Origin of the sequence: Halobacteriovorax sp. GB3 (assembly GCF_028649655.1) — a bacterium.
Taxonomy (GTDB): domain Bacteria; phylum Bdellovibrionota; class Bacteriovoracia; order Bacteriovoracales; family Bacteriovoracaceae; genus BSW11-IV.
In genome coordinates this window covers 230,687-344,959 of record NZ_JAQSLN010000004.1, presented here as the reverse complement: position 1 = coordinate 344,959, position 114,273 = coordinate 230,687, and the positions used below count along the sequence as shown (strand labels likewise).

The 114,273-nt window shown below is 36.2% G+C and carries 121 protein-coding genes, 1 tRNA gene and 1 other RNA gene (2 of these 123 only partly in view); 86 read left to right on the top strand and 37 right to left on the bottom strand.

Translation table 11 applies throughout. The annotated features are described in order from the left end of the window. The 8 genes from nagZ to HBN50_RS15145 form a co-directional block, all read left to right on the top strand. Positions 1-464, top strand: the final stretch of a protein-coding gene (nagZ, locus tag HBN50_RS15180) for a beta-N-acetylhexosaminidase (protein WP_273871427.1). 601 nt of this gene lie to the left of the window's left edge; only the last 464 of its 1,065 coding nucleotides appear in the window; the start codon falls outside the window, past its left edge; it ends in the stop codon at positions 462-464. A 216-nt stretch (positions 465-680) separates the two neighbouring features. After that, positions 681-1,778, top strand: coding sequence for a type II secretion system F family protein (locus tag HBN50_RS15175; protein ID WP_273871425.1), 1,098 nt, complete (start codon positions 681-683; stop codon positions 1,776-1,778). Then, positions 1,778-2,110 carry a DUF192 domain-containing protein gene (locus HBN50_RS15170; RefSeq protein ID WP_273871424.1) on the top strand — a complete coding sequence of 111 codons (333 nt, stop codon included), beginning with the start codon at positions 1,778-1,780 and terminating at the stop codon, positions 2,108-2,110. The genes HBN50_RS15175 and HBN50_RS15170 overlap by 1 nt, the downstream gene beginning before the upstream one ends. Next, positions 2,103-3,671 carry an FHA domain-containing protein gene (locus HBN50_RS15165; protein ID WP_273871423.1) on the top strand — a complete coding sequence of 523 codons (1,569 nt, stop codon included), beginning with the start codon at positions 2,103-2,105 and terminating at the stop codon, positions 3,669-3,671. The genes HBN50_RS15170 and HBN50_RS15165 overlap by 8 nt, the downstream gene beginning before the upstream one ends. Further along, entirely contained in the window at positions 3,671-4,657 is a 987-nt protein-coding gene (locus HBN50_RS15160; RefSeq protein WP_273871420.1) for an FHA domain-containing protein, read from the top strand. Before HBN50_RS15165 ends, HBN50_RS15160 begins: the two co-directional genes overlap by 1 nt. Next, the gene (locus HBN50_RS15155; protein WP_273871418.1) at positions 4,629-6,857 is read left to right on the top strand and encodes an FHA domain-containing protein; all 2,229 of its coding nucleotides are present in this window, start codon (positions 4,629-4,631) and stop codon (positions 6,855-6,857) included. The genes HBN50_RS15160 and HBN50_RS15155 overlap by 29 nt, the downstream gene beginning before the upstream one ends. Positions 6,858-6,865: 8 nt before the next feature. Continuing rightward, positions 6,866-7,600: a PP2C family protein-serine/threonine phosphatase gene (locus tag HBN50_RS15150; RefSeq protein ID WP_273871415.1), complete on the top strand. Its 735-nt coding sequence runs from the start codon at positions 6,866-6,868 to the stop codon at positions 7,598-7,600. Positions 7,601-7,649: 49 nt separating this feature from the next. Next, on the top strand, positions 7,650-9,023 hold the full coding sequence (locus tag HBN50_RS15145; RefSeq protein ID WP_273871413.1) for a response regulator: 1,374 nt from the start codon (positions 7,650-7,652) through the stop codon (positions 9,021-9,023). Here HBN50_RS15145 and HBN50_RS15140 read toward each other — a convergent pair. Then, positions 9,016-9,717, bottom strand: coding sequence for a biotin--[acetyl-CoA-carboxylase] ligase (locus HBN50_RS15140; RefSeq protein ID WP_273871412.1), 702 nt, complete (start codon positions 9,715-9,717; stop codon positions 9,016-9,018). The genes HBN50_RS15145 and HBN50_RS15140 overlap by 8 nt on opposite strands. 83 nt (positions 9,718-9,800) lie before the next feature. Here HBN50_RS15140 and rph point away from each other — a divergent pair, with 83 nt between their 5' ends. From rph to HBN50_RS15110, 6 genes are all read left to right on the top strand, one after another. Continuing rightward, positions 9,801-10,508, top strand: coding sequence for a ribonuclease PH (gene rph / locus HBN50_RS15135; protein ID WP_273871410.1), 708 nt, complete (start codon positions 9,801-9,803; stop codon positions 10,506-10,508). 1 nt (position 10,509) lies between these two features. After that, positions 10,510-11,106: an RdgB/HAM1 family non-canonical purine NTP pyrophosphatase gene (rdgB, locus tag HBN50_RS15130; RefSeq protein ID WP_273871408.1), complete on the top strand. Its 597-nt coding sequence runs from the start codon at positions 10,510-10,512 to the stop codon at positions 11,104-11,106. Between the two features lie 36 nt (positions 11,107-11,142). Further along, positions 11,143-11,219, top strand: a tRNA-Pro gene (locus HBN50_RS15125). A gap of 820 nt (positions 11,220-12,039) precedes the next feature. Then, a complete protein-coding gene (locus HBN50_RS15120; protein WP_273871405.1) occupies positions 12,040-12,576 on the top strand; it encodes a metal-dependent transcriptional regulator in 537 nt (178 codons plus the stop codon). Beyond that, positions 12,569-14,449, top strand: coding sequence for an FTR1 family protein (locus tag HBN50_RS15115; protein ID WP_273871401.1), 1,881 nt, complete (start codon positions 12,569-12,571; stop codon positions 14,447-14,449). Before HBN50_RS15120 ends, HBN50_RS15115 begins: the two co-directional genes overlap by 8 nt. 54 nt (positions 14,450-14,503) lie before the next feature. Beyond that, positions 14,504-15,295 (top strand): cation transporter, encoded by a 792-nt coding sequence (locus HBN50_RS15110; protein ID WP_273871398.1) that lies wholly within the window; start codon positions 14,504-14,506, stop codon positions 15,293-15,295. 56 nt (positions 15,296-15,351) lie between these two features. Here the strand turns inward: HBN50_RS15110 and HBN50_RS15105 are convergent, their stop codons facing one another. Continuing rightward, positions 15,352-15,519 carry a hypothetical protein gene (locus HBN50_RS15105; protein ID WP_273871396.1) on the bottom strand — a complete coding sequence of 56 codons (168 nt, stop codon included), beginning with the start codon at positions 15,517-15,519 and terminating at the stop codon, positions 15,352-15,354. A gap of 2 nt (positions 15,520-15,521) precedes the next feature. After that, the gene (locus HBN50_RS15100) at positions 15,522-15,848 is read right to left on the bottom strand and encodes a recombinase family protein (RefSeq protein ID WP_273871394.1); all 327 of its coding nucleotides are present in this window, start codon (positions 15,846-15,848) and stop codon (positions 15,522-15,524) included. 613 nt (positions 15,849-16,461) lie between these two features. Here HBN50_RS15100 and smc point away from each other — a divergent pair. Further along, a complete protein-coding gene (gene smc, locus HBN50_RS15095) occupies positions 16,462-20,145 on the top strand; it encodes a chromosome segregation protein SMC (protein WP_273871393.1) in 3,684 nt (1,227 codons plus the stop codon). Between the two features lie 65 nt (positions 20,146-20,210). Beyond that, entirely contained in the window at positions 20,211-20,825 is a 615-nt protein-coding gene (locus tag HBN50_RS15090; protein WP_273871391.1) for a LolA family protein, read from the top strand. Positions 20,826-20,843: 18 nt separating this feature from the next. Here the strand turns inward: HBN50_RS15090 and HBN50_RS15085 are convergent, their stop codons facing one another. Then, complete coding sequence (locus HBN50_RS15085) at positions 20,844-22,883, bottom strand: transglycosylase SLT domain-containing protein (protein ID WP_273871389.1); 2,040 nt, start codon at positions 22,881-22,883, stop codon at positions 20,844-20,846. A 186-nt stretch (positions 22,884-23,069) separates the two neighbouring features. Here HBN50_RS15085 and rimO point away from each other — a divergent pair, with 186 nt between their 5' ends. Then, positions 23,070-24,461 carry a 30S ribosomal protein S12 methylthiotransferase RimO gene (rimO, locus tag HBN50_RS15080; RefSeq protein WP_273871386.1) on the top strand — a complete coding sequence of 464 codons (1,392 nt, stop codon included), beginning with the start codon at positions 23,070-23,072 and terminating at the stop codon, positions 24,459-24,461. Positions 24,462-24,480: 19 nt separating this feature from the next. Here rimO and HBN50_RS15075 read toward each other — a convergent pair whose 3' ends face one another. Then, the gene (locus HBN50_RS15075) at positions 24,481-28,542 is read right to left on the bottom strand and encodes an Ig domain-containing protein (protein WP_273871384.1); all 4,062 of its coding nucleotides are present in this window, start codon (positions 28,540-28,542) and stop codon (positions 24,481-24,483) included. Between the two features lie 184 nt (positions 28,543-28,726). Here HBN50_RS15075 and HBN50_RS15070 point away from each other — a divergent pair, with 184 nt between their 5' ends. After that, positions 28,727-30,073, top strand: coding sequence for a sigma-54-dependent transcriptional regulator (locus HBN50_RS15070; protein ID WP_273871382.1), 1,347 nt, complete (start codon positions 28,727-28,729; stop codon positions 30,071-30,073). Continuing rightward, positions 30,070-30,852 (top strand): hypothetical protein, encoded by a 783-nt coding sequence (locus HBN50_RS15065; protein ID WP_273871381.1) that lies wholly within the window; start codon positions 30,070-30,072, stop codon positions 30,850-30,852. The genes HBN50_RS15070 and HBN50_RS15065 overlap by 4 nt, the downstream gene beginning before the upstream one ends. Here HBN50_RS15065 and HBN50_RS15060 read toward each other — a convergent pair. Continuing rightward, the gene (locus HBN50_RS15060) at positions 30,849-31,814 is read right to left on the bottom strand and encodes an amino acid--tRNA ligase-related protein (RefSeq protein WP_273871380.1); all 966 of its coding nucleotides are present in this window, start codon (positions 31,812-31,814) and stop codon (positions 30,849-30,851) included. The two genes, HBN50_RS15065 and HBN50_RS15060, sit on opposite strands and share 4 nt — an antisense overlap. 95 nt (positions 31,815-31,909) lie before the next feature. Here HBN50_RS15060 and ftsY point away from each other — a divergent pair, with 95 nt between their 5' ends. The 6 genes from ftsY (at position 31,910) to HBN50_RS15030 (ending at position 37,400) form a co-directional block, all read left to right on the top strand. Next, positions 31,910-33,196, top strand: a complete 1,287-nt coding sequence (gene ftsY / locus HBN50_RS15055) for a signal recognition particle-docking protein FtsY (protein ID WP_273871378.1) — start codon at positions 31,910-31,912, stop codon at positions 33,194-33,196. Between the two features lie 52 nt (positions 33,197-33,248). Continuing rightward, positions 33,249-33,554 (top strand): cell division protein ZapA, encoded by a 306-nt coding sequence (gene zapA / locus HBN50_RS15050; protein WP_273871377.1) that lies wholly within the window; start codon positions 33,249-33,251, stop codon positions 33,552-33,554. Positions 33,555-33,594: 40 nt separating this feature from the next. Then, positions 33,595-34,152 carry a 5-formyltetrahydrofolate cyclo-ligase gene (locus tag HBN50_RS15045; protein ID WP_273871376.1) on the top strand — a complete coding sequence of 186 codons (558 nt, stop codon included), beginning with the start codon at positions 33,595-33,597 and terminating at the stop codon, positions 34,150-34,152. A 12-nt stretch (positions 34,153-34,164) separates the two neighbouring features. Continuing rightward, a complete protein-coding gene (gene rny, locus HBN50_RS15040) occupies positions 34,165-35,724 on the top strand; it encodes a ribonuclease Y (protein WP_273871375.1) in 1,560 nt (519 codons plus the stop codon). A gap of 173 nt (positions 35,725-35,897) precedes the next feature. Continuing rightward, the gene (locus HBN50_RS15035; protein WP_273871374.1) at positions 35,898-36,905 is read left to right on the top strand and encodes a hypothetical protein; all 1,008 of its coding nucleotides are present in this window, start codon (positions 35,898-35,900) and stop codon (positions 36,903-36,905) included. A 54-nt stretch (positions 36,906-36,959) separates the two neighbouring features. Further along, positions 36,960-37,400 (top strand): hypothetical protein, encoded by a 441-nt coding sequence (locus HBN50_RS15030; RefSeq protein ID WP_273871373.1) that lies wholly within the window; start codon positions 36,960-36,962, stop codon positions 37,398-37,400. On the opposite strand, the gene HBN50_RS15025 is transcribed toward HBN50_RS15030, so the two are convergent. Beyond that, on the bottom strand, positions 37,336-38,325 hold the full coding sequence (locus tag HBN50_RS15025) for a tRNA dihydrouridine synthase (RefSeq protein ID WP_273871372.1): 990 nt from the start codon (positions 38,323-38,325) through the stop codon (positions 37,336-37,338). The genes HBN50_RS15030 and HBN50_RS15025 overlap by 65 nt on opposite strands. 101 nt (positions 38,326-38,426) lie before the next feature. On the opposite strand from HBN50_RS15025, the gene HBN50_RS15020 reads away from it, so the two are divergent. The 6 genes from HBN50_RS15020 to HBN50_RS14995 all read left to right on the top strand — a co-directional run bounded on the left by HBN50_RS15020 (position 38,427) and on the right by HBN50_RS14995 (position 43,165). Next, positions 38,427-38,879, top strand: a complete 453-nt coding sequence (locus HBN50_RS15020) for an NUDIX domain-containing protein (RefSeq protein ID WP_273871370.1) — start codon at positions 38,427-38,429, stop codon at positions 38,877-38,879. After that, positions 38,864-39,631: a hypothetical protein gene (locus HBN50_RS15015; RefSeq protein WP_273871368.1), complete on the top strand. Its 768-nt coding sequence runs from the start codon at positions 38,864-38,866 to the stop codon at positions 39,629-39,631. Before HBN50_RS15020 ends, HBN50_RS15015 begins: the two co-directional genes overlap by 16 nt. After that, the gene (locus HBN50_RS15010) at positions 39,628-40,122 is read left to right on the top strand and encodes a hypothetical protein (protein WP_273871367.1); all 495 of its coding nucleotides are present in this window, start codon (positions 39,628-39,630) and stop codon (positions 40,120-40,122) included. Before HBN50_RS15015 ends, HBN50_RS15010 begins: the two co-directional genes overlap by 4 nt. A gap of 212 nt (positions 40,123-40,334) precedes the next feature. Beyond that, complete coding sequence (locus HBN50_RS15005; RefSeq protein WP_273871365.1) at positions 40,335-41,693, top strand: hemolysin family protein; 1,359 nt, start codon at positions 40,335-40,337, stop codon at positions 41,691-41,693. 72 nt (positions 41,694-41,765) lie between these two features. Continuing rightward, the gene (locus HBN50_RS15000) at positions 41,766-42,755 is read left to right on the top strand and encodes an NAD(P)/FAD-dependent oxidoreductase (protein ID WP_273871364.1); all 990 of its coding nucleotides are present in this window, start codon (positions 41,766-41,768) and stop codon (positions 42,753-42,755) included. Continuing rightward, positions 42,752-43,165: a PH domain-containing protein gene (locus HBN50_RS14995; protein WP_273871363.1), complete on the top strand. Its 414-nt coding sequence runs from the start codon at positions 42,752-42,754 to the stop codon at positions 43,163-43,165. The genes HBN50_RS15000 and HBN50_RS14995 overlap by 4 nt, the downstream gene beginning before the upstream one ends. Before the next feature lie 13 nt (positions 43,166-43,178). Here the strand turns inward: HBN50_RS14995 and HBN50_RS14990 are convergent, their stop codons facing one another. Next, on the bottom strand, positions 43,179-43,529 hold the full coding sequence (locus HBN50_RS14990; protein ID WP_273871361.1) for a 2Fe-2S iron-sulfur cluster-binding protein: 351 nt from the start codon (positions 43,527-43,529) through the stop codon (positions 43,179-43,181). A gap of 121 nt (positions 43,530-43,650) precedes the next feature. On the opposite strand from HBN50_RS14990, the gene HBN50_RS14985 reads away from it, so the two are divergent. Then, positions 43,651-44,760, top strand: coding sequence for a Glu/Leu/Phe/Val family dehydrogenase (locus HBN50_RS14985; protein WP_273871360.1), 1,110 nt, complete (start codon positions 43,651-43,653; stop codon positions 44,758-44,760). 169 nt (positions 44,761-44,929) lie between these two features. Next, complete coding sequence (locus tag HBN50_RS14980; protein ID WP_273871358.1) at positions 44,930-47,797, top strand: hypothetical protein; 2,868 nt, start codon at positions 44,930-44,932, stop codon at positions 47,795-47,797. On the opposite strand, the gene HBN50_RS14975 is transcribed toward HBN50_RS14980, so the two are convergent. Continuing rightward, positions 47,798-48,628 (bottom strand): DUF3592 domain-containing protein, encoded by an 831-nt coding sequence (locus HBN50_RS14975; RefSeq protein ID WP_273871357.1) that lies wholly within the window; start codon positions 48,626-48,628, stop codon positions 47,798-47,800. A gap of 103 nt (positions 48,629-48,731) precedes the next feature. Between HBN50_RS14975 and HBN50_RS14970 the strand changes: the two genes are divergently transcribed. The 3 genes from HBN50_RS14970 to HBN50_RS14960 all read left to right on the top strand — a co-directional run bounded on the left by HBN50_RS14970 (position 48,732) and on the right by HBN50_RS14960 (position 52,825). Beyond that, a complete protein-coding gene (locus HBN50_RS14970) occupies positions 48,732-49,319 on the top strand; it encodes a hypothetical protein (protein ID WP_273871356.1) in 588 nt (195 codons plus the stop codon). Positions 49,320-49,387: 68 nt separating this feature from the next. Then, positions 49,388-50,497, top strand: a complete 1,110-nt coding sequence (locus HBN50_RS14965; protein WP_273871354.1) for a hypothetical protein — start codon at positions 49,388-49,390, stop codon at positions 50,495-50,497. A 135-nt stretch (positions 50,498-50,632) separates the two neighbouring features. After that, a complete protein-coding gene (locus HBN50_RS14960; RefSeq protein ID WP_273871352.1) occupies positions 50,633-52,825 on the top strand; it encodes an alpha-ketoacid dehydrogenase subunit alpha/beta in 2,193 nt (730 codons plus the stop codon). Positions 52,826-52,834: 9 nt separating this feature from the next. On the opposite strand, the gene HBN50_RS14955 is transcribed toward HBN50_RS14960, so the two are convergent. Continuing rightward, the gene (locus HBN50_RS14955; protein ID WP_273871351.1) at positions 52,835-53,830 is read right to left on the bottom strand and encodes a ComEC/Rec2 family competence protein; all 996 of its coding nucleotides are present in this window, start codon (positions 53,828-53,830) and stop codon (positions 52,835-52,837) included. A 271-nt stretch (positions 53,831-54,101) separates the two neighbouring features. On the opposite strand from HBN50_RS14955, the gene nadC reads away from it, so the two are divergent. Together nadC and nadB are read left to right on the top strand one after the other, a co-directional pair. Continuing rightward, a complete protein-coding gene (nadC, locus tag HBN50_RS14950) occupies positions 54,102-54,953 on the top strand; it encodes a carboxylating nicotinate-nucleotide diphosphorylase (RefSeq protein ID WP_273871349.1) in 852 nt (283 codons plus the stop codon). Between the two features lie 26 nt (positions 54,954-54,979). Next, the gene (gene nadB, locus HBN50_RS14945) at positions 54,980-56,548 is read left to right on the top strand and encodes an L-aspartate oxidase (RefSeq protein WP_273871346.1); all 1,569 of its coding nucleotides are present in this window, start codon (positions 54,980-54,982) and stop codon (positions 56,546-56,548) included. On the opposite strand, the gene HBN50_RS14940 is transcribed toward nadB, so the two are convergent. Continuing rightward, positions 56,519-57,376, bottom strand: a complete 858-nt coding sequence (locus tag HBN50_RS14940) for a LysR family transcriptional regulator (protein WP_273871343.1) — start codon at positions 57,374-57,376, stop codon at positions 56,519-56,521. The genes nadB and HBN50_RS14940 overlap by 30 nt on opposite strands. An 88-nt stretch (positions 57,377-57,464) precedes the next feature. On the opposite strand from HBN50_RS14940, the gene HBN50_RS14935 reads away from it, so the two are divergent. Then, positions 57,465-57,950: a hypothetical protein gene (locus tag HBN50_RS14935; RefSeq protein WP_273871341.1), complete on the top strand. Its 486-nt coding sequence runs from the start codon at positions 57,465-57,467 to the stop codon at positions 57,948-57,950. 19 nt (positions 57,951-57,969) lie between these two features. Here the strand turns inward: HBN50_RS14935 and HBN50_RS14930 are convergent, their stop codons facing one another. The 4 genes from HBN50_RS14930 to HBN50_RS14915 form a co-directional block, all read right to left on the bottom strand. Continuing rightward, a complete protein-coding gene (locus HBN50_RS14930; protein ID WP_273871339.1) occupies positions 57,970-58,857 on the bottom strand; it encodes a lipoprotein N-acyltransferase Lnb domain-containing protein in 888 nt (295 codons plus the stop codon). A gap of 6 nt (positions 58,858-58,863) precedes the next feature. Beyond that, entirely contained in the window at positions 58,864-59,772 is a 909-nt protein-coding gene (locus tag HBN50_RS14925; protein ID WP_273871337.1) for an SAM-dependent methyltransferase, read from the bottom strand. Between the two features lie 61 nt (positions 59,773-59,833). Next, positions 59,834-60,088: a hypothetical protein gene (locus tag HBN50_RS14920; protein ID WP_273871335.1), complete on the bottom strand. Its 255-nt coding sequence runs from the start codon at positions 60,086-60,088 to the stop codon at positions 59,834-59,836. A gap of 193 nt (positions 60,089-60,281) precedes the next feature. Continuing rightward, the gene (locus tag HBN50_RS14915; protein WP_273871334.1) at positions 60,282-60,821 is read right to left on the bottom strand and encodes a pentapeptide repeat-containing protein; all 540 of its coding nucleotides are present in this window, start codon (positions 60,819-60,821) and stop codon (positions 60,282-60,284) included. 214 nt (positions 60,822-61,035) lie between these two features. Here HBN50_RS14915 and HBN50_RS14910 point away from each other — a divergent pair, with 214 nt between their 5' ends. The 4 genes from HBN50_RS14910 (at position 61,036) to HBN50_RS14895 (ending at position 64,372) form a co-directional block, all read left to right on the top strand. Next, a complete protein-coding gene (locus tag HBN50_RS14910; RefSeq protein ID WP_273871333.1) occupies positions 61,036-61,671 on the top strand; it encodes a hypothetical protein in 636 nt (211 codons plus the stop codon). Positions 61,672-61,694: 23 nt separating this feature from the next. Further along, a complete protein-coding gene (locus tag HBN50_RS14905) occupies positions 61,695-62,477 on the top strand; it encodes a hypothetical protein (RefSeq protein WP_273871331.1) in 783 nt (260 codons plus the stop codon). A 20-nt stretch (positions 62,478-62,497) separates the two neighbouring features. After that, positions 62,498-63,532, top strand: coding sequence for an A/G-specific adenine glycosylase (locus tag HBN50_RS14900; RefSeq protein WP_273871329.1), 1,035 nt, complete (start codon positions 62,498-62,500; stop codon positions 63,530-63,532). Between the two features lie 81 nt (positions 63,533-63,613). Then, the gene (locus tag HBN50_RS14895) at positions 63,614-64,372 is read left to right on the top strand and encodes a hypothetical protein (protein ID WP_273871327.1); all 759 of its coding nucleotides are present in this window, start codon (positions 63,614-63,616) and stop codon (positions 64,370-64,372) included. A gap of 1 nt (position 64,373) precedes the next feature. Here the strand turns inward: HBN50_RS14895 and rnpB are convergent. Then, positions 64,374-64,735: RNase P RNA component class A (gene rnpB, locus HBN50_RS14890), an RNA gene on the bottom strand. Between the two features lie 130 nt (positions 64,736-64,865). Between rnpB and HBN50_RS14885 the strand changes: the two genes are divergently transcribed. After that, positions 64,866-66,176, top strand: coding sequence for a hypothetical protein (locus HBN50_RS14885; protein ID WP_273871325.1), 1,311 nt, complete (start codon positions 64,866-64,868; stop codon positions 66,174-66,176). 73 nt (positions 66,177-66,249) lie between these two features. Then, the gene (locus HBN50_RS14880) at positions 66,250-67,668 is read left to right on the top strand and encodes a TolC family protein (protein WP_273871324.1); all 1,419 of its coding nucleotides are present in this window, start codon (positions 66,250-66,252) and stop codon (positions 67,666-67,668) included. Here the strand turns inward: HBN50_RS14880 and HBN50_RS14875 are convergent. Next, positions 67,665-68,075, bottom strand: a complete 411-nt coding sequence (locus HBN50_RS14875; RefSeq protein WP_273871323.1) for a FliG C-terminal domain-containing protein — start codon at positions 68,073-68,075, stop codon at positions 67,665-67,667. The two genes, HBN50_RS14880 and HBN50_RS14875, sit on opposite strands and share 4 nt — an antisense overlap. A 137-nt stretch (positions 68,076-68,212) precedes the next feature. Beyond that, the gene (locus HBN50_RS14870; RefSeq protein WP_273871321.1) at positions 68,213-68,932 is read right to left on the bottom strand and encodes a zinc ribbon domain-containing protein; all 720 of its coding nucleotides are present in this window, start codon (positions 68,930-68,932) and stop codon (positions 68,213-68,215) included. 83 nt (positions 68,933-69,015) lie between these two features. Between HBN50_RS14870 and aroC the strand changes: the two genes are divergently transcribed. From aroC to HBN50_RS14850, 4 genes are all read left to right on the top strand, one after another. Continuing rightward, positions 69,016-70,020 (top strand): chorismate synthase, encoded by a 1,005-nt coding sequence (aroC, locus tag HBN50_RS14865; protein ID WP_273871319.1) that lies wholly within the window; start codon positions 69,016-69,018, stop codon positions 70,018-70,020. Continuing rightward, positions 70,010-71,044: a 3-dehydroquinate synthase gene (locus HBN50_RS14860; protein ID WP_273871317.1), complete on the top strand. Its 1,035-nt coding sequence runs from the start codon at positions 70,010-70,012 to the stop codon at positions 71,042-71,044. The genes aroC and HBN50_RS14860 overlap by 11 nt, the downstream gene beginning before the upstream one ends. Continuing rightward, the gene (locus HBN50_RS14855) at positions 71,034-72,239 is read left to right on the top strand and encodes a 3-phosphoshikimate 1-carboxyvinyltransferase (protein ID WP_273871315.1); all 1,206 of its coding nucleotides are present in this window, start codon (positions 71,034-71,036) and stop codon (positions 72,237-72,239) included. Before HBN50_RS14860 ends, HBN50_RS14855 begins: the two co-directional genes overlap by 11 nt. A 68-nt stretch (positions 72,240-72,307) precedes the next feature. Beyond that, complete coding sequence (locus tag HBN50_RS14850; protein ID WP_273871314.1) at positions 72,308-73,030, top strand: murein L,D-transpeptidase catalytic domain-containing protein; 723 nt, start codon at positions 72,308-72,310, stop codon at positions 73,028-73,030. A 55-nt stretch (positions 73,031-73,085) separates the two neighbouring features. Here HBN50_RS14850 and HBN50_RS14845 read toward each other — a convergent pair whose 3' ends face one another. The 4 genes from HBN50_RS14845 to HBN50_RS14830 all read right to left on the bottom strand — a co-directional run bounded on the left by HBN50_RS14845 (position 73,086) and on the right by HBN50_RS14830 (position 75,097). Next, positions 73,086-73,700, bottom strand: a complete 615-nt coding sequence (locus HBN50_RS14845; RefSeq protein WP_273871313.1) for an outer membrane beta-barrel protein — start codon at positions 73,698-73,700, stop codon at positions 73,086-73,088. A gap of 130 nt (positions 73,701-73,830) precedes the next feature. Further along, positions 73,831-74,247: a hypothetical protein gene (locus tag HBN50_RS14840; RefSeq protein WP_273871311.1), complete on the bottom strand. Its 417-nt coding sequence runs from the start codon at positions 74,245-74,247 to the stop codon at positions 73,831-73,833. Between the two features lie 93 nt (positions 74,248-74,340). After that, complete coding sequence (locus tag HBN50_RS14835) at positions 74,341-74,670, bottom strand: DOPA 4,5-dioxygenase family protein (protein WP_273871309.1); 330 nt, start codon at positions 74,668-74,670, stop codon at positions 74,341-74,343. 70 nt (positions 74,671-74,740) lie between these two features. Next, on the bottom strand, positions 74,741-75,097 hold the full coding sequence (locus HBN50_RS14830; RefSeq protein WP_273871308.1) for a hypothetical protein: 357 nt from the start codon (positions 75,095-75,097) through the stop codon (positions 74,741-74,743). A 229-nt stretch (positions 75,098-75,326) separates the two neighbouring features. On the opposite strand from HBN50_RS14830, the gene HBN50_RS14825 reads away from it, so the two are divergent. The 3 genes from HBN50_RS14825 (at position 75,327) to HBN50_RS14815 (ending at position 78,173) form a co-directional block, all read left to right on the top strand. Next, complete coding sequence (locus HBN50_RS14825) at positions 75,327-75,512, top strand: hypothetical protein (RefSeq protein WP_273871305.1); 186 nt, start codon at positions 75,327-75,329, stop codon at positions 75,510-75,512. 237 nt (positions 75,513-75,749) lie between these two features. After that, positions 75,750-76,556: a substrate-binding periplasmic protein gene (locus HBN50_RS14820; RefSeq protein WP_273871304.1), complete on the top strand. Its 807-nt coding sequence runs from the start codon at positions 75,750-75,752 to the stop codon at positions 76,554-76,556. Positions 76,557-76,637: 81 nt separating this feature from the next. Then, the gene (locus HBN50_RS14815; RefSeq protein ID WP_273871301.1) at positions 76,638-78,173 is read left to right on the top strand and encodes a GNAT family N-acetyltransferase; all 1,536 of its coding nucleotides are present in this window, start codon (positions 76,638-76,640) and stop codon (positions 78,171-78,173) included. Here HBN50_RS14815 and HBN50_RS14810 read toward each other — a convergent pair whose 3' ends face one another. Continuing rightward, positions 78,174-78,590, bottom strand: coding sequence for a hypothetical protein (locus HBN50_RS14810; RefSeq protein ID WP_273871299.1), 417 nt, complete (start codon positions 78,588-78,590; stop codon positions 78,174-78,176). It abuts the gene before it with no gap. 101 nt (positions 78,591-78,691) lie between these two features. Here HBN50_RS14810 and HBN50_RS14805 point away from each other — a divergent pair, with 101 nt between their 5' ends. Next, a complete protein-coding gene (locus tag HBN50_RS14805) occupies positions 78,692-79,153 on the top strand; it encodes an HIT family protein (RefSeq protein ID WP_273871297.1) in 462 nt (153 codons plus the stop codon). A 120-nt stretch (positions 79,154-79,273) separates the two neighbouring features. On the opposite strand, the gene HBN50_RS14800 is transcribed toward HBN50_RS14805, so the two are convergent. Further along, positions 79,274-79,648, bottom strand: coding sequence for a hypothetical protein (locus HBN50_RS14800; RefSeq protein ID WP_273871295.1), 375 nt, complete (start codon positions 79,646-79,648; stop codon positions 79,274-79,276). 56 nt (positions 79,649-79,704) lie between these two features. On the opposite strand from HBN50_RS14800, the gene HBN50_RS14795 reads away from it, so the two are divergent. From HBN50_RS14795 to HBN50_RS14715, 17 genes are all read left to right on the top strand, one after another. Next, positions 79,705-80,226, top strand: coding sequence for a hypothetical protein (locus tag HBN50_RS14795; RefSeq protein ID WP_273871294.1), 522 nt, complete (start codon positions 79,705-79,707; stop codon positions 80,224-80,226). Positions 80,227-80,234: 8 nt separating this feature from the next. Beyond that, positions 80,235-81,239, top strand: coding sequence for a radical SAM protein (locus tag HBN50_RS14790; RefSeq protein ID WP_273871291.1), 1,005 nt, complete (start codon positions 80,235-80,237; stop codon positions 81,237-81,239). After that, the gene (locus HBN50_RS14785) at positions 81,229-81,447 is read left to right on the top strand and encodes a hypothetical protein (protein ID WP_273871288.1); all 219 of its coding nucleotides are present in this window, start codon (positions 81,229-81,231) and stop codon (positions 81,445-81,447) included. The genes HBN50_RS14790 and HBN50_RS14785 overlap by 11 nt, the downstream gene beginning before the upstream one ends. Next, positions 81,448-82,656 carry a radical SAM protein gene (locus HBN50_RS14780; protein ID WP_273871286.1) on the top strand — a complete coding sequence of 403 codons (1,209 nt, stop codon included), beginning with the start codon at positions 81,448-81,450 and terminating at the stop codon, positions 82,654-82,656. It begins immediately after the preceding gene. After that, positions 82,646-83,155, top strand: a complete 510-nt coding sequence (locus tag HBN50_RS14775) for a hypothetical protein (RefSeq protein ID WP_273871285.1) — start codon at positions 82,646-82,648, stop codon at positions 83,153-83,155. Before HBN50_RS14780 ends, HBN50_RS14775 begins: the two co-directional genes overlap by 11 nt. A 15-nt stretch (positions 83,156-83,170) precedes the next feature. Continuing rightward, complete coding sequence (locus HBN50_RS14770; protein WP_273871284.1) at positions 83,171-83,779, top strand: hypothetical protein; 609 nt, start codon at positions 83,171-83,173, stop codon at positions 83,777-83,779. 199 nt (positions 83,780-83,978) lie between these two features. Then, positions 83,979-84,566, top strand: coding sequence for a hypothetical protein (locus HBN50_RS14765; protein ID WP_273871282.1), 588 nt, complete (start codon positions 83,979-83,981; stop codon positions 84,564-84,566). Between the two features lies 1 nt (position 84,567). Next, positions 84,568-85,476, top strand: a complete 909-nt coding sequence (locus HBN50_RS14760; protein ID WP_273871279.1) for a hypothetical protein — start codon at positions 84,568-84,570, stop codon at positions 85,474-85,476. Continuing rightward, a complete protein-coding gene (locus HBN50_RS14755) occupies positions 85,466-86,518 on the top strand; it encodes a radical SAM protein (RefSeq protein WP_273871277.1) in 1,053 nt (350 codons plus the stop codon). The genes HBN50_RS14760 and HBN50_RS14755 overlap by 11 nt, the downstream gene beginning before the upstream one ends. Further along, on the top strand, positions 86,511-87,452 hold the full coding sequence (locus HBN50_RS14750) for a radical SAM protein (RefSeq protein ID WP_273871276.1): 942 nt from the start codon (positions 86,511-86,513) through the stop codon (positions 87,450-87,452). Before HBN50_RS14755 ends, HBN50_RS14750 begins: the two co-directional genes overlap by 8 nt. A 2-nt stretch (positions 87,453-87,454) precedes the next feature. Beyond that, complete coding sequence (locus tag HBN50_RS14745; protein WP_273871274.1) at positions 87,455-88,387, top strand: radical SAM protein; 933 nt, start codon at positions 87,455-87,457, stop codon at positions 88,385-88,387. After that, positions 88,377-89,294: a radical SAM protein gene (locus HBN50_RS14740; RefSeq protein WP_273871272.1), complete on the top strand. Its 918-nt coding sequence runs from the start codon at positions 88,377-88,379 to the stop codon at positions 89,292-89,294. Before HBN50_RS14745 ends, HBN50_RS14740 begins: the two co-directional genes overlap by 11 nt. Next, complete coding sequence (locus HBN50_RS14735) at positions 89,294-90,208, top strand: radical SAM protein (protein ID WP_273871271.1); 915 nt, start codon at positions 89,294-89,296, stop codon at positions 90,206-90,208. Before HBN50_RS14740 ends, HBN50_RS14735 begins: the two co-directional genes overlap by 1 nt. Next, complete coding sequence (locus tag HBN50_RS14730) at positions 90,201-91,295, top strand: hypothetical protein (protein WP_273871270.1); 1,095 nt, start codon at positions 90,201-90,203, stop codon at positions 91,293-91,295. Before HBN50_RS14735 ends, HBN50_RS14730 begins: the two co-directional genes overlap by 8 nt. A 5-nt stretch (positions 91,296-91,300) precedes the next feature. Continuing rightward, entirely contained in the window at positions 91,301-92,152 is an 852-nt protein-coding gene (locus HBN50_RS14725) for a hypothetical protein (protein WP_273871269.1), read from the top strand. Next, positions 92,143-92,814, top strand: coding sequence for a hypothetical protein (locus HBN50_RS14720; RefSeq protein WP_273871267.1), 672 nt, complete (start codon positions 92,143-92,145; stop codon positions 92,812-92,814). The genes HBN50_RS14725 and HBN50_RS14720 overlap by 10 nt, the downstream gene beginning before the upstream one ends. Beyond that, positions 92,814-93,905 carry a DegT/DnrJ/EryC1/StrS family aminotransferase gene (locus HBN50_RS14715; RefSeq protein WP_273871265.1) on the top strand — a complete coding sequence of 364 codons (1,092 nt, stop codon included), beginning with the start codon at positions 92,814-92,816 and terminating at the stop codon, positions 93,903-93,905. The genes HBN50_RS14720 and HBN50_RS14715 overlap by 1 nt, the downstream gene beginning before the upstream one ends. On the opposite strand, the gene HBN50_RS14710 is transcribed toward HBN50_RS14715, so the two are convergent. Genes HBN50_RS14710 through HBN50_RS14695 form a run of 4 tightly spaced genes read right to left on the bottom strand, consistent with a single transcriptional unit; the run spans position 93,883 to position 96,926 of the window. Then, complete coding sequence (locus HBN50_RS14710; RefSeq protein ID WP_273871264.1) at positions 93,883-94,557, bottom strand: PIG-L deacetylase family protein; 675 nt, start codon at positions 94,555-94,557, stop codon at positions 93,883-93,885. The two genes, HBN50_RS14715 and HBN50_RS14710, sit on opposite strands and share 23 nt — an antisense overlap. Continuing rightward, positions 94,550-95,467 (bottom strand): radical SAM protein, encoded by a 918-nt coding sequence (locus tag HBN50_RS14705; protein WP_273871262.1) that lies wholly within the window; start codon positions 95,465-95,467, stop codon positions 94,550-94,552. The genes HBN50_RS14710 and HBN50_RS14705 overlap by 8 nt, the downstream gene beginning before the upstream one ends. Then, positions 95,464-96,018, bottom strand: a complete 555-nt coding sequence (locus HBN50_RS14700) for a polysaccharide deacetylase family protein (RefSeq protein WP_273871259.1) — start codon at positions 96,016-96,018, stop codon at positions 95,464-95,466. The genes HBN50_RS14705 and HBN50_RS14700 overlap by 4 nt, the downstream gene beginning before the upstream one ends. Then, on the bottom strand, positions 96,015-96,926 hold the full coding sequence (locus HBN50_RS14695) for an NAD-dependent epimerase/dehydratase family protein (RefSeq protein ID WP_273871258.1): 912 nt from the start codon (positions 96,924-96,926) through the stop codon (positions 96,015-96,017). The genes HBN50_RS14700 and HBN50_RS14695 overlap by 4 nt, the downstream gene beginning before the upstream one ends. A 329-nt stretch (positions 96,927-97,255) precedes the next feature. On the opposite strand from HBN50_RS14695, the gene HBN50_RS14690 reads away from it, so the two are divergent. From HBN50_RS14690 to HBN50_RS14670, 5 genes are all read left to right on the top strand, one after another. Then, entirely contained in the window at positions 97,256-98,710 is a 1,455-nt protein-coding gene (locus tag HBN50_RS14690) for a tail fiber domain-containing protein (RefSeq protein ID WP_273871256.1), read from the top strand. Between the two features lie 71 nt (positions 98,711-98,781). Next, a complete protein-coding gene (locus tag HBN50_RS14685; RefSeq protein WP_273871254.1) occupies positions 98,782-99,153 on the top strand; it encodes a tRNA-binding protein in 372 nt (123 codons plus the stop codon). Positions 99,154-99,162: 9 nt separating this feature from the next. After that, the gene (locus HBN50_RS14680) at positions 99,163-99,525 is read left to right on the top strand and encodes a methionine-R-sulfoxide reductase (protein WP_273871252.1); all 363 of its coding nucleotides are present in this window, start codon (positions 99,163-99,165) and stop codon (positions 99,523-99,525) included. A 9-nt stretch (positions 99,526-99,534) separates the two neighbouring features. After that, on the top strand, positions 99,535-100,209 hold the full coding sequence (locus HBN50_RS14675) for a glutathione S-transferase (RefSeq protein WP_273871249.1): 675 nt from the start codon (positions 99,535-99,537) through the stop codon (positions 100,207-100,209). A gap of 74 nt (positions 100,210-100,283) precedes the next feature. Beyond that, positions 100,284-101,000, top strand: a complete 717-nt coding sequence (locus HBN50_RS14670; protein WP_273871248.1) for a YebC/PmpR family DNA-binding transcriptional regulator — start codon at positions 100,284-100,286, stop codon at positions 100,998-101,000. Between the two features lie 34 nt (positions 101,001-101,034). Here the strand turns inward: HBN50_RS14670 and HBN50_RS14665 are convergent, their stop codons facing one another. The 3 genes from HBN50_RS14665 to HBN50_RS14655 form a co-directional block, all read right to left on the bottom strand. Continuing rightward, positions 101,035-101,184, bottom strand: a complete 150-nt coding sequence (locus HBN50_RS14665; RefSeq protein WP_273871247.1) for a hypothetical protein — start codon at positions 101,182-101,184, stop codon at positions 101,035-101,037. A 50-nt stretch (positions 101,185-101,234) separates the two neighbouring features. Continuing rightward, the gene (locus HBN50_RS14660) at positions 101,235-101,549 is read right to left on the bottom strand and encodes a hypothetical protein (protein WP_273871246.1); all 315 of its coding nucleotides are present in this window, start codon (positions 101,547-101,549) and stop codon (positions 101,235-101,237) included. A gap of 71 nt (positions 101,550-101,620) precedes the next feature. Further along, complete coding sequence (locus tag HBN50_RS14655) at positions 101,621-102,193, bottom strand: hypothetical protein (protein ID WP_273871245.1); 573 nt, start codon at positions 102,191-102,193, stop codon at positions 101,621-101,623. 311 nt (positions 102,194-102,504) lie between these two features. Here HBN50_RS14655 and HBN50_RS14650 point away from each other — a divergent pair, with 311 nt between their 5' ends. Together HBN50_RS14650 and HBN50_RS14645 are read left to right on the top strand one after the other, a co-directional pair. Then, positions 102,505-103,071 (top strand): hypothetical protein, encoded by a 567-nt coding sequence (locus HBN50_RS14650; RefSeq protein WP_443135177.1) that lies wholly within the window; start codon positions 102,505-102,507, stop codon positions 103,069-103,071. A 132-nt stretch (positions 103,072-103,203) separates the two neighbouring features. Beyond that, positions 103,204-103,542 carry a hypothetical protein gene (locus tag HBN50_RS14645; protein ID WP_273871242.1) on the top strand — a complete coding sequence of 113 codons (339 nt, stop codon included), beginning with the start codon at positions 103,204-103,206 and terminating at the stop codon, positions 103,540-103,542. A gap of 40 nt (positions 103,543-103,582) precedes the next feature. Here the strand turns inward: HBN50_RS14645 and HBN50_RS14640 are convergent, their stop codons facing one another. After that, positions 103,583-103,984 carry a hypothetical protein gene (locus HBN50_RS14640; protein WP_273871240.1) on the bottom strand — a complete coding sequence of 134 codons (402 nt, stop codon included), beginning with the start codon at positions 103,982-103,984 and terminating at the stop codon, positions 103,583-103,585. A 150-nt stretch (positions 103,985-104,134) separates the two neighbouring features. After that, entirely contained in the window at positions 104,135-104,617 is a 483-nt protein-coding gene (locus tag HBN50_RS14635) for a hypothetical protein (protein ID WP_273871238.1), read from the bottom strand. A 247-nt stretch (positions 104,618-104,864) separates the two neighbouring features. Between HBN50_RS14635 and HBN50_RS14630 the strand changes: the two genes are divergently transcribed. Both HBN50_RS14630 and HBN50_RS14625 read left to right on the top strand, forming a co-directional pair. After that, complete coding sequence (locus HBN50_RS14630; protein ID WP_273871236.1) at positions 104,865-105,365, top strand: hypothetical protein; 501 nt, start codon at positions 104,865-104,867, stop codon at positions 105,363-105,365. 39 nt (positions 105,366-105,404) lie between these two features. Further along, complete coding sequence (locus HBN50_RS14625; protein WP_273871234.1) at positions 105,405-106,175, top strand: hypothetical protein; 771 nt, start codon at positions 105,405-105,407, stop codon at positions 106,173-106,175. A gap of 28 nt (positions 106,176-106,203) precedes the next feature. Here the strand turns inward: HBN50_RS14625 and HBN50_RS14620 are convergent, their stop codons facing one another. Together HBN50_RS14620 and HBN50_RS14615 are read right to left on the bottom strand one after the other, a co-directional pair. Continuing rightward, entirely contained in the window at positions 106,204-106,596 is a 393-nt protein-coding gene (locus HBN50_RS14620) for a DoxX family protein (RefSeq protein WP_273871232.1), read from the bottom strand. A 17-nt stretch (positions 106,597-106,613) separates the two neighbouring features. Further along, positions 106,614-107,027 (bottom strand): nuclear transport factor 2 family protein, encoded by a 414-nt coding sequence (locus HBN50_RS14615; protein ID WP_273871231.1) that lies wholly within the window; start codon positions 107,025-107,027, stop codon positions 106,614-106,616. An 81-nt stretch (positions 107,028-107,108) separates the two neighbouring features. On the opposite strand from HBN50_RS14615, the gene HBN50_RS14610 reads away from it, so the two are divergent. Beyond that, positions 107,109-107,999, top strand: coding sequence for a LysR family transcriptional regulator (locus HBN50_RS14610; RefSeq protein ID WP_273871229.1), 891 nt, complete (start codon positions 107,109-107,111; stop codon positions 107,997-107,999). 132 nt (positions 108,000-108,131) lie between these two features. After that, complete coding sequence (locus HBN50_RS14605) at positions 108,132-108,971, top strand: trypsin-like serine peptidase (protein ID WP_273871226.1); 840 nt, start codon at positions 108,132-108,134, stop codon at positions 108,969-108,971. On the opposite strand, the gene HBN50_RS14600 is transcribed toward HBN50_RS14605, so the two are convergent. Further along, positions 108,968-109,957, bottom strand: coding sequence for a hypothetical protein (locus tag HBN50_RS14600; protein ID WP_273871225.1), 990 nt, complete (start codon positions 109,955-109,957; stop codon positions 108,968-108,970). The genes HBN50_RS14605 and HBN50_RS14600 overlap by 4 nt on opposite strands. A gap of 139 nt (positions 109,958-110,096) precedes the next feature. Here HBN50_RS14600 and HBN50_RS14595 point away from each other — a divergent pair, with 139 nt between their 5' ends. From HBN50_RS14595 to HBN50_RS14585, 3 genes are all read left to right on the top strand, one after another. After that, positions 110,097-110,795 carry a cyclase family protein gene (locus tag HBN50_RS14595; RefSeq protein WP_273871224.1) on the top strand — a complete coding sequence of 233 codons (699 nt, stop codon included), beginning with the start codon at positions 110,097-110,099 and terminating at the stop codon, positions 110,793-110,795. A 94-nt stretch (positions 110,796-110,889) separates the two neighbouring features. Continuing rightward, positions 110,890-111,510: a hypothetical protein gene (locus HBN50_RS14590; protein ID WP_273871223.1), complete on the top strand. Its 621-nt coding sequence runs from the start codon at positions 110,890-110,892 to the stop codon at positions 111,508-111,510. Between the two features lie 66 nt (positions 111,511-111,576). Continuing rightward, a complete protein-coding gene (locus HBN50_RS14585; RefSeq protein WP_273871221.1) occupies positions 111,577-112,071 on the top strand; it encodes an RrF2 family transcriptional regulator in 495 nt (164 codons plus the stop codon). Here HBN50_RS14585 and HBN50_RS14580 read toward each other — a convergent pair. After that, a complete protein-coding gene (locus tag HBN50_RS14580) occupies positions 112,022-112,471 on the bottom strand; it encodes a hypothetical protein (protein ID WP_273871220.1) in 450 nt (149 codons plus the stop codon). The two genes, HBN50_RS14585 and HBN50_RS14580, sit on opposite strands and share 50 nt — an antisense overlap. Positions 112,472-112,544: 73 nt before the next feature. On the opposite strand from HBN50_RS14580, the gene HBN50_RS14575 reads away from it, so the two are divergent. Then, the gene (locus HBN50_RS14575) at positions 112,545-112,952 is read left to right on the top strand and encodes a hypothetical protein (RefSeq protein WP_273871218.1); all 408 of its coding nucleotides are present in this window, start codon (positions 112,545-112,547) and stop codon (positions 112,950-112,952) included. A 259-nt stretch (positions 112,953-113,211) separates the two neighbouring features. Beyond that, positions 113,212-114,273: the 5' portion of a hypothetical protein gene (locus HBN50_RS14570; protein ID WP_273871217.1), read on the top strand. Its footprint extends 270 nt past the window's final position; the window shows 1,062 of its 1,332 coding nt (coding positions 1-1,062); it begins with the start codon at positions 113,212-113,214; the stop codon falls past the right edge of the window.

Below are 114,273 nucleotides of genomic sequence, written 5' to 3'. Positions count from 1 at the left end.
TTAAGGCCGTTAAATCGCGAGTTGAATTTGTTATGATGGCCCATATAATCGTTGAGGGAATTGATCCGAAATTACCTTGCTCACTTAGTGAGAAGGCCCATCAAATTCTTCGTGATGAGATGAAGTATAGTAAGCTCATTATTTCTGATGATATGCAAATGCAGGCGATTACTAATCACTATGGAGTTGAAGAAGCGGCAGTTATGGCGATTAATGCTGGAAGTGATATTGTTGAGTATCGTGATATGGAATTTGCGAAGAAGGCGTTGGAAGGTTTAAAAGAAGCAGTTAAGACAAAGAAAATTAAAAATGCTGTTCTTACCGAAAGACTTCAAAACATTCAAAGAAGTAAAAAAGGTTACTTTAAAGAGTACAAACCAATTTATATCCCTGATGTTGCCAAAAAAGTAGGGACTAGTTCTTCAAAAACTTTTGTTGAAGAGCTGGCAAAGTTGATTAGCTAAATAGCTGATTAAAGAATTCAATTACTTTCTTCAAACGGCAAAATAGTGTCGTTTGTCTAAATGCAGCATATTCTCTGATATTCTATACTTATGGAGTAGAACATGAGAATTTTGCTGCTTTTTATAAGTCTAATATTTTCGATATCAATAACGTTAGCGCAGTCTAATGTGAATAGTACGTACAAGGGTTTCAGTGGTCGGGACATCAATCTTTTATTGAAAGATGGCTGTGAACGAGGCTCGGCACCGAATTGTTTGGATTTAGGACTTCGTTTTAAAAGAGTTGAGAATGAGAGATCTAAAGCGCTTGGAACAAAGTACATACGAGAAGCATGTAAACTTGGTTCTAAAGAGGGATGTCAGTATCTGAAAGGAGAGGAGGGAATCTTTGAAGAGACTTCTGATCTCTTGCTCTACGCTGGTGTCATTCTCATTGGTATTGCGACGTTAATTATTACGCGAACTATGTTTGCGGATGAAGATGAATATAAGGCACAAGAAAAATTAGAAGATGGTTCTGATAAGGGAAAAGGTCAGGCCCAGGAAGAACATGGAATCGTTCTAAAATATTCAAGGCCATTTTTTAAGCGTTACGTTTCACCCATTGTAGCGCAGATGAAAAATAAGAAAAAAATTAGAGAGAAGTATAAAAGAAAATTAGCCAGTGCTGGTTTAACTGATTATCTAACGACTGAAGACTTTTATGCCTTTAAACTCTTTTTGATTCTTGGTTTTCCAATTGTCTTTATTGTCATTAGAACATTTCTTGAAGAGACATGGCCACTTTCATATATTCCAGGAGTTGCTCTTCTTGGTTTTGTTTATCCCGATATTTGGATCAAAGGAAAAATTGAGAAGAGACAAAAAGATATAACATCATCGATGCCATTTTGTGTTGATATGCTAGCTCTTTCTGTTGAAGCTGGTTTAGATTTTGTCGCTGCAATGACTAAAGTAGTTGAAAAGGCACGAAAATCTCCACTCACAGAAGAATTTGAAATTCTTATTAAGGAAATTAAAATTGGAGCAAGTCGATCTGAGGCCTTACGTAATATGGCCTGGAGATCTGATATGATGGTTATTTCTTCATTCTGTGCAACACTGATTGCCGCAGACTCTGTTGGGGCATCTATTGGTCCAATCTTAAAAGCACTTGCTGTTGAAATTAGACAGAAGAAATCTGCCGATGTTGAAAAGGCTGGAGCGACAGCTGCAACTAAAATTCTCTTTCCCATGCTATTTTTGATCACACCGGCCGTTTTTCTAATTGTTGGTGGACCTCTTGTAATTGAAATGATGGCAGGAGGGCAATAGTGAAAGCTATTATCGGTGAAACTATTCTCGCTAGTCGCGTAAGAGTTGCTGAAACATTCTTTCAAAGGCTGATCGGATTAATGGGAACAAAAGAGATGATTGGCTATGATGCTCTTTTAATACCACATTGTAATTCGATTCATACATTTTTCATGAGAATGGATATAGATGTCATCTTCTTAAATTCTCAGTATGAAGTCGTAAAAGTAATAAAAAATATGAAACCATGGAGAATGTCATGGATCTATTTTACAGCAAAGCACGTACTAGAGTTAAAAGCGGGCACAGTTAATAATATTGAAAAAGGTCAAAAGCTGGTGATGAATGTATAAATTAGTCGCAGTCGCAGGGAAAATTCGTGGAGAAGAGTTTGTCTTAGAGTCAGGCGAAAACTCTATTGGTCGTGATGAATCTTGCGACCATACTCTAAATATTGACGGTGTTTCAAAAAAGCATCTCTCGATTACTGTAACAGATGATGTAGCTTATCTTAAAGATTTGGGAAGTTCTAATGGAACTTTCGTAAATGGGAAAATTGTCAAACGAGCGACCATAAAAAATGGTGATAAAATCGCTCTTCCAGATGTCATCCTTCAGGTCGTCTTTGTTAAAGAAAAGAAAATTGTCATTAAAAAGAAAATGGCAAAAGAAGAAGATCCTGAGGAATTATTTTTAAAAGGTGGGCCAGTCCCTCAAAAATTATTCCCGAAAATTATTTATTATTTCAAATATAAGTTCATGCCGATTGTTCATGGAATAAATGAAGAGTATGAATGGCGGGTTCTTTTTGGAATTCTTCTCTCTATCTTTGTTGTTACAACGATTACGCTTACTATTTTTCCTATACTTCAAGATAGTAAGAAGCTCCTTTTGCGAGAAATTGCAAAAAGGGGTGCTCACTATGCTGAAGAAATTGGAAGAATTAATGCTCAAGCACTCGAGTCTAAAAACTTAGATCGTGTGAACTCAGATTTTCTTGAAAAAGAAGACGGTGTAATGTCCTATGACCTTTTTGATCTTGAGGGACGTATTGTAAGACCACTAGCTAGATTAAATGAATACATCGACGATACATTTTCAATTGAAGTTAAAGATTGGGCGCAAAAGAATAGAATGAACTCTCAAGATAGTCGAACGCTAACTAAGCTACTCGATGATGGGAGTATTGGGATTGGAAAAAGAATTATTGCATATAACCCCAAAAGTGGAGACTTTGAGGCGGTTGGGTTAATCGCGATACGATTTGCTCCAACATCCCTTGCAAGAGAAGCAGCTAAATCACAAAAAGCATATATGGAAGCACTTGTTACTTCGATGATTGTTTCAATTATCTTTTTCGCGATTATTTATTATTTAACGATTAGGCCTGTTGAAGAAATTAAATATCAAATAGAGGAAGTCCTTCGTGGAAAGAAGAGAAACGTCGAGACTCGCTATCTCTTTGAGGAGATTAATCCTCTGAAATCATCTGTTAATTCGCTCTTACAAAAGATACGAGAGCTTCAAGATGATGGAGGGGATGGGGAATTTGCGGATATTGAAAGTGATGATGGTTACGTAGATACCTTGAAAGAATTTCTTAGAGGTGCCAATGGTGCCGTTGTCATTCTTGATTCAGAAAAGAATGTTCGCGCAATTAATACTGAGGCAGAAGATTTAACTGGGATTAGAGAAAGCTCAGCTGAGGGAATGTCACTATTAGATGTAAGTAGAGAAAAAGGTTTTGCTGCGACAGTGCTAGAGCTTTGCGAGGAGTCTGCTAATAACGGTGGATATAGTCAGCAAGGCGATTATGAGCTTCAAGGTCAACCCCATAATGTCTATGTAACGTCATTAATGGGAAAGGATAATTTTGCAAAAGCTTTTTATGTTACATTTGTTAAGGATGTGTGATGGCAAGTAGTGCTGTTAAAATCACAAGAAATTTAAAAGCTCCTGAGAAACCTGGTTTCTATCGCAGAATTATTTGTTTAACGGGAAAAAATAAAGGACTTTGTTATTATATACAAGGTAAACGTGTCGTCCTTGGCCGAGGTAAAGATTGTGATGTCCAAGTCTTAGATGTAAAGGCTTCTAGAGAACACTTGGAAATCGTGGCCGTAGGTCGGGGATTGGTCTTAACAGATCTTAAGTCTCAAAATGGTGTCGTTGTTAATGATCTTAAAGTATCACAACATGAGTTAAAAGATGGCGATAAGATTATTATCGGAACGACTGTTTTAAAATATGGTGAAATCGAAGTTAAAAATGAACTTGTAGAAGTTGATGAAGAAGACGATGAAGATGAGGAAGAGGAAGAGCTTGAAGAAGTAGAGAAATCTAAATCGAAGAAGAAGCCTAATCGAAGAGTATTAATTTATGGAATTGTTGCTCTGCTTGCAGCATTTTTCTTATTGCCTGAGGAAGATACGAAAGGGCCAAAAAAAGCTAAGAAAACAAATAATCAAGTAAGTGCTGATTTAACTAAGAATTTCATTAAGAAAAAAGAAACAGATGAAGATAAAGAGCTTCAAGATACTATAGAGACCTATATTCATAGAGGGCAAAGAGAGTATAGAGAAGGGAATTACTTTAGGGCAATGGAAGAATTTAGAAGGGCCCTCATATTGTCTCCTGAGCATGGAAGAGCTTCTTTCTATATGGAAAAAGCAAAACAGAGACTAGATGAAAAAATTAAAAAAACATTTATTAGTGCGAGACAGGAAACTGAAGCACTAAAATACGATGCCGCGGTCGTTTCATATTGTTCAGTCGTTAAGTTATTACAAGATTACCGAGAAGAAGATGAAAGATATAAGCAGGCCGAAGAACAAATTAGAGTTCTGGAAAGGAAAATGGGGTTATTAGAAGGTGAAATTAAGTGTTTCGAAACTAAATAAATTCATCGAAGAAATTGACCTTGCAAAAGAAATCGAAGGGATTGAGCAAGGAGAAATTACTTTTTTGCTTGGTCGTTCAAGCGATTGCCACGTATGTCTTAATGATCAAACAGTATCAAGAGAACATGCTCAAATTTCTTATATTCAAGGAAATTGGTCTATTCGAAAATTACCTGGCTTTGGTGTCCTCTACATTAATGGTGTCCCTAGTGAGGGAGCACCACTGTCTAGTGGTGATATCATCAAAGTGGGCGAGTTTAATATTTCAGTCTATATCGAGCCCGTTAAGGAGCAGACTCCGACTCTTTTTGAAGGGCCAAATGATGATGTAGAAGAAATAGAAGTAGAAAGTGATGAAGTAGATGATGTCGAAGATCTTACGACAGAATTAGATGCTCCAATTGAAAATAATGAGCAAGAAGTTGAAAGTGAAGACGAAGTCAAAGAATTCGATATCTCAGATGGAGCTGAAGAAAGTGAATTTCCAGAGGATAATGATGGTACTGAAGGATTTGACTTTGACAGTGAAAATAGTGAATTCGAAAATACTGATGAGCAATACTCTGACCAAGAGGAAGGCTATGATGAATATGGCGATGATGAATATGCTGTAGATTCCTATGATGATGATATGGGAGATAAAACGAACGTAGCAATCAGCTTTGCTAAAGTTTCTTTAGAGCTTTTTGGAGAGTATGCTCCTTATGATAATTACTCCGTACGTGATAATGAAATCTTCATAGGACGTGATCCAGAAAAATGTCAGATCGTATTGAATGATAGTGAAGTCTCAAGCATCCATGCCGTAATTAAGAGGAATAATATAACTTGTGAGTTAGAAGATCTCCAATCATCTAATGGAACTCTGTTAAATGGTAAAAGAGTAAATAAAGACATTCTAACTAATGGTGATGAATTCATTATTGGTTCTACTACATTCACTGTTCATATTGGTTCCGATTTTCTAGAGGCAGAAAAGCAAAGCTTAATGCCTGTAGAAGAGAATCAGGTGATTGAAGTAGAAGAAGTTGTCGAAGTTGATGAAGAAAACTTTGATGACGATGATATTGAAGGTGCTAGCTTCGGTGAAGCTCAGTCAGCGAACAATTCTCTTTTTTCTAAAGAGGCCTTGAAAGACCCGGCCAAGAGAAAGAAACTTATTTATATCGTTTTAGGTTTGGTTGCAGCTTGGGTTCTTTTAGATGAGGGCGGGGATAGTGCACCTGAAAAGAAAGCTCCGAAGAAAACAGAAAAAGTTGTAAAAAAGAAAGCTCCTACCAAGAGTGATATTAAATTAACTCCAGAGCAAGCGGAGACAGCTGAGGGCCTTTATCAATTAGCGCAGCAATTAATTAATGAAGGACGCTATAGAGAAGCGGTAGAAAATTTAGATCAATTATTTTTAATTGCGAAAGAGTATAAAAACGCCAAGCAAATCTATGAACTTGCTAAGCAAGGTCTTGCGAGATTGAAAGAGCTTCAAGAGAAAGAAGAACGAGAAAAAAGAGAAGCCGTTCGAAAGAAAAAAGTTAAAGATCTAGTCGAAAAGGCAAAGGCCGCAGTTGAAGAAAAGAATACTGTTTTGGCCGAGAATTTATTTACTGAGATCATTAAATTAGATCCAGAAAATTATGATGTTACTGAGCTTAAGCTTGAGATCGAAGCTTATAAGAGAAAAATTCAAGAAGAGGATTTAGCAAAAGCTCAAGCTGAAGCTGAGAGAAATCGTCAAGAGAGTGAGCTTCAGCCTGGAAAGAATTTTTATCTTAAAAAAGAATGGTACAACGCCGTATTGAAATTAGAAGACTTCTTACGACTTGAGGGTATGGATGACGATCTCATTACTGAAGCTAGTAAAATGCTAGAAGAGTCACGTGAAAATCTAAAGCGAGTTGTTAATCCGTTACTTGGAAAGGCACGATCGTTGAAGGAAGGACAAGACTTGAAAGGTGCTTATGAAACTTATAATGAAATTCTTCAATATGATCCTTCAAGTATTGAGGCACTTAATGAGATGGATAAAATTCGCTCGACTTTACATAAGAGATCGAGAAAAACATACAGAGAAGCGATCATCTCTGAATCTTTGAGTCAGTTCAATGAAGCGAAAGAGAAGTATCAAGAAGTTCAACAAATTTCGCCGACGGATAGTGAGTACTATAAAAAGGCTACAGAAAAATTGAAGAATTACTTAGACTAGGAGTCTTTGTGTTAAAGTCATACGCAGCAAAAACAGATCAAGGACCTTGTTTAGAAATAAACGAAGATGATATTTATACGGATATAACAAATAATCTATTTTTATTATTCGATGGTTTTGGTGGTGCAGGTGTTGGCGATGTTGCTGTATCGCAATTGAAAGACAAAATCAGTAGCTTCTATTCTAAAATTGGTGGTGATCCTGACTCAACAATGCCCTTTGTTTTTAATTCTAGATATCTGTTAGAAATGAACTCACTGATTAATTCATCGTTAATGGCCCATGAATCTTTGATGAAAGAAAATGAAACGAAAGAAATGCATCAAAGAGGTGGTAGTTCTATGGCCGGAGGCGTCTTATGTGGAAATATCTTTAATGTGATGTCGATTGGAAATACTATTTGTTGCTTAATTAGAGACAGCAAAGTGCAAATTGTTTCTAATCCAGATTGCATGACTCCACCTTGGATGGATACTTACCAACCACAGTTTCATACAGCGCCACTCAATGCTCTTGGGCTTTTTACTAAACTTGGTTATGAAGTAAAAGAAGTTCGAGTTAAAGAAGGTGACTGTATCATCATGATGAGCGATGGCGTTTACGCTCGAATTCTTCCTAAGGATTTGAGAGAAATAGTCGGGAATCAGAAAATGAAAGAGTCTGAAAAAGTTGAAAAACTCTTCTCCCTAGCAAACGAAAGAGGTAACAGAGATAATCAGTCAACTATTGTTCTTCGATTTTAATTTCCATTACTTGTTGCTTCAAATGAGAAATTAAGAGAAAATAAATGTCATGACAACAAAAGTATTAGTAGCAGATGACAGTCAGACAATTCAAAAAGTCGTTAAGATTACTTTAGCAGACACGAATTATGAAATCACGCCAGTATTAGATGGTGAGTCGTTTCGTAATGCTGTTAAGAGTGATGCATTCGATCTCATTCTATTAGATTTTTCCCTAGAAGGAAGTCAAAGCGGTTATGAGTTAGCAACTTTTGCTCACACACATATTCCGAATGTTGCAGTTATGGCCATGTTAGGGACTTTTGATTCAATTAATGATCAAAAGATGAATGATTGTGGAATTGCTGAAAAAATTACGAAACCATTTGAAAGTGAAAAATTCATTAGAAAGTGCCAAGAACTTATCGAATCAGATAGACCTCTCGCAGAGGTTAATTTAGATCGAACGGCAGAGCATTCTCTGCCTGAAGAGTTCAGCGAGTCCTCTGAACCAGAACTTGGTGACGACTGGGTTCTAGATTCTCCTGAAGTAGAAGATCACTCTTTTGATGATGAAGAAGATTTTCAAGATTCCTCGGCTTCAGAAAATATGTTAATGGAAGAAGCTAAAGGATGGGGAATTGAAGTTCCAAACGTTATTAATACACAGATGTCACTTGGAGAAATGCCACCAGTCATTGATGGTCAAAATAATGTAACGAACCTTCATGTTGTTGAAGAAGAGAGTTTTGAAAGCAGCCTTGAAGAAGAAGTCGATGACGCTTTTGAAGCCTTGAGTGCAGAACCTGTAGAAGAGGAAGAGGTCGTCTTACCTAGTAATGATGATCTCGATTACCCTGATATGGATGCTGATGTTGATTATATTGGCTCGAGTGAAGAGGATCTGAAGAGCGTCTCTTATCCTGGCGCTGTTCAAGAAGATGAGGAAGAAGTCTTCGAAGCATCAGATGAAAGTGATGAAGAATTAGAAATGAATATTGAATCAGAACTCGATGAAGATGCAACCGATCCGAGTTACCAAATTCCAAAGGAGTTTGCGAGAGATCTACAAACTGTATCTGAGGGTGATTCAATTCCTTCAGAAGATGCAGAGCAATTCTGGTCGATTGATGATGATAATGAGAATTTGAAAAATTTAGAATTAAAAACAGAAGTCAAAGGAAACCAGTTGAATTCAGCAGTAAGTGACATTCCTGAAAAAGCGGAATCTCAAGAGTACAGAGAATTTCAATTTGACGAAGATAAAATTGTAGAGCGAATTACAAATAATCTAAAACCAATGATAGAAGAGTTGATCAAGGAAGCTTGTAAATCTAAAGTTGAAGAGGTTACTTGGGAAGTAATTCCTGATCTTGCAGAGAACTTGATTAGAAAAGAAATCAAAGATATCTCATCTACAGTAATGAACGAATCAATCAAATAGAAAATCTAAGAGAGCCCGAATAGAATTCGTGGCTCTCTTTATCTATCTCAATGACCGCTTGTCCCCATTGACCAATACCTTTAAAAATCCCACTAACCTCATCGGAATCATTAATAATAGTGACAGGCTTATCAATATGAAGACATCTCTTTTTCCATTCTTTAATTACAGTTTGTTCATCAAGTCTGTTGGATATAATGAACTGAACAATTTCTTGTGGCAATTCATGTTGTAGATCAGAAGAAATCTTTGAGTCTAAAACAGTTGAGACACTATAGCGATCATTACAAATTTCAATTACATTATTTGAGTGACCAAGATTGAGACCAATACCTGCAATGACTGTGGAGCCCTTTAATTGGCACAAAATACCACCAACTTTTTCACCTTTCCCGGTTAAAATATCATTAGGCCATTTTAAAAAGATTCTCTTATTAAACTTATTTTCAATGTAGAGAGATAGAAGAGCACCAAGTTCAAGGGGTGTCAGAGTTTGCTTTGAATGAGCTTTTAAAGTGAAGCTAAAGGCCAATGCATTTGATTGATCAATCCACTTATTCCCTCTACGTCCTACTCCCTTCGTTTGTTGATTTGTAGAAATGAGGACGTCATGATCTAAAGATGTAAGCTCATCAAAATTGTCATAGAGATATTGTTGAGTTGAATCAATTGAATTCTTTTTTATATGTTTCATTTTAAAATCTATATTAGCTGTTTAAAAAAAAGCTTTCTCATGTAAAGATAGAGATGTCTAATCAATAAAATTCAGAGGTTTCTATGTCACTTATCGAAAGATCAAATCCACGTCAAATTTCTTTTACTCCAAATATTAATCCTTATGCAGCAGGAAGTGTTATTGCTGAATTTGGGAACACAAAAGTTCATGTTACAGCAACTGTAGAAGAATCAGTACCGGGATTCCTCAAAGGTAAAGAGCAGGGATGGGTGACAGCTGAATATAATATGCTTCCATCTTCTACTCATACGCGTATGCGTCGTGAAAGGAGTAAAGTTGGTGGAAGAACACAAGAGATCCAAAGACTTATTGGAAGAAGCCTAAGAGCGATTATTGACCTAAAGAAATTAGGAGAGAGATCAATTGTTATTGACTGTGATGTCCTTGTTGCCGATGGTGGAACAAGAACAACGTCAATCTCTGGAGCTTATGTTGCATTAGAGCTAGCAGTTAAAAAGTTAATGGCAGAAGGTCTTCTTGCTGAAAATCCTATTAATGAACAAATGGGTGCACTTAGCTGTGGAATCAATGAAGCAGGAAAAATTATCGCTGATCTTAATTATGAAGAAGATTCAAGCTGTGAAACAGATATGAATATCGTAATGACAAAATCTGGTAAATTTATCGAAATCCAAGGAACAGCAGAAGGTGTTCCTTTTTCAAGAGAACAACTTGATGCTCTTGTGGAATGTGCTGAAGAGTCTTTAAAAGTCGTTTTTGAAAAGCAAAACGAAGTCCTAGGGAGATAAAATGAATTTCTTATTAGCGACAGGAAATGCACACAAAGCAGAAGAATTTGCAGAATTATTCAATCCAGAAATTCTTCAAATTACAGCAGCACCTGAGAAGCTAGAGGTAATCGAAGACGGTAAGACATTTCATGAAAATGCCTTGAAGAAGGCAAAATCTTATTACGACAAATATAAACAACCAGTTATGGCAGATGACTCTGGACTTTGTGTTCAGGCTCTGCCTGATGAGCTAGGGATATATAGCGCAAGATTTGGTGGTGATGACCTGAGCGCCAAAGAGCGAGCTGAGCTTTTGTTGGAAAAATTACAAGGTGTTCAAGCAAAAGACCGCTCAGCATATTTTATTTGTGTCTTGTGCTTTTATTTATCAGAAGATGAGTACTTCTTTTTCGAGGGAAGGCTGCAAGGGCGTGTTGGAGAAGAGTATAAAGGCGATTTCGGCTTTGGCTATGATCCCGTATTCTATCCAGAAGGGGAAAACGAGCATTCGAGCTTGGCAATGCTGCCAGATTGGAAAGCAAAAAATTCACACCGAGCGATCGCTTGCCAATTTGCTGAAAACTTTTTTAAGGAAAGAGTTTGCCAATCAAGGTGATTTGCGTTAATAATACTTCTCACCAAGATCTTTAGTCGGAGCGTAGCGCAGCTTGGTAGCGCACTTGCTTTGGGAGCAAGGGGTCGGAGGTTCGAATCCTCTCGCTCCGACCATTTTTTTATAATCCATTATATTTACTTCACGTCCACTAACCGACATCGTTCGTTCGGGCACTGACGTTTCCTCTCTCTCTTTTTTCGAGGGTTAGTATGCTCCACATCAAAAAGCTTTGCTTTTTGCTGCGGGCAAATAGCTCCGACCATTTTTTTATAATCCATTATATTTACTTCACGTCCACTAACCGACATCGTTCGTTCGGGCACTGACGTTTCCTCTCTCTCTTTTTTCGAGGGTTAGTATGCTCCACATCAAAAAGCTTTGCTTTTTGCTGCGGGCAAATAGCTCCGACCATTTTCTTTTATCATCGAATATATTTATTTCACGTCCACTAACCGACATCGTTCGTTCGGGCACTGACGTTTCCTCTCTCACTTTTTTCGAGGGTTAGTATGCTCATCATCAAAAAGCTTTGCTTTTTGACGCTGGCAAATGGCTCCGACCATTTTTTGTGCGATATTTATTGCACTATTTTTAAATCACTGAAATTATTGTTTTTTAGCCCAAAAGCTTGGTTCGTCTGCGATATTTTTCAACGAAATTGCGATATTTAAATCATGATTGTGAACTATTTATTTGCGATATTTAATCACAGCGATGAATGAAAATTAGTAATCTCTAAATTTATGTTTTACTCAATCCCAAATCTGAAAATTTATGAAATCTCTAAAAGGTTAAGACGACACACTCCCCGCTCTTTTTTGTTCTCGACTGGATGGAGAAACTTTCCAGAGAGCAATCCTCACTGTTAGGCATGCTTGACAATATTAGAGATTAAAAATATGTTAGGCATACCTAACATAAAAAGAGGATGCCTTGGAATTTCAATTTGGACAGTACTGGAAGGAATATAGTGAAAACGAATTATCACATTCTGAAACGCACTATCTCTTAACTATTTATTCATTTTTACAAAAAAGTGATCAACTCAGAGCTTCCACTATCGCCAAAGAACTTGGTGTTAGTAGAAATGCTGTTCATTTACAGCTCAAAAAGTTATCAGAAAAAAAACTTGTTAAAATAAAAGATAACTTTATATCACTTCCAAAGCATTCGATAGTGTTAGTCGAAAAAATCGCTAATAAGAGACAAACGATGATTGTCTTGCTTACAGAAGTGTTGGGACTTCCTGAACATATAGCTGTGACGGATAGTTGTAAAATAGAGCATTTACTATCTGATGAAACGGGTGAATCTCTACTTAAGTTTGTTCAATTCTTACGTTCTGATCGCAAGGTCGTTTTGCAATTTTTAAAAGAGTTTCAAAAATATTACCTACAATGTGACCCCGAAATTGGCTGTGGTCTTTGTGAAAATATACATTCTATGGAGAAAGGCAATGAGGATGATTAAGATATTTTTTTGTTTGTTATTTGTTATTGGTTCTACAGCATTTGCATCGACTAAAGAGAACCAATTAGCTGTCCACCTTTTAAGCTATTTAGCTCAGGACTACGGTGAAGCTGTTGCCAATGGAAAAGTTATAAGTAAAGGAGAATATGAGGAACAAATTGATTTCTCCAATGAAGTTATTAGAATTGCAAAAGAAAATAATTATAATCAAAGTTTAAGCTCTAGTATTCAAAATCTTAATCAGTCAATTCTAGCTAAAAGTAAGGTTCATGAGGTTTCTGCTCTAGCAAATAAAATAAAGTCTGAAATTTTAAAACAGTTCAATCTTTTAACTTATCCTGAGACAAAAATTGACCTAACTAGAGCGGCCAATTTATATAAGAATAATTGCATGAGCTGTCATGGTCAGAATGGATATGGTGATGGTGAGGCCGGAGAAGGGCTAGAGCCAAGTCCTACGAACTTTCATGACTTAGAGAGAATGAGAAATGTATCTCCTTATGGGGCATATAATACCATTACCCTAGGAGTAAATGAAACAGGAATGGCCGCTCACGACTATCTTTCAAAAGAAGATCGTTGGTCGTTAGCTTATTATGTATCTAGCTTTCGTTTTAAGAACATAGAAAAGAGAGCAGGTTTAGTTTTAGATGTTAAGGAAAGCTCTTCCCTTTCAGACAATGAGATTCAAAAAAAATTCGATTTGAAAGAGGATGATTTAATGGGAATGATGGCAACGATAAGAGACATCAATTCACCACCACCTTCAAACGGCAATAAAGGGCAAGTTGAAATTTATTTAAAAAAGGCAATCAAGGACTTAAAAGCAAGCTTTTCACTATATAAGGCAGGAAAATTAAAAGAGGCCAGGAATCTTTCATTATCTGCTTATTTGCAGGGAGTTGAGCCTGTCGAGGGAATTTTAAAGTCTAAGAATGCAGACTTAGTAATTGAGCTAGAGACATCATTGGCAAAATATAGAGGTTTAATTAGTGAAAGTGCTAATCATAGCAAAGTCGAATCCGTTTTAAACCCCATACTGAGTAAGCTCCAAGGGGCCATAGATACCTCAACGATCAAGAAAACAAATGTATCATCATTTTTAGTGTCTTTTGGCATTGTACTAAGGGAAGCATTTGAGGCAGGCCTTATATTATTTTTGTTACTGAGCCTTACTAGGAAGTCTAATGCAACTGCATTTAATAAACATATTCATTTAGGCTGGATATCTTCAATAGCAATCGGAGTTGGTGCATATATCTTGCTGAGTAGATATATTAGTATAACAGGGGAAGTTGCTGAATCTCTTGAGGGATATACTGCGTTAATCGCATCCTTATTATTGTTTTATGTCGGATACTGGATGCATAAAAATACTGATATTCAAAAACTAAAAGATAAATTTACCTCAGCAGTAGACACTACTCTCGGAAGTGGGAGAGGTTTGACTTTATTTTTTATTGCATTTACTGCATCTTTTAGAGAAATATTTGAAACAATACTTTTTCTTAAAGTATTAATTCTTGACGGTTATCAGCAGTACTTTGTTGGAATTGGAGCTATATCAGCAGTGCTATTAACCTTTTTTGTCATTTTGGTTGCGATTAAATTCTCAATCAAGCTTAACTTAAAGTATCTATTTAAGGCATCAACTATATTAATTTTGAGTTTATCGACAATTTTTTTAGGAAAAGGAATTGGTGCTCTTCAAAAGACTGGTGTATTTCCACAAACTTCGCTAGATATTTTTTCTCTACCATCAATAGGCTTTAATTCGACGCTAGAAGTTCTAATCGCACAAATGATTATGGTTCTTTTAGTCCTCTCTTTTTTCATCGCTTCCAGATTAAAATTGGAAAAAGGTATGGCATAGGTGCAAAAAACATCTGTAAATATAAAAAAAATGGATTGTCCTTCGGAAATAAAAATGATCGAAGGATTGATGGAAAACTTAGATCCAAGTGCAAAGATGGAGTTTGATTTAGAGTCTAGGACTGTGCATTTTTATCATAGTGTGGATAAGCACCAAATAATAGAATCTTTGAATACCATATCCCTTCCTGGTGAGTTAATTAGTACAGAAGAAATAGGAATTGATGAAGTTCCAGATATTGCTCCTAGTGTAGAAGCGAAAACGTTAAAATACTTACTAGGCATAAACTTTACGATGTTTGTTATTGAGATCATGTTAGGGTTTTATGCTGAGTCTACAGGGCTTCTCGCTGATGGACTTGATATGCTAGCTGATTCATTTGTCTATGGCCTAAGTCTTTACGCTGTCGGAAAGTCGATCTCAATGAAGCACAAAGCAGCATACTTTAGTGGAGTAATGCAAATCTCTCTTGGCTTGCTTTGCCTAGTCGAGGTCGGTAGAAAGTTCTACTTTGGGAGTGAGCCACTTTCTAATTATATGATTGTCGTTTCAATGATCGCTCTTATCGCGAACCTTTGGTGTCTTGTTTTGATTCACAAGCATAAAGACGGCGAAGTTCATATGAAGGCCAGTTGGATTTTTTCTGCTAATGACGTAATTGTTAATACAGGAGTAATTGTTTCTGGTGCGTTAGTTTATTTTCTTAATAGTAATATACCAGATTTAATTATTGGTGGAATTGTCTCTATTATAGTAATTAGAGGCGGTATTAGCATAATTAGGTTATCAAAAATCAAGAAAGTAGAGCCAGTAAAAGAGACATGTTGTTCTAATAAATGTGATTAACTAGTCATTAAGCCTTTTTGAATTTTGGTACTAATAGAGCTATGGCCAAAAGGGGCTTAATTTCTCTGAATCATTTTTAAAGTAAAATCTTCTAAGCTTGGCAGACCCCTTTGTATTTTTGTGAGAGCTTCCTTTTTGATGGCCTTACTAGAGAAGTTTAAAACTGTCGTTCCAGTAACGGCTGTAAAAATTATCGCAAGAATGATTTCAATAACTGCACGCATGATTATTCCTCCTGTTTGGTTTCACGCTTTATAATGGTAGAGATAACGGACTTGTCCCAAAGACCGCCGTACTTACCTTTAATTTTCTTATCATTTAGAATTCGAGCTATTTTTCGCAAAGAGTTGTTTTGGGAATGAAGCTCCAAGATGAGCTTGATAATTTTTTGCTCTTTCTCACAAAGAACCAACTCGCCATTTTCGACCTTGTAGCCGTACTTAGGTTTTGAGGGAATTGGAGTTTCTGACTTCTTAATTCCATGCGCCTGAAGAGCTTCGATGATAGAGGTCTTTGGCCACTTTCCTTCAGTGAGTTCACTGATTTTGCTCATCGAGAGATCAAAATCGAGGTATAGTTTCCGTAAAATTCCGATATTTTCCTTGGGATTATTGAAAAATGTGTAATAAAAACAGATAGATATGAACAATTAGGGCTTGGTTCGCATACGGTGTCGGCGAGCCGACCATTTTCTTTTATAATCGAATATATTTACTTCACGTCCACTAACCGACATCGTTCGTTCGGGCACTGACGTTTCCTCGCTCACTTTATTCGAGGGTTAGTATGCTCATCATCAAAAAGCTTTGCTTTTTGACGCTGGCAAATGGCTCCGACCATGCTTGGTGATTGAAGTTCTGTTTGAACTTTAGATATTCTTTGATTTCGTTGTCTGGCTTCGTTTGCCCAACTCGGTAGTCTAGAATTTTTCTTCTTAACTCTTTAGGGTAGTAGCTAAGTAGGATGAGTGTTCCGAACTTTGGCTGGATTTGCTGGGTGCGACGCGTCTAGTTGAGCTAGTAAAAAGGGCTTTGAATTGATGAGTAGAGGGGTTTAGAACCTTTCAACGTCTTACTCTTGGCGAAAAAGTCGTGTACGAATCGGCCAATAAATGGTAATTTTTTTCGACCTACACACGAAATCTAACACAAAGCAGAGGAACGCTTGTGAAGCTTAAGAGACTTATCATTCAGGGGTTTAAATCCTTCAAAGACAGAACTGTTATTAATTTCGATGATGGAATTACGGGGATTGTTGGCCCGAACGGTTGTGGAAAATCAAATATTGTTGACGCCCTCTTTTGGGTAATGGGTGAGCAATCGGCAAAACACCTTCGTGGGAAATCTATGAAGGACCTTATTTTTGCTGGATCATCTAAATATAAGCCAGGCGCATTTGCAGAGGCTTCACTTGTTCTAGAAAATGACGACGGTAAACATATTCACATTGGAAACAAAGTTAGTTCTCCAACTGAGATTGTTTTAACTCGTAAACTCTATCGTAACGGTGAAACAGAGTATCGTATCAATAATATTCCTGCGAGACTTCGTGATATTCAAGAAGTTTTCATGGACACTGGTGCTGGTGCGAAATCTTATTCAATTATTGCTCAAGGTGAGATCAACCGACTTGTTCAGCAAAAGCCTGAAGAACGTCGTACGATGATTGAAGAAGTTGCTGGAATTACTAAATTTAAAATTCGTAAGAAAGAATCACTCAAAAAGATTGAGCAAACGGAATCAAACCTTTCTAGATTGAATGACCTTCAAATTGAAATTGAGAAGAATCTTAAATCTCTTGAAAAGCAGGCTGAGAAGGCCGAGAGAGCGAGATCTTTAAAAGATAAGATCAGAAGAAATGAGCTAGTTGTTAACGCTCATAAAGTTTTTGATATTATGAAAGACTTCCGTGAAGGGAGATCCACTCTTGTTGAAAAGAAGGCCGAGATTGAAACTTGGTCTACTAAGAAAGATATGCTCGAGGTATCTCTTGAAGAAGAGAGATTTCAAAAAGAAGAGCAGACTGAAAAAATTGAGACTCTTTCTCGTGAAAGAAACGAAATTTCAAATAAGCTTGCTAAAGATGAAGAGAGGCTTAACGGTCTTTGTTCAACTCTTACTGATAAAGAGAAGCAAATCGAAATGCGTGAGCGCGAGCTAGAAGAGCTTCAAGAAGAGCAGAATGAAAGAAAACAAAAAGTATCGACACTTCAAGAAACTCTAAGAGAAATTGAAGAGAAGAATGCTGAAGAATTTGATTTTTCTGATGTTGAGCAAAGAGTTGAAACTCTTAAAGAAGAGTTAGAACTTAAGACGACAAGTTACAATGAAATTAAAGAAGAGCACGAAGAGAAAAAAGATAGTTTACAGAAACTTTCTCAGACAGTTTTTCAAAATAATTCTAAGCTAGAAGAATACAGTACAAGTTTAGAAGACATCTCTGTTGAAATTGAAGCTCTTGAAAAACAATATTCAGGTGTTTCAACGGAAATTCAAAATGAAAGAGATGCTGTAAATGAAGCAGAAACTCTTGTCGCTGAATTAACAGAAAAAGATGAGACGTCTAAAGCGGAACTTGATCTTCTTTCAAGTGAAGTAAAAGTTCTTGAAAGAGAATTAAAGGACAAATCAAAAGAAGTTATTACGACTGAATCTCGTCTCAATTCTCTTAAAGAAATCAATGCTTCTCTTGAAGGTGCGAAAGAAGGCGCGAGTGATTTTCTTGGATCTACTGATTCTGAATCATTTGCTCTTTTAGGAACACTTATTAATTGTGAAGACCAGTACACGAAAGCGGTACAAGCACTTCTAAGTGACTTTCTTGATACTGTCGTAACAAGTTCTGATGACCTTACTGATTTTAATAAGTGGTATGCTGTTAACCCTGAGAAAGCCGTTGATTTTCTAATTGGAAATAAGAGTGCTGATCTTGCATCAGACGAGTCGAAAGCTCGCCTGCAATTAGCCTTTGGTGAAAATGTAAGAGCACTTTCTGATTTGATTGATCTTCCTGAGCAATTCAAGTCGAGACTTGTTCCATTTTTTGAAGGATACTATCTCGTTGATGAACTCGATGAAGGTAAATTTGAATCACTTAATTTTGACCTTAACTATAAGGCCATTTCAACATTCGATGGTACGAAGACTATTAAGAATGTTGGTAATGGAAAAGTATTAAGTCTTAAAAGCTCTAATGATGAAGGGCAAGGGGTTATTGCTAGAAATAACCTTATTCAAGAACTTGAAGAGAAGATGGTTGTTCTTTCTAAAGAACTATCTGAACTTGAAGAGAAGACTGAGACTAAATCTGAGCTCTTAGAAGATAAGAAAAATGACTTTGATCTTCTACGCTCATCTCTTTCTGATGCGAGAGCTGATTTTGCTGCTAAGAAATCTGCCCTAGAATCAAAACTAGCGGGAATGGAGTCTGGGAATACAAGACTTGATATTCTTAAAAATAGAAAACAAGAAATTTCTAAGTCGAGACTTGAGCTCTTAGAGAGTGAAGAGTCTCTTGCAAATAATGTTTCATCTCTTGAAGAAGAGATCGAAGACCTTTCTTCACGATTAGAAGAACTTCAATCTGAACTAACAGACCAAAGATCTGTATACGAAGAGCAGAAAGAAGAACTTATGCAAAGAAAACTCGATGCTAAGTCTTATGAAGAAAGAGTAAATGGAATAACGAATCAAATTGAAGATATTGAGGCTCAGGTTGAGAAGCAACAGACAAGAATTGAGTCTAATCTTAATTTGATTGAGCAATATAAAGAAGAAATTGAAAATATCTCAAATGAGCTCGACACTCTCGAAGCGCAGAACCAAGACACAGCAGAAGTCCTCTCTGATAAAGATGAAGTTCTTAGTGTACTTAAAGATCAATTCTCTGAACTACTCCTTGCTATGCAAGAGAGAGAAGATGAAGCGAAAGAACTTGGTAAGAAAATCAATCAAAATGATAAGCTTGTTAATGAACTTGAACTTCGTTTTACTCAATTTGTTAACGAAGAAGAAGAGATCACAAGAAATATCTTTGAAAAGTATAGAGTTGATCTACGTTATGCTCTTGGAAAATTTCTTGAGTATGAAGAAAGTGATTTCGAAGAACTTAAAGATGTTTCAACGATGTATTTCATTGAAACTGAAACAGGTACAAAAGAAATCGAAAGAGAAGATTACGAATTCTCTCGTCGCTATGGCCAAGATCTTAAAGACTGTGGTCACAAGCTTAAGCAATATAAAATGGAATATGGCCGCCTAGGTGAGATTAACTGGCAAGCTATTGAAGATTATGATCGTCAGAAGGCGAGAAATGAATTCCTAAAAGTTCAAGAAGGAGAGTTACGTCAATCTCTTGAAGATCTTCAAAATGCAATTAATCATATTGATGAAAAATCTAAAGTAAGATTTAAAATTGCTTATGAAGAAGTTAACACTCGTTTCCAAAAAGTATTTCCAATTATTTTTGGAGGAGGTAGTGCGACTCTTAAAGTTACAGGAGACCTTGATTCAATTGAATGTGGTGTTGAGATTATTGCTCAGCCTCCTGGAAAGAAAATGCAGAACATTAACTTAATGTCAGGTGGTGAGAAGGCCATGACTGCAGTTTCTCTTATTTTCTCTATCTTTCTTGTTAAGCCATCTCCGTTCTGTCTTCTTGATGAGGTTGACGCTCCTCTTGATGATGCTAACGTTGGTCGATTCAATGAACTACTTAGAGAGATGAGTTCTGATTCTCAGTTTATTCTTATTACGCACAATAAGAAGACAATGGAGCTGAACGACACTCTTTATGGGGTAACAATGCAAGAGCCAGGTGTTTCTAAGGCAGTTTCTGTACAGCTTCACTAAGCACTTTGCTTGCTATTAAAATTTTGTCTATACTAAAGGGGTCTATTTTTGGAGGCCCCTTTTTTATGACTAAATTAATTATTGCTACATTTTTATTGAGTTTTGATGTTCTGGCATTCATGCCAAAGAGCTTCGAAGCAAATTTTAAACAAGAAAATATCTCAAAAAGAAAAAGACGTTCTAGAAGAGCTGCACCAAAAATTATTGAAGGAAAAGTTCAATATAAATTTCCTGGGCATATTCGTTTTGATGTTACATCTAAAGATAATAAATTAACTTACGTAAGTAATAATAAAACGACTTGGTATTATACTCCTGCTTATACAGAAAAAGAGCAGGGACAAGTGACTATTCAAACAGCTAAGGCCAACCCTTTACACCTTCTCTTTGATGTCTTGAAGAATGGGCTGAAGTCGAATGAGTTTTATAATGTTAAAATTGATGGAGAGAAAGCACACTTAACGTTCTCTAAGGATTTCTCTTCGAAATTAGATATTGCTACGGCTGAAATTACATTTAAAGAGAAGAAAGAGTTTTCTCATATTCAGAAAATTGATCTTTCTTATTCAAGAGGAAAAGTTGTTAGCTTTCAATTCGGTGGTATTAAAGAAAATGTCGGATTATCATCAGATGTCTTTAATTTCAAAATTCCAAAAAATACTAAACAGATTCATCGCTAATTATAAAAGCTTTTCACCTCAAGATTCTGAGGTGAAAAAGCTTCTGTTAAATACAATATCATCTTCAGCATTCATTTTTTTATAGATAAAGAAATTTCTTAAAACGAGTTTTACATATTTTCTTGTCTCGGCATAAGGAATCATTTCGATAAACTCTATGAAATCTCCATCAAATCTTTCATCGTACCATCTTTTAACGGCTTGCCCACTGGCATTATAGCTGGCGACGTAGAGAGGAAACTTTCCATTGAATCTCTTTTGTAGCTCACCTAAAAGTGATGCTCCTAACAAAACATTTGTTTTAGGTGTAAAGAGATCATAGTGGTCTTTATATGGAATCTTGTAACGTTGACCAAGAACCTTTGCTTTTTCAGGGATTAATTGCATGACGCCAAAAGCATCGGCCCAGCTTCTTGCATGTTGATTGAATCCAGACTCTTGTCTTGAAATAGCATAGATAAGTTCTGGTGCGACATTAAATTTCTTAGAAGCTTTTTCAACTTCCTGCTTGAAAGGCTTAGGGAAAGCAAAAGTTGGATTCTCTAAAAGTAAGTCTTTTCTATCTTCTGATGGAATAGAATAGACCTGAGAAATCATTGCATCATAATATCCAACTCGTTCATAGAGAGGAAGTGAAGCAATTCTTTTTTCTCCCTTCCATACTCTTCTCATTGATTTGAGATAGTCCTTTGCAATATCAATTTCGCCAAGTGAGTAGAGCCATTCAAATGTTGTATCTTCAAGAGCTGTAATTTCATCAAAGCTATCAATTGGATCAATCTCTTTATTCAACTCAAGATGTGAGAGAAAAGAGTAGTACTCCATTGGGTCGATTGAGATGATTTCTTTAAATAAGTCTTCTGCCTCATCATTTTCTTTAAGGTGAAGATGAGTTTTCGCGAGCCAGAATCTGAAGCGTTGAGTATCAGGATTTTCTTCGACATAACGAGAAAATAGTTTTTTAGCTTCATTAAAATTTTTATCAGTATAGAGATTCCACCCAAGTGACCAAGCTATATTTTCTGATTTAGGATCGAGTTCGAAGGCCTTTTCATAGAAGTAGCGTGATTTCTTGAAGTCCTTAGCTTCCAGTCTCATAGAGCCTAGTAGCCAATAAGACTTTGCCAGTTCTTTGTTGTCTGGGTTGTATCTCTTATTGAGATCTTTTAGAGTTCTTTCGGCCTTAGAGCGCATATGCTCAGTCCACTGAGCTCGAGATAAAGTAATGATACTATCTACGAGGTAGTGATGAACTTTTGAGTTTCTGTTTTTACGGTAGTACTTCTTAAGGAAACTCACCATTCTTGCCGTTTCTTTAAGATATGTTTTCTTATCTCTTTCGATTTTATGTGAAAGACGAAGTCTATTCCATGCCTTCACTTTTTCATCTATCGTATAGTTTCTGTAGCGGATAATTTTAGTGTAGAGATTTCTCGCTTTCTTGAAAGAGCGATTACGCTCAAAGTCTCTGGCAACGGAATAAATATTCTCTTTAGTAATGACTTTGTTATATCTTGGAGCAACATCGTAAAGCTTTTCTGTTAAGTCATTGAGTGCTTCAATATTTTTTGCTCTTTTAGCTGATGAGATCGCAGCAAGCAGAACTTCTTCACGTTCTTTTTGAAGTCTTTTGTCTTTAATAACTTTCAAAGAAAACTTAGCCTGATAATCGACAAGAGAATGCTTGTTAGCTAGTTCAAGGGAGACTTCATTAAATCTCTTTTTCAACCAATTTGGAATCTCGTCCTCTTGTTGCCAAATTTGAACAAGCTTTTCTTCTGGCAGATCACAATTTTCTATTGATTTAAGCGTCGCTAACTTTGAAAGAGGAAAGTCATTTCTCTTAGAAAGTGAAATGAGATCAAAGCAGTTTTGATAATTATCTTTCTTGGCCTTCTTTAGAACAAGAGCAGCTTTTTCATTTTCATTTAATTCTTTAAGGTCTACATTAGGCTCTTTCCAAAGAGAGAGAATGCGATCTTTAGAGGGAGGGACCTCGAGGCCATGATGCGAACATGAGACCAAAAGGGCTAAAATAAAATATATCGATTTATGCACAAATCCTCCTAATTATCGTGCCATCCACGTTTGATAGTTTAACATAAAACTGGTCCTACGTCGTAACCTTTTGATTTTTAACGGATCATAAAGGTCGGGTATTGCATAAATTCTTCATACTCTTTTGAATTTAATTCGGATGTGCGGTAGAAATGACGCACAATTTAAAATAATTAAGAGGATTTCATGTCAGACGTAAGTACTCAAGATAAAAAGTTTTTAGATAAAACTGTATTCTTTTCTTCACTTGGTTGTTCAAAGAACCTTGTCGATTCACAAGTCATGCTCGGTTATATGGGTCTAGATGGATTTTCAATTGTTCCTGAGCCAGATAATGCTGAAGTTATCATTGTTAATACTTGTTCATTTATTGAAGCTTCAAAGAAAGAGAGTATCGATACGATTCTTGAACTTGCTGACTTTAAAAATGAAGAGGAAGGAAGATGTAAGGCCCTTGTCGTTTCTGGTTGTATGGCCCAAAGATATTCTGATCAACTTGAAGAGAATCTCCCTGAAGTTGATATGTTTATCGGAACAGGAGAATACAATAAAATTGTACCTCTTTTAAAAGCACTAGAAGACGGAAAGCTTGAAAAGAAGTCTTTTGTTGAAATCCCAAAATTTATTCACACTGAATTTGATCCGAGATTAAATACATCTCCATTTTATACGGCTTGGTTAAAAATCTCTGAAGGTTGTAATAGAAATTGTACATTTTGTATCATTCCAACACTTCGAGGAAGATTGAGATCAAGAACAGTTGAGTCTCTTGTAGAAGAGGCGAAAAAACTTTCAGAAAATGGAGTAAGAGAACTCAATCTAATCTCCCAAGATCTATCGGACTACGGTGTCGATCTTTCTGATGAGAATAATCTTTTCGAACTTCTTGGTGGCCTTGAGAGTGTCGATGGCGTTGATTGGATTAGATTATTTTATTTTTATCCTGATGAGTTAACGGATACAGTTATCGAAAAAATGGCTACATCACAAAAAGTGTGTAAGTACCTTGATATGCCAGTTCAGCATTTCTCTGACCATGTTTTAAAGAGAATGAATCGTAAAATTACAGGAGAAAAAATTCACGAGAGAATCTCTAAACTTCGTGAGCGTATTCCTGGAATTGTTCTTCGAACTTCTATTATCGTTGGGTTCCCTGGTGAATCTGATGAAGACTTTGAACTACTTCTTGAAGGGATCAAAAAGGCGAGATTCAATCACTTAGGTATTTTCCGTTATTCAGATGAAGAGGGGACACCGGCATTTAGATTGAAAGATAAGGTTCCACAAGAAGTGATCGAAGAGCGCTTTGATCGTCTGTATGAAGCGCAGAGAGAGATTGCTAGAGAGCTTAATCAAGAGTTTCTTGGTAAGAAAATTGATGTTCTTATTGAAGGAGAGCATCCTGAAACTGAACTTCTCATTCAAGGACGCCATTTTGGGCAAGCACCTGATATTGATGGTAATGTAATTATCAATGATATGAATGGATTTGATCTTCAAGAGGGTGACCTCGTTGAAGTTGAGGTCACTGAAGTTCTTGATTTTGATTTAGTTGGTACAATTATTTCTAAGAAATAAAAAGCTTTTCCAGGGACTCCTATTCAGAAGTCTCTGGAAAAAGACTATTAAACGGTGCAGTCGTATTGTTAATATTTCCAGCTGATGGAGGTGTTGCACAGAAGTTACCTGTGATCAATCCTCCTGAATCAATATCTAAAATATCATCTAGTCCAGTTGCCGAATCCATTCTCGTAGGGAAAACTTCATCGACACCATCAGAGACTTTAAAATCGACGTCCCAATCTCTTACAAAGAGATTGATAACTCCTAGATCATCACCAGCACCATTTTTACAACTGTACTTATAAATTGAGCGCGTACCGGCAAACATGTGAGTAGCATTTGCATCACCATTTGGAGATGTGTATACGGTCTGATTGATTTTATAAGGGTTTGCACTGTCTAAACAAGCAGCAGTTGATGATGAAGCCGCTCCATAAAAGTTTGCTAAATACATTGTCGTATTCTTTCTATACTCTGTGTGGTTATCAAATGGGTTTCCATAGTTACTATTAATTGGTGTTCCATTTGATAAAATATGGAGTATTCCAAATTGATTTGCATCATCGATCTGGTCGGAAGAAACAACACCTCTTAGAGCTCCTGATACGCAGGCCGAAAGTTTTCCACCGCAATCTGCAGGATCTTCTGTTGCGACTTCTTTAATGTAACAACCATCAACGTTACCTGAGAGAGAAGATGTATCAATCGCTGGCATTTCGTCGTTAGCAACCTGAGTTGCTACCGCTGCTGAGTATCCAGTTGTGATTGATGGATCATTATGTGTTGCTGAAGTCGTCCAAGTAGCGGCGTTATTAACACATTCATCGTAGTTATCATAAGACGTATTAGAGCAAGCGCCGTAGGCTTGGTAACAGCTAATAGCATCTGTTTCGCTTGTTTCTGATCCCGCGTTCATACAGCGGAAGCTAAATTTTGCCCATGTGAATCCTACTTGACCATATTGACCAGTGTCACAGTCTGGATACCAAGGACTACTCTCTGTTTTGTAGTTGAATGAGCAGAATGCTGTCTTTGGGTCTACGATAACAGCAGAACCTAAGTGGTCTGTCGTGTAGTTTCCAGCAGCACCTACGGCATAAGCACCAACATAGGTCGTATTTGTTCCATTATAACAATCTGACTCGCCTTCATTGATAACAGCAACTGTGTTGGTCGGCTGAGTCGCACCTGGTTGATAGCTATAGTAGAAGTAAGGAAGCTCTTCTATAAATTGGCACATATCATTACCAAAAGTAATTTGAGTTTCAAGACCCTTACTGTAAAGTTCTTGTTCTCCAGCATCGAGATAACAATCAATCTCTTTTGGGTTTGTCGAATCAAGTTCGTCTCTTAGAATTCTACATGGCGAATTTCCGTGGCCAAAACCAGCTTTATGTAAATTATAAGTAAAGGCACTTGTTGTACTTTTAAGTGTTACGTGATCATTAACCTTCCAATCGAAAGTGTGAGTCGTGTAACCGTATTGGTTATAGGCATAAATTGTATAACTTGTTTTTGAGACAAATGTTGAAGACGAACCTGTAAATTTCTTTTGATCCTGATCAACTGTAATGCCTGTTGGTAGTGTTGGCTTGAAGTCAATTTTTGTATCGCTATAATTTGTCGAGTCCATGTAAATACGGATCTCTTCATCTTCCCCTCTATTTGTATAGAAAGTAGGAGTTGTTTCAATTGTTGAAACTGTTCCATCGGCTGGCCCAACATAATAGTTAGCAAAGTCGACAGAGTCAGCAACTTGGAAAACACCTTCTTTAGGAGAAGCGATCGCAACCGCTCCGGCAATTTCATTTATTTGAGCTATCTTAGTGTTTGTACTGTTGAAGTCATCACCAACACTTGCTGATGGAGAAATACTGAAGCTAAATCTTAAATTATTAGCTGATACAGAGCTGATTGTCGCGCTACATCCGGCGGCACAAAGAACTGTACTTCCTTCAAGAAAATCGCCTTCAACAATTGAGACGTAGACATTACTCGAAACGATTTTATTAATGACACCACGGTTAGTGGCATCAATATAAATATCATTTGAACCTTTTGTACTTGAAAAATTCGTTGTGTTACTAAGAGCGAACTTCGCATTGTATTGAACAATGGCATCAGTTGAGTTTGTAACAAACGTCGCAGCATTACCAAATGCTTTGTGATTATCAATATCAACGCCAGGAGTGAAGCGGCCTTTGATAATCTTTACTTCTAAAAGATTGTTAACAGTGTCGCTGGCCATGACAATACCGATGGCCGCATTATCTCTCGACGTTACATAATCACCTTCTCCAAAGATACTTGCATTATTAACCTGAAGAAGAGTGTTTCTATTTGTCGTTAGGTTCTTTGGGCTATCTCCAATCGCTAGACTGAGGTTTGTAGAGATTGAAGTACCATCATTTCCAGTTGCCGTAATTGTAAATTCAGTTGGAATCAGATCAATTTCAGAGGCTCCTGTAATCGTTCCACCTGGATACCATTGAAGAGAACCACCTGTACAACTTACTTGTGATAGTGCTCGTGCACAGAGATTATCTACCCATGTACCACTGCTACAAGTGGCAGAGCTTGTAATTGATGTATCAATACACCTAGCTTTTGTTAGGAATTTAACTCCTGTCGCTAGTCCTGGAAGATTTGGCGAAACTGTATAAGTTACTTTTTGTTCATCATCTAGATTTGAAAGAGTAGAGTCTAAAGTCGGTGAGAAGGTAAAGTCTTGTCCCGTTTCATAAATCGTATAAGAATAAAGAGTTGTCGTCTTTTGTGCTACATAAGCAGTTCTGTTATCGACAGGTTCATTAGCAGTAAATGTCGGACCTGAAGTTGTTACTGTTACATAAGCATCTTGTCCATTTAGATAATCGATTTGACCAACGAGGCCATTGTTAGAAGCAATACTCGTAAATGTTTTACTAGAGGCATCTGAGATGAAGCTAGCTGGATCAGATAGTTTAACAAGAAGCTTTCCATTTACTGGGTTATTGTAAGTGAACGAGTTGCTACTATTTAAATTTCCAACTTTGAGTTTAAATGTTGTCGTTGTCGTTTTCTCAATTCCTGAGTGAAAAGCTGAGTACGTATAAGTCTGGGCAACCGTGTTCGATGTTGGTGTACCAGAAATAGCACCCGATTGAGAATCGAGGCTAAGACCTGGTGGGAGACCCGGAGAGATGTGAAATGAAATAGCTGGTCCCTCATTAGGTGTAGAGTTTGGATCGACACCTGTAGATGAAAAAATAGTTGGGAAGAAAGAATAAAGTGTTCCCGTTTCCAATAAGATGACAGCTTCACGTACTTCAGCTTTAGCTGTTACATAGATTGGATTATTAGAAGGGTCTTTAGAGTTATCTAAATATTCACCTGGTTTTACAATTCTAGAGTTTGTAAGTGAGACATTGACAGTGGCAGAAGCTGGATCAATATCAGTGATACGAGAGAATGAACCTTTATTTGATACAAGGATGTCACTATTTGAAGGAGTGACTGGATCATAATAGAAGGCCGAAGTATTCGTTACTGATAGTTGATAATTTGTTCCAACGTTGTCTCCAATTTGAAGGTCAGTAATTTCAGTTCCTGTTCCGATTGTCATAGAATAAGTCGCCACGGGGCTACTATATGAACTGTGCTTTAGCGTAATTGTATAAACTTGCTGTGCAGAGTACTTATTGGCTGAACCTGAAATTTCACCTGTCTTTGTATTGAAACCAAGACCAGTATTAGTGAAAAGATCAGGACTAATCGAATAGCTTAGATAGTTTTCGATTTTATCAACACCACCTATGAGTGAAGGATTAAATCCATCTGATAGGTTTAGACCATCGTTATCATCTTGCAGTTGTGAGGCCATATCCTCATAGATATTTAAATTGAGTGTACTGAGTGGGTAGGTTATCCCAATTGGAGGTGTACAAACTGGATCGATACCTTGATCACAATTCGTGAGATCTGGTCCATCGTCAGTTGCACCTTCTTCTTGCTTTGTGACAGGGTCTTCCTTAAATTTGGTAAGGCTGTCAGGCATGCATCCTTGAAATAATAGTACTAAAAAGAGTGTCGAAATAATTCCATTTATCGTTTTCATACGAATATTATCGACACCTTTTGTATAAACTTTTAGCAAGTTTTACTCATATTAGAATTTCAAATACTTAGCAGTGTTTGGAAAAGCGAAGATTTTTCCTAGTGCCAAGAAATTCAGCCATATAGAACACGAATCATATTGGAACTCCGATAAGCGAATAAGAATCAAGTATAAGTAGGTATTTATGAAGATTTTAGTTCTAGAAGACGATCAATTCGTTCAAAGAGTTCTTATTTCGTATTTAAAGGAAAAGGGTCATCAGGTGAGTCTTTTCTCTTCATTTAAAGAACTCAGAAATAACAAAGAATCTTTTGATTTAGCATTTATTGATTTAGATCTAGAAGAAAATTTGATTGGGTTAAAAGCACTAGAGCTTATTGTTGCAAGAGCAAAGTACAAAGTTGTTTTTAGTGGCCATGATGAATTTGAAATTATTGCGAAAGCTTATGAATTGGGCGCGGATGATTTTATAACAAAGCCCTTTGATCGAGTCAGTATTTCATCGTTACTTAAAAGAGCTTCTATACTAATAAATGGAAGTCGTTCAAGTTATATACTAAAAGATTTTAAAACGACGGATGAATCTTTAATGGCTCAAATTATGGAACTTGAAACTTATATCAGTTCTAAATCGCCGATTCTTCTTCTTGGTCCTACAGGTGTTGGTAAAACGACATTGGCCGAAGTCATCCATAAAAATAGTGATTTATCAGGTAAATTTGTTCATGTGAATTGCTCAGAATTTAGTGAGCAACTCTTGGAATCTGAAATTTTTGGCCATGTTAAAGGTGCATTTACAGGTGCTGATCAAGATAAGGTTGGTAAACTAAAGCTCGCAGATAATGGAACTCTTTTTTTAGATGAACTTTCATCTATGCCTGAATATCTTCAAAATAAACTATTAAAAGCAATCGAAAAGAAATCATTTTATCCTGTAGGTTCTGATCGAGAAGTCAAATCGGATTTTCGAGTTATAAGTGCAACTTGTGATCCTCTCGATGAATTGATTGAGAAAGGCTCATTTAGATCAGATTTATACTATCGATTATCTGGTTATACTTTTGTCGTCCCGGCCCTAGTAAATAGAAAATCTGATGTTGATTACTTTATTCATGATGAACTGGCGAAGAGTAAAAGAAAGATACATCTTAAAGAAGATGCCTATGAAGAATTACTAAATTATTCATGGCCTGGAAATATTCGAGAGCTTGTCCATGTTATGGAAAAAATCCTGCATATGAATAAAGGTGTTATTTCGAAAGAGGATCTTCATCTTGAAAGAGAAGTTCAAAAAGAAAAAATCGACTTACACTCCAAGATTGATCAACTGAATGTCCCTCCTCAATTTTTAGATTATGCTAAAGAGAACGGACTGAGAGATCTAGTGGAAAAAATTGAAGAGTTCGTGCTTTATCATTCTTTTAAGTATAATGATGAAAAAGTTAGAAGAACCGCCGATGAACTAGGTTTGTCGACAAATAGTTTTTATAAAATAATGAAAAGAGTAAAACAATCACTGGAGGATAAGTGAAAAAAATAATAGCAGGGATGATGCTTGTTGGAGTTATGACTAGTGCTCAAGCAGATTTTATGACCGAAGCAAGGAAAATGTCAGATAAGTTTTTAGGTACTGATATCTCCGACAAAATCTTTGGAAAAAAAGAATCAACAATAAAACTTCCGGCGATTCCAAAGGTTGATAAAAAGGCAACATCAACGAAGTCTTACGATATGAAAAGAGATGAGTCTACCTTAAAGAAGGAAGATGCACAGAAGTATAATATTGCTTTTTTAGAAGAACTTTACCAAGTCGTTCGTAGAAAAGAGATCAACGATAATGATCTGGCGAAGTGGATGAATGTCATGGGGCAAAATGCTGGTCGTGAGGGAGTATATAGAGCTCTTGTACTAGATGAAACGTATCGTGGTTTAGAAAATTTTGGATCGGGTGTTAATGAGCAAACAGGGGATTTTGTCGTTAATTACTTTGCAGAATTTTTAGATCGTACTGTAAAGAAAGAGACAATCTTAACATCAAATATTTATATGCTTAAAAGAGTTGTTGTAGAAAATACATTGGAAATTAATGATGCTCTCATCTTCAATGATAAAGAAAAGTTTTATGATTGGTATGCTGTTTTTTCAGCAGAGATGGGAAAAAGATATGGAACAAGGTTTTCTAATAAACTTAGAAAACTTGATAGTGCAGAAAGACATCGTGCTTGGGCAAAATCTGTTCCTACTCAATATGTGAAGTCAGAGATTATTCTAAAGCTTCACATTTTAATGAATTCATTTAGTGGTTCTTAATCATAAAATGGCTCCTCTGTGTCGATTAAGACCATGAGGAGTCTTTCTACTCCAAGAGCAATACCACTTGATGGTGGAAAACCTTTTTCAAGAGCATTGTAAAGGAGGTCCGCTTGTGGAAGTTCATAATGATATAGTTCTCGTTTCTCTTTTTTCTGTAATTCAAATCTTCTTTTTTGTTCTTTAAGATCTGTTAGCTCGTTAAAGCAATTACATAGTTCAATTCCAAAGCAATAAACTTCAAACCTTTCACAGACTCTAGGATCACTCTCTTTTAAAGTCGAAAGGGCACTGAGATGGTGTGGAAATTCATAGAGAAGGAGAAATGGGATTTCTTTAAAATGAGGTTCTACTTTGTTTAAAAAGAGAAGAAAGAAGAGATCATCCCATGAATAATCTTTTATTTCTCCCAATGTAATATCTGAATATGTCTCTTTGATTTTTTGAAAGAGTTTTTCTTTTTCTAAAAAATCTAAGATATCAAAGTCACAGTATTTGAAAATAACTTCTTGAACGGTCAGTTTCATTGGTGTGAAGTCTTTTAGTTTTTTATTCACTTCAAAACCACTCTGAACAAAACGATCAAGAGAAAATTGAAAGAGCTCTGTCATATCATTCATGATCTTTTCATATTTTTCATTTGTTCTATACCATTCGAGCATGATGAACTGAGGTCTGTGTGTGAAAGAATTAGGCTCATCACGAAAACTATAGGTGAGAGTAAAAATCTTATCTAATCCCTCGCTGAGAAGGGCCTTCATATGAAATTCTGGAGAAGTGTTAAGATAGAGCTCATGGTTTTTGTTATTCACAACACTTCTCACTTGAAATGGGTGAATATGGGTTTCCATACCTGGGTTTGTAACCATAGGTGGAGTCATGACATCGATGAAATCATCTTTTTCAAAGAATAGCCTTATTGATTTCAGTAAATGAAATAATGCTCTTTTATTTGTAGTCATGAAACTCTATCGCTCCGTATAAAAAGTTGATTTTTCTTAAGGCCTATGACATATCTTTTTCAACAGAACTAATCAAATAGACAAAGGTTATTTATATGGAAAAAGCACTTCAAAGCTTGCAAGCGCTTTATACAAAGTTAGGTCTTCAGCAAGAAGCGACATTAGAGCATCTCTATGTGATCACAGGTGTTCTAGGATTTTTATTTCTTCTGATCCTTATTAAAGTTTTCAAGAAAGCAGATGAAAAAATACCATCAGAATTTGATGCTCAGAAAAAAGCTCCAGCACAAGCTGAAGAGGCCTCGAAGTTAGAGATTACTAAAGAAGCCGCTGAAGAAATCACAGCTGAAAAAGAAACAGAGGTTGCAGCTAAAGAGCAAGCTGTTGTTGAAGAAGTTGTTGAGGCAACTCCTGAAGAGGTTTCTAAAGAAGTAGCTAAAGAAGAAGGTCCAAGTTGGACTGATCGACTAAGAAAAGGCCTTGGGCAGTCGAGAAATCAGGTATGGGGAAGAATTGGAAAGCTCTTCTCAGGTACGGCCTTGGACGAAGACACTTTAGAAGAAGTTGAAGAACTACTTTATGGTGCAGATATTGGCCCGGCGACAGTTGCTGAACTAATTGAAGAGCTTGAAGAGAAGGCAAAGAGTGAAGGTTTTGGAGAGAAAGAGTTTAAAAGTTTTCTCTTCGATTTCTTAAGCCAGAAAATGGACTCGATTCAAAATACAGTTGATAAAGACCTCTACCAATTCAACCCAGAAAACAAAGGTAAAACAAAAGTTATTATGGTTGTTGGAGTAAATGGGGCAGGGAAAACGACAACCATTGGAAAATTGGCCACGAAACTTACTAATCAAGGGGCTAAAGTTGTTGTTGGTGCTTGTGATACATTTAGGGCCGCAGCTGTTGACCAACTTCAGGTGTGGTGTGACAGAGCTGGAGCAACAATGATCAGAGCTCGCGAAGGGGCAAACCCAAGCGGTGTAGGATATGATGCACTTCAAACAGCGATGAATGAAAATGCTGATTACTGTATTTTAGATACTGCGGGGCGTTTACATACAGCAGGAAATCTGATGGAAGAACTGACAAAGAGTAAAAATGTTCTCAAAAAGCTTGATGACAGTGCTCCAGATCAAGTTCTTCTCGTTATTGATGCCATTACGGGTCAAAATGCTCTTAGACAGGCCGAGGAATTTAATAAGGCACTTGGATTAACTGGCCTTATTTTTACAAAATGCGATGGTTCCTCTAAAGCAGGAAGCGCCGTGTCCATCGTTCAGCAGTTAAAAGTACCAATAACGTACATTGGTGTAGGCGAAAATGTAGAAGATTTAAACGTATTTAGCTTAAAAGAGTATTTAAACGCTCTTTTAGACTACTAAGACAAGTCTTCTTGATTGACTGCCTTAGGGTATTGAATTACCCTTAAACAATATGGATAGCAAAAGAGAATTGAAAGAATTTAACGTACTAGGATATAACATCAGACTAAAGTCTGAGGAAGATAGTGGTGAAATCGCACCAGAAAAAATTATTGAGTATGTTCAAGGTGAAATTGATGCTATTAAACAAAGTTCTCCTAGTTTAGAGAACGCTCAGGCAGCGGTATTAGTTGCTCTGAAAATTGCATCAGAAAAGCTTGGTATAGAAAGAGATTATCAAGAAAATATCACTAAACTTAAGGCATCTGCTAAAGGTGCACTTGGATATATTGAAGAGGTATCTCCTAGTACAATGTAATTCTCATTCTCTTTATCTTTTAAATAAGATTGAGAAGAGATTGAAAAACGAAATAAGAAAGAATATTAACGAGAGGATTCGTTCTCTTGGTTCATTTCATAAAAAAGAGAAATCTCTTTTAGCCATTAAAAATCTTTCTCATCTTCTAAAAGATCTTTTTGCTACCCAAAATGAAATTAGTTTGGGGCTTTATGCTCCTTTATCCGATGAATTGGATTGTCGTGAAATAGAATTCGAAATGAATATTTCGCCCTGTTTTCCGGCAACCGATCCAAACGGAAATATGCTTTTTAAGAGTAGCCTTTATGGCGATCTTGTAGAAAGCAAGGATTTTGGAGTGACAATCTTGAGCCCTCGTGCTGAGGCGAAGGTAGTTACTCCAGAAGCTCTTCTCATTCCTGCGAGGGCCTTTGATCTTAAAGGTGGACGTCTAGGAAGGGGAAAGGGTTATTACGATAAATATTTAGAGAAGTTTAGTTATTTTAAAATAGGTATTGGCTTTGATGAGCAAATCCTAAATGAAGTTCCCATGAGTGATCATGATGTTTATATGGACTTCGTTGTTACAGATAAGCGAATCATCAAAGTTAAGAAATAGAGGGAGAAAACTATGGGTATTGAAATTATCCTTGCATCAATTTTATGCTTAATTGTTGGTGCTGGTGTTGGTTTCTTTGTTAGGCAATCACAGGCCAATAAAGAAACAAAAGTGCGTTTGGAAAAAGGTGACGAGATCATCGAAAACGCTAAGAAACAAGCATCAGATATTAAGTACAAAGCGAGAAAAGAAGCAAAAGAAATTGCTAAAGAAGAAAAAGAAGAGCTTGAGAAGTTTGTAAACAAAAAGCAAAAAGAGATCAAAGATCAAGAGAATGAAGTCGTTAGAAAAGAGGCGAAACTTGATACTAAGATTGAAGATGCTGAGAAAAAAGAAAAACAAGCTCACGAAAAGGCACAAGAACTTGAAGCGAAAAAGCTTGAAGCTATTCGCGAAGTAGAGAAGTTTAAAATTAGACAAGAAGAAGTTGCTAATAAACTTTCTGAAGTCAGTGAAATGAGTAAAGAGCAAGCTAAGCAAGAGCTACTTGATCTAATGACTGAAGATGCTCGTGTTGATTTTGCTAAAGAGCTTAAGAGAATTGAAGAAGAAACAAAAGAAGAAGCAGAAGATAAGGCAAAGAGAATTGTTGGAATCGCTATTCAGCGTTTCGCTGGAGAGTATGTTGCCGAGAAGACAATCTCAACAGTTGATCTTCCATCTGATGATGTTAAAGGTCGTCTAATTGGTCGTGAGGGTCGTAACATTAGAGCTTTCGAGCAAATCTGTGGTGTTGACCTTATTATTGACGACACTCCAGAGGTTGTTGTTATTTCTTCATTCAACGTTGTTAGACGTGAGATTGCAAGACAAACAATTAATAAGCTAATTGCTGATGGTCGTATCCACCCAGCTAAAATTGAAGAATTTCACGATAAGTCTAAGGCGGAAGTTGATAAACAACTTCTGACTCTTGGTGAAAAAGCACAAATGGAAATTGGAGTTCACGGGATTCACCCTGAGATTCTAAAACTTGTAGGTGCTCTTAACTGGAGAACGTCTTACACTCAAAACCAATATCAACATGCGCTAGAAGCTGCCTTCATTTGTGGAGCAATGGCCGCTGAGATGGGACAAAATGTTAAACAAGCAAGAAGAGCTGGTCTACTTCACGATATTGGTAAGGTTCTTGATGCTTCAGCTGAAGGATCACACGCTGTTATCGGAGCTGACTTTGCTAAGAAGTATGGAGAGTCTCCTGATGTTGTTCACGCTATTAGAGCTCACCATGATGACGAAAAGCCAGAATCGGTTCTTGCACACTTAGTTGCAGCAGCTGATGCTCTATCTGGAGCTCGCCCTGGTGCACGTAAGGCGATGATGGAATCTTATGTTTCTCGACTAACTGATATCGAAGAAATTGTTAATTCATTCGAAGGTGTTTCTAAATCTTATGCCATCTCTGGTGGTCGTGAAGTTAGAGTTTTCGTTGAAAATGATAGAATTAACGATGAAGAGACTGTTATGTTATCACGCGATATCGCTAAGAAGATTGAAGAGGAGATGTCATATCCTGGTACAATCAAAATTACAGTTGTTCGTGAAACGAAAGCTGTTGGTGTTGCGAAGTAATCAGATTTCAAAAATTCAAATTTATATGAGGGCCTTCTTTGAGGGCCCTTTTTTTATTCAATAATTCTACTTGGTCTCATGATTGCATAAATATTATAGCACTTATAGAAATTAGGACTTTATAGCCTGTATAGTGCTTAAATCTTTAGCAAGTGTTTAAAAAAAGGACAATCGTGAGCAAATTCATTTTGATTTTTCTATCACTTCTTATATTCAACTCTGCTCGAGCTGAGGATAAGTCCTGTTTTCAATTTGCTGAAGTCTTTCATCAAAAAGAAGTCGTTTACAAGAGAATTGATACTCTTTGGGAAAGAGAGTTAGAAAGAAGAGAGCACTTAGAAGTTCTCTCGGATGATCTTCCAATTGGTTCGACGCTCACTCTAGGCGAGGATAAGTTAAAATATAAAATCGTTAAGAAACTAGGTGAAGGCCAAGAAGGTGCTGCTTATCTTGTTTTACATAATGACGAAGAATATGTACTCAAAGATTTTTTCAAGGCCCATGGTTTTGAAAAACTAAATCTCGAAAAAAATAGTGATTCCCTTAAAAATCGATTAGTGAATTTTTTAGCAATGGACCCTGATCATGAAGATGGGAAGACTCTTAAAAAGTTCTTAGCTTTTCTTGAAAGAGGAAGGACTGATTATAAAGAAAGTTTTACTAGTCACGAAAAAGGAAAAATTAAGCGCGTTCTTTTAGAGGAGGCCAAGGTGAGAGCACAGATCAATGCAAGCTCTCTCAATTCACTTTCACAGGGAAAATTCAGAACAATTCGTATCGAGCGAAACCATGAAGATGAAGGTGTTCTCATTCTTGAATATATTCATGGAGTAGCGGTTAGTGAAATCGATAAAGATCCCATTCTTAACAAATATCTCAATGTAAAAGAACGCTATCTAGAGATGGAATTTGAAATCAATACAAAAAGTCTCTTAGAGGGAGATCGTGAGTTTTTAGACGATGATCTCTATGATGATATTGGTAGAGATAATAGTGACTTTTTCTACGACGATATGATTGATAGTGATCCGATTTTCGATGAAATGGATGCCTATCCAATTCTTGATGATGATTTAATGCTTGATGCTCCAAGCTCATTTTCAGATGGTGCAAGCCTTCTACCTGAAAATGTCTTTTTGAATTTTGCGACAGGAGATCTTGTCATTATTGATCCACATTAATAGCTATTGCCAAGCAGTTGCCCTAGTCGTAACCTTTTTATTATGACTAGAGAAATGAAGCCTCTTACTAAATACTATTTTAAAGGATTACTACCTTTTTTCATCTGTGCCCTTATTTTAGAGTTCACCACACTTGGACTGATGAATAAGCTCTATCTTTATTTAGGTTATTTATGGCCTTATGCTCTTTCAACACCTGGGCTTAGGGAAAAGATTTTACTTAGAAAGTATCGTTTTTCTTTTTTGAGACTTTCACTTCGCCTCGATGAAATTCTTGGTCGAATGATTCCGCATTTTCAACTTAAAAGAGAAGTCGTTCAGGGGCTTCTTCCATTTATTTACTGTTTGATTCTTTTCTTTGTTTCTTTTGAAGGTATTCCACTTCTTTCCATCATTGGATCAATTTTAATAGCTTTGATGCAAAGATTTGTTATAGGCGATCTAGGTGAGAGAGAAATTCATCAAGCTTCATTGAACGAAGAAAACGACCTCTAACAATTTCACCATCCGCATAATCATCAAAGAGATAACGTGAAAAAGACTTAAATCTCTTCAATATATTGTGATCATCTAATCCGAGCTTTCGATATTCTTTTTCAAGTTCATAGAAATAGAGGTCTAAATAGTCTTTTCTAATATCGAGAAGATACTCATCACTAATGAAATCGAGATTATTTTGATGTTCATAGAACAATGTTGCAAGCCATGGTGTTTTAAGTGCTCCACGTCCAATCATGACCGCATGGCAATCGGTTTCATCGAACATGCGATTAACATCGTGAACACTCCAAATATCGCCATTGCCAATAATTGGAATGTTGACGAGTTTAACGGCCTTCTTGATATATTCCCAATCGGCAATACCTTGATAGAGTTGATCTCTTGTTCTTGCATGAAGGGTAATCGCTTCAACACCTTCATCTTCAAAAAGTTTGAGAGAGTCTTCAAAAGAAGAATCGTCTCGGTATCCAATTCTAATTTTGACAGTAAACGTCTTTTTAAAATTAGAGCGAATCAAACGAATAATTCTTTTTAATTCTTCGAGATCACTTAAAAGATAAGCTCCACCTTTGTGAGCATTAACCTTTTTTGAAGGGCAACCAAGATTTAAGTCAAGGTGATCGACATTGAGTTCACTAACGGCCTGAACAACCTGCTCAGTTTGTGCTCTAGCTGTCGTTAAGATTTGATATGTTGTCTTTTTTCTGAGCTCTTCATTTTGAAAAGTTCGAGCGCCAAAGTGATCGTGCACTCTTTTGGCGTTAATATTTCCAACTGTTGGAACTCGATAGAAATCAGTCGAATAATAATCCCATTCTGGAAAGAGCTTTCCTATGGCCATGCGATATGGCTCATCTGTCACGCCTTCCATCGGCGCGAAAATGAGTGATTTAGAATTTCCATAAGGAGTTGATTTCATGGCATGTTCATAGCACAAACTTGGATTTTAATCCAACTCCTTTACTTTGCGGACTGTGGTCTTTGTGGTAGTTAGGGTAGGTATTTCACAGTGGAGACTAAATGATTCCTGTTTCGATCGCTCTATTCATTCGAAATGTTACGAATGAGGGGCTTGAGCTATGGATGCAAGTAAGAAGAGAAGAAGGTCCTCTCGATGGACTTTTAGAATTTCCTGGCGGAAAAATTGAGTCGGGAGAATCTTCTGTAGTTGCCTGCCAAAGAGAAGTTCTAGAAGAAGTTGGCGTCGATGTTGAGCTATCGAAGTTAAAGTTATTTAAGATTCATCAACATAATTTTAATGATCGAAGCGTTCTTCTCAATGTCTTTATGTCGAATTATTCAGATCTTCCTGAAGATATAGGACAATGGTTTTCATTTGATTTTGTGGAAAAGTCTAAAAAATATGAAGGACGACTTCCCGAAGTGAACTACCTCTTGATAGATCAATTACTTTCTTATGTTGAAAGACAATATAAAGCGGGCTGTTTGGAGCAGGTATGGCTGAAATCGTAAAAATTGCAGAATTCTTTTTAATCTCACTTGGTTGTGGAGTCGGTCTCTTTACTTCGATCGCTAATTCAAAAATGACGGGTGCAGGATTTCAAAAGCTGATTAACTCAGTTTGCTTAGGTGGACTCTTTCTCGGTGCCCTCCTTCATGCTGTTCAAGTGTCTCCGACTGACGTTGTGGCCTTCACTTATTATGTCGGCTGTGTTTGCTTTCTTCTTTTAAGACAACTTCATCAAGACGAGAGAACGGGAATGATGGATATTCTTTCTTCTGTTACAGGGGCTTGTCTCTTCATCTTAATTCTCGTTTTAGCTAATTATAACTTTGGTGAATTCTCATTTCTTTTCACTTCAGCGGCTTATCTTGGAGTGATTACTTTTGCTATGATTCTAGGGCATTACTATCTTGTTGTTCCTAAGCTTACAGTAAAGCCACTTAAAATCTCTATGGTGGTCATGTGGATTCTTCTCTTGGTTAAAGTGATTTGGTCGAGTGTTGAAACGGCCAATAGCTGGGCCTTCTATGAAGAGGGAACTCTTTTAGGTGGAGGTTACGCCTTTAATTGGATGATGCTTCTTATGAGATATATCTGGGGTTATGTGATTATTTTCGTAATGAGTGTTTTTGGCTGGAAGTTGATTTGTATGCGTAGTACACAGAGTGCTACAGGTATTTTATACGCTATGACAATTTTTGTTTTTATTGGAGAGATGATTTCTACTTATCTCTACTTTAAATATGGGATGCTAATATGATGGAAGTAACATTAACTTGCCCAGAGTGTGGATCAGGAATTCATGTTCTACCTACTAAGGAAGCGAAACTAGCTAAGTGTGAGGTTTGTAATCACGAAGAGCCAGTAAGCTTTGATGATGATCACATTAAAGGTGAGCTCGTTCACTGTCCAAGCTGTCATCGTAAAGACTTTTATTCTCAAAAAGATTTCAATAGAAAGCTAGGCGTAATGCTCTTCGCTCTTGCAGCTATTCTTTCAATTTGGATCTTTCTTTCACCATACGCTCCCTACGCGGTAGCGCCATTTTTAGTTCTCTATTTATTCGACTTTATACTCTTTAAAATTCTTAAGCCTGTGGCCATTTGCTACAAATGTGACACTATTTTTAGAAAAGTAAGTAATATCGATAAGATAAGAGGATTTGACCACGAAATGAATGATCGAATTAAATATGCAGATCATGAATTTGACGGGAAGCCGATCGATGAGAAGGACTCTATAATCGAGTAGTTGATCATTTGAGATAGACAAAAATTACACCGCATTGTACAATTATCTTGTAAAGGCATTTAGTTTATGCAAATTTTGTTGGGCCTTTACAAGGTTTTATTAACTTAACCAAGGAATCGCCTTATAAAACCTCCGGACGTTTTCAGGGGTAACTTACTCCGTTTACTTAATCATTACACTCATTCAATTTATAGTTTACAAGGATCTTTCAAATGGAAGTAGATACATTAGAGATCGTATCTCTCGTTGTCTGTTTTCTTTTGTCTGGATTCTTCTCAGGTTCTGAAGCAGTTCTTCTTTCAATTGATATTGACCGTGCAAGACAACTCATCGAAGCAGGTGGGGCTAAAGGTCGTGCGCTTCAATTTATGATCGAAAGACCGAGTGAACTTTTAACGACAATCCTTGTTGGAAACAACATTGTTAATATTTTTGCATCATCTTTAACGACAGTTATTTTTTCAAGACTCTTTGATTCTAATGCCATTGGGTATGCTGTCGGTATCACGACCCTTGTGATTTTGATCTTTGGTGAAATCATTCCAAAGACATTTGCAAGAACTCACGCCGAAGGACTTTCTCTGGTTGTGATTCGTGTGCTACAGGGATTCTATTACTTGCTCTACCCATTCGTTAAATTGATGGTTTGGGCAATTCATACAATCCTTGGAGAAAATGCTCAGTTAACTGGTCGTATCGTAACAAGAAATGAAATCGAATATATGGTTCAAAAGGCCGAGAAAGAAAATACTATCGATTCAAAGCAACTTGATCTTCTTAACTCAATCCTTGAGTTCCCTACGATTAAAGTAAAAGACATTATGATCTCAAGAATGGAAGTTAAGTACATTCAAGCGAAAGCTACTTATCAAGAAGTTCTCGAGGTTGTTCAAAAAGATACTCACTCTCGTTATCCTGTATGTGACGGTGAGCTTGAGAATATGAAGGGATTCCTTCACGTAAAAGATCTTGCCTTTGTAACGATAGAAGAAAGAGAGAATTTCGATCTTCAAAAAGTATTGAAGTCTCCATTCTTTGTCTATGAGCACATGAAAATTCAAGCCGTTTTTGATCATATGAATAGAAAGAAGGTTCACCTTGCTCTAGTAAAAGATGAAAACGGAATCGTTGTGGGGATCATCACTCTTGAAGACATTATCGAAGAGATTATGGGAGAGATTCAAGATGAGCACGACATCGAAGAAGAAGACGTAAGAAAAGAATACGAAGAGAGTGACCTTGAACAAGGAATTATTGTTGAAGGGACAACATCACTTCGTGAACTTTACAATGACTACGATATTAAAATTCCATTGAATGATAACTACTCGACTCTTGCGGGATTTATTCTCGATATGCTTGGAAATAATTTTCCTGAAGAGGGACAAATTATCGTTTGGGAAGGTTACTCGTTTGATCTTATCCGTGTAGATGAATATGAAATTCGAGAAGTTCGAATTCGTGACGTCGATGGGGAGAAGCATATTTTCTCTAAAAAGGAGGCCCATGAGGAATCCAATCGGAGTGAAGTCAGGAGTAGCGGAGAAAAAATCGCAGAATTAGAAGTTTAATGAAGGGAGGTTTTGAAACCTCCCTTTTTTTTGGCTAAAATGAAGTGAGACTAAAAACTTAAGGAGACAAATATGTCTGAAAAAATATATCCGGTAGCTGTGATTGGTGGAGGTTCCGCTGGATCGATGGCCGTTCTAAGAACAGTTCTTAATAATGATGAAACTCTATTTTTTCCAGGAAGTGGAAAGGATAAGAAAAGATCTCGTGGTTTTTGGGTGGCCAAGGTTGAAAATATGCCAGGACATCAACACTATAAAAAGGGAATTGAAGAGCCTGGACGCGATACGTTTAAGTGGCTAAGTGAAAGTGAGTTTAAAGAAAAATTTCATTGGATGAAAAATAGAGGGATCACTTCTCTTGTAAAAAAAGATGATGGTCTTTTTGAATTAACGGATTCTAAAAATGAAGTCTATCTCGCTAAGCACGTTATTGTTTGTACTGGTGTGATGGATGTTCAACCACATATTGGTGGATCAATTGATCCGATTCTTCCTTACGCTAATTTGCAAACGGTAGACTATTGTCTTCGTTGTGATGGTCATCATACTCTTGGAAAAAAGACGGCGATCATCGGTAATGGCGATGGAGCAGCTTGGGTTGGAATTATGCTAAAAGAGCGCTACGACAACCCATCTATGACTGTAATCTCTCATGGTAATGAGGGAGAGTTTAGTGATGAAGTTAAAGAATTGATGGAACTTCATGGGATTGACTTTATTGATGATGAAATCGTTGAAGTAAAAGGAATTCCTAAAGAAGGAAAGCTTGAAGGCTTCGAGCTTAAAAATAATGGTCACTTTGATTGTGAGTTTGCCTTTGTTTCAATGGGAATGCTTGTCTATAACGAGCTTGTCAAAAACCTCGGGGCCGAAGTTGATAGAAGAGGATTTGTTGTGACTAACGAGAAGGGAATGACAAATGTTGAAAACCTTTATGTTGCCGGAGATTTGAGAGCAGGTTTTAAAAAACAAATCTACACAGCGTGGGATATGGCGGTTGATTCAGCGGATGATGTGAATAGAAAAATCCGCGTTGAAAAAAGAGCGAGCTTAAAAAAGTGAAGTTTTATAAATCGAAAATAGACTTGTGGTTCCCTGTCTTAATGACAGGGATTCCGCTTGTTACTTTTTACCGATCATATGAAGCTTATCTTAGTGGACGTGAGTATATGTCTGACTTAGGGGCCGGAATACTAACTCTCGTACTTTTTGCTTTTTTAATGGGAACGACAAAATATGTCCTTAGTGAACATGATCTCATCGTTTCTATGTTTGGTATAAAAAAGAGAATTCGACTTCAGGATATTTCACAAATTCATCGCGTAAAATCCTATTGGTCTTCAATGGCCCTTTCAAGTGATCGTCTTCGCTTGATGGGTGAATATGGTGTGATTGTAGAAATCTCTCCAATGGATAAAGAGGATTTTCTCTTAACGATTCAAAAGATTTCTCCAGAGATTAAAATTATCTAGAGTAGCTAGAGAATTATTTTTTTAAGCAACCAAACTTAACATTACCAAGAATGCGGGCGCGACATGAAAGACGAATTTCGCCTTTTTCTAAGAACTCTTCGCCGCGTTCAGCTTTATAGGATTCCTTAATGTGCTCGATGGTGTCTTTTTCAATGTAGCTTGGCTCTTTGAGATTCTCAGCTCCCTCGAGAACGAGAATTCTACAAGTTCCACAAGATCCGGCCAAACAGCCATGGGGAAGTTTCTCTCCCTGCATTTCTAACTCGTCATAAATGACTTGATTTTCATTAATTTTGAAACATTTTTCCTCGTCATTACAGATATTTGCATCATCATCGAGCTCTACAATTGACACGTTGGGCATAGGACTTTCTTCCTTCAAGGTATAAAGTTGCGACACTAATATTTAGCCTTATTATCGGCTAATTTTAGTTTTGCTTAAACCAACCAAAAAAACGACACAATTCATGATAAAGGAGTACCAAATGGTAAGCTTTGACAGACTTTACAAAGATGGACACGAAGAAGTTATTTTCTTTAGTGACCCAAGCTGTGGACTAAAAGCAATCGTAGCAATTCACAACACAACTCTTGGACCAGCACTAGGTGGAACAAGAATGTGGAACTACGCTTCAGAAGAAGAAGCGCTAGATGATGTACTAAGACTTTCTAAGGGAATGACTTATAAGAACGCTGTTTCTGGTCTAAACCTTGGTGGTGGTAAAGCCGTTATCATTGGTGACCCAAAAGAGATCAAGTCTGAAGCTCTTTTCAGATCATACGGACGTTTCCTTGAGTCACTCAACGGACGTTATATTACTGCAGAAGATGTAAACATTGGTGTTGAAGATGTAGAGCACATCTTTACTGAAACAAACAATGTTGTTGGTGTAGCTGAAATCCACGGTGGTTCAGGTAACCCATCTCCATATACTGCACGTGGTGTTTTCAGAGGTATGGAAGCAGCATGTATGAAAGTTTGGGGAGATCGTTCTCCAAAAGGTAAAGTAGTTGCTCTTCAAGGTGCAGGTTCAGTTGGACGTCACCTAGGTGAAATGCTTTATAAAGAAGGTGCTAAAGTTGTCGTTTGCGATATTAGCCAATCAAATATTGATCTTTTCCTTGAGAAAGTTCCAAATGCACAAGTTGTTGGTGTTGATGAAATCTACGACGTAGATTGTGATATCTATTCTCCATGTGCTCTTGGTGCAACAATCAATGATGACACAATTGATAGACTTAAGTGTAAAGTTGTAGCTGGTGCTGCAAACAACCAACTTAAAGAAGACAGACACGGTGATATCCTTAAAGAGAAAGGAATCCTTTACGCTCCAGATTACCTCATTAATGCTGGTGGTGTTATGAACGTTTCTATCGAATTCGAAGGTTGGTCAGCAGAGAAAGCAACAAGAATGGTAGACACTATCTATGATACTTCTCTAGAAATTTTTAATGTTTCTGAGAGCGAGAATGTTGCTGTTTATAAAGCGACAAATATCGTTGCTGAAAAGCGTATCGAAGCGATTAAGAATATCAAAGGGAAATACCTCGGTAATCTTGGTCACCGTTTTCCAGGTAGAAAGACAAGAAGATAATTCTTTTTAAATAGGGCCCTCATTTTCGAGGGCCTTTTTTTTCCTCATTCCTTTCATTCATATTTATAGACATCTATTATTGGCATGTAGATTTTCCTCTGTTTATGTAATTTCAGTTGTTTAAGAGATTTTTCTAAGAGAAATCTGTGCAATGACCGATAATATTCCTATGTTAAAAATTGCTAGAGCGACCACGTTATTCGTACTCACATTCCTATTAAATGAAACACATGCACTTCCAACTTATTGCAAGAAAGTTGATGGAGACATCCAATCTAAAATCTCTTCTTGTCTTGAGAGAAAAGAGGAAAGCTCTGCAAATGATCTAATGGAATTTGCGCAAAAATTTAGTGATTACAATGTTGAAGGGTATTCCAAATCTCTTGAAAAAAAGATGGCCCAAAGAGCTCTGTCTGTTCTTTCTAGTCTCTATGCAAAGAAACTCGAATCTTTTCCAACGGAGAAGCCTGTGGGGCTAGATCGAGAAGTAAAGTCTTGCTTGGCAAAGTTTGGGGTCTCATATCCTACTCCAAAGAACGGTAAGTTATCTGATAAAGAAGAGACGAAAAGACAAGAGGCGGTTAAGTCTTTAATGAATGCTTCTGTTTTTGCTGAATCGGTTTTTGAAGAAATTGAAGAATTAAAAAGTAAGAAAGATTCTATCTATCTTCCAAGAAATGTTAGAAGCCAACAAGAGGCAGAAAAACTTAGAGAGGCCTACGATAAAAAGAGAGATTTAGAAAAACAAATCTATGGCCTAAATCGCGAACTCATTGCTCTTTCTAATCAATTTCCACAATTATTTGAAAGAGGAAAGAATCTTTTTCAATATCCGACAGGTGAGATGAAAAGATCAAAGCTTCAGTTGAATCTTGAAAAACATTTTTCAGATAAAATTGGAGACTCCAAACACAGTTACAACCAATCTCTCTTTAGACATGATCTTCATCGCTCTACAGATGGTAGAAACGTCGCCAACTATATTAATAGTTATTTGAAAGAGAATGAGAAGAAAATAACAAATGAAGATGATCTTAAAAAGTTAGCCTTTAATTATGAGGCCAAGGAAGCGCAGGCCCTAAAAGACATAAATAATTCGATGAAAGAGTTGTGTGATGGCAATATTGATCAGTTACACAATCATCCGGCCCTTATGACCTCTCTATATCAGGAGTCAATTAACAATGGCGATCAAGCTCTTTTTCAGATGGCCCATTGTAAAATGATTGATGAGAACCCTGAGAATCCAGATGCCAATTGGGGATTACTCCTTGCTGGAGGAGGGCTTATTGCAATGAGCTTTATCCCAGGAGGAGTTTTTGTTGCTGCAACTATTGCTGGTGGTATTGGATTTGGAGTTTATGGGGCCCATGAAACTTATAAAAGTTATCACGATCTTTTATTAGATAAAGGATTGGCCCACTCTCAAATTATTGATCAAGAGAAGTTAACAGAAAGAGAGAAGACACTTGTATTAAATAGCTACTTTTCTCTTTTAGATGCTGTATCTCCAGGATTCTCTAGATTAGCTAAGGCAAAGCCTATGGTAAGTGCTCAGAGCTCTGAGGTACAGTTAATGAAAAGAAGAGAAAGTATTAATCATGATTATATTAATGAGGGTGAGGAATACTTCTACGAGAATGACCCATTCTCCATAGCGTGGAAGGGCCTTGGAAAAAAATCCCCAAGACCTTCAGATACAGCAGAATTAATTAATGCTTTTGGATATGAAAAGTTTTATCAATTGAAGAAAGAGGCACTTTCGTTACACGGAGATTCTCTTATTGAATATGAGCTTTTTCTTAAAGAGATGGATGTTCCTTATACTGTTGCTTTTGATAAGGAGGACAAGAGACCTTTTATTGAATTATCATTTGAACAACTAGAGGAAGCAGGAATACCAAGTGCAAAAATTATTAAATTTCTAAGTCAAAATAATGATGCTACAGGAAACTTGAAAAGATATTACGCCTCTGTAGAAAATGGTGTGGATGAAGATTTAACACAAAATGGAGCTAGAGTTTTAGATTACAAAGATCCTTCAGAATTAAAGATAATATTTGACCCTTATCGCCTAAACTTTTTAACCGCTCATGGAATTAACGATCCAACGAAAGGGCTTTATCTAAAAATGAGTGACATTGGACCTTTATTGAATGAAGGGAAGATTGCTGGAACAACTCGCCATGAATTTCAACATCGTTATTTCCAAAGAGAGCGAAGTTTCGAAAATTATGAAAGTCCATATCATTCTGAGTTTAAGGCAGAGAATGGAGCGTCATTAGGAAAAACGGGATATAAGAGATATCAGTCTAGTGAAGAATTATATAATTTTGCGAACCAAGGATTTTGGGATATGAGAGAGAACTTTAAAAAACTTTCTCGTTTTGATGAACCAATTGAAAAAGGTTTGAATGATTTGAATCCTAAACTTCCCAATTTCGAGAAAGAAGCTCGCGCAATGGATGTTGCCATTGATGATGCTATCTTCATGGCCGAGCAAACAAAAACAAATGCAGCTAAAGTTGTTAATGTTGTAGCAGTTGCGAAGAAATCTAAAGATACGAGACTTGATTTCGATTATAGGACTGGTTCAGCGGCCATTAGCTTTGCAGACGATTTAAAATATTATCGTTATGTTAATCCAAAAGATATCTATGAATATAGAAGACTTCTAAAAGAACATGGTGAAAAGTTTCACCCAGGACTACCTCTTGAAAAGAACCTATTTGATCAGACAAAATATAATAAAGATAAACATTATCGTGCAAGTGTTGATGTTATTATGGAGAAGAAAAAAATGTTCTATGATGATATCCAGCAAAGTGCGCAAGGTCTTGTGGATCGGTCTAATCGCATAATTGACGAACAAGATGAACTTATCGTTGCTGTAGATGATTTTAAAAAATTGACGAAAGGTCATTATCAGAAACTTAAAGAAGGCTATGATCTAAGTTCTACTGAAGCTAAGGAAATCGAAGAGTCTTATCGCGAACTCTATTTGAAAATGAGAAGAATCGGTGTAGCTGCTCAGTAGTTAAAGCCTTTTGTAAGAATACCATAAACTATATAAACAAGCCGGAACGAAGAGTAGTCCTGATAGAAAAATGAAGATGAGAGGATCTGATTCTTGCGTAAGAAGCATTGGACTTTGAATTAACTTAGTAACGACTTCTTTAGAACTCAAAGAAAGTTTTTTCCAAATTAAATTATAGATAAATAAGATAATAAAGAAAAATATAAAAGAGATAGCCAGACCTATCTTAGAATGTGCCTTTTGTTCTTTTAATATATCCTGATTACTCCAGAAAATGTCTTTCTCATTTAACTCATCTTTATTAATCGTTTTTGTATTTGAATAGTAGGAGTCCTTCACTTTTGACCAGAGTCTCTTTTTTACAAGAATCCTTTTCAATAAAAGAGGAAGAATAAAAATTAATGAACTTATCAATACTTTTGTTACAACTGAATTTTCATTAGAAAATAAAAAAGTGGCATGACCACCAAATCCAAAAAATCCAAAAATGATTCCAAAGATTAGATGTGTCTTATTATCAAACTTAATATGGCGATCATTGTGATGAAGTCTCAAAATATCGAGACGATCACCAATTTGATAATTAATGATATTCTTCGAGCCTGATTGAACATAAATCTCCTCTCCTGAATTCGAAACAAAAGATACAATTGGAGCATACATAATGCTACTTGTTCTTGAACTTGAAGTATTTGTTCGGCTTATATACTTTTCAACACCAACAATTTTCCCGCGGACTCTTTGTCCATATCTCTTAAAAAGAAAATGAATAGATAAGAAATAAATCGAGATTAGAACAAAAGGGACGGTTATAAATCCAAGGGCAATCATGTTTAATCCTTCAAAAGTAGTTCAATTTTACTGATGTAAATCAAGGTAGAAAAAAGAGATTATGAGATAATTATAAGAGATAAACATCTTCAAGGAGTAGGGGATGAAAAAGCTTCTAATTAATCTAAAAGTTCTTACTTTTCTTATGACCGGTGCTGTTAGTATGAGCGCTAAAGGAAACACTCGCCATCAATGGGTCTTTTTTGATTTAGGGGATACGATTGTTAACACTAAAGACAAAAAAGGTTTCCACTATTTTGATGGAGCAAAGGCTTACCTTGAGTCGCTCCGAAAAATGGGGCTTCACATTGGGATCATTTCCAATATTCCTGAGACCTTTGGAATGAGTTACGAAGAAAAGCTGCAAACATTAAAAACACTTATTCAATCAAAGTGGAATGATAAAGAGCAGTTTGATTGGAGCCTTTTTGATGAGATACTTCTGCCATTGAATAATAATGAATTAAAGCCAGCGGATATTCTTTTTTTAAGAGCTTTAAGTAGAGCAGGAGAGTGCCCGAGTATTTATATCTCAGAGAATGAGAGAGAAGTATTGAAGGCCGAATCCATGGGAATTGCAGGTCATTTATTTGATAAAGAAAGTCAGGGAATGTACGTTCCTCTCGAGATTCTCGAGTCTTATATTGATGAAAATTATGCCCGACCAATTCCATCGGAGTGTATTCTCTAAAAGAGCCTTCTTTAGAGGCAAATATAACGCACTACTAATTAACGGGGGTTTTTCCTATAATTTTCTTGATGAGATTATTGAAAAACCTCTCCCTTATTTCCACTGCACTTTCTCTCACTTTTTCAAGTGCCTTTGCACTCGATTTTGAAGATGCTGTTTTTCCAGAACTCGCAACGTCGGGGCGAGCTCTTGCCATGGGAAATGCTTATATTGCTAAGGTCGATGATAGCTCGTCAGTGTTTTATAACCCCGCCGGATTAGGAACAGTTCGCTTTCCACATCTTCACTTGAGTAATCTTCACTTAGAAGTGAATAAGGGATGGCTTAAAACCGGTGCTGGTGGAAGCATCACAGATGCTGCAGGAAATATTACGAAAGGATTTTCAATTGATGGAACCAGACAGCTTTTAAAAGACAATCCTGGTCATATTTCTCATTCACGTTTCAATTTTCTACCTAATTTTACAGCACGCTATATTTCTTTTGGATACCTTCTTTCGATTCGCCAAAAAGCGAGTTTGAGCTCTGAGACTGGCTCTCAATTTAAGTACGCATGGAGAAGAGATCATGGACCTTACGTTGGTATCAACGTTTCTCTCTTTGGCGGTGTCTTTAAAATTGGAAGTTCCGTGACATGGCTTATGAGAAAAGAGTCCTTAGGTGAATCGGACCCTGACATTACAATAGAACTTGGTGAAGCTGATTATTATAAAGGTTCTGCTGCGATCATTAACAGTGGGGTTAAGTTAACTCTTCCTGTTCAATGGTTACCAACGTTTGCTGCGAATATGCACAATGCAACAGAACAGGACTTTGGTAATGCTAGTGGAAAAGGTAAACCAGATAAAATCCTCAATTCAATGGACTTAGGCTTTTCTGTGACACCGCAAATTGGAAAATTAATTCGTTGGCACTGGGAAGTAAACTGGAAAGACTTTGGTTCAGAGTATGAAGGTGTTAGTACAAAGAGAAAATTAACTCTTGGATCTGAGCTCGATATTGCTCGTACATTCTTTCTAAGGTTTGGTTACGGTGATGGATTTGGTTCAGCAGGCCTTGGAATTAAAACAAGAAAACTCGAATTCGATCTCACAACATATGCTGTTGAAAATAGTGATGAAGACTATGAGGGCACAGAGGATCGCCGTTTCTCAATGACTATTTCCTCAGGATTCTAGAAGTCCTTAAAATCATTCGATTCCCCTTCTGAACATGTCGCCTCGCGCATAGCAAAATTTAGACAAATGCCTGTTGTTTGGGTAATGTTTCCTAGCATTTTTCAAAGAACAACACTATCTACTTGAGGATTTCCTATGCTCGATAAAACTAAAGGAAAATCAATGAAAGCAAAAAAAGAATCACGTGCAAAATTGATTGAAAAAAAGATGAAGCTAGCTAAGAAGCTAAAGCTTTCAAACGATGATCTCAAAGATATGCTTAGAAATATCTTTCTTTCGCGTAAGTTAGATGACGCTGAGATCACAATGAAGAAGCAATCAGTTGCCTTCTTCCAAATTTCAGGTGCTGGACACGAAGGTGTTCTAACTGCTGCAGCAAAAGTTTTAAAACCAAAACACGACTGGTTTATTCCATATTATAGAGACCGCGCTCTTTGTACAGGACTTGGTGTAACGGCTTACGAAATGCTTTGTCAGGCCAATGGAAATATTGGTGATACAGCAACTCACGGGCGTCAGATGCCAGCTCACTGGGGTAACGTAAACCTTAATATCGTTCAAAAGTCTTCTTGTACTGGAACACAATTTCTTCAAGCATGTGGTGTTGCTGAAGCGGGACTTTTCCTTCAAAAGCTTAGAGACACTGATGGTGTTGATGTTTCAAACTTCAAATTAGAAGATCAAGAAGTTGTTTATACTTCATGTGGTGATGGAACAACATCTCAAGGTGAATTCTGGGAAGCAATGACTACTGCTTGTGTTAACAAACTACCAGTACTCTTTCACGTTGAAGATAACGGTTACGCTATTTCAACTCCAACATTTGTTCAAACTCCAGGTGGATCGATTTCAAAAGCACTTGATGAATTCCCTGGATTAAAAGTTATTGAATGTGATGGTAACTGCCCAATCGAATCTTATGAAGCTTTCGAAAAAGCAGCGAAGCATATTAGAAGTGGAAAGGGACCAGTCCTTCTTCACTCTCACGTAACGAGACCTTATTCTCACTCTCTCTCTGATGATCAATCTATGTATAGAACTTCTGAAGAGCTTGCAGAGGAAAAAGAAATTGATGTTTTTAACTCTTATCCAAAGACACTTGTTGAAGGTGGAGTTATGAGCGAAACAGAAGTTGAAGAACTTCTTGCGGAAGTTTCAACTCATGTTAGAGAAGAAATGAAGCGTGCAATTGATACTGAATGGCCAAAGCCAGAAGATTCGATGAAACACCTATACTCAGAAGATGTTGATCCTACTTCTTCAGAATTTGATGTTGCAGGAACATTTGAAGGAAAAGATGATGTTCCAATGGCCTCTGCTATCAACTCAGTTCTAAAAAGTGAGTTCTCTAAGAACCCATTCTTAAGAATGTTTGGTGAAGATGTTGCAGACTTCTCGCAACTTGAAAAACTCGACAATCCAGACCTTAAAGGAAAGGGTGGAGTATTTAAGGTTTCTTCTGGAGTTCAAAGAGCTTCAAAAGAAGGACAAGTTTTCAACTCACCACTTGCTGAAGCCAACATTGTTGGTCGTGCCATTGGTATGTCAATGAGAGGACTTAAGCCAGTTGTAGAGATTCAATTCTTTGACTATATCTGGACAGCTTATATGCAACTTAAAAACGAGATGGCGACAACTCGTTACCGCTCTGGTGGAGACTTTAAATCACCAATGGTTGTCCGTGTTCCAATCGGAGGATACCTAAGAGGTGGAGCAATGTATCACTCGCAATGTGGTGAATCTCTTTACACTCACATTCCAGGTGTTCGCGTTGTCTTCCCATCAAATGCTGCTGATGCTGCAGGTCTTCTTAGAACGGCAATTCGTTGTGATGACCCTGTTATGTTTCTAGAGCACAAACACCTTTACTACCAAGGTTATAACAGAACTGCTGATCCAGGAGAGGAGTATATGATTCCTTTTGGTAAAGCGAGAATCTGTAAGCAAGGTAGTGACGCTACTGTTGTTGCTTGGGGAGCCCTTGTTCAAAAATCAATTGATGCTGCTAAAAAAGTAGAGGAAGAGACTGGTAAAACTATTGAAGTTATCGACCTTAGAACTCTTGCTCCTTTTGATATGGATGCGATTAAAGAATCTCTTTCTAAGACAAATAGACTTCTTGTTTGTCACGAAGAGACGAAGACTTCAGGTTTCGCTGGAGAAATTGCAGCAAGAGTGAACGAAGAGTGTTTTGAAGCGCTCGATGCTCCAATTCTTCGTGTTGCTGCTAAAGACTCTCACATTGCATATTGTCCGACTTCTGAGGATTATCTTCTTCCTCAAGTTAGTGATGTGTATGAAGAGCTTAAAAAACTTCTATCTTACTAAAATTTTCTTTTATAAGGCCCACCTCTTTGGTGGGTCTTTATTTTCTATCCTACATTTTCTTTCATAGTGATACTGATAAAGAACGTTGTTGCATACAATAAGATAGGGATGCCAACTCTTATATCCTCTTCTTGTTCTCTTTAAATGAGTCATGTCACTTGCTGGTTTAAGAACATAGTCATTATTATGAGGAGTCTTTCTATAAGTGCTTTTTGGAGCATTTAAAAGAGGCTGGGTCTGGAAGAATAGGAGAACCAGAACCCAGCCAGGTCTCCTCGTTCGAATCATTTGAAACACACAGATAATGATAATTGTACTTGCAAAAAACTTAGGTCCTTCAGTGGCCAGAGAATTTGAAAGATGAACGAGTGAGAGAAATATTTTTATAAGATATTCACTGAAAAAGTAGTTGAAATAACCTAGTGGTAACAAAATGAGAATGAGAGGAAAGAGTAATGTAAACAGAGAGGTTAGAGCAAAGCCAAATAATGGTCCTAGAAGATAGATACTCTCAAATTGGAAGTAAGAGATAATCATTTGCCCCAAATAAAGAGAAGGCAAGATAAGAAAATTCTTATCCTTTAAGGCCATAATGGAACCAAAGAATAGGAAGCTATAAGTGAAACTAAGTGGAGAGTAGCGAAAACTTCCAACGAGTAAGTCGATTAGCATAGTGGCTAAAAAGGAATACCATAAATCGAGATTTTGAAACTTGCTACCAAGTGACTTTGAAAGAAGATAGAAAATACCCATTCGTTTTAATGAGTAGAGTTTTGGGAAAAAGAAAACAGAGGAAAGACAAAGACCAATGACAGTGTTCTTTATTCGATGTGACTTAGTAAATTTTCTAAGAATAAAGCTTAGAAATAGTATAAGAGAACTTAAATGAAGACCAGAGGGAGTTAAGAGATGAAGAAGGCCTAGGTTTTGAAACTTCTTTTTTAATGCTCTTGGAAAGCTTTTCTTATCTCCTAGGAGAATTGCGTTTAAAAATGACTTAGACAATTCATTACTCGTTAGATTCGTTAAAAGGGTAACTTGTTTTGTGCCTCTCCATGTATATGAGAAGGGCTTTCTTTCAGTGAAGAGTATTAAAAATAAGAGAGAAAGTGAGAAGACAAAACAATATCTGGCCATGCCTTTTATAGGCAAGCCGTTGAAAAATAAGAGTTCTCTAAGTAATTAAAAATTAAGATGTATGTCACTGTGGGTCAAAGACTTAACACAATGAGTTCATTAGTGGTATATGTTGAGGTCCAACAATAAAGGAATCACAATGAATAATATGCTTATTGCAACGGCGCTTAGAAAGGATTTAGAGCTTTATTTTTCTGAAGACGATCTCGCTAGAAATATTTTTTATACGTCGAGCTTACCAAAAGATATGGTGCAATGTTCTCTTAAAATTAAAGATGACATGATCTTGGCAGGTCTTCCTTATTTCGTAGAGGCGTTTCGTTATTTAGGAGCTGAAAATCTTAAGCTTGAAGCATTTGAACAATATGAAGGAAAGAAGTTTTTAAAATCAGAAAAAGCTGAAATTAAATTTGAACTTCCTTTTTCAATTGCTTTAACAGGCGAGCGTATAGCTCTTAACCTACTACAGCAAGCATCAAGTATTGCAACTTATACGAATCAATTTGTTGAGATTGCAAAAGAAAAAGGTGTCTCTATTTTAGATACGAGAAAAACAACTCCAGGACATCGTTCACTTGAAAAATATGCTGTTCGTATTGGTGGAGGACACAATCACCGCCTAGGTCAAACTGATCTATGGATGGTAAAAGATAATCATAAAAGTTTTTTTGGTGGCGTGAAGCAAGCTGTTGAATTTTTTCAATCGATGAAAGGCTTCTATACACCGATTGAAGTTGAAGTTCACAACATGGATGAACTTGATGATGTACTTTCACTTGGTATTCGTCACATAATGCTTGATAACTTTACACCTGAGATGATTGAGCAAGCAGTAGCTAAGAAGCCTTCTGGCGTGACTTTTGAAGTCTCAGGAGGAATTCGCTTATCTAATTTAAATGAATATCTTATTGATGGCCTTGATGCCATTAGTGTTGGGGCCTTAACTTATGGAGCTCCAAGTGTAGATGTTTCATTAAAATATCATCGATAAGAATGATAAGAAGATAAGAGAATTATATGAATGAATATAGCTTTGATGTTTTAATTATTGGAACAGGAATTGCGGGACTTTCGACTGCGACAAAACTTGCTGAAACTGGAATTCGAGTTGGTCTTGTTACGAGGGAGAGTGATCCCAATGTTACAAATACCTATTGGGCCCAGGGGGGAATCATTTATTCTCCAGCCAGTGATGATTCATTGATTAAAGATATTTTAAAAGCATCGGCAAATTCATCAAATCTAAAAGCGGCCAAAAGACTTACTGAAAGATCTGGTCGCATTCTCGAAGATATTCTCATTGATAAAGCAAAAACAAATTTTGAACGCGAAGAAAATGGAAAGCTCAAGTTCACAAGAGAAGCAGCTCATTCAAAAGATCGTATTCTCTATCAAGGTGACTTTACTGGAAAGGCGATCCAAACATCTCTATTGAATTATTTGAAAGATAAGTCTCGTTTTCCAAATGTCTCAATTTTAACAAAGCATACGGCAATTGATTTATTAACACCTCTTCACCACGGTGTTCGTATTCAACAGAGATATGAAGATCTCAAAGTTGTAGGAGCTTATCTCTATAACCAAGAAACCAAAGAAGTTTGCAAGGCCATCTCAAAGTATACAGTACTTGCAACTGGTGGAATTGGCTCTATTTATCTACACCACTCTAACTCTGAAGGGGCGAGAGGTGATGGACACGCCATGGCCAAAAGGGCCGGAGCAGTTTTAACTGATATGGAATTCATTCAATTCCACCCAACGACTTTTTATAATAGTTCATCTCACAGGCGTTTTCTTATTTCTGAAGCTGTTAGAGGTGAGGGGGGAGTTCTTTTTAACTGTAATGGTGAAAGGTTTATGGAAAACTATCATCCAGACCTAGAGCTTGCACCAAGAGATGTTGTTGCTAGGGCGATCTTAGAAGAGACCATTGAGACTAAGCATGAATGTGTTTACCTCGATATTTCACATAAAGATGCTGATTGGTTGAAAAACCGTTTTCCAACAATTTATGATCACTGCTTAGAAAATGGAATTGATATTACTAAGAAGCCAATTCCTGTTGTTCCTGCTGCTCATTACACTTGTGGTGGAGTAAAAACTGACCTCGATGGAAGAACCTCTCTAGAAAATCTCTATGCTGTTGGTGAGGTTGCTTGTACTGGCCTTCATGGTGCCAATCGCCTTGCATCGACTTCACTCCTTGAAGGTCTAACATTTGGCTATATCGCTGCAGAAAATATCTTAGAAAAGATTGGGAAAGTAGAGCTTTACCAGGCCTTCGATATCAAAGACTGGCAAGATGGAGTAAAGAAAACAGATCGTGCACTTTTACATCAAGACTGGTTAACACTGAAACAAACGATGTGGAACTATGTCGGTCTGACAAGATCAAATGATCGTCTTGGACGAGCAAATGCGATGTTTCACGAACTTCTCGATGAGATTGGAAAATTCTATAAGAAATGTGTTCTTACCGATGAATTAATCGGTATTCGTAATGCCGTAGAAGTCGGTTATATGGTCCTTCAGGCATCGAGACGAAATAAAGAATCACTAGGATGTTTCTTTCGAAAGGGAAGCTAATATTGTTTCTTTAATTGCTTGAATCGCTGGTAGATTTTTATTTTCTAAGCGATAAGCAAGATAGAGTTCATCTTTAAAAAACGGCACATCATTGAGTGGCCTTATTTTCGTTCCAGATATACAGGTTGCAACTCTCTTAGGTAAAAGAGCAATCCCTGCTCCTGTTTCACACAATTTCGTAATATTCTCTAAACTAGAAAGATGAATATGCTTATAGTTTTTGTATTCGGATTTTTTTAGTCTTTTAAGTAGTTCTTGTGATTGTATTAAATGGGAATCGTAAATGAGATTCTTTTGAATTTTCCCCTTTGATTTTACAAAGAGTGTTACTTCATCATCGAGAACCTTCTGCAGAATAAGATCAGGGTGTTTTGTAGGATTAATAACAAGTCCAAGATCGAGATCAAACGTAATGATTGATTCACATATGTGACGTGATAAATCGTGATTGATAATTAATTCTAAATCGGGATAGGCTCGCGATAACTTAGGAAAAAAAAGAGGTAGCATGTAAAGGCCAACACTTCTATGAAGCCCAAACTTGTATTGGCCAATGGGAGCACTGTCGAGTTCACGTGTTTCATTGTAGAGATTATTCCAATTCTCAATTAAGTCACGAGCTTTTAAACGAAACTTTTCACCGGCCTTAGTCAAAGTAATTCCCTTTTTATGACGATGAAAGAGAGTTACCTGAAGACTATTTTCAAGTTTTTGCATGGCCATCGTTAAAGTGGGCTGACTGACTCCTAGAACTTTAGACGCCTTAGAAATATTCTTTACATTTGCTAGTTTTAAAAAATAGGTGATTTCGTTGTGGCTCGGTAACATAAAAAAATCCTATGGTAAAAATAGATTTTAATAATTTTATTTAATTTATCAGAAAAGATAATTTAGTCCTACAGAAAGGGGAGGAACTATGAAAAAAATTATGTTTTCTGTTATCATGCTAGGAATTTTACCAACACTTACATTTGCACAAAGAACAGAGCGAGTTCTTAAGGATGTGACAACACCAATCATGGTTAAGGTAACTGAAGAAAATGTGAGATGTTCGGAAATTGGGTACGGTTTTAGTGAATTAAAACTTAATGTCCCAAGCCTACGATGGCTTGCTGTTTTAGATCATTCAAATGCTGAAAACCTTGGACCGTGTGTAACTGCTGGAGCTTGTGCCAATCCTGATCTTGATCGACCAGGAAGAAGTCCTTTGGACATCATTATTAACGGAGAAGATCTTGTGAAAACAGATGTTCGTATCATTCTAACTGAAGTATTTGAAAAACATGACGAACAATGTTTTAGAAGTCTTGAAGAGAAAGTAGAACTAGAAATACGTGGTGTACCTTTTAAACACTTTGCTACGAAATCAATTGGAACTTTACCTGTTGAAGAATGTTTATAATTGTCTGTGTGAGGTTCTCCTAGAATGGGAGAACCTCTTTTTCAAGTGGTAAGAGAATATCCTTTAAAATTTCTCTTTTAACGAGATGTTTTCTAGCAGTTACGGGAAGAAACGAGAGGAAGTGCTTCTTTCTTATAAGAGGGATTTCTTTTCCAAAAATATCTAGCGTTAATTTTGGCATTCTTCTCACAAATTGAAGACCATCATAGATCTCTGTCGTACAATTATTTTTTAATGTATTATACATTTCCTTATGATTTGAGTTTCTATTTGCTCGATCAACATAATAATCAAACAACGTTCTAACTTGCTTATCATTAAAGCTTAAAAGAAGTTGTTGGTTTTTGTGTTTCTTCTTTATTACAATATGGTTGTAGGCCGTCTTTAAGGAGAACATTCTGGCCGAAAGAGCATAGCGATCCATGAGTCCACGAAAGAGGCTGTATTTCTCTCCCTTAATCGATTTGAGGGCTTCGAATGAAATAATGAGAGAACTAAGATGTAGGATCTCACCTTTATTTGTCTCATTCTGTCCCTCTAAAGTAATTTGTTTTCCTTCTTTGAGATCGAATCTCATCTGAGTATGAGCGGCTATCCATTCTGGTGGAAAAAACTCTACTTGTAAGATAACTCTTTTGAAGATATTGCCATTAGGAATTGATGCTTTCCAGTACTTTCCTTCGTGAAGAAAGTTTGCAATGACAAGTGAGTCTTGATTATTTGTGACACGCTTTAAATTTCTTCTTTTTTCAAGGTCGAGACAAACACCTTTATACTTTCCTTTTGGAACTCTAGAAAAGGTCTCATAAGGGTCATCGTAGAAAAACTGACAGTCTTTTTCACTGATAAGGCCGGCAAACGAGCATAAGCTTAAAAAAAGAATAACGAGACTGAATGTTAATTTCATTTCGTTCTACTTTCTTCTCATTAAGAGAAGGTATTCGTTTCGATGTGATACCAATGACATTCCTTGTACTTTCTTAAAACCCGCTTTCCTTGCTTTATCAATATGGCCTTTTATAAACTTCACCATAAAAGGCTTTGGTAATTTAATAGTTAAATAGACCGTTTCAAGATCATCACCAATCATCTCGGCCATTCGTAGAGTCTCATTTAAAGATTGTTCAAATGGAAGGTTCATATCATTAGCTATGATTGAAATCCCTTTTCCTAGGCGGATGTCTCTTTTGTTAACTGTTTGAACACTTTTATGTATATGAGTGAAAAGGGGAGATTCTAAAACAGAAGAGTCCATTTCTGCTGGATCGACTCCATAAACCTTTGCACCTTCAGTTGTGAGAAAGTAACTCGCTCCGCCTGGTGAACTTCCCAATTCTAGAACTGTTTTATTCTTTAAAGATTCACCTGTTCTCATTGTTGCTTCAGCAATTTTTAAATAGGCCCTTGAAGGAGCTTCTTCAGGTTGAATAAGACATGGGTCACTAACAGGAAAAGGACTTAATTTATTACTATGGATATGCTCGGTGATCCAGTAGTTCTCTTTTATTTTATAGATCGTTCTCACTTTTTGACCTACTTCAGTTGCAGGCTTTCCCGTTGGATGATTTTCGAAATCTACAAAATGGTCTGTTGGCAATACTTCATAAGATGTGGTCTTTTCGATAAATAGTGAAACTCGTCGAGCAAAGACAGGATTAATTTGAAAGATGCTATCTAACTTGAAATTTTTATCCGACTTAAAACTTAAAAGATTTTGATAAGAAAAGCTTGGCCTTAAGAAAGGATAGCGAAGCTTAATCTCTTCTTTTAAGTGTTTGATATTTTCTGAATTGGTGTAGAAGAGAATAAATATATTTTCCATGGCCGCAGTGTAATGGAAAAGCTGAGTGGGCGTAAGCCCCCTCGTTATATTTATAGGTTACTTACCATTGATAAATGAGAACAATACCTCCACCAACTTTTAAATCATCATAGAGAAAATCAGCGAAATCAGTGAGAGAAGTGGCATCTCCTGTTTCCAAGGCGTTAAGAAATTCATGAGGTCTTGAAATGGATAGGCCCATCTTTAGATTACCAGACTTAACTGGGGTTAGATTGATATGTTGTGAAGCAACAGCTTCTTTAATGAGAATTATTTGCAATAACAAGAGAATACTGGAGTAGATAAATACTTTCATTGCCTTGCTCTCCTTTAAGAGGGAGGGATTTGCACCAAGTTTCATGGTGCAAATCTTCAGATAGGGCGTTGAGTTGTCCAGAGAATCACTCCATGATTCAGTGCTGGAATAGATAAGTTGCCTCTAATTTCAATGATTTGTCTCTGGCATTCATATTCCTTGAGGCAATGTGACCGATACTTTCGCCAGTATTTCAAGCTGCAATTTTAAACATAGTTAAGATTGTGCGCGTCTTGTCTCCGAGATAATCTGAGAGGTTGTCGTAATGTTTTTCAGTACTTACCTCTTCAACAGTTGGAGCAAGCGCCTCTTCCCATGTCACGGCTTCGTTGCAACGACATGAAATCATTTCATTTTCTTCTTTTCCTGCAAAAAACGTCGTCTTGCCGTCTAGATCGCAGAACATGAAGAAGTTGCCGCGGATTGGACTGAAGTCCCAAGAACAATTTTGAAAGCTCGTTCCGCGGAAATCTGTTTCAGTAATTTCACAGAATTCGAATCTGCAATCAATGAAATTGCAATTTGAAAACGTCGAATTCTTAATAACACTTCCATAAAAGACACAAGATTCGAAAGTCACATTTACAAAGGTTGTGAGAGAGAAGAGAGAACCAGAAATACTTAACCCCTTAAGATCACTGTTTTTCAGTGTCTCATTTTCAATAACCTCATAATGAGCGATACTGTGGGATTGGTTAAAAATAGGATTGAAGAACTTGGTTAGAGTTTTCATTTTGTGACCCCCGAATCCTGTGCTTTAAGCTCCATTATTTGAAGCCCAATTGCAGTATAGAATACCTGACTCGTTGCGTCAAGAAAGAAAATTGCATTAAGAAATTTTTTTGCAATTCCGATAATGAAATTGAGGACTTTAGTGAGACATTTTTCGCTAGGTCCTAGGGTGACATAATGAATAATTAATAACTTACCGTCACCAGGAGGATTCCATGTCGAAATTTGAACGTGCAAGCTTTCAAGACTTTTTGGCCACTGTTGTAAAGTATATGAGATTACGAGGAGTTGCGACTCAAAAGCAGCTTGCAGAGCTCACAGATACTGGTGTTTCAACGATGAGCCGCTTTATGTCGATGAAAGTTGGAGATCTCGACGAACACCTTATTGCTAAAATCGTCGCAAAATTGCAGATCCCTACTATGGAAATTGTAGATTTTGTCGAAGAGGATTATACGGATCAGTTTCTAAGGCTTGTAAGGCTATATAGAGACGAACCCTTATCCCCAGCAGAAGAAGCGCAATCAGCACAAAGAAGTGAGCCTCAGAGCTTAGGAACAGAGAGAACATTTGATGAGGCTGTTTCTGAAACTTTAAGTGTTGGTGGAGGTAAGAGAAATGCAAATGCTAATGTTAAAATAGGTGGTAAATCGGGAACAATTCCTTTTCGTGCAGATGAAGGGGGAAGAAGTTCAGGAGATACGATTCAGCGAAAGCTGCAAGAGTTAACTCCGAGACAAAAAGCTTATATGACGGACTTTCTTCATCTCGATATGGAAGGACGTGACTTAATAGTGGATCTGGGGAATGAGCTCTTTCGCTATTTCCGCCAGAAAGGATTGATTGCTTGATAAAATACTGGCTTTTAATAAGCATGTTTTTTTCAGTTTCATCATTTTCATTTCCAAAGAAATTGGAGGTCTACTTTCTTGCGCCTCCAGTAGTCTCTCAATTAGAAAAATCTCTTAAAGAATTTGCTCAATACCCAATTGTCTCTAGTTCAGTTGAGTTGGCCCAGAAATACGATTGTACGCCGATGGGTGATGGATGTTTCCATCCTCAGCTTGGTTTTATTAAAGAACATGCTGACAGTTTAACCAAAGAAGAGTTTGAAAAAAAGAAAACAGAGAAAACTCTTAAGCAACTTAAAACGATTAACTCAATGGATGTTAATATGATCGACTGCAAAGATGGAGATTACTTTGATATCTTTTGTGGTAAAGCAAAAAAAGATCTCGCACCAGCAGGTGATATGGAAGTTTGGATTGATACAAGCTCTAGCATGAAAAGAGTCGACTTCAACGGAGATGAGGATCATTGTTCAAGGCGATCTTTTGCTGAAAAACTCATTCACAGTTGCCCTAAGGCAAAGCTATCAATATCCGTTTTTAACACTTCCAAGAAAATGTTGGGTGGACACGATACTCTTTGTTTAAATTATGGACTTAACGATGAAAAGAGACTCATGAGATGGATTGAAAATTCAAGGGCAAAACATCTTGTTGTCGTAACAGATGTTGATGAGCTATCTCCATCGCTTAGAACTTTCTTAGACAATAATGGTGCGATCATGCACGGCGGAGATTACGCGAACTTTGATGGGGAAAAGCTCATTAAAGCCTCATCAGAGCTGATTAATTCTTGTAAATCCTTATAAGTTTTTGTACTTCATAGTCTATGTTTAAAAATTTAATTAAGTGGTCTGACAGCGATCACGCAGAACTTCCTTGGCGTAAAAAGAGAACTCTTTATGGGACTCTTGTATCTGAAATTATGTTGCAGCAAACAACTGTTGGAACAGTTCTTAGCCACTTCGATCGATTTTTAAAACTCTATCCGACGCCTTACGATTTAGCCCAGTCGACAGAAGAAGAAGTTTGCATAGCTTGGAAAGGTCTTGGCTACTATAGAAGAGCTAGAAATCTTAGAAAAGCTGCTATTGATATCGTTGAGAATTTCGATGGAGAAATTCCTCTTGATTATGAAAAGCTTATTTCAATAAGTGGGGTTGGAGAATATACGGCCAATGCTATTTTATCAATTGGTGCTGATCATAAAGCACTTGCTATTGATGCAAATATTGAGAGAGTTGTTTCTAGACTTTATGGGATTAAAGAAAAGAAAGGTCCTAAGCTTCAAAAAATGATTAAAGCATTATTTGAAGAGGGAAAGGTTTTAAAAGACATTGATAAAGTTGGGGCGAGAAAGCTTAACGAAGCATTAATGGATCTTGGAAGAGTTTATTGCCAAGCAAGAAAAGCGAATTGCTTAAATTGTCCAATGAATAAGAAGTGTCTTGCTAAAGAAAGCGGTGAGCCTCTTTCGTATCCAATTCAAGAAGAAAAGAAACAAAAGTTTTTTGAATTAGAGCTTTTGAGAGTTGTCGTTAAAAAAAGAAATAAAATTCTTGGCTATGTTAAAAGTGATGATCAATGGCTTTCTGGCCAAATCGAACTTCCTACATTTATTCTTAAATCAGAAGATAAGAAAATTTCTCAGTATCCAATTTTAAAGAAAAAAATAAATGTGGATAAACTCAAAAAATACAAAACGACGATCACCAAATATAAAATCGTAAATTATATCTATGAAATTGATCAGGACGAGTTTGATAAAAAATTCTCCAATCTTTTAGATGTTCAGTTGTTTAATAATGATTCAGAGAAAACAAACTTATCGACAGCATCGATTAAAGCTCTCTCCCTTATTTAAGTTGCTGAATTAACTTAAAAACTGATTTGTAAAAAGTTCAATGGATCTTCTTTAATTTGAGAGTTTCACTATAACAACTCTATGAAATTATTTAATGTTCTCGTCTTTTTACTATTTAGTTCTCATGTCTATGCAGCGATCCCTGTAACGATTTATTCAACGATAAATCAAGATAGCGAATTTCAAAAACTGGAGCAGGGAATTGATTTCTTCTTTGATAAGTTAAATCAGTCATGTCGCTCAAATTATCAATATGAAATTAAGCTAAAAGAAAGTCTCAATGTCGATGTATCGCCATTTAAACTTCTTCAATCACAAACAGAAATCGAAACAAAAGAAGGAAGAGACTCGTTTATCTTTTTTCAGGAATCTCTTTATCATCACTTAAAAGAAAATAAGATTTTTAAAAAGAATAAAGGCATTACAATTCACTCTGTTGCCGATGTCACTGGTCATTGTGGATTTGCTTTTCCAATTATTCAATTTGAACAAATGCAATCGCCTTTGTTGAAAGAAGTTCTTCAAAATCATCTTCTTATTTCACAAGATAGGGCAGGGTGTGGAAACCTTTCGCGCTTAATTGCTCATGAGCTCGCTCATCTCTTTATTCAAGATAATCCACCTCATCAGTGTGGAGATCAAAGATGTGGTGAAGAAAATATTCTCTCTGTTTATCGCTACATTAAGCCTAGACCTTCTCAATTTGGAAGTCGTGGTTCAAGGGGAGGAGATATATTTGATGATTTCCTAAACCCAAGACAGGCGCCATCAATTGGCGTGGAGTTTAATGAAAAACAATGTGAGAGTGTCGCAAGAACTGTTGATCAGTTGATGGAATAAAAAACCGAGCTAGAGTGTAAGCCGGGTCCTGTCGAGGACCATCATTCATCTAGGCCAGAGATTACCCTCTGGCTCGAGCACCCTACCCGCCTGCTCAGACTGGCTGCCGTCTAATCCGAAGATTGCACAGGCCTATTTGGGCTTGCATCACATAGAGTTTACCTGGTTTCACTACAGCAGGTGGACGAACCGTCGATGTTTGGCCCACTTACGCTACCCAAACGACCTCAGACCCCTGTACTTTCTTTCTGTTGCACTTGTCCTCACCTCGCGGTGGACGGGCGTTACCCGCTATGCTGCCATACAATGCCCGGACTTTCCTCCCGTGAACATACGTTCACCGGCGATGGTCTCTCTAACTCGGTTCAACCTTTCTACTTGAACTGGCCATAAGAATCAAGTGAAGTCATTTGTTTTCGTTAAAGTTTTATAGAGTTTAGGCTTTTTTCCTTGCCCAATATTTGGAGTTCGGTAGGAATAAGGGAGGAGAATTATGTATTTTAAGTATATTTTATTTGTACTGATTTTTAGTTCTGTATCCTTTGCAGGCCAGGATTATCTTCTTTTTAAAGAAGGGACTCCTGTTCTTGAGTATCAGGACTATGTGGAGGACCTTCCATTTGAGAAGGGAGATACTCTTATATTCTCTAAAGATAAGAAATTCGAATTTGTTAAATTCTTAGGTTCGGGTGGAACAACATTGGTTCTTGAAGTTAAAATTCCAGGCGAGAAAAAACATTATGCCCTACGAATACCTAAGTTTGATCACGATGGATACTATGTCGATAAGTATATTGAATATACTTACGTAGGTTATCAAAAGCTCAAAAATACGGGGATAAGAATCCCTGAGATCTATGACTATCGAAAAGAACGCTTTATTTTAATGGAACTCATTGAGCAGAAGCTCGAGGGAGAAGAGTACTTCTTTAATTATGAGGAACATGACAATAAGATGCTTGAAAAGGCCCTTCATTCTCTTATCGAATTCGCTCGTTCAACAGCAAAACTAGAAATGGTTTCAGATTTTAGAGCGGATCAGCTTATTTACAGTATTAAAAATGACGAGTGGTTTTTGGCCGACTGGCTTAATGTTATCAATTATGCTGAAGATATTGATTCGAAGTCTATTTTTGATCAAAGAGACTTTATGATCGACTTCCAAGATGGAACGGGCGATCGTCTCTATCATGAGGAACTTAGCTCTCCTGAGATCAGAAGAGGAAAAATTATTATTGAAGAATTGTCGAGAATCGTTCGTGAAGCTCGATTAAAAATGCAAGAAATTGATAAAAGAGAAACTATTAGAAGAAGCTTTTTAAGATCGAAAGTAAAATCGAGTAAAGAGTTATTTCAACTCTTTGATTTCATTCCTTCGACACAGAGATATTGGAATACTCAGGTTAAAGACGAGTTCTTTCAAAGTTCTCATTTATTCGATAAGTTCAATGCTCCAATGAAGAGATATATAGAATTGTCGAAATCGTTTAAACTGAAACAAAGTGATAAGAACACGGTCTTAAAAGTCAGCTTTGAATTGTCCAAAAACTTCGATGAAGCTCTTTATGCCATAACAAATTCAGGAGTTCATGCTCCAGAAAAGTCAGAATTCATTTTTAACAATATTGAAAGTCTCTTTGATTTTCAGCCAACTGAAAAACAATGGGCCTTACTCATTAAGCAGCCCTATCTTGAAGAATTCGAGAAAAAAGAGCTATTAAGACGATATGTGACTAAAAATTGGAAAACAGATTGCTTTAAAACAATGAGCTCACTTTTTTTAAATCATACAAAAAGAAAATAGATAAACTTTACTTTTACAGTAGTTTAAGAGTCAGCCTAATGATATTCAGTTTAGCATCTGAAGGAGTGATGTTTTGAATTATAAAGTTGGAATGTTTTTTTTAGGTACACTTGTTTTAGGTTTTAATTCTCAAGCAAATGTTAGAAAACTCTCAAAAGAGTTTCTACTTTCAAATATAGAAGTTCAAAATGCAAAACTAAGAATCGATAAGTCTCTTTATGATTATAAAATTGAAGATGAAAAAAGAGAGTGGGCCCTTAGTCTTTCCTCTGAGTATGCAAATAGTACATTAAGAACTTCTCCTTCAAGTTATTACTCACTTGATAATAAGACTCTCACTCATACACTCTCACTCTTAAAAGAAACAAAATGGGGTGGTCGATTTACGCTTTCTTCTGGAATTGTTGATGGTGATTATGGATCGAGTGGAAGCTCCAATAGTTATGATCAAAATATCTCTTATGAGCAGGACCTAGGGCAAAATTTTTTAGGTCGAAATTCTTATTTAAATATTGAAGCAAACTTACAGCGTTTCAAGGCCACTGAAGCGGGGGAGTTTTCAGCTGTTGAACAGGAACTACTATCTTTCCTTACTTCTTATCTAAGAACTTCATATCTTAAAGATGTAATGGAACTAAAGAATGCTTCATTAGATAGAGCAACAAAGCGAACAGAGTATATTTCTAAAAAAGTAAGGGATGGACTTAAAGAGAGGGCCGACCTCTATAGTGCAAAAACGCAAGAGGCCTTTGCTAGAGAAGAGCTTTTAAGAACGACAAATGAGTTTGAACAATCACTGAGCGAGCTATCAAAGAAATTACAAAGAGAAATTAACTCTAATGAAATCACAAAAATTAGTGATGAGTTACCGCAAAAGTCATCACTTTTAAGACCTTCTCCAAAGGGGAGTGTTAAGGAGAATCGAGTTCTTCTTTCTTCAAAAATGAGTGTTGAGACCTTTAAAAATATTTTAAAACAGAAAGAGAATATGATCTTACCTAAGATTTCTCTGAAAACGGCCTATAGAACGAATAATTTCGATGAGAGCTCTAAAGATGCTTTTAAAGATGGAACAATCGGATCTGACAATAAGGAATATAAAGTTGGTCTAGAGGTTACTATGCCTCTTTCGTTTGACATCGAGAGGTTCCAGAAAGAGAAGGCAAAAGCGGATCTTTTAATTGCTACAAATAATTTAGAAAAAAAGAAAGTTGAAGTTGCTAGTGATTTGAAATTGATAAATAGACAGATTGAATTAGCGACAAAGAATATCCAATCTTCAGAAGTTCGAGTCGATCTCGCTAGAAAAACATTTCTTGAATATAATAAATTATACAATAGAGGTAAGGGCAGCTTAGATCAGGTTTTAAATGCAGAAAATCGTTTTTTAGAAACGCAAGAGAGCTTTCTGAATTATCAGGTTCAAAGAGAAAGTTATTTATACTCCTTGGAGTATTTGTATAGTTCTCTAATCGAGAAGTTTAATCATTAAACGTATTCTTCACATGAATCTTTATCTAAAATGATTCTTCCTTTCGCTTCTTGTTGGCGAATATATTTTACGAATGACTTAATGTTGTATTCGAATTCACCAATTGGAGATTGTTCTTGTAGAGCAAAGAGAATATCTTGCTTAATCGATGTACTGAGCTCTGCAAGGAATGAACGAATAAGAGCAGTCGTCGACAATCTAAATGATTGAGCGATAACCTTTTTATCAACTCTCGTAATGATATCTTTTTTCATATCAAGAGTAAGATAAACGAGCTTCTCTAGGTAGAGAACATTCTCTTCCATGTCATTAGCGTCCATAGGTGGCAGGAACTTTTTCAGACCTTCTAGGGCCCTCTTCTGTGACTCTGGGGTGTGACCAAAAAATGGTTGCTTCTTTTCTGTCATTTAAACCTCGTAAAGAAATTGCCTTTATTCTTTATCGTATAATTTTATAGCGAAGTTAAATTAAAGTTAAGTATTTACGTGATTACAAATGGTTATTAATGATGAAAATTAATAAGGTGCCTATCTCTTCTGCCATATCAGAGCTTTGCGTTCAGTGGCACAAGAAGTCTCGAGCAACCTGGGCAAAATTCGAGCACCTCTGATCGCTCTACTTGTGAACGAGTGATTGCAGGAATTTGATATTTGCAGACACCACATCCGCTTCCCATTATCGGTGTTGCGGGGTGATTAAAGCGATGTTTCTCTCTGGCCTTAAAATAGATTTCTCTTGTATCTTGAGAGAGATTTTCTAACAGTAATGTGATTCGCTCATTGTATTTAGAGATTTCTTTCTGTTCTTGATTGGCGACTTGGTCGATTTCATTTTGTATTTCAGCGATTGTTTCGTCAATGGCACTGAAATAGGTTTTAGCTTTATTTAACTCTTCTTGTGCTTTCTCTTCTCTTTCTAGATTTTCAAGAATTTTAGATTCTATTTCTTCAACTCGAGGCGAGAGGTTTGAAATCTCCTTTTCTAGAGCTGAAACTTGTTGAGTAGAGGTGGCCATGCCGAGATGTTCCTTGGCCTTATTGAGTTCTTTTTCGAGTGTGAAAAGATCTTTTTCAAGTTGAGAATTTTCATGACTTAGCTTTGAAAGACTTTCTTCTAAGGCTTCCTTTTCTTTTGCTCGTCTGTCCTTATTTGCTGTAACAACTTGAAGGCGCTTTTGTTCATCTTCAATGATACACAGATGTTTTTGTATTTGTTTGTCTAGACTTTGAACTTCAAGGATATTTTTAAAATCTTCTAAGAGCATGGTTGTTCCCGTTTTGCTATTTGTGCAATGTCAATTATAGTAATATAAGATTGATATGATAACTAATTTTATTCGAGGTTAAGGTGCGCGGAAATTCGTTTGGGAAACTCTTTTCATTTACTACATTTGGCGAATCACACGGCAAGGCCTTAGGTGTTGTGATTGATGGTATGCCATCGGGTGTTGTTATTAATGAAGATGATCTCCAGGCGGATCTCGATAGAAGAGCTCCTGGTAAGGTTGCTGGAACGACTTCTCGAAAAGAAGCGGACAAGGCTAATATTATCTCAGGTATTTTTGAAGGGAAGACAACGGGAGCACCAATATGTGTTCTTGTTGAAAATACAAATCAGAGAAGCCAAGATTACGATAAATTAAAAAATGAGCATCGACCAGGTCATGCTGATCGCACTTATGAGCTCAAATATGGTCATCGCGATCATAGGGGCGGTGGAAGAAGTAGTGGAAGAGAAACTCTTTCGCGAGTCATCGCGGGGTATTTTGCATCTTTAATTATTAAAGGTATCTCTGTTCGAGCTTTAATTACAAAACTTGGACCTTTCTCTGTTGAATCAATTCCATCGGATTTGGAAAAAGACTTTGGAGATTATTCATTTGCAGACCCTTCTAAAAGTGAAGAAATAAAGAGCTACCTCTTAGATCTTAAGTCTAAAGGCGATAGTGTTGGCGGACGAATCTCTATTGCAATAGATGATTGTCCTGTTGGCTTAGGAGAACCTGCCTTTGATAAATTAAAAGCAGATTTTGCAAAAGCACTTCTCTCTATTGGCGCTTGTGTTTCATTTTCTTTTGGGCTAGGTGAGAAAATGGCGGATATGTTGGGTAGTGAAGTTTCTAGTGAATCATCAAATTTTGGTGGCATAGAAGGTGGAATTTCTAATGGGGATCGAATTTCTTTAGAAGTCACTTTTAAACCAACTTCAACAATTGGTGAAAAGGCCAAAGAAGGTCGACATGATCCTTGTATTTTACCGCGTGCAATTCCTGTTGTAGAAGCAATGGTAAGGGTTGTTCTCGCTGATCATTACCTTAGACAAAATGCTTATCAGGTAGAAAATGATGAGTAGTAAAGTCCTATACAAAGAGCTTAATGAGCTAAAAGAGTATTTGAAATTTTATAAAAATGATAATCTCCTTTTTATCATTGATGAGAATGTAGCGAATCTCTATCGAGAGTTTATTAATGATATTCGCCATCTCCCAGGGAAAAAAAATAGTCTTTGGATTGCTCCCTCTGGTGAGAACTTAAAGTCATTTATTCATCTAGAAAAAGCACTTGAATTCTTCTTAGAAAATGGAGTTCAAAGAGATTCTCATCTATTTGTAATCGGTGGCGGTGCCACGAGTGACTTTTCTGGACTTGTCGCCTCACTCTTACTGAGAGGGATTAGCTGGAGTGTTGTACCAACGACACTACTATCGATGATCGATGCAGCTATCGGTGGAAAAACGGCGATTAATTCTATATTTGGTAAAAATTTAATTGGAACATTTCATTTACCTGAAGAAATTCTTATTGATATTGATTTCTTAAAAACGCTTCCACAAGAACATAGAGAAAGTGGGTTGGGAGAAATTTTAAAATATGGATTTCTTTCAGCTGAAATTTCTCGAAATCTTCTATCTAAAGATTTTCGTTTTCAAAACTTAGTAACTTCAAGTGCGAAGTATAAAGAAAATCTTGTCGAAAGGGATTTTAAAGAACAGGGTGAGAGAAAACTCTTAAATTTTGGACATACTTTTGGTCATGCTATTGAGAAACATTACTCTCTCTCTCATGGCATTAGCGTTTTTTGGGGGATGGTTATTCTCTTTATTATTTTTGATGAAAAAGAGAATCTCAAATTGCTTAAAGAATACGCTGAAAAGATCGACTATAAAAACCTTACGACTCCTTGGAGTAATAAGCCTATCGAAGCTAATTCTTTTTTTGAATATGTGAAAAAAGATAAGAAAGTGAAAGGTTCGGGAAAGATTGATCTTATTCGTACAAAGAAGCCAGGTGTGCCCTTTATTGAAACAATGGATTTAAATGAACTTGAAAATATATTTGTCGCTAAGTTAACGGAGATTAATTCCTTTGAGTTTTAAAAAAATAGAAGCCTCTCCTTTTCGTGCAAAGATTGAAGTACCTTCTTCGAAGTCTTTTGCCAATAGGGCGCTTGTTCTTGCTGCGCTAAAAAAAGAAGCTGTAACGTTAGAAAATATTCCGTTATCTTCTGATGTCGAACTAATGATTGATTGCCTTAAAAAGATTGGTCTAGAGATCACACAATCTCCAAATCGCATTTGCGTTGTTAATTCTTTTCCAGAATGTGAAAAGGAGACGCAAGTTGTTTTGGAGACTGGTGAAGGTGGGACGACAAATCGTTTTCTTATTCCACTTCTCTCTCTCGGTAGCTCAGAATATATTATCGAGCCTAAAGGCCATATGAGAAAGAGACCTATGAAGCCTCTCTACGAAACTTTAATTCAGCACGGGGTTTTTGTTGAGTCTGAGAAGGATCATTGGCTAAAGATCAAAGGCCCTTTTCAAGTTGAGGAATCTACCATTGAAGTTGACTGTACTCAGACAACTCAATTTGCAACGGGTCTTGCCTTGGCTCTAAGTAAACTTGGGCTCGATGTTATTCCAAGAGGTCTTTCGACTTCAGAGTCCTACTGGAAAATGACACTCGATCTTATAGAGAAAGTGAAAGCGTCAAATCATCTTCTCATTCCTGTTGATTTTAGCTCCCTTGGTTACCCTATTGCTATGGCCCTTCATTGTGGTGAAGTGACTATTACTAATTGTCATGAAATTGATGAGTTTCAAGCTGATAGTGTTCTCATTGAAATTGTTAAAAAGATGGGAGGGACGATTTCCTTTTCTAAAGAAGGTCTGATCATCTCAAAAAGCCAATTGAATGGATTAGAGATAGATTGCTCTGACTGTCCTGATCTCGTTGCGACGTTAGCTTTTCTTTGTTCCTATGCAAAAGGTGAGAGCCTACTTAAAAATATTGAAGTTTTAAAATACAAGGAATGTGACCGAATCCTTGAGACGATGAGAATTCTCGATGCTTTTGGTATTACACATGAGTTGAATTCATCAAATGGAATGTCTCTAAAAATTCAAGGGCGTAAATCACATCATCAATATGTTCCATTTACACCTGAGGATGATCATCGAATGGTTATGGTTAGTTATTTGTTTATGAGAGCAAATGGTGGTGGTGAACTTGGTCGAATAGAGGCCGTTGAAAAGTCATTTTCGAATTTTTTCGATGTAATGGAAAATCATTGACTGTAAAAACTTCAAATCTCTCTGCAGACCGTCTTTACCGATAAGTTCAGCTTTCATAGAAAGCCTTCATGAAAACATTTATCTTTACACTTGCTGCACTATTTTCATTGCAAACACTTTCTTTTGACCAAACGATATATGACAACTTTGAAAAAGTTGGCGGAAACCAAATTGCCTTAGATCAATTGAAATGCTTTTGGGAAAACAATCTAGAGAGCTCTTTTCGTGAGGGGATCACAATAAAGAGAAAGCGGTTTGTGACGATTCACGATTTAACAAAGAAAGGTAATGAATATCGCTTCTTTATTATTGATTTAGAAAGTAAAGAAGTCGTCGCTTATCCTTCTGCCCATGGAAGTGGAAAAGGCCGTCTTAAAAATAAGAGATCGTTGGCGAAGCATTTTTCAAATAAAATGGGCTCGGATTTAACGCCAAGTGGATTCTTTGTTACCGGACCAGTTTATAAGAATTGGAAGAAATGGTGGAAATTTGGAATTCGACTCTTTGGTCTGCAAAAAGGAGAGAATGAAAAGTCATACGATAGGGGAATTGTTATTCACGCTGCTAAAAATAGTAGTGGGAGTTACGTAGATAATTCAATGATCTCAAGCCTGCACAAAACAATACATAATTTTAAATCGGCCATGACTTCTGGGATGTCTGATGGATGCAGTGCGGTTCCTCCAAAGTATTGGAGTTCCATAAGAGATATGATAAAAGATGGTAGTTTATTCTTTGTATTTACGGAAGATTACCTGGAGCAAGGAAGCTCTTATTGCCTCAAGCTTTAATTCAACAAAAGTAGAGGCCTCGAAGTTCGAGGCCTAGATTAATCCAAGGAAAAGATTAGAAATTGATACCAAGGTAAGCACCATAACTTGTGTACTTAACTTTTAGTTGTGGGTCTCCTGCTCCTGCAGTGTAGCGAACATCGGCACCGAGAGAAAGCTCTTTAAGTACCATATATTCAGCACCAACACCTGCATGATATCCGACATCAAGGTAGTTAGTTGTATTTGATGGTGGCGAGTTAACTAGAAAGGCAAGACCTGCTGGGATAATCCATGGTCTAAATTTTCCAAGTTCAAAGCGATATTTTGGAGCAATAACAACTGCTAATTGAGAAACTGTTACTTCATTTACCTTTGGTTCAACACCAGCAACTTGTCCAATTGCATTTGCAACTCTCTTATCTGAAAACTTATTGTAATCTACATAGACTTCACCAAGTAGTGAGTTATTTGAAAGTGGGCAATCCATTAGTTTAAGATCTAGACCGGCCGAAAGTGATGTTCCTTGATCATCATCGTTCTTTCCTGCTGCGGCACCTGTATCAGTAAAAATCTGACCACCGCGATCTTCTGATAATTTTGAAATACCATAACGATAGAAAACTTGTCCTGAGGCGAATGCTTGAGAACTCATTAGTAGAGCGAGCGCGAGCGTACTTAATTTCTTCATAAAAACTCCTTTAATAGCTTTAGCTTCGTTAACTATTAAAAGAGTTTTTACTTATTCTGAATATTTTAGGCGTAAGGTTTTGAAATGATTCGAATCATGTTCTCTTTGGAATAAAAGAATGATCTAGATTCTAAAGTTCACCAACATATTTAAGGTTGTTGCAATAGCGAACTTGTCCTAGGCGGTTTGTTGCGACAAAAGACTTCACTGTTGTGTTGTTTGTTTGTGGGTTCATGAAAAGCTTCCCCGCAAAAATGCGATAACCAATTTGAACAGCATCTTCCATTGATCTTGGATCAAGGCTATGGGCCCCTGATTGAAAATCATAACTTTCTCTATAGCGAAGTCTAAATGGAATACCATTTAACTTTGCAAGTACGGTCCTATTAAAACGGCTTGGTCTTAATTGATCGTGTTCGACTTTTGTTACCTCCATTTCACAGTCCATATAACTATGAGGATCCACTCCCATATAAAGCCCTTTTTGGATTCTCGATAAAGCTGGAGCAGATAATAGCGTCAGTAATAGTAGTAGAGTTACTTTCATTCTTCTTCCTTGATGATTTTTATTTAATTCTAAGGAGTGTGAATAGAAATGACTAGGGATACTAATCTTTATGATAGGAGATGTTAGATAACTTTATTTAAAGCGCTCTAATTTGAGTTCATAACTTTTCCCTAACCACATGGCATAATCAGTATGGTCTTTTAAATCGTTGCCAGTAACAGGGTGAATAAAAATATCTAGTTCCTCTCTATTATTCATAAGCCATTTAAGGGCTTCTTCGAATCGAGCAACGGGAACGAGCAATTGGCAACTCCAGACAGGATGAGGGCCAACAGGCTTTTGATGGGCCTTACCTTGTTCTATTCCCTCAAGTTCTAGCTCGGCCTTTTTTAAAATAGAAAGCGCTTTGGCATGAGTTTCTTCTGTGTAGTAAAAATGTGCGTGGTAGGATTCGATATTCATGGGCGCCACTATAACAATGGCATTAGTAAAAGAAAAGTTCGAGGAGAGAACTCCTCGAACTAAATATTTCTTATTCGCAAAGATAAGGTGCTGAAGCAGAGATGTTGTAAAGGTAGAAACCTTGACCGTGATAAACATCTTCATCAAATTCGATTTTAATGCTGTCAACAATGTGACCATAGTCAGAAACTACTTTTACTTTTGCTGTATATTCTTTTTCCATACCTTGATCAAGAATGATGTAAGATACTTCTTCAAGTGTTACAGTCGCATCCTCTTCAAAAGCACCTGCACATTTGTTGTTAAGAACAGCTTCAACGTAATTTTTAATTACTGGAGAAACGTCTTGTGCTTTGTGTCCAATTGTTAGTGTTCCAGCGAATGCTGATGAAGACATAAGAAGAGCTGCTAGTAGAAGTGATTTCATTGTGATTTCCTTTTATAAGTTAGTGAAGATATTCAAGTTGGGCTTTATATACAGGTCGGAGCTTCACTTTTACAAGGGCGAGAATGAGGATTAACAGAATCTTAATATTTATGGAGGTCAAGCCAAAAAAACTAACAAATTCTTTGGCTTTGAAACTGATTTCAATTTGTAATATAATTAGATCCTGACATAAAAACACACAGACACACTACACACGGAGACATGAGAAATGAGTGATTTATCACAAGAGTTAAAGGAAGAACTTCTTCAAGAGATTAAACTTCTTGAAACACAATTAACTGGGAATCTTTTCGAAGATATGGATACAAGAGATAAGATTCACAACATTAAAATGAAGCTCGAAGGTGTTAGACCAACAGATAGCTTTGTTGAATGTATTGGTTGTGGAAGCTAATAGATTTAAAAAAATAAGTTAAATAGAGGCCCCTCTTTTTAAGAGGGGTTTTTTTTTGCTTAAGCCATCAATTTTTTGCATAAATTTAGTTGAATGAAGAATTCTAATTCCAATGATAGGTGTTGAATAAGCTAGATTTTTACGAAATTTAAATAGGTTAGAGTTATAAAAATTCTTTAATTAATTTTATCTATTCTTAACGTTTAAAATAATCCTAATTTAGGTAGAATAGATTTTATGTTCATTCGCTTATTTATATTTATGACACTTTTCATCTCCCTCACAAGTTCTGGCCCTGCAAAGGTTGCCAGTAAAGAGATCGTTCTCGTTGCTGATATGTGGTGTCCCTACAACTGTAAGCCTGGTTCAAAATTAGAGGGAATTCTCATTGAGGTTGCTAAAAAGGTTTTTGAAAAAGAAGGTTATATTGTGCGCTACCGTGTTGAAAGCTGGGCCCGTTCTATCATCCTAGCAAAAGAGGGAAAGGTTAACGGTATCGTTGGAGCTTATAGATCAGATGCACCTTCGTTTGTTTTTCCTGATGCTGCTGCAGTTGTTTCAAATGATGCTTTTATTACTTTAAAAAATTCAAAGCTTAAAAACTTATCAGTTGAAGATATGAGAGCAAGTGCTAAAAAGTTTGGAGTGATTAAAGATTATTCTTATTCAGAAGAAATCGATAAGTACATTACGACAGTCTCTAAGGAGAAGTCGAATCTTCATGTTCTCCATGGAGATATGCCTGTTAAAGGTCTCATTACACTGTTAAGAAAGAAGCGAATTGATGTGGCGCTCGAAGATATGAATGTTTGGAATTACTATCTGGCCCAAATGGGAATTGATATGGATGAATTTAAAAAAGCGGGTAGTATTGGATCTTCTGGTGTTCATATCGCTTTTTCTCCAACATTAGATTCTTCTAAGAAATATGCTCAAATTCTTTCAAAAGGAATTAAGGAAATGAAAGAAAATGGAGAGCTTAAAAAAATTATTGCTAGCTATGAATCTATTCATCAATCAGTCGGAGCTAACGTAATTCCCTAACATTTAATGAAATGACGTAGAATTTTTTTCAATTTTCGCTATAATTTAGTCATTGATATCTATTTTCTAGGAAGGAAATACATGACTGCTAAGGTTAAGCTTGAAGTTCGTAATGCGACATTAAATGATATTAAAGGAATTTATCTCTTAATTGAGAAGGCCTATCAAGATCTAGAAGACTATTCAAAAAATATAATTCGAGGACAAATAACAAATTTCGAAGAGGGATGTTTTGTTGCCGTTTTAAATGATGAAATTGTTGGTTACTCAGCAAGTATCATTCTTTCTGAGAAAGTTGCTCTTGCTCCTCATACGTGGATGGGAATCACTGGTAGTGGTTACGGTTCTACTCACGATGATGAAGGGGATTATCTCTATGGCTATGAAACGTGTGTTGATCCAGAAGTTCGCGGGCATCGTATTGGTCAGAGACTTTATAATGCAAGAAAAAATCTCGTTAAGTTTTTACGATTAAAAGGAATTGTTTTTGCTGGAAGAGTTCCAAATCTTAGAAAAAAGAGAAAACAAGTTAAAGATGTTTACGACTATATTGAAAAAGTAAAAGATAGAAAAATTCGAGACACGACCTTGGGCTTCCAGCTTCGAAATGGTTTTGAAGTGATTGGTATTTTAGATCGCTACCTCCCATCGGATAGAGATTCCCTAGGGTACGGTGTTCATCTCATTTGGAATAATCCAGAATATTCATCTCGTGAAAATCCTGGAAAGAAGCCAATCCAACAAGATTCTGTAAGAGTTGTTTGCGTTCAATATCAACAAAGAGGAATTAAGAGCTTTGAAGAGTTCGAAAATATAGTTGAGTACTATGTTGATGTGACGGGTGACTATCGAGCAGATTTCGTTTTATTTCCTGAACTTTTTACGATGCAGCTTCTCTCAATTAAAAATGAGGAAATCTCTCCAAGTGAGGCGATTGAGCATATGACAAGCTATACAGAAAAAGTAAAAGAATTATTTCAACGTTTAGCTGTTAAATACAACGTTAATATTATCGCTGGATCTCACCCAACAAAAGTTGGAGAGAAGGTTCAAAATATTAGTTATATCTGTTTGCGTGATGGACAAATTCACGAACAAGCAAAAATTCATCCGACACCTGATGAGAAGTATTGGTGGAATATTGAAGGTGGAGATGAAGTTAAAGTTATCGATACGGACTGTGGACCGATTGGTGTTCTTGTTTGTTATGATAGCGAGTTTCCAGAGCTTACAAGACATCTTGTAAATCAAGGAATCAATATGCTCTTTGTTCCTTACTTAACAGATAATAGACAGGCCTACTGTCGAGTGAAATATTGTTGTCAAGCTAGAGCGATAGAGAATCAAATTTATGTGGCCATGGCCGGAAATGTTGGAAATTTACCACGTGTTCACAATGTTGATATTCAATACTCACAAAGCTGTATTCTAACACCATGTGATTTTCCATTTGCTAAGGATGGTGTTGCTGCAGATACGACGCCGAATGTGGAGATGGTGGCGATTGCTGACTTGCGATTGGATACTCTGCAAGAGTCGAGGCAAAATGGTGCCGTTAGGAATTTAAAAGATAGAAGACATGATCTTTATTCCGTGGTTTGGCACCATAGAAAATAATTACTTTAAAGTGAAGTGGATGAATTCGCCTCTTCTTGTATCGTCGATGACATATTCCATTGGTCCCATATATTTGAATGGAGCATCGAAAATAGTCTCACACCAAATAGGCCATTGGTGAGAAGGCTCGTATTCACATTCAGTTACAACGAGACGCCACTGTCTTGTTTTGAGTCTGTATGGGTTAATTTTAAGCGGATTATCGAAAGAATATTCTTCCAATCGATTTACTTTTAGAATAGGCGTGAGGTTGATAACTTCACCGCTTCCATAAGCTTCTTCTAAGGCAATTGATACTTCACCTCTACCAATGAAGTCTCCGTCAGTACTAATCTTGAATTTTGTCAAAGAGACGCGTTCGTTAGCAAAAGAAAAGAATGAAAGAGTAGTAAGAAATACTATCGTTAAAAGTTTCATAAAAATCCTTTGAATAAAGTGTTGGCAAACACTATCAGTCATTGGGAAAATAGGAATAAGTATTGTAAATTATTCAGTTAATTTGAAACGTGGAGCGTGCTATGTGTTTAATTTGTCGTAGAATTGAAGAAAGTCAAAAGACTGAAGACTCATTTATTATCCACGAATTTAAACATTCATTTTTCGTTGTTGGGGCCCATCAATACTTCAAAGGTTATTGTCAGCTTCTCTTAAAAGATCACTACGGTGATTTAACGGATCTTCCTAGGGACATGCAAGAAGAGTTTTTATCTGAAGTTATGCTCGCTGGAAAAATAGTGAAAGATCACTTCAATGCTTTTCGTATTAATTACTCTTGTATTGGAAACGAAGTTGAACATGTTCACTATCATATATTTCCTCGCTATGAAGAAGAGCTTAATACAGTTGAAAACAAGAACCCTTGGTTTAATGCGAAAGACTTCGATAATCATAAAATAGATAATGATCAAGCCCGCAAGCTCGCAAGTGAGATTCGCTCTACTATTGTTTCGTCATACCCTGATATAGCGAGTACCAAATAAACAGAGAGAGGATAAGGGCGATCGATTTGAGAATGATTCTCTTTTTGTTAAATTTTTTCATCTAGTACTTATTATTGAATGAGAATGTAATTGCAAAGAAAAATTGGCAATTCTTTAATATTAGCCAAGTACGACCCAGCCAAGATCCTCTCCTAAGTATTGAAGTGAAAAATAGCGAGATGTACTTAAATCGACATGTTTTTCAACTTCAAAGAGACCATTAATGTCATTGATTGTTTTTTCTTGAGGATTAAGAACAGGGCTTTTTGACCACTTTGTTTTCATGACTTTAAAGTGAATAATCGATTCTAGGGACTTAGGTTCCTTAGGTAGAACGTATGTCGTACCACTTTTAAGATTGATACAAGTATCATTGCACTTAAGAAGTTCAAATTGATTAGTATCCGTCTTTTTTACTCGGTTAAACTTATGAGCAAAGGCCTTGGCGCTAAAGGCAGCAAAAAAAGAGGCAACAATAAAGTTTCTTCGTTTCATAAGTTTTATTATATACTAATTTAAAGTTGAGTTTAACTGAATAATTGGAGAAATTTATGGCAAACTTTAGACGTTGTTCAATCGCAGCTAATGGTGCCCATACTGTAAATACCGGATCTGATGTTTATTTTGAAAATGAGTTCAAGGCCTTTAGGGTTTGGAATGCTGTTTGGAATGATATTGCAGACTTTCAGTTATTAAATGACAAATTAGTTTATGGTAAGTGCTATATCGACACAATTGAAGGCGCAAGACTTGCGACTGAGAGATGTCAGATGAGTTTAATGGGAATTGCTTCTGATACTTTTGGATTTGCTGTAGGCTCAGGAAATGCTGCAAGTGAAGTTCCGATTGCTGTTGCTGGCTGGGTGCTCGCTTATGTCGATAAAGACTATGATCCAGGAACACCTCTTACAAATGATGAAAATGGAAATCTCACTGAAATGACTCTTGAAGAAAAGAGAAATTACCCTGAGCGTTTAATCGCAATTTATAAAAAGCCTGAACCAAAAGATTCGTTTGGTGTTGAAGGGAAAGAAATTCAAGTTGATGGACGTCATTGGGTGAAGGTGAAGTAGGAAAGTTAATGAAAACACTTTCCATTGCATTCTCTGAAGCTTGTAATTTAAATTGCTCCTATTGCAATGTCGATAAACTTTCAAAAAAGTCGATTGATGAAAATCTCTTTCTCCATTCATTTAGTGAGGTGAGAAGGAATAATCCGAATGAAAGAATCAAAATAGACTTTTATGGGGGAGAACCACTCCTTCATTGGAATAAAATTGTTCGCATAACCAAAGAGCTTTCTTCTGATCCACAAGTCGAATTTTATATGCCGACAAATGGTCTATTACTTGATGAAGAGAAGGTGAGATTTCTTAACGATTACTCGGTAAAGGTATCTCTTTCTTACGATGGTCTTTGGCAAGATGCTAAAAGAATACAGCACGATGGACAGGGAACAAATCATCTCTATGAAAAGAAATTTCCAATCATACGTGAATTAAATGACCTTGCGTGTCACTCGATGATCGATCCTGGAAATAGTAATCTCTTAGAAAACCATCTCTATATTCTAGAGAAATTGGGGCTTAATCCAGATTTAACACTTATTCGTGATGTTGATATTTGGAGTTATGAGCAAGCACAGGCCGTCAATCAGGGCTTTAGCGAGCTTGTGGACTGGTACATTGACTCCTGTGATGAGGTTGAAATACCTAAGATTGTTTTAAATTATCTTCGCCATGTTATTCGATATGGTGCTAAGGGTCACACTTCTCATAATTGCGGTGCTGGTGATCAGCATCTCTCTTATACGGAGAATAAATTAATTCCCTGTAATAGGTTTAAGAATTCCGATCTTGTTGATAAAATCGAAGAGTATAGATTAATGGAAGAATGTGAGCAGTGTGTAGTTAAGAACTACTGTCGTAAGGGTTGTCTCTTTGAAAATATAAAGAACGAAGGGCCAATTGATGAAATCTGCACCATGTACAAACATTTCTATCGTGAAGTGCAACGAATGACACGAGAGTTAAAAAACAATAGGGTGTTTAAAGAGCTCTTGAAGAGAGAAATTTATGAATCTTAAAAGCTTAAACCGAAGTATGTACTTGGGTGCTTATCACTTACTGGAAGCTTCCAAACATCTTGGTGGAATAGATCCTGAATTTGGTCAAAAACTAGCGACACAAGCAATGGAGCTTGTGAATTCTATTATTCCAGAGGAAGAGAAAGTTTCAGATGAGAAATTAGATAGCCTTCTCGATGAAATTTTAAACGCGGACCTGGAGGATTAGATGGTTGATTTAGTAAACGAGCAAAATAGAAAATTAGATAAAAAAGTAAAAGGTTATTTCAATCTCGAAATCACGACTTCTGCGCTTTGTGATTTAAGTTGTACTTATTGCTTTGAAGGAGAGAAAGTTGACCCTGCTAGACTTGACGGTGATCTTCCTCTTATTTTTAAAAGAATCGATGCCATTCTAGATAATAAAGAATGGTTTCAAGAAAAATATAGTGGATTAAATATTTCCCTTTGGGGAGGGGAGCCAACGCTTAACCCTGGCTTTATTGTGACGCTGATGAAGAAGTATGAGAATCATGATAATGTTGATTTTCATCTTTATACGAATGCGTTCAATATGAAGAATATGAATAAGATTATCGAGCATGTCGATCTATCTAAGCTTCGTGTTCAAGTCTCTTATGATGGAAGAGCTATTAATGATAATTTCCGTCTATCGAAAAATAAAAAGACATCAAGTAATCAGGTTATTAATAACCTCTATGAATTAGCACGAAGAGGTGTCAACGTTAGTGTAAAGTCAACGTTACCAATTGATAGCATGGAAAATATCTATTCTTGTTGGACCGATTTCTATGAAATTCAAGAATTACTTTGGAAAGTCTCTCCGACAATCAATATCAATTATGCACCGACTGTTGATTACATTACGAAATTTACTCTTGAAGAAAAACAAGGGGCAATTGAAGAATTTAGAAAGCAGTTTTTAAAAATTGCAAAGCGCGAAATTGAATTTTACCGCGAGCACGGACGTTATCTTTGTTCTTGGTTTGGTGGTGATGATAATAGAAAGCACTGTGCAGCGGGATATAACATGGCCGCCATTGATCAACGCGGGAACCTCTACGCTTGTCACGGAGCAATTTATTCGAAACACAAAGAAGAGTTAGCACATACCGATATTTATGATGATGACTTTGTAGAAAAGCTCATCGCCTATACATCAAAGTTTGAAAAACCACTTCAGTCAACAGCAAAAGAATGTCAGGAGTGCGTTGCTACCACTTGTATGATTTGTCCTGTTGCCAGTCATGAAAAGAGTGATAAAGAAGAGTTCTTTGATAAGTGGAAAGATAATTGGGTAAATGAACTTTGCGGATTTTTTAAAACATTTGGTGAAATCGATAGAGCAGTTCAGAAATATATTTATGCAAATATGATGAAATCAAAAAGAGAAAAAGAGGTAGAACATGGCCTGTAGTGGAGCGCACTGTACCAATCACAGTACCGGAACAACAACATGCTCAGGACACAGAAGTGTTTGTCCATCGAATAGAACTTTATCTCAAAGTTTTACTGTAGGAGAGTCGATCAAAAAGAGTGATCTCGATGATCTTAGAAATAAGATTGCGGCTGAACTTACGACGTATAGAGCTCATGCCTTAAACTATGGTGGATTGAATACTTTTGTAAACTCAAACTCAAGCCAAGGTGTCAATGTCTCTCCGGCAAATGCAATTACATCTAAGTCGCTACCTGTCGATCGACTCGAGTCATTCAACGCAGCTGATGATGGGTCCGATGGAAATAACATGGGTTCAGTAACATTTACGCCTGTAACAGGTAATGAAATTCGCCAAACTGAAATTCAACTAATTGTTAATAAATACAACTCAATTCGATCAGACTGTATTTGTAATACAGACTGTGCGTGTAATGCTGTTTGTACTTGTCACAATGATTGTGGATGTCACTATTAAAAAGGGAAGATTAATATGATGATGTATGATGTTGCAGCTGTAGAAGATAGAGGATCATATTGGTATGTTACGAATGTTTATCCACATACACTCGATTCAATAGAAAGACCTGAAAAACTACTCAATCTATCGGCCGTTTCAGCTGCTCTGATTAAAGAAGCTATGACAAAGGGACTAGAGATTAGAGTTACAAAACCTCTCGCTCACGTAGAGGTCATGCCACATGAAATTAAAATTATTCAAGCAGATGAAAATGATACGAAGTACGCTCGTGAATCGGCTTTTAAGAAAGCTCGTATGGTAGTAACTCCTGATTTAGCTTCTATTAGTGGATTCACTTTCTATAATTTCATGTGTCTTAATAATGAACTTTCCGATAAAGGTTTTTTCATTACCGCGGAAAATAGAGAACAAAAATATCTAGAAATCTTAGAAACAGGCGATGAATCACTGATTCAAAAACTTGAAGACTATCTGAATATGCGTGATGAAATTGATCGCGTGAGTGCCCTTAATCAGAAATTCAATCATTTTAGAAAACTTGTAAATGAAGAAGAATGCACTGAGAAAATTGAAGAGCTAACAAATAATTTTTTAGAGGAATATTATTCAACATTCTTTTAAGACCATTGTCTATTCACTTAAGGAACATCGGAAAATCAATGGAACACTGTTTTATTGTTTCGAATACTTCCTATTTGCTAGAAAGTTTGAAAAAAATATTAAATTCATATTACATAATTGCTCGCAGGAACAAAGACTGTGGGCAATTGCTATCTTTAAAGAACGATATCAATTTGACCCTTCTTTAGAAAATGATATTTTGGCCATTCAAAGAAGTGTCGATATCTTTAAATTTAAGGCCATAAAATGTTTGATGCTTGACGTTCATACTTTGAAGTTACTTGGTGATCTACTTAATTGCCCGCTTCTTGTTTTTGCAAATGAATCGAACGGACTTCAGCGTTATAAAACAAAAGAGATTACCTATTATGGTCATTATGACTATCAAGACTTTGATGTCGATGAAATATTAAAATTCTCATTTGAACATTATTTAGATCTAAACTCTGTGAAAGATAAGGCCTTAGTTGTCTGTCATTCTATGAATTACGATAAAATTAAAATCCCAGATGAATTCGCTAGTAAAGAAAAAATATATAAGACTCCAAGCTTTCATCATCAAAAACTTCATGAGCAATTCGATACATTACTCTATTTTCAAGATGGAGATATGGACACTAATAATAGACTCATTCCAGAGAGCTTCTATTATGGCAAGGATGTCAGGATTTTTGAAAGAGGGGTGCAGGATAGTATAAAAATTCGCTATACTGATATTAAAGAAAATGGACTAACTCATTATCAATTGAGTGAAAGTGATAAGTTAATAAGTGCCTTTTTGGAATGATATGATTTTAAGATTAGATAAGGAAAATTACGATTTATGGATCACGTATAGTTGGAGCAATACAAATCATGGTATTTGTGGGCATACTTATGAAGTCATCGATTATTATTTCCATCTAAAAAAATATATGAGAGTGGGAATTCTTCTGGCCGAAGACATTGATTGGGAAACTTTTCAAAAGTCAGTAACAGCTAAGTATATTGTAGGCCAAGATGAACTTGAAGAATTAAAGAGAAATACAGTCTTCTGTAATCGTCCAAATCTTGTGCATGCAAATCATATTCTTTTCACCGATGGTGGAGCAAAGTCACTGGAAAAAAAACACATCCTCTGTCATAAGACATTTCATTTTGCTTGTGGTGATAAAGAGCTGCAAGATAATACAAACGAGAATGTCTATATCTTGCAAGATAAGAGGATTTATCGCGATTGTCTCAATAGTATCGATTATAAGAAGAAGATTAATTTTGAACGATTAATTAAACCAATCAAAGAAGAGAAGGCCTATCTTCTCTATGGCACAAAAAATTGTCGAAATATTCCCGATCAGATGTATTTCGATCTCTTAGAAAAATACGACGGAGATTTTATTTGTTTAACAAACAAAGAGAATAGACCGACTGGTTTTGATAAGCGCTTCAAATTCCCTGAAATGCCGGTCGAAAATCTCTTTGAAAAGTTCTCAACTTATATTTATACCCCTGTACCTCGAAAGTTCGATTGTAGTCCTCGTATGATCGCGGAATGCCATTATTTTGGTAAAGAAGTCGTGTATCATAATATAGACTATTGGGATGAAGATAAGGGGCTTTATTGGAGAAAATGGGATATTGATCATGACTTTGAATCGCTTCATTTAAATGAAAATGATCCTATCGTAGAGATCTTAGGAAAACATATTGGATTATAATATTTTTAGCTCAACAGGGTTAAAACTCGTTGAGGATAAATACAATCAAAGAGCAAAATTAGATACAGGAACATTCTGTAATTATGAGTGCTATTTTTGTTATTATCTCAATGACCTCGATAAAATAACTCCAGTCGATATCATAAAAAAAAGAGCAAAGAAACTTAGAGACTTTGGTATTAGTGAAGTTGATTTAAGCGGTGGAGAAAGTGCCGTTCATAGAGATTGGTTTCAAATTCTAGATTATTGTAATGAGCTGGGATTTACTCATATTTCGGCACTAACAAATGGCTCTAAGTTTGCTAATTTAGATTTTGCTAAAAAATCATTCCAGCATGGTCTCAAAGAATTACTTTTTAGTGTTCATGGATATGATGAAAAAAGTCACGATGAAATTGTTGGACGCAAGGGGGCCTATCGAAAGATTTTAAAGGCCATATCAAATTGCAAAGAAGTTGGAATTCGCATTCGTATCAATTGCACTGTTACAAATAAGAATTTTGATTTTCTTGAATCTCACTATGTCGATTTAATTAATCAGATAAAACCAGAACAATTAAATTTTCTTCCTCTTAACTACTGGGAAGATGCTAATAAACTTGAAGTACATAGTTATAATCTATTAAGTGAATCAATCAAAAAGGCAATTGATAAGCTTAATCCCGAAATTGAAATCAATGTACGCTACATCCCATATTGCTTTATGAAAGGCTATGAGAAATATGTTGTAGGTGTATATCAGCATATTTTTGATCGTGATGACTGGAATATAATGACATACGAAGTTGATCAGTTCGAAGTAAAAGAAGTCTCAATAAAAGATTATTTTGAAGTAGCAAAAAGAAAGAGAGAATACACGTATTCAAAGAAAAAAGAATGCTTTGATTGTAAATATTTTTTCATCTGCGATGGTGTGGAGAAAAAAGTTGTAAGCGAGCAAGAACTCTATCCTGTTCGTGGGGAAAAAATCGAAGATGTGAATTTTTATCGCAGAGGGCATTATCCTATTTGTGATTATAATAGGGAGAATGGCAATGAATAAGCTGCCTGATAAATTGAGTAAAGAAGAAATTTTGGAAATCGAACTCGAATTGACGGGAACTTGTAATCTAGACTGTCCTCTTTGTTCAAGAAGTTATGAAAATGCAAAGCATCTCATTAAATATAATGAAAGAAGTGTAGAGGAAATTAAAAAACAGCTCGATGAATATCCAAATATCGAAATGTGCTGCATGGCCGGAATTATATCAGAGCCAACTCTTCATAAGAGATTTCTAGAGATTATTGAATATTTAAGATCGAGAAATATTGCTATTGAACTATATTCTAATGCTTCTGTTCACTCAGAAAAATGGTGGGCAGAACTGGCAACACTCATGGGACCTTGTGATCGAGTATTCTTCACAATTTGTGGATCGAATCAGGAACTTCACGAAAAGTATCGAGTAAATTCTTCTCTTGAAAAGATACTAAATAATCATAGGGCTTTTAAAAATAATTGTGAACATCCCATTGATACACTTCAACACATTAAATTCGAATATAATAGTGAAGACTTTGAATCGAAAGAAATGCAAGCGATAAGGGCGAGGTTTTCTAGAGAAGAAAATATTAATACTCTTCCCTATAATGAAAGATTTAAATTCATAGAAGATGAGGATAATAAAATCAAGCTATCGAGTGAGTTAGCTCGATCTTATAATCTAATCGCAAAAAATGCCAAGAGGCGCTATCAGAAAAATAAAAGCGGTGAGATGAAGTGTCAGATGCGTTGTAAAAGTCTTGAGGAGAGATTTGTAGCGATTGATCAATTTGGAGAAATTACTCCATGCTTTCTCTATCGAATATACAATGGAGATGAGAAATTTAATCTCGATTACACGAAGATAAATAAGTTTACCTATGATTTTTGTTACGAGTGTGAAGCCGTTACGACTCAGATGTTAGAGGATAACGGATTAGAGAGAATGGGGTAAATATGAGTTGTAAGATAACAAGCCTTAAAAAATCAGATATCCACGAAATCGAAATGGATTTAACGGGAACTTGTAACTTACAATGCCCATTGTGCACAAGAAATTATGCCCATGCTCAACATTTGATTAAAAAACATATTCGTCCACTTAGTGAAATTACGAAGCAATTAGATGAATTTGAAAATCTAGAGCTTTTTTATATGGCCGGAAACTTCTCTGAGCCGACTCTTTATCCCGAAATATTTGGTCTTTGTAAGTACCTCGTTGATAGAGGAGTTGCGATTGATCTTTTCACTAATGGGAGTACTAAAAACCCTGAGTTTTGGGCCGAATTAGGAAAGATCTTATCGCACGAAGATAAAGTTTACTTCACTATTTGTGGATCTAATCAGGAATTACATGAAAAATATAGAGTGGGAAGTAAACTTGAGAAAATCCTGGAAAACCATCGCGCTTTTAAAAATGCTTGCGAGCATCCAATTGACTATATTCAACACATAAAGTTTGAATACAATGCACAGGATCTTGAATCAAAGGAAATGAAAGCGATTATTAATCGGTTTTCTAAAATTTATTTCGTCGATACAGAAGGTCAAAGAACATTTAATGAATACGTTAAGAGTTTTAATAGCAATGATGTTCGACCGGAAGATGAAAGAAAAAGAGCAATCGATGCTCTTTTTAAAATCAAACCTTCTCCTGGGGAAGAAGTAGAAATAAAATGTATGTCTCTTAGAGATAGGAAAATATATATCAATCAATTTGGAGAGATTTCTCCTTGTTATGGACATGCCGAATTCGAAGGACCAGGTCACTTTAGTGGAGATGTTTTCGATTATGGTGAGGTTTTAAGCTTTAAATACAAAGATTGCTTTAAGTGCGAAAAGAGAATCCAGAAATTGATTGAAGTCATGGGGTTAGATTTTGTTTGCTAAGGATTTAACAGAAAGAATTGAAATCGATTTGACTGGTACTTGTAATGCTAGATGTCCGCTTTGCGCTCGTAATTATAAGCACATCACAGTTAAATATAATGAAAGATCTGTAAGTGAAATTGCTGCTCAATTAGAAGAGTATCCAAATGGTAAATATGTTCACCTTGTAGGAGCGTTTTCTGAGCCAACACTCTATAAGAAGTTTCATGACCTTTGTCGTTATTTAGTTGAAAAAGAGTGGCATATTGAAATTTGCACGAATGGAGACACCCATGATGAAAAGTGGTGGAGTGAATTAGGTGAAATTCTTACAGAAAGAGATAGCGTCTACTTTACTATTTGTGGAAGTACACAAGAATTACATGAGATATATCGCGTAGGCACTTCATTAGAAAATATTAGAAAAAATGCAAAGGCCTTTAGAGAGTCTTGTAAATCAAAGATCGATTATATCCAACATATTCTCTTCGATTATAATGCAGAAGATCTTGAAAGCGAATCGATGGCAGAGATTATGGATGAGTTTTCCCATATCAATTTGACTCAAACATTGTATAGACGAGAAACTGAGATTTATAAAAATCCATTTAATCTCGATAAAATGCTTGTAACTCCTGAGTTGAAAAATAAGTATGATCTCATTATTCGCGAAGCAAATAGAAAGTGGGCCGAGAAATTAACGGGTAAGAAGAACTACGATATTGATTGTAGAAGCTTTAATAAGAAATCAATTCATATTGACCAGCATGGTAAGGTCTATCCTTGTTATATTTGGCTTGAAGAGAGTCGTAAAAATATTTGGGATGGAGATTATAAAAAGATTCAAAATTTTGAATATGAGTGCTGTCGTATTTGTGAGAAAAATTGCAAACGTCTTATGGATATGTGGGACTTAGAGATTTTATAATGAAATATGATAAGTTTTTTGAATTTATAGAATTAAGTTTGAATAACTCATGTCATCTTCAGTGTGTTGGCTGTCAAAGTCTTAAATCCAATTCAAGTAAAGCTCGAGAGCTATCTGTTCTAGAAATTCTACCTCTTTTAAAGAAATTTCACCCCAAAGAGTTATTTGTTTGTGGTAATGATGGCGAACCACTTGAACATAGTAATATAAAAGAAATCTTGCCTGCCTTAAACGAATGCTTTCATGATTCGAAAATCCTTGTGGCCACAAATGGTGAACTTCTTGAGGAAGTGCTCTTAGGAATTACAAAAACAGTTAAGGGAATAACATTTCAAATTGCTGTTGATGGACCAGATCAAAGAACGCATGAGCTAACTCGTCTTGGTGGAAACCTTTCAAAAGTATTTGAGAATATCAAGTTTGCACTAGAAAATGAAATTGATATCGAGATCATTTATTCTAGACATAAATTAAATGAGGAATATGCTGAGCACACTCGTGATTTAATATTTGAAAAATTCGGTATAGAATTACTCTTTAGAGATACGACAATAGTTGCAAAACATATTGAACCGCCACGACAGCTAAGTTCTGTTGGCGATGTCAGTGTTTTGTACGAATCTGGGATTTCTATAAAGCAAAGTCCATGGTTTAAAAGAATTTATATTAACTCAAATGGACGTGCTTATCCTTGTGTTTCTTTTATTTATAGAAGAGGTGAAATAGAGGCTCCTTCTATTTACGAATATGAAAGTGAATTAGCATTTATAAGTGATTTTATTAAATTCTCAAAGATGTTCTGCTGTGATTTTCAAGATCATGGTGATCTAAGACAATGTTCTTTGAACTGCGGAACCTATGTTGAAAATTTTGATTACGATACAATTAATTCCTTAAGGATAAAGAATGATTAAAAGTAATACATCTTTCGGCAAATTAAAAACAGTGATCGTAGGTCGCGAACTTGAAATAACAAAGAGGGTTGCTGATTTTTCTTTTCAACATTTTTACAAGGAAAATTTAACTCATGCCGTTTATGACAAGCTCATTTCGGATGAGGAAACTTATTATGTAAATCATGAATTTTTAGTTAAACGAGTAGAACAGCTAGATGATCTTGCAAAGAAACTAGGTAATTTAGGTGTTGAGGTGAAAAGGCCTAATCGCTTAACAAAAGTCATTCCATTTACAACACCCGATTTTAAAAGTGAGCTATCAAGTGCAAGTAATGTACGAGATGTTTCACTTGTCTACGGTGATACGATTTTTGAAACACCAACTTATGTCAGAAATCGCTATTACGAAAATACACTTCTGTATGATGTTTTCAATGAGGCATTTGATTGTGGGCAGGGAGGTAAGTGGATTAAATCACCCTTTAATCAGCTCATAGAAGAAAAGATGGACTTAGAGAATTGGGATAGTCATAGAGACTATTCAAGTTTTGATAGATCAAAGTATACGATGGCGATCGATGGAGCTCAATTCTTAAGAATTGGAAGAGACGTTATTGTAAATGTAAATTCCTATAATCATTATCTTGGTTTGGAATGGATAAAATCATTTTATCCTGACTCTCATTTTCATATTGTTCATGTCGCCGATAACCATATCGACGGTGTTCTCGTCTGCCTTAGGCCTGGGGTTTTTCTTGTTAATCCAAAGTATCCCAATCTTAAAAATATCATGCCAAAGAAATTTCAAAACTGGGAATACTTATATCCGCAAGACTATGAAGTTGAACCAAAAATAACTGAAGGAATGACTAATATTGATATTCAATTAGCTAGTACAAGAGGAATGGATATAAATATATTAAGTCTTGATGAAAAGACCGTTTTGGTTAATGAGTCAGCAGTAAGTGTTATCGAATTATTGAGTAAAAATAGTTTTGACGTTGAAACGGTAAGGCTTGATAATTGTGAAATCTTCGGTGGAGGAATTCATTGTTCAACATTAGATCTTCATCGCGAAGATGAGTATAGAGATTACACGAAGTAGGATATATGAAGGTAGCTTTAGTTACAGCAATAGAAAGTAATAAACAGTGTATTAATGATATAAACGGCATCACTTTTGAGCATCAAAGATTATATGAAGATGAAGCCATTCTTTGCTTTGAAGCTTGGAGAAAAAACGGTGGATGGCTGAAAGATATGGCCATCTATGCTTACTGTCCTTCCAAAAATGTAATCAGTGAAAAGACAAAGGCAAAGCTTAAAGATCTCAACGTCACTTATATTGAAAAATACCACCCAGAAGTGGAAAATTTCCAGTCTGGTTATATTAATGCTCCTTTTTGTGGATATATCTTAGAGCAAGAACTTAGTGAAGATATTCTCATTCACATTGACCTTGATATGAAACTTATTCAACCGCTTCCAAAGTCAATGATCGAGGGCGTATATAACGAAAAATATATTTTATGTGGTCAATATGATGATGTATCAAAAAAAGATCAGCGACTTGTTGTTGAGGAATGGGAGAACCCGGTTGATACGGGATTTCTGATCTCAAGAAGAGATAGTGGATTTTACGAATATTACTATAAAGAACTTATGAAGCTCTACGAGACAAAAGGTGATGATCGCTGGAAGAAAAATTGTCAGGATGTTCCAGAGCATTTTCTTGAAGAGTATGTCATAGATGTGGCCTTGAATGAAAAACGACTTCCGATAAAAGGGATTCAGAAATATCAGGTTGGAGAGGGCTATGCTTCAATCAATCATTATTCTGATGAAGAGATCGATTCGATATATTTTTGGCATGAGCATATACATCATTCTTCTTACTATAACAAAGTGAGAGAGAAGATTGATTTCTTTAAAAGAACAAAAGGAAAGTTCGATTGCAATTAAAAGAAAAGCTTCGAAAAAAAGTTGATTTAGTAGAGAGAGCTAATCGTGACTTTCTCAGCGACTTTGGCATCTCCTTGCCAAGAGGAACAGGGTTCTCAAAGTCAGAGAACTTTCATTTTCTTGTGTATAAGAATAAAAAATATGTTCATAAGCACTCTCTTTATCACTTGATCACAGATGCAGAAGATATTGATAAAGAATTGGACTTTTCTGTTTCAGACTTTCATGAGGCCATTGTTCAACTTAAAGATGAGCAACAAATATTTCCTAAATTATTAGAAGAAAGTGAACACTTCTATGTCTTTGAGTATTACTCTCGTGAAGATGGATGGTTTCCTGTTGAATTCTTAACGAATGACCATGCAAAATGGATAAAGAGTGAAGTAAGTAAGTTTTGGAAAGGAAAGAAGAAAGTTCTTAGCCCTTTTTATAGTCAGCAATACGGAAAAATTGTTAGAAAGTACGGAACCAATGAAATTCGATTCATAGATTTAAAATATATGGAACTGGTTAAAAAGCATCCTCTATTTGTTTATTTCTGTAGTAATCAAAAAAATGATTTATATTTGATAGAGAGGAATTTTAATCCTTTTTATAGTTTAAAGAAACGTCTATCGCGTGAATATCCATTCGATAAAGTAAAAATCCATAAGTTGTACTAATGAAAATACCTTTTTATAGACCTTATTTTCCAAAAAAATCATTTTCAAAAATTCAAGACGTTCTTGAATCTGGTCATTGGACGAGAGGAAGAATGTGTGAGGAAGTAGAAAATTTAATTCAAAGTGAATTCTATCCAGGAACACATTGCTTACTCGTTAACAGTGCCTCTGGTGGTTTATATGTCGCATTGATGGCCCTCGGAATAGAGCCAGGTGATACTGTTGTTGTTCCAATTAATACTTTTTCTTCTACAGCAGCTGTTCCATTTCATTTAAAGGCAAATATTATTTTTTGTGATATTGATCTTGAAACCGGCAACTATTGTTTGTCTTCATTAAAAAATATTTTAGAAACTAAAAATGTGGATTTTGTCCTTCCCGTATTTTTAGCAGGAAATATCACAAATACTAAAGAATTATACGAACTGAAATCAAAGTACAATTTTAAAATTATTGAAGACGCAGCACAAGCCTTTGGGTCTAGAGGAGTATGTGATTATGCCGATGTCTCTGTTATTAGCTTTCATGCAACGAAGATTATTGGAAGTCCTGATAGCGGATTAGTTATTACTAAAGACCTCGATCTGTATGAAAAGATGAAACAGATTTCGTTACATGGAATAGAAAAAATAAGTCCTTTTGAATATGACATTCAAGAAGAAGGTTTAAAATTTAACAGTAATGATTTTGCTGCCTCAATAATTTTCGAACAACTTAAAGTCTTTAACGAGATCTTAGAAAAGAGAAAATACTTTTTTACATATTACTGCCAAAAGTTATCAGACATTGAAAGTATTCAATTTATCGACTTAGGTGAAAATAGTAATTGTTCTCTTCTGATTGCTCTCGTTGATAAGAGAGATGAACTTAGAGAATTTCTTCTGGCCAAGAATATTGAAACATCTGTTCATTTCAAAGGTTTAAATCAACATACGCTTTGGAAGAATTATCTTAACGAAAATGATGGTCTAAACTTCGAAAAATGTGATGAGTACAGCCTTAAAGCAATTTCTTTGCCGGTGTTCTTTGAAATGACAAAGAGTGAATGTGACTATGTCATTGATCAGATTAGGTCTTTTTACTCTCAATAATTCGTTCTATATAGAAAGATTCCGCTAACGGAAGCCCAACTTCCACTCCGTTTACTTCCATGAGGTTTCTTAAGTGGCGATGAGAACGTGGGTGGGGATAATCTTTTAACTCCGTCTCATAGCAACTCATGGCCAAGAGCTTTTGCTTACATTCTTGCTCATTAATTTCATTATAAAAATTAGGTTTTAGCGTCGTTATATGTGAAGAGCGGTATTCAAAACTCGATGGAATATTGAATGTTAGAATTTTCTCTACACTGGAAAGAGGTAAAGGTCTAAACGCCGTGATCACTGCTTGATGTGCTATTCGATGATCTATATTAAGATCATTAGATGAATGTGTGTAGATTATTTGGGGAGCAAAATTTAAAGTTGCACTTTCAATTGATTGAATGAGTTCTAGTAAAGGATATTGATCCAACTTATTGTCATGAAAAGAGAGGATACTATAATCATTTACTCCAAGTGTTTGACAGGCCTTTGTAAATGATTCTTCTCTTTTTTGTATATCGTTCCCTTGAGCTGAAGCTCCTTCTGTTAGACAGATGACTTTGACGGTATCTCCGGATATAGAATGTTGAAAAATAGTTGCACCTGCTCCTAAGACTTCATCATCAGGATGAGCAACTACGACGAGTACTTTTTTATTCATTGGCATTCCTATATTTTTCAAAATTCCAAAAGTCATCACATTCACATGCTTGGTAAGGGCAGATTAGGGGAGTTGATTTAAACTTGGCCGTGATAATATGTTTTTTATCATTTCTACATGCTGATGAAACATAGCCATTGTAATGGATAATAAAGGCATTTATATTACATTTCCACCCTTTTAGATAATGCATGTTGAGATCAAAGAATGTGGATTTAGCCATCTCTATTTCTTTATTCTTTGAATAAACTTTGATTTTTTCTTGATTCTCATTCTTTGAAATAATCGTTGTTGCTTCTTTAATAAAGAGTTCTATTTCTTCTGGATACTGTTCAAAACTAACGCTGTAACCACTTTTATAATGGGGTCTTATAATATTAATTGTAGGAGATCTTGGAGAATCAATGTTTAATAGATTTTCTAATGTCTTTTTCATTCTCGGAAGGTGAATTAAACTATTGGGCACTAGAAATGGAACATCTGAATCAAATTTCTCATAGAGCTGATTGATTTTTTCAAAGAATTTTCCGTTGTCATATTCCGGGTGATAGCTTGCCGTTAAAACGATTTTTGTCGAAGAGATAGAATCCCAAAAATGAATCGGCTTCGCTAAATTGGTTACAATTCTAATTTCTGTACACTTTTCTAAATCTTGAAGAAATGAAACGATCTTTGAAAAATTTGGGTGAAGCGTTGGTTCACCTCCAATTAGGTTGATAACAAATGGTTGATCAATATTTGAAATCTTTTTTTGAATTATTTTCTGTAGCGATTCATAATCTGTATTACTTTCAAAAGGGTCATAGTAACAATAGCTGCATTTGAATTGGCAGTGAGAAACGAGTTCCCAATTAATAATCATTGGAGAACCATGACCAACTTGAGTAATCTCTTTTTGATTAATTTTCATAGAAGATCCTCAATTGCAATACGTTCCTTTCCATAGAAATTCTGGATGCCATTTTTTTCTAGAATTGCTCGATACAGAGGAGCTTCATAATTATAAGGGAAGCAAAAGTCTTCGATCTTAATTGAGTTCTCTTTGAAGTTTTTAAGCATTCTCTCTGTGTCATGAGTTAAGTAATCGAAGAGTTCTTTTAATCCATTTACGTCTTTGAGATTTTTATGAAAGTGAGAGTGTCCACCGATAGAGCAATTCTGATCTTCGTTGATTTCTTTAATTTGAGACCACTTCATATAATAAGCTGTTTTATTCTCTGCGAAGTATTTTTGGTGGGCCTCGCGACAAGTAATAAATTCACCAATTTGCTGTTCATCTTCGGGGCAGATAATATCTGTAGATATAAAAAAAATCTTCTTTGTATCTATTTGTTGGAGTTCTTCTAAGAATAAATACTGAGTATAAAGCCCATCATCAAATGTTAGAATGTAATCTTCTAGATTGAGATCCAACATTTCTTTCTTAAATTCATGTATCATTAAAACTTTTTTTTCTTTCATAGCATTGATTTAATAATATCTTGAATTGAGAACTGCGGTTGATAGTGTTTTTTTAACTTATCAATATTCGGTGATCGATAGATAATATCATCCATACTGTTACTGTATACTTCTTTGAACTCACGATAGTTGATGATGAGCTCTGGGTAGTAATACTCTTTTAGTAGAGTGGCCAATTCGTTAATCGTAATGAAATTCTCATCACTACCAATATTGATTGTCTCGTTGTTAAATAAATTTTCTTCGATAATTAATTCTAAGACATTAACAAAATCACGGATGTCACAAAAAGAACGAGTTTGATTTCCGTTGCCAAAAACTTCAATGGCCTTTGCATTCTTTGCTTTATGAATAAATGTCGGAAGAACCATTCCATATCTGTGTGTTTGCCCCTTACCTGTAATATTGAAAGGACGAATAATAGTGTGTTCTAAATTGTGGGCCTTAATAAGAAATTCAGACATTAACTTATGAGCGGCATAGCCCCAGCGAAGTATTTCTGGATCACCGATTTGAAGAACATCTCCTTCAGTACAATTCTCTCTATTGCCGTACACTTCCGATGTCGAAGAGAAAATTATTTTCTTTTTATATTTTTCGAGTAGTGGAAATAAATAACTAGAGATTGCATGATCATCTCTTATTGCCTTCTTCGGATCATCATTTATTTTACTGACACCAACACTAGCAGCGAAATGAATAAAGACATCACATGATTTGATTTCACTTTCGAGTTGCTTTAATTGCTCGTCTTCAAGTTTTGCCATATCCCATCGGTAGATCACATCGCCCTGAGTTTCATCATTGGATTCTCTATCAATGACGACTATCTTATATTTCTTTTTAAACTTCAGTGCGAGAGCGCGACCTAAGAAGCCATGACCACCACTAATAATGATTTTCTTCATCGAGTATTCCTTATTTCTCTTACAATTCTATATGTATTAATTGTAACTGAAAACGCTATGATACTGATATTACTTGATAGACATACTATGAGATTGTGATCTTTTATGGATGATAAGGGCCATGATCTTGATTTTTTGTTGATATTAGTTGGCAATTTTTTCTTATTTCAGTGATTTTAGATACTTGGTTAATCTTGATTTTTAACTATTTTCAAGTGCTTATGGTTTATATGTATAGGAAACCTTAAATGAGTTTAAACATACTCTATAATGAAGGAACTAAAGCTATAATTTTATAAGTATCTTCTTATTTTTTGGAGTTTTTATAAATGAAGTTCTTCACGCGCAAAGAGAAAAAGAAAAGCATGAATGAGGGGTTTTCTCTTGTTGAGATCATGGTTGCAGCTGGCCTTGTTGGAGTTGTATCCCTTGCTGTTGTAAATCTTGTTTCAAACCTTAATAAAACTCAAAAACGTGCTCAGCAGGTTTTTTCAGTTGAGCAAGAAATCTCTCGTATTTCATCGGTACTCAACGATAAAGATTCTTGTGAAGCTACTTTTGCAACGCAAACATTCGGTGGTGGATATGATGCTACAACTGAACTTGCAATAAATGATATTAGCCAAGTAACAAATGCTGGAACAAATACAATTTACAGTATCAACGACGAGCTTGGAGATGGTGGTGGACTCGTTGTTTTAAAAGATATGAGACTTGTCGGTGTTAAAAATGAGAGTACTCCATTTTTAAAAGATGGAGATATGGTCGTTCAAGCTGAAACGGAATTTCGTGTCTTCTTTAGAAAAGGGCGAGACGCCGTTGATGATAATGCAATTGTAAAATCATCTCATGGTGCTGTTGAAATTAGACGAGTTTTTAATTTATCTGTTGTTGTAAATCAAGCGACAGGTGAGATTGTTAGTTGTTATGGGGCGATTGATAGTTATACTGCAGCAACTTGTTCGTCGCTCGGTGGAAATATTGATAATGACGGTAATTGTGTTGAAGTCCATATTAAGACAGGTGTTGGTGGAGCAGGGACTGGAAATAAAATGTCCGCTATTCTAGGAAGTACGACAGCATCAAATATTTCTGGTGGTGGATATGCGAGGGCTCCATTAAAAGTAACATTGGCAGATGATGAAAACGGAGCAGGGCTTTTATTTGATGATAATCAGGTTCAAGCTGTTAATGCTGCAAATAACCCGACAATATTCTATTTAAATGAAGATGGTGGAGATATTGAGTTAGGAAATGTCGCCGATAAGACTATTATAAAGGGTGCTGTAGAAGCGGAAACGACAATGCAAGTAACAGGAGCTACAACATTACAAAATATTTTAACAGTTACTGGAACTTCAACGTTTAATGGGCAAGTTCTACTGAATCAAAATACAACTCTTGCTAATAGTCGTACTTTAACAATTACATCTAATGCTATGATTAATTACACCTCAGATAAGAGGTTAAAAGATAAAATCAAAGAGATTGAATCTCCATTAAAGAAAATTGATCAAATTCGTGGTGTTGAATATGTTTGGAGAAAAACTGGAACAAAAGACGTTGGTTATATTGCTCAGGAAGTTCAAAAGATATTACCAGAGCTCGTACATACGGACAAAGAAGGAACTCTAAGTGTTCAGTACGCTAAGATGTCGGCCTTTAATACCGCAGCTATTAAAGAGCTTAAAGAGGAGAATGAGAAACTAAAAGATGACCTGTCTCTTTTAAAGAAAGTTCTCTGCAGCGAAAACCCCACAAAATTTAAATCTATTTGTAAATAATAATAAGGGCACTGAATGTGCCCTTTTTTTTATCCTCTCTTTGCTCTACTATCTCTTGTAGGGAGTAAATTATGCATTTAAATTTTGATCCAGAAGCAAAGATTGCTGATGAAATTAAGTTCGATGAATTCTTAAAAGTCGATATAAGAATTGGGGAGGTTGTTTCTGTAGAAGACTTCCCGGAAGCTAGAAAACCAAGCTATAAATTAAAATTAGACTTTGGAGCAGGAGTAGGTATTAAAAAAACATCTGCTCAAATTACTGATCTTTATACTAAAGAAAATCTTCTTGGGAAAAAGCTTTTAGCTGTTGTTAACTTTCCTCCGAGGCAGATTGGAAAGTTCATGTCAGAGGTTCTTGTCTTAGGGCTATCTGATCATGAAAATAATATTGTATTAACTCAATTTGATAAAGACGTACCAAATGGTTCGCGTCTTCACTAAGGAAACTTTATGAAAAAATTAAGTCCTGAAGAAAAGCATGTCATTATTGATAAAGGTACTGAAGTTCCATTTACTGGAAAGTTCAACGATTTCAAAGAACCTGGAACATATATTTGTAAACAATGTGGAGAAGAGCTTTATCGTTCAGAAGATAAGTTCGCTTCAGGTTGCGGATGGCCTAGCTTTGATGATGAAATTCCTGGAAAAGTAAAACGAGTTCCCGATGCAGATGGAAGGAGAACGGAGATTGTTTGCCAAAGCTGTGATGGTCATCTCGGTCATGTTTTTATTGGTGAGCAATTCACAGAAAAAAATACGCGCCACTGTGTGAACTCAATATCACTAGAATTTATTCCAGAGAAAAAAGACTAGGACTTCGCTATGATAACAGTTCATCATCTCAATGATTCAAGATCTCAGCGAATTCTATGGCTCTTAGAAGAGCTTGGTTTAGAGTATGAAATTAAGTTTTATCAAAGAGATCCTCAAACATCTCTCGCTCCTAAAGAGTTAAAAGATGTCCATGCTTTGGGGAAATCTCCAGTTATAACAGATGGCGACTTAACTATTGCAGAGTCTGGTGCGATTATTGAGTACCTCGTAAATAAGTACCAATGTGATGCCATTTTTCGACCAGAAAAAGAGACGGAGAAAATTCAATTCTCTTATTGGCTACACTTTGCTGAGGGCTCACTTATGCCGCCTCTTCTTTTGAAGCTTGTGTTTGATAAAGTAAAAAATGCTCCGATGCCATTTTTTGTTAAGCCTATTGCTAGGGGAATTGCTGATAAGGTGATGAAGGGCTTTATTGGCCCAAATATTACAAATAATTTTGACTTTATTGAGGCTCATCTTGCTAAAAACGAATGGTTTTGTGGAGATAAGCTCACGGGGGCTGACTTTCAAATGAGTTTTCCCCTTGAAGCGGGGATGACACGAGTTGATAACAGAGAAAAATATCCGGCCATATTGGCCTTTCTCGATAAAATTCATTCAAGAGAGGGTTATAAAAAGGCCCTTGAGAAAGGTGGGGAATATTCTTATTCAGGGAAGTAGAAGCTAGTTGTAGACGTATCTTGCTCAATTTTATATCTTAGATAAGTTAATTATCACAATTTTTGGAGGACCCCATGGGAAGAAAGTCGGCAAAAATCGCGGCGAAAAAAGGTGCTGCCGATAAACAAAGAGGACAGGTATTTACTCGTGCTCTAAAAGACGTTTACAAAGCTGCTAAGTCAGGTGGAACTGACCCTGCATCAAACTTCCTCCTCAAAGTTGCCCTTGAAAGATGTAAAAAATTTAATGTTCCAAAGGACAACATTGAGAGAGCTCTTAAAAAAGCCTCTGGTCCAGATGGTGTTGGATTTGAAGATATCAACTATGAAGGTTACGGACCAAATGGTGTTGCCGTTTTTGTTGAAGCTTCAACTGATAATGTTACAAGAACTGTTGCTAACGTAAGAAGTTACTTCAATAAGTGTGGTGGCTCTCTTGGAGTCAATGGTGCTCTTGAGTTTCTATTTGATAGAAAAGCATACTTCATTGTTCCTATAGAAGGACTTGATGAAGATGAATTCACACTAGAGATGATTGACGCTGGTGCTGAAGAAGTTGAAAAGGATGAAGAGTTCTTTGAAGTTACTGGACCTGTAGATGTATTCGGTACAATTCAGGACAAACTTCAGAGTTTAGATATTACTCCTGAAGAAGCAACATTAGAGAGATTTCCAACATCTTACAAAGATGCTGATGAAGAAACACGTGCTCAAGTTGAAAAACTCATTGGTCTTTTAGAAGACGATGATGATGTTGTAACGGTTTATCACAATCTTGAAGAAGAAGAGTAAATAAGAAGGCCTCTCAAATTGAGAGGCCTTTTTTTTATGATGGTTTTACGATTGCAAAGGCTAAAATGGCCACTAGTGATAAGACAAAAAAAGCACTAAATAAATAGAGTCCAATATTATCTTTTAAACTGTCTGATGTTTGATTTGCTTGTTCTTCAACAAGTACTTCTGTTGTTGTTTCCATAGAAAACTCCTACTTTAAAAATTAATTAAATTGAAAATGAGTAAATTTAATTAACAAAGAGGAGGGCTAGAGCCTGTGAATGTTAAAAAGCTCGCTTGAAGGAGCTTAGGCGTTTTCTCCGTACCGAGGGATTGCTTCGAGATGAAGCTAGCTTTTAATTTGATATTTTTCAGTGGACTTAAGGCAAGGGGATAATTGTCAGGCTCGAGTTCAAATTTCTTGTGGGCCTGATCAATTTCATCAAAGTAAAAACTTAAATCGTAATTAATTGCCTCTTTGTTATCCGCGAAGCTTACTTCGTTAGAAAAGCTTGTTAACTGAAAGCTTAGAAGGAAGAGAATGGGATAAATAAAGAACTTAACCATAGTTCATCTTACCACGGTCTTTCACTTAGAAAAACGTAAAAAAAAAGGGGCGTATGCCCCCTTCTAACATATTAAAACTTCTTACCGAATTTACATTCGAAATAGACCCCGTTTTCTGGATCGTGATCTTCATCTCTCCAAGCATGGTGAGTTTTCTGACCGACTCCACAGCCAACATGAATTTGGCTTTGGTCGAATCTATACATGACAGAAACCATATTCGGCGTCTCATATAGTCCATAGTCATTGTTATTAACGACAGTGAACTCTCTTTGATATTCGAGATAAACAGTTTGAGAATCATTGAGTGCAATTCTAACTCTCGCCCCAATTGGAAGGTGGAGATCGTGTTCACTTGAAAGATAGCGAGAAAGTCGAGCTGATACATAAAGTTCAACTTCAGCTTTACCACCAGCAATCTCATAACCAACAGCAGCTGAAAGATCACTCGGTAGAATTGGTAAATGAAGATCGATGGCGATGTAGCTATTATCAAAAAGCTTATCGTGAAGATTCGTCTTATTGGCGTAGGCATTTTTATCAAGATCCCTTTGGATTTGGTGGAGAAAAATTTCCTCCTGTGCTTTTGCTCCAAAGTTAGCAAGAAATGAAATGGCCAATAATCCGAAAAATAGTTTCTTCATGTGTCTCTCCTCATAATGAATATATAAGAAAGATTAGCAATAAATATAAAACGGAACTTAGGCCGAGAAAAAATTATGGGGGCCGTTAAGAATCTAAACGGCCAGCCCAGTAGTTGCGAGATATGAATAATAGGCATATGATGTTTAGTAAATAAGTTAAACTGGAATTAAGAATGCAATATTTACGATTGTTTACACTCCTTTTTCTCATAACTGCCCCATCCTTTGCTAATGAAATAACGGTACTTGGTGACTCCTTTCACCCCCTGAGTTTTCAAGTGAATGGAGTTAAGCAGGGTAAAGTGTACGAAATGGTCGAGAAGATCATTAAAAAATCAGGTCTTAAGGTTAAGAAGAATATCATTACAAGTTGGGAGATTGTCTACGATTACGCTCTCAAGAACCCAAATGTTCTCTTTTATACTATTGTAAGAACGAAAGAGCGCGAAGATAAGTTTCACTGGATAGGGCGAGTGAGTGATCGCCGTATGTTTATCTATGCTCTAAAGAAGAGAAAGGATATCTCAATTAAGCGCTGGCAAGATTTAGAGGCCTACAAAACTTTAAGTCTTAGAAAAGCGACAGTGACTGATTATATTTCTAAAAGAGGCGCACAAATCTATCCAACAACGGATTTAAAGCAAGCCTATAAAATGCTTATCAATGAACGGGCTGAACTAATGGTGATGCTTGATTATTCAAAAGATCACTTAGATAAGAAAAATCTTGTAAAGCCTGTTTGGGAAATTGATCAGCCGGGAAGTTTTTATGTGGCCATGAGTAAGCAAACTCCAGAGTATATTGTTAAGAAAGTAAGACAAGCCTATCTGGATTTAAAAAGAAAAAGAAAGATTATTCCAATAACGAGAAGAGACTAAATTCAGCCATTTGGTAGATTTGTTTAATAATATATCCATTGATTAGCATGTATAGATCTGTATAAATTTCAGTAGTTAAGACTAGAAAATAATTCACTGGTAATAAAGAGTCATAACTTACAGGAGTTTTATATGAAAAAAATGATCGTTTTTATTTCACTTGTTATGAGTTCTCTATCTTTTGCAGCAGCACCAAGTGCACTTGAAGTTGCTATCGCTAAGGAAGCAGTTGTTCAATCACTTTCTAGTTCAGAAAATGAAGTAGTAAAAAGCGTTCTTCTTGTTGATTCAGATGAAGATACAATTTATCTTGTGGCAGAGACTTCGACAAAAGAAGTAACTGAATATAAAGACGAAGATGGAACAGTTTTCGTTGAAGAGTTAAATATCGAATGTGAATACTTCTACGAATTCGCAAGAGGTAGTGAAGCTCTTGAAGTCGTTGCTGGTGGATGTAGCGAAGTTAAGTAATTATTTCAGAAAAGAGGGAGCTTTGAAGCTCCCTTTTTTATTATTGGCAAGTAATGTATTTGAATGGTGCTTTATTTGGTGACTTTCTTAAGACTTCCATCTTTTTAAAAAATCTTCCTTTTAGACCAATTCCCTTAGACATGTAGGCAAATACTTTTTTCGTCTTAAAGTCGACATAGGCTTCAAATCCAAATAGAGAACATACTCTATCGAGGTAGCTTTCGTGCCATTGGAGAAATTCTTGTTCGATCATAAGAAGAGGACGTTCTTTACCGTCGAGTTCATATTTTGGCTTATAGATTCGAACTTGCTTAGTCGCGTGGTCACATTCTAGTTCGCTGTAATTTACATTGAGATCTGCAGAAGATGGTAGTTCGCAGAGATTGGCTGCGCTGTTTAGAGATACGGTTAGTCCAAGAGCTAGTAATAGATTTTTCATCATGTTTCCCCTGTGAAGAAAATTTATCTATTTATGACGCGTTTTGTATGAACACGAAAGTCGTCCTGTAAACTTTTCCCTTTTTGGTCCTGGATACTTTTGTAGCGTCGTCGCGTTAGCCACGCTGCCGCTAGAAAAGTATCCAGGACAATATTAGATTTCCCAGTGAAATTCGGCGATGTTATTTCCTGTTGATTGGTCGCAGACACTTTCTAGGTCGTAACCAAAGAGAAGGGCGAGGTAAGCATTGAATTTGATGACATAACGAAAGCCTGGCTTCATGATTTCATCGAGATCTGCGGCCAGTTCTTGGCAGCGAGCAGAGTCGTTATTTGTAACAGATGTTTCGAAGTTAAGAATTTTCTCACCTTTCTTTCTTGAGAAGTGAGCACTATAGAGGCATTGCCCATCGTCAGATTGAGCATCCATAATCGCTACACGAGTGCTATCTGAAATCCCTAGATTCGTTAACTTAACTCCAAGTTCTTTAAATTCAACAGGAGCTTCAACTTTGTTTTTATAGCTCTTACAAGTAAAGCCTTTGAAATTAGTAACGAATTTTAAGTCACTAGCTGTCTGAGGGGCAGCGAAGGCCTGGAAAGAAATTAGTGTTGCAAGAATAGTCTTCTTTAGCATATGAGCTCCTTTAAAGTTTGATTTGATTTAACAACAAAGGTTTGAGTGGTCAAACAGTTTATCCAAATTACTTGAACGAGAAGGATTAATGAAGTCACTTTGCCTGAATTGACTGAGAGCGTGGGGCAGTTTGAATCTAAATGACTAAATGCAAGGGGCGTTGGGACTCCGAAAAACTTATTTATAAATGATAAAACTTGGCATCTATTTTGCTCTGTAAAATTTAATCATGAACAAGGGGAGAGGGATGAGAAAACTAACTTCAGTTATTATTTTTGTATTGTGCTTTATGAGTGGTTCACTGGGAGCACAAGAGTCGATGAGCAGTAAGATTAAACAGGCATCAGATGAATACTTACTTTTTTCATTAATGGCACCAACCCAAGAAAGGGCCCTCGAAGAATCAGACCGAATGGATCGTTGCCGACCACAAAATCCAATTGGTTCGGCTTGTATGGAAGTTGCCTGTGAAAAACTAGGGACGTTTGGTTGTAATGAAGTGGAAGAGGTCATAGAAATTGGTCAAGCTTGTCGTGGAAATTATAGTGGAGATTGTCTAGCAAACTTGTGTGATCGAGTTGGGACATTTGGCTGTAATGAAAAAGAAGAGGTCAAAACGATTGCTAGAGCATGTGTTGGTGCAGATAACTCATGTGTTGAGTTTGTTTGTAATAAACTAGGAGCTTTTGGTTGTAATGAGATCTCTGAAGTTGTTGAAGTTGCAAAAAGTTGCAGTGGAAGTATTTAATTAGTTTAAAAATAAAAAATGTTCAGATAAAAAGAGCTCATGATAAAAATGAGCTCTTTTAAATTTAACTTGAAGAAAACTTTGATCATAAGTTGTGCGATTGGGGTTATTTGCTACTTTACCGTCTTTATTGCAACATTAATCTTTATTCGTAAATTGAGTTATCAAGGGTCAGTGGAATCGAATTATTTAAAACTGGAATTTATCGAACAAACGTCAAAGAAAGCTAACAGAGAAGTTGAGGACTTAGAATTAGAGTCAAAAGAAGATGTAATTCTAGATCTAACAAGAGCTTCTATTCAACTTTTTAAAATAGAATCAATGATGAGAGAAAGAAGTAAAATTACAAAACTTTCCGATTATTGTGAGAGTATTTGTAATCAAAGTCTTTTCGAGGATGTAGAAGAAAACGAAATAATGAAGCTCATTTCACAAGAAGGTCATCTCTCTTTCCAAGATCCAGTTGGACTGGAAATGGCGTTAAATTTAAATCTCTTTGCGAAGGTATTACCTTCCTCACTATTAAAGACAATAGTCGAAATTAGAAATCAGAAACAACATGATCTCATTGATCAGCTTAATTCAAATTTTGTATTACAAAAAGAGTTACTTTCTTTCATCCCACATTTTCAACGAATAGCTAGCAAGAATTTTAAATTTCACCTTAAAGAAGCTAGCGATGCTATGAAAGATTACGAAGAAATTCGTAAAAACTGTCGTGAAACGAATGCCTCTCAAGGCGAAGTCATATTGCGATGTGAGCATATTATAGAAAGGTATTTAAATCATTATGAAGCTTTAAGTCTCTAGGCCAGCTAAATTGCCGGCCTTTTAGAGACTATTGTTTTCTATACGTATCGTAGGGCTCTAGCAAAAGTCCAAGGCATGAAATCACGACGTAGATGTAATTGTCAGAGACGACATTAAATTTGTAAGTGAAAATCATTCCAAAGGCCAATGAGATTAACGTTAATATTGAAAATATCCATGCCTTTCTTAATTGAATTCCAGATAGAAGCCACACTGCTAAAAAGAGCTCTACGAAAATGATGATACTTGCATGAAGTTTAATAAGAAAGATTGGAAATATCGTTTTTTCAAACATTGACATGTAATAGGCGATTGTTCCATCGATACCACCAGAGATTTTAATTAGGCCTGTTCCTAAAAATAAACTACCAATAGCAATTCTTAGAATAAGTGAGATTAAAGAATAATTTTTTGCATTCATATTTTTTCCTTTTGTATTTATGAGAGGCTCAATGAGTAGCAATCCCAAAGTAATTTTGAATCTGTGTATTGTTGGAAGGAGATAATTTTTCCTTGTTCATTAAAACGATAGACGTGTGAAGTTAAAGCAGTTGCTTGGCCACCAGAATTTTTTGCGCTTACTTCATACCGTCCTTCTACGAGGACAAATTCTGGACCAATCGAGATAGAATCAATTTCAAAAGAAAATTCTTTCCATCTATTTGCATTTCCATCAAAGACATTTTTGAAAATTTGTTTAAGTCCGATACTTATCATTCCTCCCGGAAAACCTGGAAGCTGACTCCATTTAATGTTTTCATGAAAGATCTCGTTTAGAGCTTTTTCATTTCTTTGAGCATAGTATTCGTAAAGTTTATGAATCTTATCAACTGTGATTTCTTCTTTTTTCATCACTTCTCCTTTGATTGAATTTAGTATAAGCTTTTTAAAAATGAGAATAAATGTGTTGTTTTTCAAAAGAGGTGTTCAAAAATGAACATAAGTGAGAATTGGGAAGATATTAAATTCTTTCTTGCTTTAGCTAAGGAAAAGAAGCTGCAAAGAGCGGCTAAGCTTCTAGATAGCAATCATACGACAGTGTATAGACGAATCAAAAACTTTGAAGAGAGATTCAATATTAAGCTATTTGAAAGTACACCGGATGGTTATTTTTTAACAAGTGCTGGAGATGACCTTTATTTAAAAGTCGCCTCTATTGAAGATCAAATGGATGAAGTTTTCCGTTCTATTCAAGGACTTGAGGACACACTAAAAGGGCGAGTAACAATTACAACAACCCACTCCATAGCTGCGACGTTCTTACCGAATATTCTATTTAAATTTCAAAAAAAATGGCCGTCACTGCAAATTGATTTAAAAGTGTCGAACCAATTTTATAATCTATCGAAAAGGGAGGCCGATATTGCGATTCGACCTTCAAACGATGTACCTCTACATTTGATAGGAAGGAATGTTGGAAAAATCAACTTTGGATTGTATGCCTCAAAGAAATATATAAAGAAGAATGGAGATAAAAATAAGATTCGAAAGAATTTAGCGAGTCAACAGTATGTTGGTTTGGACAATTCTCTTTCACATTTAAAGTCATCTTTATGGCTCAAAGAGATTTGTAATAGTGAGGAGCAAGTCCTTCGCGTTGATAACGTTAATGTAATGGGACGCCTGTGTTCTGAGGGGCTCGGGTTATCTGTTTTACCAGATTATTTTACCGGAATTTATAAAGATCTGGTTCTCGTGTCTAGGCCTTCTGATTTTATTGGTTCTGACCTTTGGATCCTTACACATAAAAGTATCAGTAAGAGTCCAAAAATAAAGACATGCACAGACTTCTTATTTCAAGAAATTAGAAAGTGTATTTCATAGTCAGAGTGTCTATATTTTAGTCAATTTTTAATTGGGAATTGAAATATCGTTTGTAAAAACAGTCGCTTATCGCTATTTGTAATGGCCTCATTTTTGCTTATATCTAATGTAAACATCTTATGGGTACTAATTATGAAAGTGGTTCTTAAAGCGACATTCTTCTTTTTGATCTTTATAAACGCACAGGCTGAATGCTTAAATAATAAGTCTGTCGGTATTTCAACTAAGGATCTTGGTAATTTTGATGTGCTACTAAAGAATGAGGCCCTTAACATTACGATGAAATCAAATACAGTTATGCATAAAGATGATGATAGAGAGATTCGTAAGAAAAGTTCTCCAAAATGGCTCGCCGCTGTGGGACGTTTAAATAACCACTGTAGTGCAACTCTCGTTGGAAATGACTCTGATGACAACTCTAGAATAGCGACAACTGCGTTTCATTGTTTAAAGTCAGATAGGCCAATAATTCTTAGCTTTTTAACAAATGATGGAAAAATAATTACAAGAAAAGCAACAGTTTTAAATAAAGGAAATCATATAGAAGATAGAGCGATTCTTCTTTTAGAATCTGAAATTTCGCATACAGATATTGAACCTCTCATTCTTGGTGATATGAGTCTTGTAAGCGAGAATGATACTCTTACAGCTGCTGGCTACTCTGCGGATAAAGAAAAAGGAAGTGGAGGGAAGTTATTAACGTTCGATTCAAATTGTAAATTTATAAGTAAAGATATCGAGAAATCAGATAATCATATCTACCTAAGGGATTGCTTTGCCTATGGTGGAGCTTCTGGTGGGGCAATCGTTTATCATGATGGAGAAGAGAGCTTTATCATCGGTCACTTAGACGAGAGTACTCTCGAAGGTGGAGTCTATGGTTATGGTTACTATGAGGAATTCTATAGTCATGAGAATTTTCTAGAGAAAATCTTCGATGCCATGGACACTTATAATAGTTATGATGACTAGGAGTCTAGAACCTCTTGTTGAAATGAGTTGAGAGGTGACCCTTGTATTTTCTCAATTAAATCTACGAGTAACTCTTTAGGGTAGTTGGAATTATATCCATGTTCTAAAATCTTATCAGCAGGGCTTTGTGCCTCTAAGTAGATATATTCCTGAACTTCTTGATAAAAGCTTTCATAGATCGAAAACCACTCTGTTTGATGGTATTTTTCGTAGACTTTAGAAACGATCAATTCAGCAGACTCTTCACTCATACCCATCAAATCATTCGAAAGTATTTCATAGAGATTGAGAGCACTAGAGATGCTTAAAGAGGCGATCATTTTTTCAAGGAAATCCACACTTTTTGGGTTTTCATTATTATTTAAATAGTCGTAGTAAAAAAGTGTTTTTAACTCTTTTTGAGATAAGCTCTTTTTTTCTATACTTAGGCCATTTGTGAAATGATGCCATTGAGGCCTATTGTCATTTACTGTTCTAATACAAAGAGTAACTGTTGGGTGATCAATATGAAGGACTCTGTGGTTAAAAGAGTTTCCAGAGAGGATAGGATGTATAGAGCCTGTATTTAATAGCTCAATACTCTCTCTCTTAATATCAGTTTTCATGACATCACTAGAATAGCTTTTTACTTCTTGAACTTTGAAAACCTCATGTACAGACCTTCCAAAGAGAACTTTGAATGCTCCTGAGAAGGAGTGACTGTGAACTGAGGTATCGGCGTGCATCCAAAAATAAAGATCAATAACAAATTTCTCATTATTAAAAAGTGTAACTGGAGGTTGCCCAAATTCATTGTAGACATTGATTTGTCTAGGAAGCTCATTTTCTAAGAGCCACTTCGCTAGTTCATTTTCAAACTCAACGAGAGGGTGATTAAAATTTAAACCTTGAAGTACTTCGGTTGAAATCTTTGAAAAAGATTCGTGCGTGCCATCAGTCCATTTAGACTCGATTGATTGGGCGAGATTTAAAAGGTCATTAATCATATTGTCTCATTGATCGAATTGGTTATATTCGCTTAGACTATCTCAATATGGATTTGCTTACTAGGGAACATCTCAAAGCCTATAAATTATGATAGGATTTGATTGAATTGATGTAATTATAATAAGTTAAGGAGCACTTATGCCTTATATACTATCCCCTTTAGTCACCGAAGAAAGCGAAGCGATGTGGGGAGAAGGGACGGCTTATCAAAAAGAAGAAATTTATTCGATAAGAGCTGGCAAATTACCACCTGTAAATTACGATCGCCATATATTCAATGCTCATAGTCTTACACACGCTGAAGCGGCAAGGCACGTCGCTAATGATGGAAAGACTATTGATCAATATTTTCAAGATAATTTCTTTTATGGATCTTGTCGGCTCGTGCGCCTTAAAGGAAATCAATACAAAGAAATAGAACCAGGACTTTACCACTGGGAAGTAAAGTTAAGTGAACTCAAAGAGGCCTTAGGGGATGTCGTTCCTAAGAAATTACTTCTTACAACAGATACCTATTTTAAAAATTCAAAAGGCTACCACGATCCAAATTATGTTCTTACTCTGGATCAAGAAGCTGCCGACTGGCTTGTTAGTTCAAATAATTTTAATCTCTATGGAACGAGTTGGAAGAGCACCGACTTTTCTAGAGGAAGTAGGGAGAGACCAATCCATCAAACTATTTTTTCAAAAGCCGTTATTCTAGAATGTTTGGAACTCTCTGAAGTTCCAGAGGGAGAGTATTTTCTTGTGGCCTATCCACTTAATCTTAAAGGTGCTAGTGAATCACCGTTAACGCCAGTTCTTTTCACTTTTGATGAATTGAAAAATGAGATGTAAGTCTCTATAAAAATTACTGTTTTATCTGTTTTAACTTTTTAAATTGTCCTTTTTTGTGAAAACTTTGTCATTCATTGCACACCAAAGGACATATATGAAAAACTTATTATTTGCAGGACTTATCTTAATTTCAACACCATCATTTGCCTCTCTTTTGGGATTAATTGAGGGAAGAAATAGTTATGTTGAAGTTGCCATCTTTGATTATCAACCAAAGGCAACGATAGACCTTGAAATTCAAGTGGATGGAGCGAGCGAATATCAATACAGACATATCTCAACCTACATTGCCGTTGATGCCTACAATGCACTTTTTAACTCAAAAGAAGAACTATCAGTAGAAACTGAGACATTGAACTATAGTGCTAAGAATGAATACGATCAAAGAATCGTGACGATTGAACGTCTTGCTCTTGATGATTCTGGGGAAGTGGCGAGTAAAGATGTCGCAACGATTGTAATGACTGGTGATACGGCATCGTTAAAAGTTCAGGCCTATAGAAGAAAGCAATTTCTAGTATTTGTAGGTGATTTAAAACTTGTTTCTGAGTCTGAAATGGATGGACTTGTGGTTTATAGAGAGGGTATTTCTCTTTATGGTGACAATAAAGGTTGGCCACTTGGAAAAGTCGTTACTCAGAAAGGTCTAGAAAGAGCAACTCAGAATACTTCTACGAGTGGATTAAAAGGCGCTTGCGAAGCTGAGTGTGAATAAAGATTATTCTTGAGATTTATTTTCTTTTGAGAATTGTGGTATACCATTGTTGAAAGGAAAGAATTTATGAAATTAGGAAATCAAGTTGAATGGGCAATTCATTGTATGGAACTTCTCGCGAGAGTTCCCAGTGAAATTTATGTTCCAACGAAGGTTCTTGCTAAATTTCATGGAATTCCTAAAGAGTATCTTTCCAAAGCGATGCAGCTTCTTGCTCAAGCTGAATTGGTTGAAGGAACTCTTGGGCCTAAAGGCGGTTACCGTCTAGCAAAAGCTCCATCAAAAATTAGTCTACTTGATATCGTCGAGGCAATTGAGGGTAAGAAAATGACCTTCAATTGCCAAGAGATTCGATTTAACAATCCATGTTTAAAGAAAGAGCACAAGCAAAAGGGAACAACTTGTATGATTGCAAGTGCAATGTTTCAAGCTGATGAAGCTTGGCGAAGTGTTCTTAGAAAGAAGAAACTTTCTCATATTGTCTCAGAAATTGATAAAGAAGTTCCTGCAATTATCTTTGAACTTTCTGAGGACTGGATGAATCAAGAACTCTTCTCGTAGTTTCAAAATAAATAAAGGCAGAGGCTGCAATCGTTATCAAAGTAAAGATAATGAAATCGAGCGATGAGCTAATTCCAAGTGATACGACCATACTTAGAGTGAAAACAATTAAAAGTGAAGCACTCACTAGCGATGCTTCTTTTAATCGAATACCCGTCATTAGAAGTACTCCTAAGACAATTTCTATGATTGTTGCGAGGTAGCCTAGAATATCTGAAACAGCTCTTGGCATCCAAGCGTTGAGAGTCGCAGTATAATCAAGAAAAGTATCAAAATTTCCCCAAACGACACCCATATTTCCGGCCTTACCAAGTAGTCCGAGCCTATCAGCAACAACCCAAAAGTAAATTACGGCCAACGTAAGTCTTGTCACAATAACTAAATTTTTTCTTAGGTTCATTTTTTCTCCTTGTTTTGATTAAGGATAAAATATATCCTTAATTAAAAATAATCAACTTAATATTGGAGAAAGAGTGGATAAAGAAGTTCGTTGGAAGTTATTTTTTGCTTTAATAGCTCTTGGTCACGTTTTAAATGGGTTGTGGATGTTAATCTCTCCACAGCATTGGTATGAGACTTTACCAGGGCGCGTTCCTGACTTTGGGCCTTTAAATGAACATTTTGTGCGAGATTTAGGATGTGCTTTTATTCTCATTGGCCTAGTTTGTTCAAAAGCGATTCGTCAGAAGGAGTGGAGAGGGAATGCTCTTTTAATTACTCAATATTGGTTAAGTTCCCATGCTCTCGTACATTTATACGATACATTTAGAGGCCTTGTTTCCATTGAACATTTATATATGGATATTCCTCTATGCTATCTTCCACCAATTCTCGTTGGGTTAATGCAATTGATTTATCGAAGAGAACTAAGAGTAAATTGAAGAGGAGGTTTTATGAAATTACTTCAGAATATGAATTTTATTCTTATTTCATTATTCTTGGGACTTCTTCCCTTTTTGTCTTACTATTTTACTCATGGGCCTTCCTGCCCTTGTCATGCTTTGATAGAGCGACTTCAGTAAGGCAAGTGACTAAAGATTTTACAGTGAAAGAGTTTCAAACTGCTAAAAATACATAGATTTTCTGGTCCGACTTTTGCAAATTAATTCTTGTTTTGAACTAAAAATACGTAGGTTTTCTATGCTTAAGATCGCTTTAATTTCATTATTGATTGCCGTAAACACTTATGGAAGTGACCATTGTTACAAGTCGCTAAGTGCTTTTACTGAAACGAATCAAGACTCTATTTATTGGTCTCAAAAATTAATGAAGAAGTATGGTGAAAAAGAGGGGACCGCCCATTTAAAGCCGATCTTTGAAAATCCATTTAAGTTCAAAGAACAAATGCAAGAGAGATTCAACAGACAAAAACTGATCACTCCAGATGATCCTCTTCAATTCGATTATATGGATATGATGGAAGTTGAATTAAAAACGATGAGTCAAAATATCGTTAAAGAAATCGAAGAGGTCATGGCCCATAGATTAAAGTATAAACTTAAGTCTCATTATTTTACTAACGTAGAAAAAGGACTTCGTGATTTTGACACCGGAATTGAATATTTGAACTCGTTGAAAAAAGAAGTCGATCAAACACTTCGTAGAGGTACGATTAGTTACCGAAGAGCTATTGAACTTTCATACTTTTACTCTCGTGCTACGGGATATTTCGACCGTCTCGATATTTCTCTTAAAAGAAAGGTTCTTCTAAAGGTTGAAGAACATATTCAAGGTTACAAAAAACTTTCAATTCAAAAGGAATATGAGCTTTATAAGCAGCGCAATTTTAATTGGGCCAGAAGGCAATCTAAATTTGTTTCTGCATTTAACTGGGGAACAGATATTTTCACTGAGGCATTTGAGAATAAGGAAACGTTGGAAATTATTTTAATGCCGACTCATGGACATATGGGAATTGATATATTCCATCGAGTAATGCCTTCGGGAGTCCATTTGATTGGTATGACGGCTGATCCAATCGGAGCTGATGGGTTCTTTCGACCAGGCGGACTTTTTTGGATGCACGATATTCGCCATAGCGTTTTAATTCACTTGAGAATGCTTTCTTATTTAAAAAACAATCAACTCGAAGGAGAGTTGGCCAATAAGCTCATTGCTAAAATAGATACTTGGCATAGAGAGATTGATGATGCCTCTCGCTTAATTGAGGATAAAGAGCTTAGAAAAGTTACGAGAAGACTG

Coding starts and splice junctions, on each gene's coding strand:
- HBN50_RS14665 (WP_273871247.1), bottom strand. CDS start 101,184: ATGGAAACAACAACAGAAGTACTTGTTGAAGAACAAGCAAATCAAACA.
- HBN50_RS14625 (WP_273871234.1), top strand. CDS start 105,405: ATGATAAAAATGAGCTCTTTTAAATTTAACTTGAAGAAAACTTTGATC.
- HBN50_RS14715 (WP_273871265.1), top strand. CDS start 92,814: ATGAAAATACCTTTTTATAGACCTTATTTTCCAAAAAAATCATTTTCA.
- HBN50_RS15010 (WP_273871367.1), top strand. CDS start 39,628: ATGATGGAAGTAACATTAACTTGCCCAGAGTGTGGATCAGGAATTCAT.
- HBN50_RS15140 (WP_273871412.1), bottom strand. CDS start 9,717: ATGAAACATATAAAAAAGAATTCAATTGATTCAACTCAACAATATCTC.
- HBN50_RS14785 (WP_273871288.1), top strand. CDS start 81,229: ATGAATCTTAAAAGCTTAAACCGAAGTATGTACTTGGGTGCTTATCAC.
- HBN50_RS14760 (WP_273871279.1), top strand. CDS start 84,568: ATGATTTTAAGATTAGATAAGGAAAATTACGATTTATGGATCACGTAT.
- HBN50_RS14590 (WP_273871223.1), top strand. CDS start 110,890: ATGAAAAACTTATTATTTGCAGGACTTATCTTAATTTCAACACCATCA.
- HBN50_RS15070 (WP_273871382.1), top strand. CDS start 28,727: ATGAAGATTTTAGTTCTAGAAGACGATCAATTCGTTCAAAGAGTTCTT.
- HBN50_RS15020 (WP_273871370.1), top strand. CDS start 38,427: ATGATTCCTGTTTCGATCGCTCTATTCATTCGAAATGTTACGAATGAG.
- HBN50_RS15030 (WP_273871373.1), top strand. CDS start 36,960: ATGAAGCCTCTTACTAAATACTATTTTAAAGGATTACTACCTTTTTTC.
- HBN50_RS14670 (WP_273871248.1), top strand. CDS start 100,284: ATGGGAAGAAAGTCGGCAAAAATCGCGGCGAAAAAAGGTGCTGCCGAT.
- HBN50_RS14660 (WP_273871246.1), bottom strand. CDS start 101,549: ATGGTTAAGTTCTTTATTTATCCCATTCTCTTCCTTCTAAGCTTTCAG.
- rimO (WP_273871386.1), top strand. CDS start 23,070: ATGTCAGACGTAAGTACTCAAGATAAAAAGTTTTTAGATAAAACTGTA.
- HBN50_RS14705 (WP_273871262.1), bottom strand. CDS start 95,467: ATGAAAATTAATCAAAAAGAGATTACTCAAGTTGGTCATGGTTCTCCA.
- HBN50_RS14870 (WP_273871321.1), bottom strand. CDS start 68,932: ATGCTCTTAGAAGATTTTAAAAATATCCTTGAAGTTCAAAGTCTAGAC.
- HBN50_RS14685 (WP_273871254.1), top strand. CDS start 98,782: ATGCATTTAAATTTTGATCCAGAAGCAAAGATTGCTGATGAAATTAAG.
- HBN50_RS15110 (WP_273871398.1), top strand. CDS start 14,504: ATGATCGAAGGATTGATGGAAAACTTAGATCCAAGTGCAAAGATGGAG.
- HBN50_RS14610 (WP_273871229.1), top strand. CDS start 107,109: ATGAACATAAGTGAGAATTGGGAAGATATTAAATTCTTTCTTGCTTTA.
- HBN50_RS14925 (WP_273871337.1), bottom strand. CDS start 59,772: ATGGAAAATATATTTATTCTCTTCTACACCAATTCAGAAAATATCAAA.
- HBN50_RS15025 (WP_273871372.1), bottom strand. CDS start 38,325: ATGAAATCAACTCCTTATGGAAATTCTAAATCACTCATTTTCGCGCCG.
- HBN50_RS14965 (WP_273871354.1), top strand. CDS start 49,388: ATGAGATTATTGAAAAACCTCTCCCTTATTTCCACTGCACTTTCTCTC.
- HBN50_RS14980 (WP_273871358.1), top strand. CDS start 44,930: ATGTTAAAAATTGCTAGAGCGACCACGTTATTCGTACTCACATTCCTA.
- HBN50_RS14725 (WP_273871269.1), top strand. CDS start 91,301: ATGAAGGTAGCTTTAGTTACAGCAATAGAAAGTAATAAACAGTGTATT.
- HBN50_RS14975 (WP_273871357.1), bottom strand. CDS start 48,628: ATGATTGCCCTTGGATTTATAACCGTCCCTTTTGTTCTAATCTCGATT.
- HBN50_RS14635 (WP_273871238.1), bottom strand. CDS start 104,617: ATGCTAAAGAAGACTATTCTTGCAACACTAATTTCTTTCCAGGCCTTC.
- HBN50_RS14845 (WP_273871313.1), bottom strand. CDS start 73,700: ATGAAGAAATTAAGTACGCTCGCGCTCGCTCTACTAATGAGTTCTCAA.
- rny (WP_273871375.1), top strand. CDS start 34,165: ATGGGTATTGAAATTATCCTTGCATCAATTTTATGCTTAATTGTTGGT.
- HBN50_RS14695 (WP_273871258.1), bottom strand. CDS start 96,926: ATGAAGAAAATCATTATTAGTGGTGGTCATGGCTTCTTAGGTCGCGCT.
- HBN50_RS14960 (WP_273871352.1), top strand. CDS start 50,633: ATGCTCGATAAAACTAAAGGAAAATCAATGAAAGCAAAAAAAGAATCA.
- HBN50_RS14970 (WP_273871356.1), top strand. CDS start 48,732: ATGAAAAAGCTTCTAATTAATCTAAAAGTTCTTACTTTTCTTATGACC.
- HBN50_RS14910 (WP_273871333.1), top strand. CDS start 61,036: ATGTCGAAATTTGAACGTGCAAGCTTTCAAGACTTTTTGGCCACTGTT.
- HBN50_RS15165 (WP_273871423.1), top strand. CDS start 2,103: ATGTATAAATTAGTCGCAGTCGCAGGGAAAATTCGTGGAGAAGAGTTT.
- HBN50_RS14780 (WP_273871286.1), top strand. CDS start 81,448: ATGGTTGATTTAGTAAACGAGCAAAATAGAAAATTAGATAAAAAAGTA.
- HBN50_RS14605 (WP_273871226.1), top strand. CDS start 108,132: ATGAAAGTGGTTCTTAAAGCGACATTCTTCTTTTTGATCTTTATAAAC.
- HBN50_RS14700 (WP_273871259.1), bottom strand. CDS start 96,018: ATGAAAGAAAAAAAAGTTTTAATGATACATGAATTTAAGAAAGAAATG.
- HBN50_RS15000 (WP_273871364.1), top strand. CDS start 41,766: ATGTCTGAAAAAATATATCCGGTAGCTGTGATTGGTGGAGGTTCCGCT.
- HBN50_RS15145 (WP_273871413.1), top strand. CDS start 7,650: ATGACAACAAAAGTATTAGTAGCAGATGACAGTCAGACAATTCAAAAA.
- HBN50_RS14800 (WP_273871295.1), bottom strand. CDS start 79,648: ATGAAACGAAGAAACTTTATTGTTGCCTCTTTTTTTGCTGCCTTTAGC.
- HBN50_RS14985 (WP_273871360.1), top strand. CDS start 43,651: ATGGTAAGCTTTGACAGACTTTACAAAGATGGACACGAAGAAGTTATT.
- HBN50_RS15160 (WP_273871420.1), top strand. CDS start 3,671: ATGGCAAGTAGTGCTGTTAAAATCACAAGAAATTTAAAAGCTCCTGAG.
- HBN50_RS14790 (WP_273871291.1), top strand. CDS start 80,235: ATGAAAACACTTTCCATTGCATTCTCTGAAGCTTGTAATTTAAATTGC.
- nadC (WP_273871349.1), top strand. CDS start 54,102: ATGAATAATATGCTTATTGCAACGGCGCTTAGAAAGGATTTAGAGCTT.
- HBN50_RS14905 (WP_273871331.1), top strand. CDS start 61,695: ATGTTTTTTTCAGTTTCATCATTTTCATTTCCAAAGAAATTGGAGGTC.
- HBN50_RS14940 (WP_273871343.1), bottom strand. CDS start 57,376: ATGTTACCGAGCCACAACGAAATCACCTATTTTTTAAAACTAGCAAAT.
- HBN50_RS14885 (WP_273871325.1), top strand. CDS start 64,866: ATGTATTTTAAGTATATTTTATTTGTACTGATTTTTAGTTCTGTATCC.
- HBN50_RS14820 (WP_273871304.1), top strand. CDS start 75,750: ATGTTCATTCGCTTATTTATATTTATGACACTTTTCATCTCCCTCACA.
- HBN50_RS14840 (WP_273871311.1), bottom strand. CDS start 74,247: ATGAAAGTAACTCTACTACTATTACTGACGCTATTATCTGCTCCAGCT.
- HBN50_RS14810 (WP_273871299.1), bottom strand. CDS start 78,590: ATGAAACTTTTAACGATAGTATTTCTTACTACTCTTTCATTCTTTTCT.
- HBN50_RS15100 (WP_273871394.1), bottom strand. CDS start 15,848: ATGAGCAAAATCAGTGAACTCACTGAAGGAAAGTGGCCAAAGACCTCT.
- HBN50_RS14745 (WP_273871274.1), top strand. CDS start 87,455: ATGAGTTGTAAGATAACAAGCCTTAAAAAATCAGATATCCACGAAATC.
- HBN50_RS14825 (WP_273871305.1), top strand. CDS start 75,327: ATGAGTGATTTATCACAAGAGTTAAAGGAAGAACTTCTTCAAGAGATT.
- HBN50_RS14640 (WP_273871240.1), bottom strand. CDS start 103,984: ATGATGAAAAATCTATTACTAGCTCTTGGACTAACCGTATCTCTAAAC.
- HBN50_RS15005 (WP_273871365.1), top strand. CDS start 40,335: ATGGAAGTAGATACATTAGAGATCGTATCTCTCGTTGTCTGTTTTCTT.
- HBN50_RS14675 (WP_273871249.1), top strand. CDS start 99,535: ATGATAACAGTTCATCATCTCAATGATTCAAGATCTCAGCGAATTCTA.
- HBN50_RS14600 (WP_273871225.1), bottom strand. CDS start 109,957: ATGATTAATGACCTTTTAAATCTCGCCCAATCAATCGAGTCTAAATGG.
- HBN50_RS14655 (WP_273871245.1), bottom strand. CDS start 102,193: ATGAAGAAACTATTTTTCGGATTATTGGCCATTTCATTTCTTGCTAAC.
- HBN50_RS14680 (WP_273871252.1), top strand. CDS start 99,163: ATGAAAAAATTAAGTCCTGAAGAAAAGCATGTCATTATTGATAAAGGT.
- zapA (WP_273871377.1), top strand. CDS start 33,249: ATGGATAGCAAAAGAGAATTGAAAGAATTTAACGTACTAGGATATAAC.
- HBN50_RS14650 (WP_443135177.1), top strand. CDS start 102,505: ATGGTCGAGAAGATCATTAAAAAATCAGGTCTTAAGGTTAAGAAGAAT.
- HBN50_RS15015 (WP_273871368.1), top strand. CDS start 38,864: ATGGCTGAAATCGTAAAAATTGCAGAATTCTTTTTAATCTCACTTGGT.
- HBN50_RS14900 (WP_273871329.1), top strand. CDS start 62,498: ATGTTTAAAAATTTAATTAAGTGGTCTGACAGCGATCACGCAGAACTT.
- HBN50_RS14920 (WP_273871335.1), bottom strand. CDS start 60,088: ATGAAAGTATTTATCTACTCCAGTATTCTCTTGTTATTGCAAATAATT.
- HBN50_RS14775 (WP_273871285.1), top strand. CDS start 82,646: ATGGCCTGTAGTGGAGCGCACTGTACCAATCACAGTACCGGAACAACA.
- rdgB (WP_273871408.1), top strand. CDS start 10,510: ATGAATTTCTTATTAGCGACAGGAAATGCACACAAAGCAGAAGAATTT.
- HBN50_RS14875 (WP_273871323.1), bottom strand. CDS start 68,075: ATGACAGAAAAGAAGCAACCATTTTTTGGTCACACCCCAGAGTCACAG.
- HBN50_RS14935 (WP_273871341.1), top strand. CDS start 57,465: ATGAAAAAAATTATGTTTTCTGTTATCATGCTAGGAATTTTACCAACA.
- HBN50_RS14860 (WP_273871317.1), top strand. CDS start 70,010: ATGATGAGTAGTAAAGTCCTATACAAAGAGCTTAATGAGCTAAAAGAG.
- HBN50_RS15090 (WP_273871391.1), top strand. CDS start 20,211: ATGACTAAATTAATTATTGCTACATTTTTATTGAGTTTTGATGTTCTG.
- HBN50_RS14795 (WP_273871294.1), top strand. CDS start 79,705: ATGGCAAACTTTAGACGTTGTTCAATCGCAGCTAATGGTGCCCATACT.
- HBN50_RS14735 (WP_273871271.1), top strand. CDS start 89,294: ATGAAATATGATAAGTTTTTTGAATTTATAGAATTAAGTTTGAATAAC.
- HBN50_RS14770 (WP_273871284.1), top strand. CDS start 83,171: ATGATGATGTATGATGTTGCAGCTGTAGAAGATAGAGGATCATATTGG.
- HBN50_RS15115 (WP_273871401.1), top strand. CDS start 12,569: ATGATTAAGATATTTTTTTGTTTGTTATTTGTTATTGGTTCTACAGCA.
- ftsY (WP_273871378.1), top strand. CDS start 31,910: ATGGAAAAAGCACTTCAAAGCTTGCAAGCGCTTTATACAAAGTTAGGT.
- HBN50_RS14730 (WP_273871270.1), top strand. CDS start 90,201: ATGATTAAAAGTAATACATCTTTCGGCAAATTAAAAACAGTGATCGTA.
- HBN50_RS14615 (WP_273871231.1), bottom strand. CDS start 107,027: ATGAAAAAAGAAGAAATCACAGTTGATAAGATTCATAAACTTTACGAA.
- HBN50_RS14690 (WP_273871256.1), top strand. CDS start 97,256: ATGAAGTTCTTCACGCGCAAAGAGAAAAAGAAAAGCATGAATGAGGGG.
- HBN50_RS14930 (WP_273871339.1), bottom strand. CDS start 58,857: ATGAAATTAACATTCAGTCTCGTTATTCTTTTTTTAAGCTTATGCTCG.
- rph (WP_273871410.1), top strand. CDS start 9,801: ATGTCACTTATCGAAAGATCAAATCCACGTCAAATTTCTTTTACTCCA.
- HBN50_RS14645 (WP_273871242.1), top strand. CDS start 103,204: ATGAAAAAAATGATCGTTTTTATTTCACTTGTTATGAGTTCTCTATCT.
- HBN50_RS14830 (WP_273871308.1), bottom strand. CDS start 75,097: ATGAAATCACTTCTACTAGCAGCTCTTCTTATGTCTTCATCAGCATTC.
- HBN50_RS14620 (WP_273871232.1), bottom strand. CDS start 106,596: ATGAATGCAAAAAATTATTCTTTAATCTCACTTATTCTAAGAATTGCT.
- HBN50_RS14710 (WP_273871264.1), bottom strand. CDS start 94,557: ATGAATAAAAAAGTACTCGTCGTAGTTGCTCATCCTGATGATGAAGTC.
- HBN50_RS15060 (WP_273871380.1), bottom strand. CDS start 31,814: ATGACTACAAATAAAAGAGCATTATTTCATTTACTGAAATCAATAAGG.
- HBN50_RS14805 (WP_273871297.1), top strand. CDS start 78,692: ATGTGTTTAATTTGTCGTAGAATTGAAGAAAGTCAAAAGACTGAAGAC.
- HBN50_RS14630 (WP_273871236.1), top strand. CDS start 104,865: ATGAGAAAACTAACTTCAGTTATTATTTTTGTATTGTGCTTTATGAGT.
- HBN50_RS14990 (WP_273871361.1), bottom strand. CDS start 43,529: ATGCCCAACGTGTCAATTGTAGAGCTCGATGATGATGCAAATATCTGT.
- HBN50_RS15105 (WP_273871396.1), bottom strand. CDS start 15,519: ATGCGTGCAGTTATTGAAATCATTCTTGCGATAATTTTTACAGCCGTT.
- HBN50_RS14850 (WP_273871314.1), top strand. CDS start 72,308: ATGAAAACATTTATCTTTACACTTGCTGCACTATTTTCATTGCAAACA.
- HBN50_RS14815 (WP_273871301.1), top strand. CDS start 76,638: ATGACTGCTAAGGTTAAGCTTGAAGTTCGTAATGCGACATTAAATGAT.
- nadB (WP_273871346.1), top strand. CDS start 54,980: ATGAATGAATATAGCTTTGATGTTTTAATTATTGGAACAGGAATTGCG.
- HBN50_RS14750 (WP_273871276.1), top strand. CDS start 86,511: ATGAATAAGCTGCCTGATAAATTGAGTAAAGAAGAAATTTTGGAAATC.
- HBN50_RS14895 (WP_273871327.1), top strand. CDS start 63,614: ATGAAATTATTTAATGTTCTCGTCTTTTTACTATTTAGTTCTCATGTC.
- HBN50_RS14580 (WP_273871220.1), bottom strand. CDS start 112,471: ATGAACCTAAGAAAAAATTTAGTTATTGTGACAAGACTTACGTTGGCC.
- HBN50_RS14915 (WP_273871334.1), bottom strand. CDS start 60,821: ATGAAAACTCTAACCAAGTTCTTCAATCCTATTTTTAACCAATCCCAC.
- HBN50_RS14835 (WP_273871309.1), bottom strand. CDS start 74,670: ATGAATATCGAATCCTACCACGCACATTTTTACTACACAGAAGAAACT.
- HBN50_RS15075 (WP_273871384.1), bottom strand. CDS start 28,542: ATGAAAACGATAAATGGAATTATTTCGACACTCTTTTTAGTACTATTA.
- HBN50_RS14585 (WP_273871221.1), top strand. CDS start 111,577: ATGAAATTAGGAAATCAAGTTGAATGGGCAATTCATTGTATGGAACTT.
- HBN50_RS14595 (WP_273871224.1), top strand. CDS start 110,097: ATGCCTTATATACTATCCCCTTTAGTCACCGAAGAAAGCGAAGCGATG.